Below are 112,405 nucleotides of genomic sequence, written 5' to 3' on the forward strand. Positions count from 1 at the left end.
CGCGGCTGCTGGCACGAAGTTAGCCGGGGCTTCTTCTCACGTTACCGTCATTATCGTCACGTGCGAAAGAGCTTTACAACCCTAAGGCCTTCATCACTCACGCGGCATTGCTGGATCAGGCTTGCGCCCATTGTCCAATATTCCCCACTGCTGCCTCCCGTAGGAGTCTGGGCCGTGTCTCAGTCCCAGTGTGGCTGATCATCCTCTCAGACCAGCTACCGATCGTCGGCTTGGTGAGCCGTTACCTCACCAACTACCTAATCGGACGCGGGCTCCTCTCTCGGCGTAAACTTTCCCCCAAAGGGCGTATCCGGTGTTAGCGTTCGTTTCCAAACGTTATTCCGAACCGAAAGGCAGATTCCCACGTGTTACTCACCCGTGCGCCACTAAGGCCGAAGCCTTCGTTCGACTTGCATGTGTTAGGCATGCCGCCAGCGTTCGTTCTGAGCCAGGATCAAACTCTCAGGTTCAAATCGACCTCCAGCGAACCGGAAACCGACTGAGACGGATCGTCCGAAAACGTCCAAACCCAAGCGTTAGAAAACCTGTTACAGTTAACTTGCTTCAACTTTGGATGCCTACAGACGTCCGTTGATGTGCCGATCCCAAACAAGATCAAAACCCAACGTCAAACGGTGCAATCCGCACCGCCGCCTGCGCATCCCTTCTCACAACACGGTATGCACTTGTCAAAAATCCCGCCACGATCAAAACAGACGCCGCGCTCGAACCCTCCGAAGAGGACCGAGCCGCATTGGCCGGTTTGTCTGGCACCCCGCCGCGTCCACCTCGCTCGCCGCGCTCCGTTCGGACCGCGTCGGCGCTGTTCGCGTCGGGAGGCGCTTTATAGGCGGACCAACCCGACCACGCAACTGCTTTTTTCGGTCATAACGCATTTTTTTCGGGAGGCCGGTTCAGAGGCTCGCCCGATAGGCCCGCCAGCCGCCGAAATGGGAGATGTCCGGCGCGCCGGTGATGGCTTCGGCCTCGCACAGGAAACCGCTGACCCGCCGCCCATCGGTCAGTTCCACCGCGCCGACGCCCAACGGCGCCGGAATGGCGGCGACGAAGCGGCCATAGGCTTCCGGCGTCAGCTCCCAAATCTCCCCTTCAATGGCTAGGCCGCCATCGGCGACCCGCAGCATGCCAGGGCGGGCGGGTTGGCCGGGCAACGCATAAAGGCGGTAGCGGGGCGCGGTCTGCGCCGTGGCGACCAACCGCCCGCCCACGCTGGTCAGTTGGTGGTTCAGCGGTTGCCCGGACAGATGCGCGCCCAGCACCAGCAGGGGAATCAGCCGATCCGCCCCATACGTGATGGCGCGCGGCGGCGGCACGGTGACGCCTGTGGCCCCCAACGCCACACCGGCGGCGCGGTGGGCCGCCGCCGCGACTGCCGCGACGGCGGTTTCCCGGAAAGCCGGGGCGATCAGGGTGATGCCCGCCGACCGACCATCGGCCTGAAAACCCGAAGGCACGGCGATGCCGCACAGATCAAGAAGATTGGTGAAGTTGGTGTAGCCGCCGAGGTTGGTGTTGAGCGCCACCGGATCGGCCAGCAACTCTTCCACTGTATAAATGGTGCCGGTGGTCGGCACAGCCAGGACGTCGATGCTATCCCACACCGGCGCGATGTCGCGGCGCAGCTCTTCCAGACGGTGGAAGGCGCGGAAGGTCTCCACCGCGTCGCGCGCGTGCCCGCCCTCGATGATTCTGCGGGTGACGGGGACGCCGGAGTTTGGGTGCGCCGCCAGAAAATCGCCGACCGCCGCCGTCCGTTCCGCCACCCATGGGCCGCTGTAGAGCAAAGCGGCGGTTTCGGCGAAGGGGGCGAAGTCAATCGTCACCGCCACGCCGCCCAAAGCGGTCAAACGGGCGAGCGCGGCGCGGTAGAGCCGTTCGGCCTCGGCGTTGCCAAAAAACTGGAGTTGGCTGTCCTGCGGGACGCCGAAGCGAAAGGGCGCGCGCAAGGCGGATGGCGCGGGCGGCGCGGCGCGGCTGTAGGCGTCGAGCGGATCGGGCGCCGCCATCACCGCCAAAGCCTCCATCGCGTCTTCGACCGTCAGCGCGAAAATGGACACGCAATCGAGCGAGCGGCAGGCCGGAACCACCCCCGCCGCGCTGACCAGCCCCTTGGTCGGCTTCAGCCCGACGATGTTGTTGAAGGCGGCGGGCACCCGGCCCGACCCCGCCGTGTCGGTGCCCAGCGCGAAGCTGACCAACCCCGCCGCCACCGCCACCGCCGAGCCGGAGCTTGACCCGCCCGGCACGCACAGCGGGTCGATGGCGTTGCGCGGGATCCCATAGGGGGAGCGCACGCCGACCAGCCCGGTGGCGAATTGGTCCAGATTGGTCTTGCCGATCAGCATCGCCCCGGCGTCGAGCAGCCGTTGCACGGCGGTCGCCGTCCGGTCGGGGCTGTAGGCGAATTCCGGGCAAGCGGCGGTCGTCGGCAAGCCAGCGACGTCGATGTTGTCCTTCACCGCGAAAGGCAGGCCATACAGCGGCAGGGCGGCCCGCTCCTCCGCCGTCAGCGCCGCCAATTCCGCCGCGCGGGCGAGCAGCGCGTCCGCCGGAACGCGACTGATCCAGACATGATCCTCGCCCGCCGCCGCGATCCGCGCCAGCACCGCGTGCGCCACCGCCGTCGGGGTGAAGGCCCCGGCGCGATAGCCGTCCGCCAGCGCTGCGAAATCGAGGCTGCCAACCGCGCCGTCGCCGAAGATGGGTTGCATCGGGGAAAACTCCTGAGCTTTGGAAAGTGGGGGTGGGTTAAGACAGCGTCGGATCGGCCAGCGGCGCGCGGGCGACTCCGCGCCGCTCCAACTCCGCCGCCACGCGCAGGCAATGATCCTCCCGCCAGGGCGCGGCGATCACCTGGACGCCGATGGGCATGGCCCCCGGCAACGCCATCGGCACGGCGCAGACCGGCAGGCCAATGCAAGAAATCGGCTGGGTGAACAGACCCATGTGCGGGCGCACCGGCAGTTCCACGCCGTCCAGCACCATGGTTTTTTGCCCGACCAGCGGGGCCGAACAGGGGGTGGCCGGGGCGAGCAGCACGTCAACCTCCTGGAACAGAGCCAGGACTTGCTCGTGATGCCAGCGCCGCACCCGCTGGGCCTGGACGTACCAGGAGGCGGGCAGCAGCGCCCCCGCCAGGAAGCGGTCGCGGGTGTCGGGATCGAAATCATCGGCGCGCGTCCGCAGCCGCTCCAGATGAAAGGCCGAGCTTTCGGCGTTGGTGATGATGTAGGCGGCGGCCCGGCCCAGCGCGGCGCTGGGCAGATCGACCACACGGTCCACGCCCAAAGCCGCCGCCGCGCGCGTCACCGCGTCGTGCGCCTCCGGCAGGCCGCCGCGCGCGAAATAGCCGCCCGCCACGGCGACGCGCAGCCCATCGGCCCCGGCGCTCAAGCCCGCGAGGGTTGGTTCCACCGCCCGCCCGGCGCAGGCGTGGTCGCCCTCCGCCGGTCCCTGCAAGAGGTCATAGACCAGGGCCAGATCGCGGACCGACCGGGCGAAGGGGCCGAGATGGTCCAGGCTGTCGCAGAAGGGGAAGGAACCGTGGCGGGTCAGCCTCCCATAGGTCGGCTTCAACCCAAAAATCCCGCAAAGCGACGACGGCACGCGGATCGACCCGTTGGTGTCGGACCCCAAGGACAGCGGCGCCAACCCCGCCGCCGTCGCCGCCCCGCAGCCCGACGACGAACCGCCGGTCATCCGCGCCGGGTCATGCGGGTTGCGGCAGGCGCCGTCATGGGCGTTCTCGCCGGTGAAGTCATAGGCGTATTCGCCCATGTTCAGCCCGCCAACCAGAATCGCCCCGGCCCGGCTCAGCCGCTGCAACAGCACGGCGTCGGAGGTGGCGGGCGGACGTTCGCGGTTGATTTTTGATCCGGCGCGGGTCGGCAGGCCGCGCACGTCCAGCAAATTCTTGACCGCCACCGGGATCCCGGCCAACGGCCCGACCGTCTCCCCAGCGGCAAGGCGGGTGTCGAGCGCCGCCGCGTCCGCCCGCGCCCGGTCGGCGGTGACGTCGGTGAAGGCGTTCAGCAGCGGGTTGAGCCGGGCGATGCGATCCAAAACCGTCTCGGTCACGGCGCTGGCCGACAGGGTTCCGGCGCGCACCGCTTCGGCGATGCCCGTCGCGTCGCCCGCCAGGGCGGCTTGGGCGGCGCTCACGCTTCACCCAAAGGGATGACGCCGGGACGAAAGACAGGGGCCGGGTCCAGCGCGTCGTCGGGCAGCGGGGCGGTCTGCAACGCCGTGGCCATGCTGTGGGCCAAGGTCAGGAAGGCCGCCACCCCCGGCTTATGCGCGGGATCAATGACCAGACCGCAGGTCGGGGCCATTGCCTCCATATGGGCCAGCGGGTCGAAGGCGGGGGACGGTTCGCTCATGGGGAGACTCCCGGCGGGACGGAACGGAATGGGCCTTGCACGGCAAAAATGGATTGCAAATCCGGGACCAGCGGAAAAAGCGGCGAAACCCGCGTCGCGTGACAGCCCATCGCTTAATCTGTATGCAGTGTTGCATGCAATTTGATCTCTTGCACCCTCTTTGCTCATTCGACGGAGACCGGCCCCATGACCGACAAAACCACCTTCCCAGCCGAGAGCCGCCCGCCCGACGTCAACCGCCCCGACGTGGTCGCCGAGGTGACGGAAGCCTTTGAGGCGTATGAAGCCGCGTTGATGAGCAACGACGTGGCGACGCTCGACGCCCTGTTCTGGCGCGATCCCCGCACGGTGCGGTTCGGGGCCGACGGCCCGGCCTATGGCTTTGACGCCATCGCCGCCTTCCGCCGCGACCGCGACGTCGCCGGGCTGGCGCGGGTGTTGGAGCGGGTGGTCATCACCAGCTTTGGCGAAAATTTCGCCACCGCGCTCTGCGCCTACCGCCGCACCGCCACCGGGCGGGTTGGTTGGCAAAGCCAAAGCTGGGTGCGGATGGCGGAGGGCTGGCGCATCGTCGCCGCCCATGTCAGCCTGGGGCCGGTCGGCGGGGAAATCCCACCCGCCTGAGCCGCCAACCCCGCGCGCGTCTCCTGCGCTTTTTCGCCCTCTGGATTGGCGGGCGGCGGCTCCTGTATACACGGGGGTCGAACCTGCGCGTTTTATGGACAAGGAACCACCCGCGATGATGCTGCGAGCCGCACAGGGGCCGCATCTGGCCCCCGACGACGACGCGGCCCCGCCAGCGACCGACCGCCAATCACGCGGAACGCTGGCGGAAACGCTGCGCCGCCAGTTGGCCGACGACATCCTCGACGGGCGTCTGCTGCCCGGCGTGCGGCTGGACGAAACGGAGTTGGCCGCCCGCTTTGGCGTCTCCCGCACCCCGGTGCGCGAGGCGTTCAAGCTGCTGGCCGCCACCGGGCTGGTCCAGGTCCGCCCCAACAAGGGCGTCATCGTCACCGCCATCACCCCGGAACGTCTGACCGAAATGTTCGAGGTGATGGGCGAAATCGAGGCGGCTTGCGCCCGTTTCGCCGCCCGCCGCATGACCGAGGCCGAGCGCGCCACCCTGGTCGCCCTGCACGCGGAGGCGGGAACCCTCGCCGAATCCGGCGACCGCGAGGCTTACGACAGCCTGAACACCCGCTTTCATTCGGCCATCTACGCCGGGGCGCACAATGACTTCATGGCGGAAACCGCCCAGGCGATCCGCCAGCGGCTGCGCCCCTTCCGCCGCGCCCAGTTCCGCCTGGACGGCCGACTGTCGCGCTCTTGGTTGGAGCATGACGCGGTGGTGCGCGCCATCCTGTTGGCCGATGGCGAAGCCGCCTATCACGCCATGCGCGTCCATGTGACGGCGGTGGGCGGCGCGTCCGCCGACTATGTTGGACGGACGGCAAACTGACTGAGTTTACGGCGGCGCAAGGCAGCGGCCTGCATTGTATGCACGACTGCATGCAGGTGGACGCCTCTGGGAAATTCTTTATTTTTCTTTTGAATCAATGAATTAAATGGAAAATCTCCGTCCCTCTGCGCTTACGCTGCGAACAGCGGGCCATGGTTTTTGCTGAAAATCAGGGCGGTTTCCAGGCGAGCGACCAGGGTTTGGGCAATCGCGGCGCGTCCTTACGCCGCAACCGCCCCCTCTCGAATGCAATCCGCCCGGAAACTGGCGATCTCGGAACAATCCATTCTCCTGGCACAGCGCTTGCGATGTCCCCGGCAAGCCAGCTTCACTTGAAAAAAGGGACACTCACCATGGGCAACGCGCTGCGTTTTTCCCGCCGCTCCGTCTTGAAAACGATGACCGCCGTCGGCGGTTTGGGCGCGCTGGGGGCTGGAATGCCGTGGACGTCGGCGCTGGCCAAGGATCTGGTGATCGGCTTCATCTATGTCGGGCCGCGCGACGATTACGGCTACAACCAGGCCCACGCTGAAGGGGCCGCCGCCGTCAAGGCGATGCCCGGCGTCAAGGTGCTGGAAGAGGAAAAGGTGCCGGAAACGGTCGATGTCGAAAAGACCATGGAAAGCATGATCAACCTCGACGGCGCGTCGCTGCTGTTCCCGACCTCCTTCGGCTATTTCGACCCGCACATGCTGAAAGAGGCCAAGAAGCACAGCGACCTGACCTTTCTGCATTGCGGCGGGCTGTGGACGCCGGGCAAGCATCCGGCCAACACCGGCAGCTATTTCGGCTACATCGACGAGGCGCAATATCTGTCCGGAATCGTCGCCGCCTATTCCAGCAAGACCAAAAAGCTCGGTTTCATCGCCGCCAAGCCGATCCCGCAGGTGCTGCGCAACATCAACTCCTTCACGCTGGGCGCCCGCTCGGTCGATCCGACGATCACCACGGCGGTCATCTTCACCGGCGACTGGTCCATGCCGGTGAAGGAGGCAGAGGCCGCCAACAGCCTGATCGACCAGGGGGCCGACGTCGTCACCTGCCACGTTGACAGCCCCAAGGTGATCGTCGAGACGGCGGAAAAGCGCGGCGTCTTCTGCACCGGCTACCACGCCAGCCAAGCCACGCTGGCGCCGAAAGGCTATCTGACCGGCGCCGAGTGGAACTGGGCCAAGGTCTACACCGATTACGTGAAGATGGCGCAAGGCGGGGTCAAGATCCCCAACCTCGTGCGCGGCGGCTTGAAGGAGGGGATCATCAAAACCTCGCCCTACGGCGCCGCCGTGTCGGACGCGGCCCGCAAGCACGCGGATTCCGTGAAGGCCACATTCATGGATGGCAGCTTCGTCATCTACAAGGGGCCGATCAAGGACAACAAGGGCAACAGCGTGATCGCGGCGGGCAAGGAGCATGGCCAGACCGACATCGCCCTGGAATCGATGAACTGGCTGGTCGAGGGCGTGGTCGGCAGCCTCGCCTGACGCCCCCCCCGCTTCGGCAAAGGGCGATGTCCGTGAAAGCGTGGGGAGGGAGGGCCGTTTGCCAGAATCGACGACGCAACGCGACCGCTCACCCCTCACCCTTCCCACCGCTGCGCGGCGGTCCCCTTCCCTCTCCCGCAACGGGAGAGGGACATTCCGACAGGAGTCCCGCCGATGGACCGCATCATGAACGCGCTCGCCGCGCTGTTGACCGCGCTGGTCGTGCCGGGGGCGGCGCTGCTGGCGTCTCTGGCGCTGTTCGGCGCCTTCGTCGCGCTGGTCGGCGTCAACCCGCTTGAGGTTTATGAACTGATGTACCGGGGGGCCTTCGGCTCCTGGTTCTCCTGGCAGAACACGCTGACGCGGGCGGCGCCATTGATCCTGACCGCGCTGTGCACCGCCCTGCCCGCCCAACTCGGGCTGGTCATCATCGGCGGCGAAGGGGCGCTGGTGTTGGGCGGCTTGGCGGCGGCGGCCACCGGGGTGGCGCTGGACGGCGCGCCGGTCGCCCTGGTGATGGGGGCGATGGGGCTGGCGGGGATGGCCGCCGGGGCGGCGCTGATCGGCGGGGTCGGGGCGCTGCGCCACCGGCGCGGCGTCAACGAAACCATCTCCAGCCTGCTGCTGACCTACATCGCCATCGCGGTGATGAACCACATGGTCGAGGGGCCGCTGAAGGATCCCGCCAGCCTCAACAAGCCGTCCACCGCCCCGCTGGCCGAGGCCTATCAAATCGGCCCGTTGCCGGGGATGGACGTGCATTGGGGGCTGGTTCTGGGCGTGCTTTGCGCCGTCGCCGCCTGGGTGTTGATGAGCCGGACGGTGTTCGGCTTCGCCGCCCGCATGGTTGGCGGCAACCCGCGCGCCGCCCGCATGGCCGGGCTGCCGGTCGGGCGGCTGTTGATCGTCACCACGGCGCTGGCCGGGGCGGCGGCGGGGCTGGCCGGGATGGTCGAGGTCGCCGCCGTGCATGGCCGGGCCAACGCCGCGCTGGTCGCCGGGTATGGCTCCACCGGCGTGCTCGTCGCCTTTCTCGCCCGGCAAAACCCGCTGGCGGTGATTCCGGTCGCCATTCTGTTCGGCGGCATCGGGGCCAGCGGCGGGCTGCTGCAACGGCGGCTTGGCCTGCCCGACGCCTCCGTCCTGGTGTTCCAGGGCATCATCTTCGTCGTGCTGCTGGCCAGCGAGGCGATGCAGGGCCGCGTCCGCCTGTTCGCCCCCGCCCCAATCCTCCCCGCCGCCGCAAAGGAAGCCTGACATGGATGATGGATCTCTGGGGTGGTGGGGCGTGCCGCTGGCGGTGCTGGCCGGGGCGATCCGCATTTCCACCCCCTTCCTGTTCGTCAGTTTGGGCGAATGCCTGACCGAAAAAAGCGGCCGGATCAATCTGGGGCTGGAAGGCACGCTGGTGATGGGCGCGATGACCGCCTACGCCGTCTCCTACGGCAGCGGCGACCCGTGGCTGGGCGTGCTCGCCGCCGGGCTGGCGGGAACCGCCTTCGGCGCGCTGCACGCGTCGATTTGCGGGCTGGAGCGGGTGAACGACATCGCCGTCGGCATCGCCCTGATGCTGCTGGGCACCGGCTTGGCCTTTTTCCTGGGCAAGCCCTTCATCCAGCCGCAAGCGCCGCAGCTTCCCGCCATTTCCTTTGGCTGGTGGAGCGGATCGGCGCAGGTGCGTTCCGCCCTTCAGGTCAACGCGCTGTTTCTCGTCGGGCTGGCCTTGGCCCCGCTGCTGCTGTGGGGGTTGCGCAACACCCGCTGGGGCATGGTTCTGCGCATCGTCGGCGAAAGCGCCGAGGCCGCCCGCGCCATGGGCTACAAGATCAATCAGGTCCGTCTGCTCGCCACCGCTTGCGGCGGTTTTCTGGCCGGGGTCGGCGGTTCCTTCCTGTCCCTGCATTATCCGGGAAGCTGGAACGAACGGCTGTCGAGCGGCCAGGGCATCACGGCGGTGGCGCTGGTGATCTTCGCCCGCTGGGATCCGATGCTGTGCGTCTGGGCCTCCCTGCTGTTCGGCGGGGCCAGCGCGCTGGGTCCGGCCCTGCAATCGGTCGGGGTGACACAGGGCTATTACCTGTTCAACGCCGCGCCCTACGTCCTGACGCTCGCCATCATGATCGCCACCTCCTCGTCCCGTCACCGTCTGGCCGGAGCGCCGGCGGAGCTGTCGGTCACGCGGTGACGCCCGCGCCCGTGGCTCCCACGACACCAGACCTCAGGAGACCGCCCGCCATGGTCGAACGCTTCATCCCCGCCGATCCCTACCCGTGGCCTTATAACGGCGCGCTGACGCCCGAAAACACGGCCTTGATCGTCATCGACATGCAGACGGATTTCTGCGGCGTCGGCGGCTATGTCGACGCCATGGGCTATGATCTGTCGCTGACCCGCGCGCCGATCGAACCGATCAAGGCGGTGCTGGCCGCCATGCGGGCCAAGGGCTACACCATCATCCACACGCGCGAGGGGCACCGCCCCGACCTGTCGGATCTGCCCGCCAACAAGCGCTGGCGTTCGCGACGGATCGGCGCGGGGATCGGCGATCCGGGGCCTTGCGGGCGCATCCTGGTGCGCGGCGAACCGGGGTGGGAGATCATCCCGGAACTGGCCCCCCTGCCCGGCGAACCGATCATCGACAAGCCCGGCAAGGGCAGCTTTTGCGCCACCGATCTGGAATTGATCCTGACGACGCGCGGCGTCCGCAACCTGGTTCTGACCGGCATCACCACCGACGTGTGCGTCCACACGACGATGCGCGAGGCCAACGACCGGGGGTTCGAGTGCCTGTTGCTGGAGGATTGCTGCGGCGCGACCGATCCCGGCAACCACGCCGCCGCCGTCAAGATGGTCACGATGCAGGGCGGCGTGTTCGGCTCGGTCAGCGCGTCCCCGGCTTTCATTGAGGCCCTGCCATGAACGAGATGACCCGCCCCCTGCCCGCCGAGATCACCGCGCCCGCGCTGGAGGCCGTCGCCCTGACCAAGCGCTTCGGCGCCTTCACCGCGCTGGATTCCGTGTCGATCAAGCTGCGCCCCGGCAGCGTCCACGCCCTGCTCGGCGAAAACGGGGCGGGGAAAAGCACGTTGGTCAAATGCGTCATGGGCTTTTACCGGCCCGACGACGGCGCGGTTCTGGTCAACAATCACGAGGTGGTGATCGGCGATCCCCGCGCGGCGCAAACCCACGGGCTGGGCATGGTGTACCAGCATTTCACCCTGGTGCCGCGCATGACGGTGCTGGAAAATCTGGTGATGGCGCGCGCCTCGGTCCCCGCCGTGATTGATTGGGCGGCGGAGCGGGCGGCGCTGGCCGCCTTTCTCGCCACCATGCCCTTCCGCATCGACATTGACGCGCCGGTCGCCGCGCTGGCGGCGGGCGACAAGCAAAAGGCGGAGATCGTCAAACAGCTCTACCTCAAGGCCCGCATCCTGATTTTGGACGAGCCGACCTCCGTCCTCACCCCCGACGAGGCGGACGAGACGTTGGGGCTGATCCGCGCCATGGCGTTGGCCGGGCGTTTGACCGTGCTCATCATCACCCACAAATTCCGCGAGGTGATGGCCTTCGCCGACGACGTCACCGTGCTGCGCCGGGGCAAGCTGGCCGGAACCGGGTCAGTCGCCGCCCACACGCCCGACAGCCTCGCCCGGCTGATGATCGGCGAATCCGCCATCGCCGCCCCCGCCGCCCGCGACGGCGCGCCGACGAACGAGGTTCGGCTCGCCGTCGCCGGGTTGCGCGCCGACGACGAGTCCGGGATGCCCGCCCTGCGCGGGGTCGATTTGCAGGTTCACGCGCGCGAAATCGTCGGCGTTGCCGGGGTGTCGGGGAACGGACAGGTCGAGTTGGTGCAGGTGTTGGCTGGGCAACGGACGGCGACCGGCGGCAGCCTGCGGGTGCATGGGGAGCTTTACGCCGCCGACCGCGCCGACATCCGCCGCCACAAGGTCCATTGCCTGCCCGAAGAGCCGCTGCGCAACGCCTGCGTGCCGGGCATGAGCGTGGCCGAGAACATGGCCTTCCGTTGCTTTGACGAGGCGCCGCTGGCGCGCGGCGGCTGGTGGCTGGATCTGGCGGCGATGCGCCGGGCGGCGCGCGACCTGATCGCCCGCTACCGCGTCAAAACCACCGGACCGGAGGCCCCCATCGCCACCCTGTCGGGCGGCAACGTCCAACGCGCCGTTCTGGCGCGGGAGCTGTCGCGCGACGTCGATGTGTTGATCGCCGCCAACCCGGTGTTTGGGCTGGATTTCGCGGCGGTCGCCGACATCCACGCCCAGATCGTCGAGGCGCGCAACCGGGGAACCGCCGTGCTGCTGGTCAGCGAGGATCTCGACGAGCTGTTGGAGCTGTCCGACCGGCTGGTGGTGATGTCGCGCGGCGTCATCGTCCACGAAACCACCCCCGCCGCCGCCGACCTGACAGTGATCGGGCGCTGCATGGCCGGTCACTGACCCGCCCCTTTCCCTTGGAGACCGCCAGCCATGCTGACCATCGACGCCCTGCCCTACGCCTATGAATTCCCGCTTGGCCGGACGGCGCTGATCGTCATCGACATGCAGCGCGATTTTCTGGAGCCGGGCGGCTTTGGCGCGGCGCTGGGCAACGACGTCCGCCGCCTCGCCCCGTCCATCGCGCCGACCCGCGCCCTGCTCGACGCCTTCCGCGCCCGTGGGCTGCCGATTATCCACACGCAGGAGGCCCACCGCCCCGACCTGTCCGACTGCCCGCCGTCCAAGCTGGAGCGGGGGCGCGGCACCTTGACCATCGGCGACGTCGGGCCGATGGGCCGCATCCTGGTGTCGGGTGAACCCGGCGCCGCCATCATTCCCGAACTGGCCCCGCTGCCCGGCGAAATCGTGATCGAAAAGCCGGGGAAGGGCGCCTTCCACGCCACCCCGCTGCGCGAACGCCTGACGGAGTTGGGCGTCACCCATCTGCTGTTCGCGGGCGTCACCACGGAGGTGTGCGTGCAAACCACGATGCGCGAGGCCAACGACCGGGGTTATGAATGCTTGTTGGTGGAGGACGCGACCGACAGCTATTTCCCGGAATTCAAGGCCGCCACCCTGGCGATGATTCGCGCCCAGGGCGGCATCGTCGGCTGGACCGCTTCCAGCAGCGCCGTGCTGGCGGCGTTGCCGCCGATTCCCTGACCGTCACGCCCCTTCGCGGTCCAGCAGCGCCCGTTTCCGCTCGACGCCCCAGGCGTAGCCGGACAGCGCGCCGTCGGTGCGCACCACCCGGTGGCAGGGGATGACGACGGCGGTCGGGTTGGCGGCGCAGGCCCGCGCGACGGCGCGGACGGCCTTGGGCTGGCCGATCTGTTGGGCGACGTCGGCGTAGCTGGCGGTGGAGCCTGCCGGGATGGCGCGCAGCGCCTGCCACACCCGGTGCTGAAACGCGGTGCCCTGGACGTCCAGCGGCAGATCGCAGACCTGCGCCGAGCGTTCGATGACGCCGATCACCGCCGCCACCGTCGCCTCAAACCGCGCGTCGCCGCCGACCAGCCGCGCTTTGGGGAAACGATCCTGGAGCGCTTCCGCCAACCGCTGTGGATTGTCGCCGAACTGGACGGCGCACACCCCCTTGTCGGTGGCCGCGACCAGCACGTCGCCCAGCGAACAGGCGGCGATGGCGAAGCGGATTTCCGCCCCGCGTCCGCCCGCCCGGTAATCCGACGGGCGCATCCCCAGCCGCTCGGTCGCCCCGTCGTAAAAGCGGCTGGACGACGAATAACCGGCGTCATAGATGGTTTCCGTCACCGCCCGGCCCTGCGCCAACCCCTGGCGGGCCAGCGCCGCCTTGCAGGCGTTGGCGAAGCCCTTCGGCGTCACCCCGGCGATGGCCTTGAACACCCGGTGGTAATGGAAGGGCGACAGGCCGCTGAGCGCCGCCAGTTCCGCCAAGGTCGGGGCGGAATCGCCGTCGCGCACCGCCTGTTCGATCCGGCGGCAGGCCTGGGCCACCCCGTCGGCGTGGCGGTCGTCGGCCCCGCTTTCCGTCGGTCGGCAGCGCTTGCAGGGGCGGAAGCCCGCCGCCGCCGCCGCCGCGTTGGTCGGGTGGAAGGTGACGTTTTCCCGCTTGGCCGGGCGCGAGGGGCAGGAGGGTTTGCAATACACCCCGGTGGTCGCCACCGCGTAGACGAACCGGCCATCCGCGGCGCGGTCCCGCCGTTGCACCGCCTCCCAGCGCTCTGCATCCCGGCCTTCGCCGGTTTCAGCGGATTCATCGGGGGAAAAAGGCGACGGTTGGTTCATGACACGGCTCCCTGACCAAGGTCAGCCCCGAACCGCCGGGGCTGATCGACGGTTGGAAGTCTGCCCGCGCGCGTCCCGCCGAACATCCCGCCCCTTGCGGTCGAATTACGCCAGCGTCTCACCCTCCGCCGCGACGGGCAACAGGCGGCGCAGCACCAGACAGAGCAGATCGCCGCTCACCCCGTCCGGCCCGGCGTGCGCCTCGACCGCGCGCAGCACCATCTCGGCGCGGTCGCGGGCCGACAACACCCGGCCTTGCTGAAGCACGACCCCCAACCGTTCGGCGGCGAAGGGCGCGCGTTGGGCGTCGGTGGTGTGCAGAACGCCATCGGTGCACAGGAACAGCGTGTCGTCCTGATTCAACACCGTCACCGCCTCGGCATAAGGCGCGGTTTTGCGCACGCCCAAGGCCGGGCCGCCAGCCTCGATCAACGCCGTGACCGCGCCGTCAGCCATAATAAGGCAGGCCCCGGGCAGACCGGCGGCGGCGTGGCGCAGGCTGCCCGTCACCCGGTCATAGACGGCGACGAACGCCGTGGCGAAACCGTCGAACGGGCTTTCGCTGCCCAACCGCTCGTTCGCCCCCGCCAGCAGGGCGGCGGGCGACACGCCCGGACGGGCCAATTCGCGGATCGCCCCGCGCACCATCAGCATCAAGAAGGCCGCCGGAACCCCACCGCCCGACACCCCGACCATGACCAGCAACACCGTGCGCTCGTCCAGTTCGATGACGTCGTAGAAATCGCCGCTGACCATGTGGGCGGGCGCCAGCGCCGCGAAATATTGGCTGTCACGCCCGGCGGGAAGCTGACGCGGCAGCAGACTGGTCTGCACGTCGCGGGCGGCCCGCTGCTCCTCCTCAATCAGATGTTCGGCGGCGCTCAGCTTTTCGCTTTTGGTCTCCAACTCGGCGCTGCGCATCAAAAGCTGGGAGTCCAACGTCTCTTCGCGCGCCGTGGCTTCCAGCGCCATGCTGCGGAAAACGCGCGACAGCCGCCCGAACTCGTCGTTGCGCTCGGTCGCCTCGTTCAAGGTGAAGGGGTTGAATCGCCCGGCTTCGACCGCCGCCACCGCCTCGCTCAGCCGCTCCACCGGGGCCATCTGCCGGCGGGCGAAACGGACGGAGCTGTAAACCCCCAGCCCCAGCACCACGACGCCCAGCAAGCCGCCGATCTTCAACTGACGGCGCAGCATCATGGCCGGTTCCCCGGCGGGCAGACGGACCACCGCCACGGCGGGGGCGCCCTGCCCGTTGGTTCCGGTCTTGATCGGGGCCAGCGCCAGCAGGCTGTCGCCGTCACTGACGACGCGGACGTCGCCGCCCGCCACCGCCGCCGCCTTGGCCGCGTCGGTTCCCGCCGTCGACAGCGGACCGCCGCCCGCCTCGCCAATCACCGCGCCGCGCGCCACCACCCGGCCCTCGCGGTCGAGCAGCCACGCGGCGTCCACCGCGCGGCTGGCCAGAAGGGCGTCGATCAACCCATCCGGTCCGGCTTTCTTGGCGATCTCGCTCAGCCGCTTCACGTCGGCGCCGACCTGGACGATGCGTTGCTTGTCCACCCCGGCCACCCCGGCGAACTTCATCAGCTTGCCGCCCTCCACCGCCGCGTCGGACACCAGGGAGACGGGCGTGCGGTTCAACAGCCCGGTGTAGGCGGCGTGGCGTGGCTGCGCCTTGGAATCCTGACCGAACAGCGGGTCGGCCCCCGGAAGATTGTGCAAATAGGCGCGGCCCCGGTTGTCGGTGATCCACATCTCATCCGGGCCGCCCGACTCGGCGATCTGCTTCAAGCGGTCGGAAATCGTCTTGGGCGGCAGCTTGGCGGTTTCGGCCAGCGCCACCAGATGGGCGGTTAGCGTCGCTTCCGACAGCAGACGCTCGCCCAGCAGAATTTCCACATCGCGCGGGATGTCGCGCGTCTGGGTCGCGGCGCGGGCCAGCAGACCAGCGGTCATCCGACCATCGCTTTCAATCCGCGCGGACAGGGCGCCCTGCGTCGTCCAGGCCAGCGCGGCGGTGATCGCGGCCACCGCCAGCAGCACCAGCCCCGTCACCAGCAGGATCAAACGTTGTTGAAACGTCATGGGAAATCGCCCGCCCTTCGTGCCTGTTCTCCCACCGCTTCTACCGGGGCGCGACGCGCAAGTCCAGGCGCGGGGGGCCGCACCCCGCCCAGCTTGGTGAATTCTTTGAAAACGCGCGCCGTGAGACCCGCTTTGCCGTTGTTTTGTTTGGAGGCCGAAGCGGCTATGCTCATTGGCATGGTTGGTTGCCCGCGCTGAAGAGGCCTTCCGCAATGTTCGCGTCACGCTCCATCCTGGTGGTCGAGGATGAAATTGTCGCCCGTTCCGTCACCGTAAGGCTCTTGCGGCAACTGGGCGTCGGATCCGTGACGGAGGCGGCGGACGGGGCGGAGGCGCTGGCCCGTTGCGACCGCGTGGCCTTCGACCTGATCCTGTGCGACGTGGAGATGGAACCGCTGGACGGTTTGGCCTTTCTGGAAAACCTGCGGGCGCGTGACGGCGCGCGGAGCGCTGACGCGCCGGTCATCATGCTGACCAAACACAATGAGTCGGACATCGTGATGGCCGCCCTTCGCGCCGGTGCCGTCGGCTATCTGGTCAAGCCTGTCACCACCGCCTCGCTGACCGACAAGCTGACGAAGCTTTTGACCGGATGATCCTGCGCAAGAAAACACCCTGCTCCATGTTATTATTGTTTTCGTAACCGAAGCTCATCCACCATCATGCTTGTTGTCTCATTGCCGGGCGGGTCGCCATGTCCTTGAACATCCTGGAAATCGCCATTTACGCCATGGTGCTGACCGCCGGTCAGCCCAACGCCTACGAATGCGTCGCGGTCAAGCCGGAAGGCGCCAACTGCACCAACGGTTTGGCCGCCAAAAACGACGGGCCGAACCTGCTGTTCAGCAGCGGCGTTCAGGTGCGCAAGGACAATCAGGGGCGCGTCAGCCTCAGCAACGGCCTGAAGACCCGCTTCGACGCCACCGCCTGGGTGGCGTTCGAGGACAGCGGCGGCAAGACCGTGGTCAGCGTCCGCAAAACCGGCCCGATGCGTTTCAAATTCTCCAACGGCTACCAGTGCGAGGCGATGGGCAACCCCGAAGACATGGCCCGCTGTTACAAGCCCTGAGCCTCAAAACCGGGACCAAGCCGCTCGCGTCCATGCGGAGCGTCCAGATCCAGAAGCGGCCCCTTCGGCACGATCCCCGTCGGGTTGATGGTGGGGTGGCTGCCGTAATAATGCCGCTTGATGTGGCTGAAGTCGACCGTCGCGGCGATTCCGGGGATTTGGTGGAGATCGCGCAGATAGCCCGACAGGTTCGGGTAATCGGCGATCCGCCGCTGGTTGCATTTGAAATGGCCGACATACACGGCATCGAAACGAACCAGCGTGGTGAACAGCCGCCAATCGGCCTCCGTCAACCGATTGCCGACCAGCCAGCGTTGACCGGACAGCCGCGCGTCCAGTTCGTCCAGCGCGGCGAACAGAGCGTCGAAGGCGGCTTCATACTTGTCCTGGACGGTCGCGAACCCGGCCTTGTAAACGCCGTTGTTGACGCGGTCATAGACGAAGGCGTTGGTCCGGTCGATCTCCTCCACCAGATCCGCCGGGCAATAATCGGCGTGGTTTCCGGTGATCCCGTCAAAGGCGCTGTTCAACATGCGGATGATCTCCGCCGATTCGTTGTTGACGATGCGCCCGGTCGCCATGTCCCACAAAACCGGCACCGTCACCCGCCCTGTGTAGTCCGGCTTGGCCTTGCCATAGACCTCGAAGAGACGGGTCGCCCCGGTGATCGGGTCGGGCGAGGGAAACACCCAGCCCTCGCTCAGCATCAGCGGATCGACGACGCTGACGCCGATCACCGCGTCCAAGCCCTTGAGCGCCCGGAAAATCAGGGTCCGGTGCGCCCATGGGCAGGCCAGCGAGACAAACAGGTGATAGCGCCCGGCCTGCGCCGGAAAGGGGCTGGAGCCGTCCGCCGTGATGCGGTCGCGGAACTGCGCCTCGGTGCGGACGAACGCGCCGCCGGTGCTTTTGGTGTCGTACCACTGGTCGTGCCAGCGACCCTCGATCATCAGCCCCATGGTCCTCACCCCTTTCGCGTTGCCGACCCAACGGAGCATTGGGACGGAGCGCGCGCAAGCTTTTTGGCAACCCAGACGTGACGATGGCGGTCTTGTGCGCCGTCAAAGGCCCGGCTATCCAACCGCGATGACCGCCACCGCCCTTCCCGCCCCCTCCGCCCTGCCCGCCGCTCGTTCCTCAAGCGATGTTCAGCGCGCCACCGCCGTTGGATCGCTGGCGATCCTGCTGTGGGCGTCGGCGGGGTTGCTGACCACGCTGGCCAGCGGCCTGCCGCCTTTCCAGATGATCGCCACCACCTTTGGGCTGGCCTTTCTGACGGGGACCATCGGCGGGCTGTCGCGTGGGCGCGACGTGATCGGTGTGTTGCGCCAGCCTTGGCCGGTCTGGCTGGTCGGGGTGGCCGGTCTGTTCGGCTATCACGCCTTTTATTTCCTGGCCTTCCACCTCGCCCCCAACGCGGCGGTGGAGGTCAATTTGCTGAATTACCTGTGGCCGCTGTGCGTCGTTCTGTTCTCCGCCCTGCTGCCGGGGGAGCGTTTGAAACCCGCCCACATTCTGGGCGCGCTGTGCGGCTTGGCGGGAACCGCGCTGATCGTCGCCGGGCGGGGCGGCGGGCTGGCGCTGGACGGCGGCCATCTGTGGGCCTACGCCTCGGCCCTGGCGGCGGCGGTGATCTGGGGTGCCTATTCGGTGCTCTCCCGTCGTTTCGGCAACGTTCCGACCGAGGTGGTCGGCGGCTTTTGTCTGGTCACAGCGCTGCTGGGGCTGGGTTGTCATCTCGCTTTCGAAACGACTGTCATGCCGCAGGGTTGGACGTGGTTGGCCCTGCTGGCGTTGGGAATCGGGCCGGATGGGCTGGCCTTTTTCCTGTGGGATTACGGCATGAAGCGCGGCGACATCCGGGCGCTCGGCGTGCTGTCCTACGCCGTTCCCCCGGCGTCCACGCTGCTGCTGATCGTCACCGGGCAAGCGGCGGGCGGTTGGAGCGTGTGGGCCGCTTGCGCCCTGATTGGCGGAGGCGCGCTGCTGGCCAGTTGGGACGTTATCCGCAAAAAGTAACGACTATTTTTCGAGCGCGCATCGTACCAAGGTCGTAATAAGGATGGCGTCCTGTCGGCATCCCGACCCGCCGATCCGACCCGACCCGTTGCGCCGCTGAGTTGAGAGTTCGCCCGATGCTTGATCGCCTGTCCGTTGTCCGCGCGTTTCTCAGCGATGTTTGGCGGTTGACCCGCCCCTATTGGTCGTCGGAGGAGCGATGGGCGGCGCGCGGTCTGCTCGCCGCCATCGTCGCCCTCAACCTTGGCGCCGTCGCCATCGAGGTGTGGCTGACCCAGGTCAACTCCACCATCTTCAACGCCCTGGAAGAAAAGAACCAAAGCGGCTTCGTCGACGCGCTGCTGATGTTCGGCGGTCTGGCCCTGGTCTTCATCGCCGTGGCGGTCTATCGCCTCTATCTGAACCAGATGCTGCAAATCCGTTGGCGTCGTTGGCTGACCGAGCGTTATCTTGGCGATTGGCTGGAGAATCAGACCTTTTACCGGCTGAACTTCACCAGCAACGGCGCCGACAACCCCGACCAGCGCATCGCCGAGGATCTGCGGGGCTTCGTGCAACTGACGCTCAGCCTGTCGTTGGGCTTTCTGACCAACATCGTCTCGCTGGTCTCCTTCCTGGCGATTTTGTGGGGCCTGTCGGGCGGCGTCAGCCTGTTCGGCGTGGAAATCCCCGGTTATATGGTCTGGGTGGCCTTGGTCTACGCCATTGGCGGCACCTGGATCACCCACAAGATCGGCAAACCGCTGGCCAAGCTGAGCTTCGACCAGCAGAAATACGAGGCCGACTTTCGTTTCGCCCTGGTCCGCCTGCGGGAAAACGCCGAAAGCATCGCCTTGCAACAGGGCGAGCGACAGGAAGCCCACCGCTTCGCCGACCGCTTCGGGCAGGTGGTGTCGAACTGGTGGGCGATCATGCGCACGCAAAAGCGGCTGGTCTGGTTCACCGCTGGCTATGGGCAAGTCGCCGTCATCTTCCCGCTGCTGGTCGCCGCCCCGCGCTATTTCAGCGGCGCCATCCCGTTGGGCGCGTTGATGCAGACCTCGCAAGCCTTCGGGCAGGTGCAGGGCGCGCTGTCCTGGTTCATCGACGCCTACACCAGCCTTGCCGACTGGCACGCCACGACCAGCCGTCTGGTCGGCTTCCACCACGCGGTCGAGGCGGTGCGCGCCGCCAACAGCCGCCACGCTGGAATCGAACGGGTTGAGGGAAGCGACGCGTCGCTTCACCTCGACGGGGTTGCGCTGGCGCTGCCAACCAGCGGCGCCCCCTTGCTGCGCGCGGATCTGACCGTGGCCCCCGGCGAGCGTCTGCTGATTTCCGGCGCGTCCGGGTCGGGGAAAAGCACGCTGCTGCGCGCCATCGCCGGAATCTGGCCCTTCGGCAAGGGGCGGGTGCGGTTGCCGGTCGGGGCCGCGTCGATGACTCTGCCGCAAAAACCCTACATGCCGATTGGCAGCTTGCGCGCCGCCGTCGCCTACCCGGCCAACGCCGACGCGTTCGACGAGGCCACGCTGCGCGCCGTGCTGGTCGATGTCGGCATGGCCGGTTTCGCCGACCGGCTTGATGAGGAGGATCACTGGAGCCAACGCCTGTCCGGCGGCGAGCAGCAGCGCGTCGCCGTCGCCCGCGCCCTGTTGCAAAAGCCCGCTTGGCTCTATCTTGACGAGGCGACCTCGGCTTGCGATCCCGAGACGGAGGAGCGGTTGTACGGCTTGTTGCGCGACCGGCTGCCCGCAACCGCCATCGTCAGCGTCGGCCACCGCACCAGCCTGATCGCCCACCACGACCGTCATGTCGCGGTGCGCCGCGATGACGCGCCCGACAGCGGCGGCGCCCTGGTCAGCGTTTCGTAACCCCGTTCATGGAGGCGGCGCGGTCAGCGTCACCGCGCCCTCATCGCGCCGCGCTCGTGTGGTCAACCAGGAGGTCCAGCCCAGACGCGGCGCGTCCGCCGTCGCCGCGTTCGTCAACAAACGCCCCGCCCCACCCAACCGCACGCCCAGCGCGCGCGGTCGATCCGCCAACATCCGGGGGGATTGCAGATGCAGCCGGTTGGAGCCAACCAGCCGGGTTCCCGGCACCGCCGCCGGACGCAGCCGCAAACGGACACGGAACTCGGTTCCCGCCCCGGCGTAAAACCCGGCGAGATCACGCAAGGCTCGCGCCGCGTGACCGCCCGGCAGAAAGGCGCGGAAGCCATCCAGGTCGAGCGGTCCAATCTCCAGCGTCACCGCCGCTTGCTGGTCCCACACCCGCCGCCCCAGCACCGCGCCATCCCCCAGAACCGCGTTGCGCTGCCCCAACCGGGTGATCTGCGTATCGTCCAGCGTCAGCCAGCCGCCCTGCAACGGAATCGCCCGGATCGGCACGCCCAAATGGTCGTTCAACAGGCATTCCAGCCCGTGCAGGCTGCGCGGTTGTTGGGCCAGCGCCCCGGCATGGTTCAGCAACGCCCGATCCGGCACCGACATCCGCCCGCGCAACCCTTGGGTGCCAAGGCCGATCAGGCTGTAGAGATGCTCGGCGAAGGGGCCCTCATCGGGGCGCTCCCGGCTCAGCGCCGGACGGTGCATGCGCCGCGAGCGATAGAGGATCGACACCAGCCGGTGATTGAAGATATCGAGGAAATCGCGGGTCGCGGTGTCGCCCGCCCGCGCCTGTTGGATGATGGCTTCGGTGAACGGCGCGGGCAGCGGCCCGAATCCTCCGGCCAAACCGAGGAAATTGACCAGCACCTCCCAATGCGGCATGCCGGGGCCGGGCGGGGTCGCGGCGCTGAGGTCGCTGGCCGGAAAGGCGGTGGTCAGGCTGGAGCGGAAACGCACGGCCTCATGCGCCGGGTTGCCGCCATCGCCGACGCTGCGCGCCTCTGGGCACAGCCGCTCAATCAGGCTGATCGCCTGAAGCGCGTCGAAACGGTGGGCCTCGGTGGCCAACTGTTCGATTACAGAACGGGTTGATCGCCAGCCAGAGGGGGCCATGTTTTCCAGATCCCGTTGCGTTGTCGGCTGGTCAGCACCAATTGCGTGAAGGAGTTGACGCCTGCGTACAGCCCGAAAAAGCGGTTGAGCACCGACGCCAGCAAAAAGGGATGGCTGCCGACGAAGCGCTCTTCGTCCAACTCCAGGCGGATTTCGGTTCCCCGGCAAAAGCCGCGCCAGGCTTCCCCGCCGATCCGTCGCACCACTTGGCCGCTGGACAGCCCCGACAAGCCGGACACTTGACCGGACACCGTGGCGTCGTCAAAGGCGGCGTAGAGGCGCAGGATTTCGCGCAGCGCCGCCAACCCGGCTTCGCCGTCCAACGACAAATGATTGAGGGAGAGATGCGACACCAGCCGCCACAGGGTCTGACCGCCCAGCGGCGGCGTGGCTTGGCGCGTTGGTTTGGTCAGGCAGACGATCCCCTGCAACGGGGCGTCCACCTCGATCTCCATCCGTGCGCCCGCTGGCATCTGCTCGGCCACGCCCCGGTTGGTGCACAGCGTGTGGGCGAACACCACCTGAGCCGGGGGGCGGGTCGGTTTGAAATCCAGATCCAGAAAGGACAGCATCAAATCCGTCCCCGGCAGATCCGCCCGTCCGGTCGGCTGGCGCCGCGCCGTCCAAAAGGCGCGCGAGTCGGCGCGCTGCGCCCCATGATCGAAGGAATAGAAGGGTTGGAACACCCGGCTGTCATCCTCGTAAGCCGAACTGGCCGACAGCTTGAGAATGGAGTGAATTTCGGTCGAGCGTTCGCGGTAGCTGTCGGGCGGCAGACGGTATTCGATCTGCGTCTGATCCAACCGCACCGGCTCCGACGTTTTGCGGAACAGATTGACGATGGGCGCGCAGTTCAGCCGGAGTGACGCGCGATCCACCGTGATCGGGCGGCGCGGCGGGTTGGCGAGCAGCACCAGAAGGTCAACTTCCTTGCCCTCGCCCAGGCTGGCCGTAAGCCCATCCCCCAACCCATCCACGTCAATGAACAGGTATTTTTCCGGGAAAACAAAATACTCCTGGATCAACCGATAGGCCTGATGGGCGTGGCGTGGCCAGGGCAAAACATCCTCGTTGGGCGCAAAGCCAACCGGACGCAGACAGGATGCCGGCAACTCACGCAGCGGAGCCGACGCGCCGACCGGGCGAACAGCCACCCCACAGGCCTCGTTCAGCAGCGTTTCATACAGCACGCCCGCCGCCGCGCCGCTGAGATGCAACCGCAGCCGCTTGGGCGCCATGTCGGCGAAGCTGAGCTTTCCCATGCCGCGCAACGTGATGCGCAGCACCGCGCCCACCGCACTGCGCCGATCCAGAAACGGGAAGGCCGCCGCCGCCTGGATGGCGGCGTCCGTCACCTCGATCGGCCAAAGCTCCACCGGGTAGGATGTTCGAAAACGGCAGGTCAGCCCATCGGTCGCCTCGGCGAACAGCGGGGTTTCGTCGGGCAGGGTGAAGCCGGTGGCGGCGCGGGCCTGATCGGGATCCACCAGGAACTGGGCCACCGCCATGCTCGGCACCGGAGCCACCAGATGCGGATACAGCACCCCCAACAGCGCCGCCGGAATTTGTGGAAAGTCCGAATCCAACGTGCGCTGGATGCGCGCGGTCAGAAAAGCGAAGCTTTCCAGCAGCCGTTCAACATGCGGATCGGGCGATTCCGCCCCGGACAGATCCAATCGCGAGGCCACGCGCGGATAACGCGCGGCGAAGCTTGCGCCCTCGTGCCGCAGATAATCCAGCTCACGCTGGTAATAATCCAACAGATCGTTGCGATCATCACGGCTCATCGCCATCCCCCGCGCTGTCGGTCAGCAGGATGGGGAAACTGACGGATTCGACGACGCCGTCAAGCGCGAAGGAACCCGACACCCGCGCGCGCAGCCGCGACCGCTCGTTGCCCACCCGTTCCAGCGTCACGGAGGGACTCAGCAGGCGCGGCTCGAACGCGACCACCGTGCTGGTCATCAGCCCGGCCAAGCGGGTTTCGCTGTCGGCGTCAAAGGGCCAGAACAGCGACAGATCCGGCAGGCCATAATCCAGGGTGCCGCGTGGCCGCAGACCCAATTGGTCGGCGGCCAGCGGCGTGCGCGTGTTCAACAAACGCTCCAACTCGCGCCGGATCGAGGCCAGCAGCCCGTCCCGGTCGAGCAGGCGCGGATCCTGCCGCCCGTCCGCCCCGGTGGAAGCGGCCAAGCGGTCGAACAGCGGCGCCCGGACACCCTGCGTGGCCCGAGGCCCCGGCATGACCGACCGTTACGAAACGACTTGCGCGCCGAGATCGTGCTTGACCGGCTGGTTGCCGCCCGCCGTGCCATCCGCCGTCTTCTGTTGGATGTAGGTGTATTGCACCGAATTGTAGCTGAGCGTGATGGTTTCCGCCGGAATGTCGCCGGTGCCGCCGCCAATCGAGAGGTTGGAGACGACGACGCCGGTCATCACCACCTCAAGATACTTGATGGCCTTGTTGTCGCCATCGGAGCGATAGGCGGTGAAGGTGGCGGTGCCGATCTGCTTGCCGCTCCAGCACATCTTCAGCAAATCGTCGGTCGCCGCGTCGATGTATTTGGTGAAGGAGAAATCAGAGTGGTTGGCCTGCTCGACCGTGCCCGAACCGGCGGAGCTGCGGGTCGGCGAGGTCGGCTGGTTGAAAGAGTGGCTCCAGGACAGAACCTGAATGGATCCGATGTTGCTGCTGTCGAGGCTTTCACCCGTGATGTCCGGGGTCTTGAAAGCGATGAACATATTGCTGGCCACGATGATCTCCCTCGTGTTGGCGAATCTGGGTGCTGGCGCGTGGACGCGCGATGCGGATGCCGCCCCCGCGCCCCAGCGTCAGACGCCAGAGCGCGGGAGTGTCGGAAACGCCTTACCGAGGTGACGGCGGCGGCAGTTCGGCAACCAGACGGATGGACGCGGTCAGCTCTTCCAATTGGAAATGCGGGCGCAAGAAGACCGTGGCGTTGTAACATCCGGGCTTGCCCGGAATGTCCGTCACGTCAACGCGCGCGTCGCGCAGCGGGTATTGCGCCTTCAACGCCTGCCCGGCGTCGTCCTTGCCCAGCACATAATCCATGAGCCACGTGTTCAGATAGCTCTGAACATTCTCCTTGGTCATGAAGCTGCCGATCTTGTCGCGCATGATGACTTTGATGTAGTGGGCAAAGCGCGACGCGTTCAGGATGTAGGGCAGCATCGACGACAGGCGGCTGTTGGCGTTGGCCGCCGCCGTGTTGTACAGCTTGGGCTTGTTGGTGGTCTGGCCGCCGAAGAAGGCGGCGTAGTCCGTGCCCTTGCAATGGACCAGCGCGACGAAGCCGAGATCGTTCAGCTCCTTCTCGCGGCGGTCGGTGATGGCGATTTCGGTCGGGCATTTCAGGGCGATGTCGCCCTCGTCGGTGTGGAAGGTGTGGGTCGGCAGACCTTCAACCTTGCCGCCGCCCTCAACGCCACGAATCGCCGCCGTCCAACCATGCTGGGAGAAGGCGTTGGTGATGCGCGCGCCAAGCATCCAGGCGGGGTTGCCCCACAGATACTTGCCATGCTCGCGCCCGTCGGTGTCCTCGACGAAGTTGATCCCCTCGACCGGCACGGTGTCCGGGCCATAGGGCAGACGCATCAGCACATGCGGCAGGCAGAGCGTGACGTAGCGCGAATCCTCGCTGGCGCGGAAAGAACGCCATTTGATGAGTTCGGCGCTCTCGAAAATCTTCGACAGATCGCGCGGAACGCCCAGTTCGGTGAAGCTGCCCATGTCGAACAACATCGGGTTGGCCGACGCGATGAAGGGCGCGTGCGCCGCCGCCGCGACGTTGGAGACCTTTTCCAACAGCGCCATGTCCTGCGGGTGGCGGCCGAACTCGTAATCGCCGATCAGCACGCTGTAGGGATAGCCGCCGAAGGTGCCGTATTCTTCCTCATAGACCTTCTTGAACAGCGCGCTCTGGTCGAACTCGACGGCCTTTTCCAGGTCCTTCAGCAATTCGCCCTTGGTGATGTTCATCAGGCGCAGCTTCAGCATGCTGCCCGTCTCGGTGTTGAACACCAGATAGGCCAGGCCGCGCCACGAGGCTTCCAGCTTCTGCAAATCGGGGTGGTGCAGAATGTCGTTCAACTGGAGCGAGATCAGATCGTCGATCTCGGCGATGCGGTCGGAAATGGCGGCGACGACGTCGCCCCGCACCGTGCCGCCGGTCTCTTCCAGCACCGAATTGACGAACTCGTCCACCAGGTCGCGGGCGTAGCCGCGCTGCGTCTCGTCGCGGGCCAGCTTGCCCTCGACCAGGATGCGGTCAAGGATTGACAGGGTTTGCGTTTGCACCGCCGCGCCGCCGCCTGCGGTTTCGGTCTCGTCAGCCATGGAATCCTCTCCTCACGCGGATGCCGTCGGGTTGTGTCCACGACGGCGTCTCATGATTGTCTCGATGGGCCTGTCAGGGGTCAGCGGATCACTCAGCCGCCGGATCCGCCGGAGGTTCCGCCGCAGCGGGGGCCGCTGGCGACGCCTTGGTCGGGCCGGCAAGCTGCGTCTTCAGCGCGGCCAGCTCTTCCGTGCTGGCCATCACCGACTTCAGCAGCGCGTCGAGATCGTCGTTGCCGTCCAGCTTGGTCAACAGATCGCGCAGACGCGAACGCGCCTCGAACAGCCGCTTCAGCGCGGGGACCTGCTTGATGACCTCGACCGGGCCGAAATCATCGAGATGCTTGAATCGCAGCTCGACGTTCAGGGAATCGGCGCTGCCCGGTTGCAGACGGTTCGGAACGCGGAAGGCGACGCGCGGGTTGATCGAGGACAACACGTCCTGGAAATTGTCGCGGTCAACCTCGACGAATTTGCGGTCCTTGACGGGCGGCAGAGCCTCCGCCGGTTTGCCCGACAGGTCGGACATGATTCCGACGATGTAGGGAAGCTCCTTCTTCTCGATGGCGTCGCCGATTTCCACATCATAGGTGATCTGGACGCGCGGCGGACGGACTCGGCTGAGTTTGTGCTGAGTGCTCTCGGCCATAGGGTTGACCTCTGCCAAATGTTGCGACGCACGCCCAACGAGACTATCAGGCGCGATAACGAGAGAATTTATCTAAGATTATAAGCAGTTACTCGCCGTTACAAGAATAATTCCGGTGACGGACCAATTCATTTTCCTGACTTTCCTCCGTTCTGTTGCGACATCTCGGTGAAATTGAAACCAAGAAAGTCGAAAACAGCCGACAAATCGTTTCGTCCACGGCTGACCTCCAACAAAACTTCATGCAGCGGCATGTTCGCCCAGCCCAACGCGCGGTGAATCAAATAGGGCGTCGGGCTGTGAGGTTCGCTGCGCAAGAGAAAATCAGCGGCCTCGGCCAGCCAGAAATAAGCCTCTTCGCGCGTCTGGATCGGCCCGGCGCCATAGACCGGCTCATCCTGGGGCGCCGAATCCGGGGCAAGGTCGGGGTCCATGCCATCCGCCGCCGCCGACTCGACCGGCGTCGCTTGGGTCATTTCCGGTTCCTCTCCCTTGGCGCGCAGCATGGTGTCGACCCACCCCTGCAAAGCGACGCAGCCCTCGCGCAGACCGACGAGTCCCGGCGCCTGCCGTCCACAATGATCGTCCAGCACGGTGGACAGTGCGTCGATGGCGACCAGCGCCTCCGCCAGACGATCATGCTGGGCGTGGTGAAAGGTCACGGCGGTGGCCTGCGCGCTGGCCTCAATCTCGGCCAGAGTCGGTCCGCCGCTTCTGGCCAGCGCCGCCACCACGCCACGCGGATCGCGCACGGCGGCGAGTTGATGGCGCTGGGCGTTCTCGTAATCGGCGAAGGAATAGCCGATTGGCGGCTGTCCGCCGGACCGGGTGAGCGGCAGGGTTTGCAGCCAGGTCGGCAGCTTGTCGTTCAGCCATTCGAGCGGGGCGACTCGCGCGCCGACGTCGCCCTCGCCTTCGGCCTCGTCGATTTCCGGGTGCAGCCCCTCGTCCCAAAAGGCGTCGCACAGATCGGCGAGCAGACGGATCGACGGCCCCAAGGCCGAAAAGCCATGACGATGGACCAGCGCCTCAGTCAACCAGCAGGCGATCTGAATGTCTTTGGACCGCTGGTCGAGAACCTCGCGGCACAGGCGGATCGCCAGATCCCAATCGGCCCGCTTGGCCGTCGTCTGCCAGACGCCAACGGGAAGCGACGGATCGTCCTGACGGCGCGCTTCGCGAATCGCGTCATAGACCGGGTCGTAACGCAGCGACGGGCCGACCGGGGAGTCGCCCGGCAACGGGGACAACGCCGCCGTGAAATCAAACGGGCCACCCGCAACCGGGGACAACGTGTCGGCGCTCATCGGTTGACCCTCCGCAACGCGGGTTTGCGCGGCACCAGACGCATGGCCTTGGTCCCGTCATAGATCTCTTCGTCGTAAGCGTCCGCCGGTTCCAGCGCGACCCGTGGCCCGACGGCATCCAGACGCGGCGCGGCGTAGGGGAAGACCGGCAACACCCGCGTCGTCTTGCTTTTGCCATCAGGATTGGGCGTGCTCAGCGTCAGGCGCAGAAAGACGCTGGTCCGTCCCCCCGCCAGCGGTTTGGTCGCCGCCGTGTTGGCCCCCGCCCCAGCGCCGGGCGTTTGCTCTGGCGCCGCTACGGTTGTGGTGTCGGCGGAAAACTTCAGCGTGTGCGGCTGTGGATCAGCCAGCTTGGGCAGATCGGCGGGCGGCGGGCGATGAGCCTGCAACAGACGCAGCAGGGACCAACGGTTGGCGAAGGCGAAACTGATCGCCCGGTCGGAGTCCACGGTCCCGTCCGGCCCAAGGATCGACAAGGGAACGACCGGCGCGTCCTTGGCCCAACGCAGCGTCACCGTCACCGGCAAGCCGGGGGTCCAACGGGCGGATTTCACCTCGCCGCCGCGCGTCAGCCGCTGATCGCCGACCGACACCGCCCAATCAATGATCTGATTGCCGCCGGTTTCGTGCGGGCGATTGACCCGGAACTCAGCGGCGACGTCGTATCCAGCGGGAGTTGCCGACGTCGCCCCGAGGAAGGGGGAGAGGAACTCGCGCACCGCCGCCATGCGGTTGAGGAACTCCAGAGCTTGCGCCCCGGCGCTTCCCGGCGTCGGGTTGCCCAGCCCCCGGCGGATTCCCGGCTCGGCGGCGGTCATCCGTTCCAGGAAGGCGGTCAGCGCGTCGAGATCGGCCTCCGGCGTGTCAGCCCCCTGGTAATCGGCGAACGGGTAGCGCCCGCCCAACAGGCTGTTGAAATCGGCGGACAACCGGGCGTAATCGGTGGAGGTGCTGCGCGCCGCCACCCGCTGGCATTGGGTCAAGGCCATCCGCCGCAGCGTGTCGCGCCGTTGCAGGAAGAAATCGGCGCCGCCGCCAAAGCTGCCGCCCGACGTTCCGCCAGCCAATTGCACAAAGCAATTGTCGGGTTTGACCGTCTCCCCCAGATCAAAGCGGATGTAGCGCTCCAGAATGGCAAGCGAACTGCCTGGATTGCCCACCTTGTAGCGCTGCTGTTCGATCAGGATGCGCTGCCATTTGGTCACGCGCGCATCGCTGCGCAGGGTGGTCGGCAACTGTTCGCGCAAGGCGAAATTGATGAGCGGAGTGGCTATTTCCGTCCCCAGCCAATCAAAACGCCCCCGCGTGTTGTCGAGATATTGCGCGACCTCGACATCGCTCAACGCCTGCCAGCCTTCGGCGTTCATCGGCAGCGTGCCGTCCCAGTCACGGAACTCGTTCAGCGGCAGATAGGGCGCGCCTTCTTCCGCGATGCGGTCGGCCTGCTCCAGCATCCCCAACACATGCTGGCTGAGGATGGTGGAGACGCTGGAATAGCCCTGCTCGAAACCGCGTCGGCTGAAGGCGGCCAGCAGGTCGCCCATTGGGCGGGCGGCGCGGGCGAACTGCCGCACCTCGCGCAACAGACCTGTCTCGTCGGAGGTCAAACGGAAATCCTGGCCGCGCCGCTCCACCACCTCGGACTCGGCGACGGCGGTCAGCATCGTCGCTTGCAGCCGCTGCGCCACCAACGCCTGCAACATCGGGCGCAGCGTTTCCGGGATGCGGCTCATCGGCCCGGCTTCCATCACCTCGAAGGCGCGGTACTGACGCACGGCCTTTTCCAACGGTTCCGGCATCCACAAAATGCTGCCGCCCCGCATCCCCAGAACTTCGGGCTGACGAATCGGCAGATCGGCCATGAAGTCGTAGCGCAGGATCTCCGGCAAGGCCGCCGCCAGTCCGGACAAGGCCGGAGACAACCGCAACAACCCGTCGGCGCTTTCATCCTCCACCATCAGCGGCCCCATCACTGGGGTGCGGATCGACAGCAGCGCCTTGCGCAGATCGTCCACGTCGTCGATGGCGATGCTCAGCACCTTGTCCGCCGCCGCGTCGCCCAGAAACAGGTTGCTGCGGATGCGCGGCAGCACCCGCTGCCACAAGGGATCTTTGTCGGGATGGCGCACAAAGAGCCAGCGCAAGGCCGGATCGGCCAGAGTGGCCTGCACATCCTGAAAGGCGACGCTGAGATCCTGAAGCGCCGCTCCCGCCCCGTCGGCGGCGGCGAAGCGGGCCAACTCGACCCGCTCCAGCGCGCTGGCCAACGTGCTCATTGGTCGAACCATCGGACCGTTGTGGTTGGTCAGCGTGTCGGCGTCGTTGGTCAGCCGGGTCAGCGTCGCCAACGAAGGGGCCAGATTCTGTTCGGTGTCGATCGGGCGCACGACCACGCCGTTCATCACGTCCGCGTAAAGCTGTTCATCGCTGCGCAACGTCGCGCCCAAATCAATCGCCAGCAACGATGAAACCAGCGCCGCAAAATCCTGAACCGGCAGTTTCTTGGTGTTGCGATAGAGGGTGACGTCGTTGGCGATCCGGTCCAACTCGTCCAGATAGTTGCGGACCCGCTGGAACGCCGCCAGATCGCCCGTGCCCGGCGGCAACGGCCCGGCGTAACGCTCCTGCACGCCCTTCCAGCGATTGATAAGCTCCAACCGCATGGGGTCGAGCACGACCAGCCGGAAGCCCTGGACAAGCTCCCCCTTCACCGCGTCGGCCAGCCCGCTGTACCAGGAGCTGGGCATGAAGGGAACCAGCAGCTCGCGCCCGCTCACCGTCTTGAAGGCTCCGAGAATCTGCGGCGCCACGTCGCGCAGCTTGCGGTAGGCGTTGAGCGTGTCGCCCGTTCCGCGCGCCTGATTCATCATGCGGTCGGCGTTTTCGATCACCGTCAGGGGCTGCGCCAGATCCTGCTGCGCCACATCGACCATGCGGGCTGAAAAACGCAGCCCCAGCGCCAGAAACACAGCCAAGGCGACCGTGGCGATCTGCATGTTGCGCACGGCCCGGCTGCGCACAACCAGACTGCGCCGCGCCGGTTGAACAATCCGCCCTTCGCGGAAAATCTTATCGCTGAACAGGCTGGTGACGAACATCGGCTGCACCGTCGGCGGGACCGACGAGGTGTCGTCAATCAGCGGCCCCGGTCCCGCCATCGCCAACGGAACGGGCAAGGCGCTGCGCGTCCGCGCCGTGGCTCCGCTCAACCCGCCCCCATCGCCGGTGAAATAGAGGCCCCGGAAGAAATGCGGATCCTGGAAGGCGTCGGCGCGGAACAGGGCGTCGGCCAACCGGGTCAACGGCAAGGCCAGCTTCTGAAATTCGGCGGGGAACAGGAACGCCATGTCGCTGATGCTGCCGCTCGACACCGCCGTGCCGATCAGGGTGCGGTGCAGTTCCCGCCCGATCACCTCGAACGCCTCGCCAACCAACTGCGGGCTGTGGCCGGTTTCCAGAGTCTGGTCGTTCGACCAGCCAAACATCTCGGCCCCACGCTCCGCCGCCAGCGGTTGCCAGAAGCTGCCAAACCCCAGCATCGCATCGCATTTGGTGACGACCAGATAGACCGGCAGGCGCAAACCCAACTGCTGTTGCAGCTCGCGCATCCGGCCACGCAGCTTTTTCGCCTTGGCGAACAGCGCGGTGGTGTCCAGCCGATCCGGGCCGATCAGATCGGTGCAGGGAATGGTCAGAACCACGGCGTCAAGGCCGCGTTCAGGCCGGTTGCGGAGCAACAGCGCCAGAAACTTGCGCCAAGCCGCCTCCGCCGCGCCGCCCTTCGCCCCCTCGTCGCCCCACAAGACGCAGCCCGCCGGGTCCAGCACGATCCCGCGCTCAAACACATGCCAGCCACAGCCCTGCGCGGCCAATTCGGGGTCGGTGTCCAGATCAAAGGGCCGACTGAGGCCGATGGCGGACGCGAGAGTCGTCTTGCCCGCGCCATGATCGCCCAGCAACAGCACCCAGGGCGCTTCATAGCGCCAGCCCGATCCCGGAACCGCCGCCTTCAGGCCGCGCATCGCCGCCGCAAAGCTGGCGCTCAACGCGCGGGTGTCCATCAGACGAAGCCGCCGCCAGCCCTTGGGCGCGTCAACGCTCTCGCTCTGTTGCGCGGCGTCCTCGGCCATCCGCTCCGACCGGCGGAAAAGCCAGACCACCAGGGACAGCACCGAGACCGCCAGAGTCACCAAAATGACGCTGAACAACAGCGGATAGGCCAGAAGAAAGGGCAGATCGACAGCGGGCCGCATCACTCAGCCCCCCGGCACGTCACGGCCCGTCTGCTCGATGCGCAGAAGGGCGTCGTTGAGATCGGCGGTCATCGAGATCCACAGAGCGTGGCTGCTGACCAGGAACAGAAGAAAGACAACGCCCATCACCATATACCAGGGACGCAGATGCGGCAGGCGCACCGCCCGCCCCCGTTCGATGACGTTGCTGTATGCCTGCTCGAACAGATGGCCGTCTTCGCGGGCGATGCTGGGATCCTCGCGCGCGATGATGCGGGACAGCGCGGTGCGGTAGCTGGCCAGTTGGACATCATCCTCCGCCCGCCAACAGCGCCCGCGAAAGCCCAGCGCCAGCGCCACCAGATAGATGGTGGCCAGATCGGAGGAGGCGCGCGGCCCGTCGGCCAGCAAGGCGTCCAACCGCTCAAACACCCGTTCCCCGGCGACCCGCGTGCCGAACAGAGCGGTTTCCAGCAGACGATCCTGCCAGATCATCCGCCCGTCCCAATTGACCCGCAGCAGCATGGTTTCGTCAGCCAACGCCGCCATGACATATTGCGCCTCGTGGTACAGCGCCTCGCCAAAGGCGCCGCCCCAATGACGGGCGCGCACGGCCTGCGCCTCCAGCATCATGCGCAGGCGCTGATGGACCATACCGGCCAGATCAACCGGACTCAGCCCCTCCCCAGCCCCCAGACGGCCAGCGGACAGCGCGTATTTCAACCGCAGAAGCTCAGCAAAAAAATCACCGAATTGCGCCAGCAACGAGTCGCCGCCGCGATTGCCCATCAGCAACGACGCGATGGCCGTTCCCGGCTCCTGGCCATCAATGTCGTCGCGGCCTTGCGTCGGCGTGCCCACGGCGGCTCTCCCCTTCCGTTCGGTCAGGTCGCGCCGCCCGCCGGGCGGCTGCCCGGCGGCGCGACAAACAAAGCGATTTCCGCTGGTCGCCGCACACCCTGGCGTTCGCCGGGGTTGGCGATTTCCAGAACCTGCCCCGGCTCGATGAAGGACGGATCGGCGGTGATGCGGAACAGCAGGACGCCGCGTTCGGGCGTCACCTCCAGCCGGTCGTCGCGCTCCACCCGTCCGCGCATGGCTCCGCGCAAGCGGCGCTCCCGCAGAACGCCCATGATTCCCGCCGACGCGATCAGACTGTCGCTCATCCAGGATTCAGCCTCCGCCTCGGTCTGGCCGGGGGCCAGCCGCAGGCCGACCAACAGCCCCGTCGCGCCCTCCAGCCACGCCGTTTCGATCTTCAGCCGGAAACCGGCCTCGTCGGCGGCGAAGCGGATGGTGGCGTAGCTTTCGCTGACCGTGTCGATCATCCGTTCAATGAAATCAATGATCGGGCGCAGCGACCCCAGCGGGTCGGCGTGATCGTAACGGTCGAACAGCGGCGGCAGCAGCCCCGGCCCCAGGGTCGAGACATGCCCGGCCACCGCGCAGAGCGCCCCATGCAACGCGAAGGGATGAAGCGGCCCCGCGCCCAACAGCGCTTCCAGCGGCGGCAATCCGGCGACCATGCATTGCACGGCGTGGCGGGCGTCGGCCAGCATCGACGGCTGCATCGCGCCGCCGGGCGCCCGCAAGCGCCCAGCCAGAAAAGAGGCCTTTTCGCGCAGCCGCTTGGCCAACGACCGCCCGGCGTCGGTCAGCGCCGAATCGCTGGCCGCCGCGAAACAGGGCGGTTGGTAGTCCGTCAGTTGAAAGGCTTCGTTCTGATAGGCGACTCGGGCGATGGGCAGAGCCGTGTATTTCTGCGGAACCTCGTCACCGATCAACAGCGACAGCCGGGGCCGCAGGCGGGGCATCGCCTGTTCGTTGTCGCCGGTGTTCTCATCGACCACCGGCGCGCCATCGACCGACCGGAAGCGCGCCAACTCGCCCCCCGCCGCCGCGCCGGGCTTGTAGACCGGGGCGACCAAGTGAATGGTGGCCGGGGCCTCCTTCAACTGATCGGCGTGGCCAACCAAACTGATTTGCAGATCGCCCGCTCCGTCGCTGGGGTGCGAGACCACCAACCCGTCGGGCAGCACCGCCTCCAGCGCCAGCACGCGGAACACCCCGACCACCAGCATCGCCGGGTCCACCTTCAGGCGGCCCACGCCGTAATGGAACGGCGACAGCCGCGCCATGTGGTAGTGCAGCACGGCGTCCTGACGCAGCCAGGATTGTTGGAAATGCTGCGGCGTCAGCAGCATGCCCTCGTACCACTGGATCGGATCGGGGGGTGGTTGGCTCATGCCGTCTCGGTTGTTTTGATGCGTATTTTAGGGAATATCACAGGGCGGGGACGGGCGGTTTGAAAAAGCCGCGCTCAAGAGGGCGGGGGCGCGGTCACGGCGAAATCCTTTTCCCCCAACCGCAGCAAAACGGCGGGCAACCCATCAATCCGGGCGCGGTGCGGCCCCGGCGTGTCATAGTTGGCGAACAGGAACGCGCCGACGGCGTCGCCGCCGCGCCCCGTTACGGAAAAGCGCGGCCCGCGTTGCCCCGGCATGACCTCGAAGGAATGAACCTCGATCCCCGTCGGGTTGGCGAGTTTCAACTGGTCGCGGTTGCGGAACCACGCGGTCGAGGCCAGATCGGTGAAGGAGGTCAACAGCGGCGTCTCATAAACCAGCACCAGATCGACGGCGACGGCGTTGTCGGCGTTGGCGTTGGGCGCGACCTCAAAGGTGATCGTCTCGGTCTTGATCCGAGGCTCCGACGTCGAGCATCCGGCGATCAGCAGCGAGGCGACAAGAGCGGCCCCCAGCCCCAAAGCCAGGACCGAACCGCCACAGCGCCGGGCCGTTTGTCGGATTGCGGCGTGGACCACCAAACACCCCTCCCCACCCAAATTTTGGGCCATCGTTGAACCGACGGCCACAGAGCAACGCCCATCCGGGAAACCAAAGCTAGGGAAGAAACAGCGCGGTGTCCACCGCCACCAACAATTTTTAGCCTGGAGAATTTCGCCCTGGGGTTTATCCCGATTCGCCGCTCCCGCGTCCAGCCGCCACCACAAGGCGCAATGACTCATCCGCGAGAAAACTTGCGCAACAAGGACTTGAGGGAATCCAGCAACCGCTCGCCCAATTTCTTGTGCTGCTCCTCGATGTTGGCGACCAGACGCAACTCAAGGTCGTTCATCGCCTGTTTGCGCGAAGCCTCGGCGCTGACAAGCTGGTCCACCCGATGCAGCAGCAAACGGTTCTGGGCGACGAGGTGCTCCAGCAACGGCGGCGACTCGACCGGGACAGGAACGCTGGGCAAGGGGGGCTGTGACGGGGTGGCGCGGCGCGGCGCGGCCTCCCCCGACTCCAGAACGACGCTCAAGCGGATGGGCAAAGGGGTCAAGGGCGTCGCCGCCGCTTCCGGCCCATCGAGCCAGCGCGACACTACGGAGTAGCTGATGTTCAATTCATCGGAAATACGGCGGTAACTCCAGCCCTGCTGGCGCAGCCGCTGCACCAGGGCGCGGCGCTCCTCCTCCTTCAGACGGCGTCCAGCGCTGGGCGGCAGCCGTTCGCTGGCGTCGGGCATCCCGGCAACGACCCGCATGTAACCGCCGTCGCCCCGTTGCATTCCCGCCCCCTCCGTCGCCGCTTGTCTTCGGTCCGCCGCGTTGGCGGGCGGAACGCGGCGTCATGCTTCAACCGGCTGACAGTCTAGCGTGATTTGCTCATCGGGCAAAAGGACCACTTGCGGGTCTTCTTGCCGATTGGCGGGGCGACGCCCCGAATGAACAGATCGACCGCCTTGGCGACGAAGAGGTTTCGCTCCTCCGCCGACGGCAAGGGAGCCAAACTCACGGCGAGCGCGCAATAGGGGCCGCCCTGCATCGCCACCAGAAACTGCCCCGCCACGAAGGCCGGATCGTCGATGTCGACCAAGCCGCGCTGGGCCAACCGCTCGAACAGGGCGACCAGCGCCGCCGTCGCCCGCTCCGGTCCGGCTTTGAAAAACAGGCGGGCGGCTTCGGGCACCCGCAGCGACTCGCCCATCACCGATTGGTGGACTCGAATGGCCGGCTCCGACCAGATCAGCTCGACAAAGCGCCCACCCACCTGGATCAGAACGTCGCGCAGCGGCAGGCCGTCGAACGATTCCGGCGCGAAGCGCATGCCATGCCGCTCGCACTCGTTGGAGATCGTCGCGGTGTAAAGATCTTCCTTGGAGGGAAAGCGGGTGTAGAGGGTGGTTTTGGACACCCGCGCCCGCTGCGCCACCAAATCCATCGTGGCGGCGGCGTACCCCAACTCCAGAAAAACGTCGCGCGCGGCGTCGAGAATCTGCGTGGTCTTCGGATCGGCGACGATGGGCGTCGGGGCTGCGCTGGACTGCACTGAACTGTACCGTTCACTCTTGACGAGGGGGTGTCTCAGGCGTAGGAGTCTATCAGTACGGTACAGTCCAGTCTAGTCCAGCGGGAGCAGGTGTGATGACCAGTCGGCGCATGCGGATCATCGGGCGCGGAATGACGGCGGCGGTTGGCGCGCTTTTGCTGGCCACAAGCTTGAGCGGTTGCAACGAAAGCCAATCGGCCCCCCAACCGGAAACCCAGGCCCGTCCGGTGCGGGTCGCCACAGTGGCCTTGGAACCGGCGACCGACAGCGTGCGCTACCCCGCCGTGATCCGCCCGCGCGTCGAGGCCGACGTCGGTTTCCGCGTCAGCGGCAAGGTCATCGCCCGGCTGGTCGAGGTGGGATCCCGCGTCGAACCCGGCATGGTTCTGGCCAAGCTCGACCCCACCGATCTTGACTTGCAGATGAAGGCGTCGCAAGCGCAAATGGCCTCGGCCCAGTCCGACGCCGCCAACGCGCGCGACGATTTCGCGCGTTACGCCACGCTGCGCCAGGGCGAATGGACGACCCGGCAGGAGTATGACCGCCGCAAAACCACGCTGGACAAGGCCGAATCCCGCATCCGCGAGGTCGAGGCGCAATTGCGCGTTCTGAACAACGCCTCGCACTACGCCACGCTGGTGGCCGACGCGGTCGGGGTCGTCACCGCGACGCTGGTGGAGCCGGGCCAAGTGGTGTCCCAGGGCCAGACCGCCTTGCGCATCGCCAAGCTGGGCGAAGTGGAGGCCGTCGCCAACATCCCCGAACAGCAGCTCGCCACCCTGCCCAAGCGGATCCTGTCGGTTGAACTCTGGTCGCAGCCGGGCAGCGCCATCGCCGGAAGCCTGCGCGAAATTTCGCCGACCGCCGACGTCAACACCCGCACCTTCCAGGCCAAAATTGCGCTGGCCGACCCGCCCCCCGGCGTTCAGTTGGGCATGACCGCCACCCTGACCGCCAAGCTGGATCGCGGCGACCTGATCGCCCGTCTGCCCATCAGCGCCCTGACCCAACGCGACCAAAAGCCCGCCGTCTGGGTGATCGCCGCGCCCGCCGACACGCTGGAGCTGCGCCCGGTCGCCGTCGCCGCCTACGCCGGGGATTTCGCCATCGTCGCCAGCGGCCTGAAGAACGGCGAGCGCGTCGTGACGGCCGGCGTTCACAAACTCGACGCCGGACAAAAGGTCCGCGCCTGGACGGAGCCGACGCGATGAACCACCACCGGGGCAATCTGTCGGCTTGGGCGCTGGCCCACCGCACGCTCGTGCTGTTCATGATGCTGGCCAGCGTGCTGGCGGGGGCGCTGGCCTACAAGAATCTGGGCCGGGCGGAGGATCCGTCCTTCACCTTCAAGGTGATGATCGTCCAAACCCAATGGCCGGGCGCCACCGCGCGCGAGGTGGAGCAGTTCGTCACCGACCGCATCGAAAAGAAGCTGGAAGAGGTCCCCTATTACGACCTGACGCGCAGCTACTCCAAGCCCGGCGAGTCGGTCATCTTCGTCCAGTTGAAGGACTACACCCCGCCGAAGATGGTGCCCGATCTGTGGTATCAGGTGCGCAAGAAGATCGGCGACATCCGTTACACCCTGCCCGACGGCGTCCAGGGACCGCTCTTCAACGACGAGTTCGGTGACGTCTATTCCGCCATTTACGCCTTCATGGGCGATGATTTCACGCCCGCGCAATTGAAGAAAATCGCCGATCAGGCCCGCGTGCGTCTGCTCAAGCTGCCTGGCGTCGAAAAGGTCGAGGCCATCGCTCCGCAGGAAGAGCGCATCTATGTCGAGATCTCCAGCCAGCGGCTCGCCAGCTTCGGCCTGCCGGTGGATTCGGTGATCCAGGCGCTTCAGCGGGAAAACGCGGTGGCGGCGGCGGGCGACGTGGACACCGGGTCGCAGCGCGTCTTCGTCCGCGTCGATCTGGGCCTCGACACCGCCGAAGCGGTGCGCGCCATCCCGGTGGAGATGAACGGGCGGATGCTGACCATCGGCGACGTCGCCGAGGTCAAGCGCGGCTATGTCGAACCGCGCCGCTACACCCTGCGTTACAAGGGCCACGACGCCATCGGGCTGGGCGTGGTGATGGCCAAGGGCGGCAACGTGCTGCGGCTGGGCGAACAGCTTGACCACGCCATGGAGTCGATCAAGGCCGAACTGCCCGCCGGGTTGGAGGTGACGCAGATCGCCGACCAGCCGCGCGTCGTCGAACATTCGGTCGGCGAGTTCACGGAATCCCTGGCCGAGGCGCTGGGCATCGTCATTCTGGTCAGTCTGGTCAGTTTGGGCTGGCGCACCGGCATCGTCGTCGCGCTGGCCGTGCCGCTGGTGCTGGCGATGACCCTGGTCGCCATGCAGATCCTGCACATCGACTTGCAGCGCATTTCCCTGGGCGCGCTCATCATCGCGCTGGGGCTGCTGGTGGACGACGCCATCATCGCGGTGGAGATGATGGTGGTGAAGATGGAGCAGGGGTGGGACCGGCTGAAGGCCGGGGCCTTCGCCTATGAATCCACCGCCTTTCCCATGCTCAGCGGCACCATCGTGACGGCGGCGGGCTTCGTGCCGGTCGGCTTCGCCGCCTCGGCGGCGGGCGAATACACCAACTCGATCTTTTGGGTGGTCGGGCTGTCGCTGATGCTGTCCTGGATCGTCGCGGTGATCTTCACCCCCTATCTGGGCTGGCTGCTGCTGCCAAAGCCCAAACACGTCATCGCCGAAGGGCATGAGCTGGAAATCTACGACACGCGCGGCTACCGTATTTTGCGGAAAATGATCGGCGCCTGCGTGCGGGCGCGCTGGCTGACCATCGGCGTGACGCTGGCGGCCTTCGCCACCGCGCTGGTCGGCTTCGGCCATGTCCAGCAGCAATTCTTCCCCAGCGCCAGCCGCCCGGAACTGCTGATCGACGTCCGTCTGGCCGAAGGTTCCTCCTTCGAGGCGACCTTGGCGGAGGTGCGCAAGCTGGAAGCCGTGCTGGCCAAGGATCCCGACGTCGATTATTGGGTCGCCTACACCGGCGGCGGCTCCCCCCGCTTCTACCTGCCGCTCGACCAGCAATTGCAGACCGCCAACTTCGCCCAGTTCATGGTGATGACCAAGGGGCTGAAGGAGCGCGAGGTCTTCATGAACCGGCTGGAGCCGACGCTGGAGGCCGATTACCCCGCCGCCCGCGTCCGCATCAGCCGCTTGGAAAACGGCCCCCCCGTCGGCTATCCGGTGCAGTTCCGCGTCACCGGCGACGATCCGGCTGTCATCCGCAAGATCGCCTATCAGGTGCGCGACACCATGCGCGCCCACCCGCACACCGCCAACGTCCATTTGGATTGGGACGAGCTGTCCAAGCGCGTCCGGCTGGAGGTGGACACCGCGAAGGCCCGCGCGCTGGGCGTGACCAAGCAGGATCTGTCCAACGCCCTGCAACTGCTGCTGAACGGCATGACCGTCACCCAGTACCGCGAGGGGACTGAGTTGATCGGCGTCATGCTGCGCACCACGCCGGAGGAGCGGGTCGATCTGTCCCGCCTGGGCGAGTTGAACGTCCGCACCAGCCGCAACACCGCCGTGCCGCTCAGCCAGATCGCCAGCGTGCGTTATGAGCTGGAAGAGCCGGTGCTGTGGCGGCGCTCCCGCGAAACGACGATGACGATCAAGGGCGACGTCACCGGCGGCCTGCAAGCCCCGGTGGTCAGCACCCAGTTGAACGCCGAGTTGAACGCTCTGCGCGCCACCCTGCCCGACGGCTACGCCATCGCCATGGGCGGCGCCATCGAGGAAAGCGCCAAGGGCCAGGATTCGATCAACGCGATGATGCCGCTGATGCTGCTCATCATGGTGACAACCCTGATGCTGCAATTGCAAAGCTTCTCGCGCGTCTTCCTGGTGCTGTTGACCGCGCCGTTGGGGTTGATCGGGGTGACGGCGTCGCTGCTGCTGTTCAACCTGCCCTTCGGCTTCGTCGCCATGCTGGGCGTCATCGCGCTGGCGGGCATCATCATGCGCAACTCGGTCATTCTGGTCGATCAGATCGAGCAGGACATCCGCAGCGGCAAATCCCGGTGGGACAGCATCATCGAGGCGACCGTCCGTCGCTCCCGCCCCATCGTGCTGACCGCCGCCGCCGCCATCCTGGCGATGATCCCACTGACCCAAAGCGTCTTCTGGGGGCCGATGGCCGTCGCCATCATGGGCGGTCTGGCGGGCGCCACCGTGCTGACCATCTTCTTCCTGCCCGCGCTCTACGCCGCGTGGTTCCGCGTGCCGCGCGCCGAACGGGAAACGGCGGAGGAGGAGCAAACCATGGGCGGCGCGGTGCCGAACGGGGCGATGGGGGATTGACCGGAAACCTTGCGTCGAGGCCCTGACGGGCGCTTCCCGTCGGGGCCAGACGCTTCAGGTCCCACTTGCTTCAGGTCCCACTTGCTTCAAATCATGGTGTGGTCGAACAGGATCTTGGCGCCGATGGCGATCAGCGTCAGACCGCCCGCCAGTTCCGCCCAACGGCCCATCCGATTGCCCGCCGCCCGACCGATCAGCACGCCGCCAAAAGCGACGGCGAAGGTGACGGCGCCGATCAGCAAGGAGGTTGTGACCATATCGACATCGACCAGCGCCAGCCCCGCGCCGACCGCCGCCGCGTCGATGCTGGTGGCGACCGCCGTGGTCATCAACGCCAGCCATTCGGCGCGCGCGCTGCGGACGGGCGGGCCGCAATCCTCGGCCTCGTCGTCGCCGCCAAAGGCGTTGCGAATCATCGCCCCGCCCACCGCCAGCAGCAGGGCGAAGGCGATCCAGTGATCGACCGCCTCGACCAGATTGGCGAAGGCGATGCCAACCGACCAGCCGAACAGCGGCATGGCGAATTGGCAGACTCCAAAGGCCACGCCGACCTTCACCGCTTCGGGCAGACCGGGACGGCGCAGGCAGGCCCCGCGCCCAAGGGCGGCGGCGAAGGAATCCATCGACAGGCTGAAGGCGAGCGCTAGGGAGGTGCCAATCACAAGAGAATCCTCGGCCAGTCGAATCGCAGTGGATTCAGACGGACTCCGGCTGGCCTTGCGGAGCGGTCTGAACCACTGGTCTCGCCTGGTCGGCCCCGCAGGGCCACTGTGCGCGCCATGGCGGTTGCGGCGGATGCCGAACCGGCCAAGTCTGTTGACGCGAACCCCTCACCGTTGCCGGAGGGTGGCTACTCCCCAATGACGGGGGAAGTCCTACAGAGAATGGGGGGATTGGTCAACCCTTTTGACCGATCACTCCGCCGTCGGCGCCGCGCGGTCGTAAGCCTTTTCGCCGCGCAGATAGGTGTGGGTGACGGCCCGGTCGTCGCCCAAAATCATCAGGACGAACAGTTCCTCCTCCAGATCGCCGTCGATGGCGTTCATGCGATGTCGCATAGCGGGCGTCGCCCGCGCGTCGAGCACGACCAGATCGGCCCAGCGCCCCGGCTCCAGCGTCCCGATCTCGTCCGCCATGCCCAGCGCCGCCGCGTTGCCGCGCGTCATCAGATCGAAGGCGGCGAGCGCCGACAGATTTTGCCCGCGCATCTGCAAGACCTTGTAGGCCTCCCCCGCCGTGCGCAGCATGGAATAGCTGGTGCCGCCGCCAACGTCGGTGGCCAGAGACTGCCGCACCGGGCGATCCGCCCGCGACAGCGCCGCCCGGTCGAACAGCCCGCTGCCGATGAACAGGTTCGAGGTTGGGCAGAAAACGGCGACCGACCCGCTGTCGGACAAGCGGCGCATCTCCTCCTCCGACAGATGGATGCAATGGCCGAACAGCGAGGTCGGGCCAAGCAAGCCGAAACGATCATACACGTCGGTGTAGTCGCGCGCGGTCGGGAACAGGCGGCGAACCGTGGCGATCTCGTCGAGGTTTTCCGACAGATGGGTTTGCATGTGGACGCCGGGATGCTCGCGCAACAGCGCGCCCGCCGCCTCCAACTGCGCCTCGGTCGAGGTGATGGCGAAGCGCGGCGTCACCGCGTAGCGTTGGCGGCCCCGCCGGTGCCAGCGTTCGATCAGCGCCTTGCTGTCGGCGTAGCCGCTTTCCGCGCTGTCGGTCAGGGCGGCGGGGGCGTGGCGGTCCATCATCACTTTGCCGGCGATCAGACCGGCGCCGCGTCGCTCGGCCTCGGCGAACAGGGCGTCCACCGATTGCGGATGGACTGAGCCGTAGGCCGCCGCCGTGGTCGTGCCGTTGCGCAGCAGCTCGTCCAGAAAGAAACGCGCTCCGGCGGCGGCGTGAGCCGGGTCGGCGTATTTCTGCTCCTCGATGAAGGTGTATTTTTCCAGCCAATCCAGCAGTTGCGCGCCGTAGGAGGCGATGACCTGGGTTTGCGGAAAATGGATGTGGGTGTCGATGAAGCCGGGCAGAATCAGGCCGTCGGGGTGATGATCGACCGCCACCCCCGCCGGGATCTGGTCTTTCAAATCGGCGTAGGTCCCGACGGCTTGGATGCGGCCATCGGCGATCAGCAACAGCCCGTCGGGGATGCAAACATGACTGTCGGCGTCTCCCGGCCCGGTCGGCGCGCGCCGGAAGCTGAGCAAACGCCCGCGCAAAGCGGTGAAACGGGGCGGGGCGGGCGAAAGGTCGGTGGCGTTCACGGCGAAAATCCCAAAGCGATCAGCGGGCGGCGTCGCCCGACCACGCGGCCAGAACGGCGCGCTCGTCGGGGGTGATGCCGGTGACGTTGGCGGGGGGCATGGCGCGGCTCAAACCTGCCTGGACGCGGATTTGCTCGGCGTGGCGGCGGATCGCGGCGGGGGTGTCGAGAACCACCCCGCGCGGCGGCGCGGCGATGCCATCCCACACCGGGGTTTCAGCGTGGCACATGCTGCACCGGGACAGCACAATCTCTTCAACCTGCGCGGTGGTCACGGGCAACGCGCCGACCTTGACCGATTTTTCCGGGCCGAAGCCGCTGAGCCAGACGGCGATCAACATCCCGGCGACGGCGACGCCCCAGGTCCACCAGGGCGATGGTTTCCCCGCGTGCTGGCTGTTGAAGAAATGGCGAATCGCCGCGCCGACCACCAGCACCAGGGCGACGATCACCCAATTGTACCGGGTGGACGTCACCAGCGGGTAATGGTTGGAAATCATCAGGAAGATGACCGGCAGCGTCAGGTAATTGTTGTGCAGCGAGCGCTGCTTGGCCTGTTTGCCCAGCGCCGGATCCGCCGCCTCGCCGCGCAGCAGGGCCGCGACCGTCTTGCGCTGGTTGGGGATGATGAGCATGAAGACGTTCGCCGCCATCATGGTCCCCATCAGCGCGCCCATTTGCAGCATCGCCCCGCGCCCGCTGAACACCCGCGTCATCGCCCAGGCCGTCGCCACCAGCAGAACGAAGCCCGTCGCGGCGAGCGCCACGTCGTTGCGGCCCAACGGCGATTTGCACAGGCCGTCATACCCCTTCCACCCCAGAAGGAGCAGCGCGACGCTGAGGCCCACCGCCTGCCAAGGGGCGAGCGTCACCACGTCCTGGTCGATCAGGAACAGGTCGGCCCCCCGGTAATAGAGCACGACCATCAAAAAGAAGCCGCTCATCCAGGTGGCGTAAGATTCCCATTTGAACCAGGTCAAATCGTCGGGCATGTGCGGCGGCACGACCATGTATTTGGTCATGTGGTAAAAGCCGCCGCCATGGATTTGCCAGGCGTCCCCCGCCGTGCCGGGCGGCGCGCCCTCCCGCCGCTTCAGCGAGGCGTCGAGGTGGATGAAGTAAAAAGACGATCCGATCCAGGCCACGGCGGTGATGACGTGCAGCCACCGCGCCACAGTGTTGATCCACTCCCACAGGATGGGTTCCATCGCGCGCGCTCCCCTTGTCGGATCGGATTGGCGAGTCTTCCTGTCCGCAGAGTACGGGCTTTTCCGCCCCATGGGAAACCGGGCCTGCGTTTCCAACAGCTTCAAAGAATGACGAAGAATGGCGCGCAGGATCCTCGCCGCCGCTCCGTCGAACCAACCGACCGCGAAAAGACCCTGGACAGCGCTTGGTTGCTGCGGTAAACGTCTTTTTGATAAGTGAGTGAGTGCTCACTTGAATGAAAATTCTTGAACTGTGACTCATCCATGGCCCCACGTCTCAGCAGCGCCAACCGCCGCAAGGCGATCCTCGACAGCGCCCTGCCGCTGTTCGCCCGCAAGGGTTTCGCCGCCACCACAACCAAAGAGATCGCCCAGACCGCTGGCGTCTCGGAGGCGTTGATCTTCAAACATTTCTCCTCCAAGGCCTCGCTGTATGAGGCGATCTTCCTCACCTGCATCGACGACGATCCGGAATACGCCCGGCTGCTCTCCCTGCCCGCGTCAACCGCCGCGCTGGTTCAGATGATTCAGGCGTTGGTCCGGTATTTCGTCGTCGATCTGCCCGACAACGCCGAAGAGCGGACGCGCCATCGTTTGACCATGCTCAGCCTGTTGGAGGATGGGGAGTTCATGCGGCAGGTCTATGACGGCTTGCATGAACGCTTCATGCCAACCTTCACCGCCGCCGTGAAGGCCGCCGCCGCCGCTGGCGATCTGACCGACCAGCCGGTCGGCGCGGAAAACGGCCTGTGGCTGGCTGACCATCTGAGTTTGGGGTTGGCGTCGGTTTGCCTGTCGGGTCGTCCGCTGGTTCCCTACACGGGCGACCGGATGGACTTGGCGCGGCAAACCGTATGGTTCATCCTGCGCGGGCTTGGGTTGCGTGACGACGTCATCGCCGCGCAGGAAAAAAATTCTCGCTTCCCTTTTGTGCCTTTTGATCCCATGTGCGTGCCCGGCGCAGCACCCGACCAAACCGATCTGATTCGGAGCAACTGACCGTGACCTTCGACAATTCCCCCAAGACCGAAACGTCGTTCGGCCATCCGGCGGCCTCTCCGGGCCATACGTCGGGCGGCCCTGGCGAGCGCCCGCCGGTCCGGCGCGGCGCCCTGGCCGTGCGGCTGGTCATCACCTTGATCGTGCTGGTCCTTCTGGGTGGCGCGCTCTACGGCTTCAACAGCTTCCGCGCCAAGGCCATCGCCGATTTCTTCGCCAACAACAAGCCGCCGCCCACCCCGGTGTCCCTGGCCGAGGCGACCGTCCAATCGGTGCCGAAATATCTGACCGCCATCGGCACGCTGGTCGCCGCGCGTCAGGTGACGGTGGCCCCCGAGGTCGCCGGACGCGTCATGCAAATCCCGTTCGAGTCGGGCGCCTCGGTCAAGACCGGCGACCCGCTGGTGCAGATGAACGATTCGACCGAGCAGGCCGACCAGTTGGCCCAACGCGCCCAAGCCCGTTTGGCCGAATTGAATCTGGAGCGTTACCGAGACCTGCGCCGCAGCCAAGCGACGCCGCAGAGCAACGTCGACCAGTATCAAGCCCAGCTTGATGAGATCAACGCCAACATGAAGCGCACTCAGGCGTTGATCGGGCAAAAGCTCATCAAGGCGCCGTTCGACGGCGAGCTTGGCATTCGCCAGATCAACGTCGGCGATTACGTGACGGCGGGCGCCACCATCGTGACGTTGACGGATCTGAAAAGTCTCTACGTCAATTTCTCCCTGCCGGAGCAGGCGTTTCCGAAGCTGTCCATCGGGCAGAAGGTGCTGCTGAACGCCGATCCGCTGCCGGGCCGCGATTTCGAGGCGACGATCAGCACCATCGAACCCCAGGTCAGCGCCGACACCCGCGCGGTCAAAGTCCAGGCGACGCTCGACAACCGCGAGCGGGCGCTGCGTCCGGGCATGTTCGCCAACGTCCGCGTCGTGCTGCCGCCGCAGCCCAACACGCTGACCGTGCCGGAAACCGCCATCGATTACACGGTGTATGGCGATTCCGTCTTCGTCGCGGTGACTGAAAAGACGCCCGACGGCAAAGAGCAGTTGGTGGTTCAGCGCCACCCGGTGAAGGTCGGCGACCGCACGCAAAACCGGGTGGAGATCCGCGACGGGTTGAAGCCGGGCGACCGCGTCATCGTGTCGGGACAGTTGAAGCTGTCGAACGGCGCGGCGATCACGGTGTCGGACAGCAAGGCGCTGACCGCGCCATCGTCCTTGCCGCAGAACTGAGGCCGGCGTCATGAAATTCACCGACCTTTTCATCCGCCGCCCGATCCTGTCGGTCGTGGTCAGCCTGCTGATCCTGCTGATTGGGTTGCGCGCCTTGCTGGAAATGCCGATCCGGCAATACCCCCAGCTTCAAAACACGGTCATCAGCGTCACCACCGCCTATCCCGGCGCGTCGCCCGACCTGATGCAGGGCTTCATCGCCACGCCCATCGAACAGGCGGTGTCGTCGGCGGAAGGCATTGATTACCTGACGTCGTCCTCCACCCAGGGGCAAAGCGTCGTCACCGCTCACATCCGGCTGAACTTCGACCCGAACGTCGCGATGACCGACGTGATGGCCAAGGTCAACCAGGTCAAATACCAACTGCCGAAAGAGGCCAACGACCCGGTCATCCTGAAATCGACCGGCGAATCGACCTCGATCCTCTATATGGGCTTCGCCAGCACCGAGCTGTCAGGCGCGGCGATCTCCGATTACCTGACCCGCGTCATCCAACCCAATCTGGCGACGGTGGACGGGGTGGCGCGCGCCCAGATTCTGGGCGGACAGACCTTCGCCATGCGCGTCTGGCTCGACCCGGTGCGGATGGCGGCGCGCGGCATCGCCGCTGGCGACGTGTCGGCGGCCATCACGGCCAACAATTACCAATCCGCCCCCGGCCAGACCAAGGGGGTGTTCGTCGTCACCAACGTCACCGCCAACACCGGCCTGACCGACGTCGAGCAGTTCCGCGACATGGTGGTGAAGGCCAAGGACGGCGCGCTGGTCCGCCTGCGCGACATCGGCACGGTGGAGTTGGGGGCGCAAAGCTTCAGCGCCAGCGTCGCCATGAACGGCCAGCAGGCCATTTTCATCGGCGTGGATTCGACGCCGACCGGCAACCCGCTCAACATCGTCGCCGCCATCAAGAAAATGGTGCCGGAGCTGCGGCGGAATCTGCCGCCCAACATGACGATGGAAATCGTCTATGACAGCACCCGCTTCATCCAATCCTCCATCGACGAGGTGGTGAAGACGCTGGTCGAGGCGGTGGCCATCGTCATCGTGGTGATCTTTCTGTTCTTGGGATCCTTCCGGTCGGTGCTGATCCCCATCGTGACGATCCCGCTGTCGATCATCGGCGCCTGCACCTTCATGCTGGCGCTGGGCTTCTCGATCAATCTGCTGACGCTGTTGGCGATGGTGCTGGCCATCGGTCTGGTGGTCGATGACGCCATCGTCGTCGTGGAAAACGTCCATCGCCATCTGGAGGAGGGAAAATCCCCCGTCGCGTCCGCCATCATCGGGGCGCGGGAAATCATCGGCCCGGTCATTTCCATGACCATCACGCTGGCCGCCGTCTACGCCCCCATTGGCTTTCTGGGCGGTTTGACCGGCGCGCTGTTCCGCGAATTCGCCTTCACGCTCGCCGCGTCGGTGATCGTGTCGGGCGTGGTGGCCTTGACCCTGTCGCCGATGATGTGTTCGGTCATTCTGACCGGCCATGGCGATCAGGGGCGCTTCGCCGCCTTCCTCGACCGCAGCTTTGACCGGCTGTCGGGCTGGTATGTCCGCCGTCTGGACGGCATGCTGAACTACCGCGCGGCGACGCTGCTGTTCGCCTTCGGCGTTCTGTTGAGCGTCGGCTATCTCTTCACCAACACGATGAGCGAACTGGCCCCGGAAGAGGATCAAGGCATCCTGTTCGGCATTTCCAAGGCCCCGCAATACGCGAACCTCGACTATGTCGACAGCTTCGGCAAAGAACTGGACGACGCGTTCAAGGCGTTCCCTGAGACCGACACCCGTTTCGTTCTGACCGGCATGCCGACCCTGACGCAGGGCTTCGCGGGCATGATCCTGAAGCCGTGGGACGAGCGCACCCGCACCGCCAAAGAATTGCAGCCGCTGGCCCAGGCGGAGTTGAGCAAGATCACCGGCATCAACGTCTTCCTGGTGTCGCCGCCCGCCCTGCCCGGCTCCACCGGCGGCTTGCCGGTGCAGATGGTGATTTCCAGCTCCGGCGATTACCGCACCATCTTCGACGCGATTGAGCGGATCAAGGAGGCCGCCAACAAAAGCGGCATGTTCATCGTCACCGACAGCGATCTGCAATATGACAGCCCGGTGATCCGGCTGAAGATCGACCGCGCCAAGGCGGCGGATCTCGGCCTGTCGATGAAGTCGGTCGCCGACGCGCTGGCGGTGATGGCGGGCGGCAACTACATCAACCGCTTCAACCTGAACGGTCGGTCTTACGAGGTGATTCCCCAGGTGCCGCGCGCCCAGCGCCTGACCCCGGAGGATCTCGCCAAATTCTACGTCACCACCGGATCGGGCGCGCAAATCCCGATTTCCACTGTGGTGTCGATTGAAACGGCGACCGAACCCAACGCGCTGAACAAGTACAACCAGTTGCCCTCGGCCACCTTCTCCGCCGTGCCGATGCCGGGCGTCACCATTGGCCAAGCGGTGGATTTCCTCGAAGAGCAGGCGCGCGCCCAGCTTCCCGCCGGTTTCAACCACGCCTATCTGTCGGAATCGCGCCAATATGTGACCGAAGGCAACCAGTTGATGGTGACGTTCGCCTTCGCGTTGATCGTCATTTATCTGGTGCTGGCCGCGCAGTTCGAATCGTTGCGCGATCCTCTGGTGATTTTGATTTCGGTGCCGATGTCGATCTGCGGCGCGTTGCTGCCGTTGTTCTTCGGCCTCGCCACCATGAACATCTACACCCAGGTTGGTTTGGTCACGCTGATCGGCCTCATCAGCAAGCACGGCATTCTGCTGGTGGAGTTCGCCCGCGAAATGCAGATCAACGAGGGGGTGGATCGCCGCACCGCCATCGAACACGCCGCCCGTGTCCGACTGCGTCCGATTTTGATGACGACGGCGGCGATGGTGGTGGGTTTGGTGCCGCTGCTGACCGCCGGCGGGGCGGGCGCCGCCAGCCGCTTCTCCATCGGTCTGGTCATCGTCGCCGGCATGATGATCGGCACCCTGTTCACCCTGTTCGTCCTGCCCGCCGTGTACACCGTGCTGGCCAAGGACCACCACGCGGCCACACGCACGCAACGGGCGGCGGAACTCACCGCCCTGTCGTAAGGCAAAAACCTGACGCTTCCCTCAAAGCCCTTCTCCCCAATCGGGAGAAGGGCTTTTTCTATCCCGCCAAGCCCTTGCAATCTGATTTGATCTCCAACGGAAAATCCGCTTCGTCAGCGCGCAGCCGTAGAAAACACACGGATCTCCAAAAGACATTTCCAATAATGAATGTTTACACCCGATACTTTCGGTAATTAATTTTTCGCTTTAGGCATTTTTCGAGGATAGCCAGAAAAATTTGTTTCAACGAAATTGCCATCCCCTTTCCACAAGCGACGAGGGGCGATGAAACTTCTGTTGTCTCTGTTTCCGTCACAAAGACCATGATATGAAATTTTCCCGTTGCGCCCACGGATTGCCATCCACAGCGGGCAACTCGGGTTCCCTTTTGCCAGAAAGCGCCCTGCCGATGCGCCCATTTTCCCTCGTCGCTTTGGTTGTGGTTGGCGCGCTGACCGCGCTGCTTCCCGCCACCGCCGCCAGGTCGCAAGACGCCACCCCCTTCCGCATCGGCATCGCTCCGCACACCAGCGCGCGCGTCATCATCGAGCAGTATCAACCCGTGCGCCGTGCCGTGGAGGCCGCCGTCGGGCAGCCGGTGGAAATCATCACCGCCCCAGACTTCACGGCTTTCGCCAAGCGGGCGTTGGAGCAGGATTACGACATCGCCGTCACCACCGGCCATCAGGCGCAATTGCTGAAAAATGACGCTGGCTATCGTCCCTTGCTGACCTACACCGCCGATTTCCGCGCCGTGGTCGTCACCGCTGCGGGCAGCGGGCGCGACACCGCCGAATCTCTGCGCGGCGCCACCGTTCTGGGGCTGAACCCGTCGTCTTTGGTGACGCTGTGGGGGCAACATTGGCTGAAGGACAAGGCCGTGCCCGACGTCCAGATCCGCTATGTCAGCGCCGCCGACAGCGTGGCGCAACTGGTGCTGTCCGGCGAGGCGGCCGCCGGTTTCATGTCGTTGGCCAACCGCCACAAGCTGCCGCCCGAGGTTCAGGCCAAGCTGACGACCATCGCCGAAAGCCCGGCGATGGCCGGGCGGGTCTATCTGCTGAACCCGCGCAAGGCGGCGCTGTTCGACAAAATCCACGACGCGCTGTTGGCTTTTGGCGTGACCACTGAGGGAAAAGCCTATTTCGACACCAACGCGCTGGGCGGCTATCGTGAGATCTCCGACGCCGAACTGGCCACGATGGAACCGCTGGCCGACGAGGTGCGCCGCGTTCTTAAGGCCAAACCATGATTCTGTCCCGTCTGGCCCCCTGGAAGACCCTGCGTGGGCGCATGCTGGCCGCCGCGATGGCGGTTGAAACGGTGATGCTGACGCTGCTGGTCGCCAACAGCGTTCGTCTCCTCTACAGCAGCCTGACCGAACAGGCGCAGCTTCACGCCGATCAGGTGACGCCGGTTCTCAACGCCGCCCTGGTCGCCCCCTTGGCCCAGCACGATTACGCGACGCTTCAGGCGGTGCTGGACGAAAGCCGGTCGGGCGGCGGGGTTGAGTATCTGGCGGTCAAAGACAGCGGCGGCAAGCTGGTCGCCATCAGCGGCTGGCCGCGCGACCGGGCGTTGCCGCCGCCGGAAAAGACCCTGACGCTGGAGCCAAAGGACGGCGCGGCCCGCTACGACGTGTCGGCGCCGGTGGCCTTGGCCGGGCAAAAGCTGGGCAGCGTCCAGTTCGGCCTGGATCTCCAGCACATCGTTGCGGCGCGCAAGGATCTGCTGCTCCAGGGCGTCGCCATCGCCCTGTCGGAAATCCTGCTGTCGGTGGGCCTGCTGACCTTGCTGGGTCTGTGGTTGACCCGGCATCTGTCGTCCTTGACCCGCGCCAGCGAACGGGTGGCGGCGGGCGACTACGCCCCGGCGGCCCTGCCGGAAGGAAACGACGACATCGGACGGTTGGGCGCCGCCTTCAACACCATGTCGCGCGCCATCGGCGAACGGGTCGATCAACTGACCATCGCGTTGGATGAACAGGAATCGCTGGCCCGCGACGTTGAACAGGAACGGGCGCGCTTGTCGGCCCTGCTGTCGGCGATGGATTTCGGCGTGCTGTTCGCCGGGCGCGACGGGCGAATCGTGTACGCCAACCCGGCCTTCGCCGTGCTGTTCGCCATCGGTGGCACGCCGATCGGGACCAAGCTGGGCGACGCGCTGAGCAACAGCGGCAACGCGCCACGCGACACCGACGCGTCGGATCTCACCGCCATCGACGATGACGAACGGCGCGAGATGACCTTGACGGACGGGCGCATTGTCAGTTGGCACAATGTCCCGGTGCGCAACGGCGGGGGGGTGACCATTGGCAAGCTGTGGCTGTGCATCGACGTCACCGAACCCCGTCTGGCCGCCCAACAGCTGATCCAAGCCAAGGACAGGGCCGAGGCCGCCAGCCGTTCCAAAACCGAATTCCTCGCCACCGTCAGCCACGAGCTGCGGACGCCGATGAACGGCGTGTTGGGCAATTTGACCCTGTTGGGCGACAGCAATCTGGGGCCGGACGACAAGCGGCTGGCCGACGTCGCCCGCCGGTCGGCGGAAAGCCTGCTGCGGCTGCTTGACGACATTCTCGACCTGTCCAAGCTGGAGGCCCGCCGGATTGAGTTGGAAGAGGCCGATTGCGCGCCCGCCCAACTGGTGGAAAGCGTGCTGGACGTGTTGCGCCCGCGCGCCAACGAAAAGGGCGTGACCCTCAACGCCCGCATGATGCCGTCGGTCCCCGACGTGATCGTCACCGATCCGGCCCGGCTGCGCCAGATCCTGTTCAATCTGGTCGGCAACGCGGTGAAGTTCACCGAGGAGGGGGCCGTGTCCGTGCGCGCCCGGCGGGGCGAGGACCGCGACAATGGGCGTTTCCTGCTGGAGTTCGAGGTGGAGGACAGCGGCATCGGCATCGCGCCGGAAGCCGTGCCCTCCCTGTTCGACCGCTTCACCCAGGCCGACAGCTCAATCACCCGACGTTACGGCGGCACCGGCCTTGGGCTGGCGATCTGCCGCGACCTGTGCATCATGATGGGCGGCGCCATCGGGGTTGAAACCGCGCCGGGACGCGGCAGCGTCTTCCGTTTTTCCATCGTCGCCCGGATCGGCGATCCCTCAGCCTTGCGGTTGGTGGAACCCAGCGTGACCGAGGCTGCCCGCAACGCCGCCCTGCCGCCGCTGCGTGTGTTGGCCGTCGATGACATTGACGTCAACCGCGACATCGTGCGCGGGATTCTGGAGCGCTCCGGCCACAAGGTGGCGTTGGCCGCCAATGGAAGCGACGCCGTCCGCATGGCGCGCGAGCAGGATTTCGACATGATCCTGATGGACATTCAGATGCCGGGCATGGACGGTCTGACGGCCACCCGTCGCATCCGCGACCTGCCCGACACGCGCGGTGCGGTTCCCATCATCGCCCTGACCGCCCACGCGTCGGGCAGTTCACGCCCGGAATGTCTGTCGGCGGGAATGAACGGTTTTGTGACCAAACCCTTGCGCCCGGTCGCCCTGTTTGCTGAAATGACCATGGTGTTGGCGGGGACGTCCAAGGCTCCTCCCGCCGCGTCTCTTGCGAAAGACGATGCGATCATGCCCCCGACCATTGCCCCCGCGCCGTCCGCTGACGATGCTCTTCTCGATCAGGAGCAGATCGACATCCTGATGGAGGTTCTGGAGCCGGAGGATTGGGAAAGCTCCCTGTCCGGCTTTGCCGAGAATGGCCGAATCACCATCGACGCGATGATCGCCCAAGCCCGCGCGGGCGAGCCGCACAACCGCAGCGCCCACACTCTCAAGGGCATGGCGTTGAATCTCGGCGCGGCGGCGGTTGGCAATCTGGCCAAAGAGCTTGAAAACGCCCCCTCCTCCGCCGTGCTCGACAATCTTGACCGGCTGTCCGACCTGTTCGACCGCTCGCTGGTCGCCATGAAAGCGGCGGTGCGGTCAACCGCCTGAACCTTGATCGCGACCGCCGCTCACCCCGGCTGACCATCCACGCGCGGGGCCAGCAGGATCGGCGCGTACACCAGCAGATACAGGGCGAAAGCGGCCAACCACGCCAGCCCGGCCCCTTGCAGACTGGGCCACACCCAATCCACCGGCAGCAGGGGCGACGCCGTGCGAGCCACCGCCGCCAGCGTCAGCAGGGCGTAGGCCATCACCGTCAGCGGCGCCGCCACGACCCGCCGCCCGGTGTGGCCCAACGCGGCCCGGCTCATCACCGCCAAAATCAGCGTGGCGAAGGCGCCGATGGTCAGGGCGTGGACGCCCGCCGCCGCCGGGATCCCGGCCAGCGCGTGCAGCGCCTTCAGCAGAAGCGCCGCCGGAATCCACAAATAGCCCAGATGCAGCGCCCACAGGATCGGTTGCCGCCACGCCCGCCAGCCGCGCCACCCGACCAGCCGCAAGGCGTGCGCCAGCGCCGCCGCCAGAGCCAGCCCACCGAACAGACGACCGTCCGCGTCGAACATCCCCACCGGAATCAGCGCCACGGTCAGCCCCAGCGTCGCCCGCTCCACCCATGGCCACGAGGTGACGTCCCCGCCATTCTTGCCTAAGCCGTTGCGGGTGAAGGCGGGCAGGATCCGCCCGCCAATCACCGTCACCATCATCAAGACCACGCCCAACCCCAACGTCAGCCCCAGATCGACGCCATCCTCGACCCATTCCAGCCATTCCAGATGGATCAGCAGGTTGGCGGTGAACAGCAGGGCGAGCAGCAGCAGAAAGGCGCTGTTGCGCGCCTTCCCCGCCCGCATCAAGGGACCGGCCAACACCACCGCCAGAGCTGGGAAAAAGGCCAAATCCAGCAGCGCGGCCAACAGGGGCGGCGCGCCGGTCCAGGGGAACAGCGCGACCCGCCCGGCCAGCCACAAGCCGCTCAAGCCGATCAGCGGCCAACCGGACGCCGCGCGGGTTCCGGTCCAGCTTGGCACGGCGGTCAGCAGGAAACCGGCGATGGCGGCGGCGGTCATGCCGAACAGCATCTCATGCGCGTGCCAGCCGCTCGCCCCCATCGGCCCGTCGGGCCATTCCCCGGTCAACAAAACGCCCAGCCACGCCGCCAGCAACCCACAGGCGGCCAAACCGGACAGCAGGAAAAAGGGGCGGAAACCATAATGGAACAGGATGGGCGTACGGGGCATCGCGGTCACTTTCCGATCAGGGTCGCGCCACTGTGCGGTCCTCGGCGTCGACCGCGCCTTGACGAACGTCAAGCGACGAACATCAAGCCGGGCGCGACAGGGCGCGCGACGGCGTCCAACCGACCCGCCCGAGTCTGATGGACGCACGTCATAGACGCCCTAAGACCTTCCATCTATGAATATTCAACTATTTGATTTTGATTGATTTTTTGTCGCTCAATTTTTTGAGTTGCGCACATCAAAATCTTGCGGGATGATCCGCGCCATGAACAGTCAAGATCTTCAATCAAACGCCACCTTGAAGGACGTGGCGGCGGCAGCGGGGGTCAGCCTCGCCACGGTGGACCGCGTCATCAACGGGCGACCGGGGGTCAGCGACAAAACCACGCGCAAGGTGAACGACGCGATCGAACGGCTGAATTTCCATCCGCTGGCGGCGGCGGCGGAGTTGGCGCGCAGCCGTCCCTGCCGCTTCGCCGTGCTGCTGCCGCGCGGCGACAACCGCTTCATGGCGGACATCGCCGACAACATCCGCGCCCAAGCCGCGTGGTTCCGCGCCCGGCGAATCGCGGTGGAGATCATCGAAACCAACGTGTTCGACGCCGACACGCTGGCCGCCGAACTCGCCGCCCTGACCGGACGGTTTGAAGGGGCGGCGGTCGTCGCGCTCGACCATCCCCGCATCCGCGCCGCCATCGACGATCTGGTGGAATCGGGCATGGCGGTGGTGACGTTGGTGTCGGACGTTCCCTCCTCGCGCCGGGCGCATTATGTCGGCATCGACAACATCGCGGCGGGGCGCACGGCGGGGTCGCTGATCGGGCGTTTCCTGGGCGGGCGGAGCGGGCGCGTCGGCGTCGTCACCGGATCCGCCGCGCTGCGCGACCACGCCGAACGGCTGTTCGGTTTCGGGCAGGTGATCGCCGAGGAGCATCCCGGCCTGTCGCTGCTGCCGCCGGTCGAGGGCCGCGACGATCCCCAACAAAACCGGGCGTTGGTCGCCCGTCTGCTGGCCGACGCTCCCGATTTGGTCGCGCTCTACAACACCGGCGAAGGGGCGGCGGGCATCGGCGCGGCGCTGGCCGACGCCGGGGCCGCGCGCCGCATCCTGTGCGTCGGGCATGAGCTGACCCCCGACAGCCGCCGCCTGCTGCTGGACGGAACCTTCGCCGCCCTGGTCGTTCAGGATCCGGGGCACGAGGCGCGGTCCATGGCGCGGGTGCTGCGCGCGCTGGTGTCCGGCCGCCCCATCCTTCCGGCGCAGGAGCAAATCCGCGTCGAGGTCATTCTGCGCGACAATCTGCCTTAACCCCCTCATCTCTCCGGCACGAAAGGCCGCAAGCCTCATGTTTCTTGGCATCGACATCGGCACATCCAGCGTCAAGGCGGTTCTGGTGAACGCCGACGGGGCCGTCGTCGCCAGCGCGTCCCGCCCCTGCACGGTGTCGCGCCCGCACCCGCTGTGGTCCGAACAGGAGCCCGAACAATGGGTGACGGGCGCCGTCGCGGCGGTGGACGAGTTGGCCGCCGGTTGGCCCGACGCGGTGGCCGAGGTCGTTGGCGTCGGCTTTTCCGGCCAGATGCACGGCGCCACCCTGCTCGACCGGGCGGGCAAAATCTTGCGCCCGGCGATCCTGTGGAACGACGGGCGGTCCTTCGCCCAATGCGCCGCGCTGGAACAGGCGTTGCCCGATTTCCGCGCGGTCAGCGGCAACATCGCCATGCCGGGCTTCACGTCGCCCAAACTGCTGTGGGTGGCGGAGCATGAGCCGGAGATTTTCGCGGCGGTGGACAAGGTTCTGCTGCCCAAGGCCTATGTCCGCTGGCGTCTGTGCAGCGCGATGGTGGAGGACATGTCGGACGCGTCCGGCACCCTGTGGCTCGACGTCGCCGGGCGCGGCTGGTCCGACGATTTGCTGGCGGCGGGCAAGCTGACCCGCGCCCACATGCCCGATCTGGCCGAGGGATCCGACGCGGTCGGGCGGCTGCCCGCCGATCTGGCCCGGCGCTGGGGGATGAAGACCCAGCCGGTGATCGCCGGTGGCGCCGGGGATTGCGCGGCGAGCGCGGTCGGGCTGGCCGCCACCGCGCCGGGCGACGCCTTTCTCAGCCTTGGCACCTCCGGCGTGGTGTGGGCGACGACCGACCGCTATCTGCCCAACCCGGCCTCGGCGGTCCACGCCTTTTGCCACGCGCTGCCGGGGGTGTGGCACCAGATGGGGGTGATGCTGTCGGCGGCGGCCTCGCTGGCCTGGGCGTCCTCCGTTCTTGGCGCGTCGGAGGCGGAGTTGCTGGCCCCGTTGGGCGAAACCGTGTCCGGCCCCTCCCCCGTCGCCTTCCTGCCCTATCTGTCGGGCGAGCGCACCCCCCACAACGATCCGACCGTGCGCGGCCTGTTCGCCGGTCTGGGAGCCGACACCGAACGGAACGCCCTCGTTCAGGCGGTGTTGGAGGGCGTCGCCTTCGCCGCGCGCGACAATCTGATGGCGTTGAACGCCACGGGAACCACCCCCGCCTCCATTGATCTGGCGGGCGGCGGCTCACGCTCCCGCCTGTGGGGGCGGATCTGCGCCGACATCCTCGGCGTCACCGTTCACCGCATCGAGGATGGCGAGGTTGGGGCCGCGCTGGGCGCGGCGCATCTCGGGCGGATGGCGGCGACCGGCGAAGCGCCGGGCGTCGTCTGCCGCAAACCCCGCCGTCTGGAATCCTTCACCCCCGATCCGGCCCGCGCCGACGCCTACGCCACGGCCTGGGAACGCTGGCGTCGGCTTTACCCGCTTGCCAAGGAGTACGCTTCGTGACGTCCGCCCCCTTCTTCGGCGATCTGGCGCCGATCACCTATCAAGGCCCCGACAGCCGCGACCCGCTGGCCTACCGCTGGTACGACAAGAACCGCGTCGTGCTGGGCAAGCGGATGGAAGACCATCTGCGCTTCGCCGCCTGCTATTGGCACAGCTTCTGTTGGCCCGGCGGCGACCCGTTCGGCGGGGAAACCTTCCTGCGGCCCTGGATGCACATGGCCGATCCGATGGAAGCCGCCCGCGCCAAGGCCGACGCCGCGTTCGAGATGTTCCGGCTGCTCGACATCCCCTTTTTCACCTTCCACGATCTGGACGCCGCGCCGGAAGGCGCGACCCTGGCCGAAACCACCGACAATCTGAAGGCGATCACCGACCTGTTCCATCGCAAAATGGAGGAGACCAACGTCCGCCTGCTGTGGGGCACCGCCAACCTGTTCTCGCACCGGCGTTACATGGCGGGCGCCGCGACCAACCCCGATCCGGCGGTGTTCGTCCACGCCTGCGGCCAGGTCCGCGCGGCGCTGGAGGCCACCCACGCGCTGGGCGGGGAAAATTACGTGCTGTGGGGCGGGCGCGAGGGCTATGAAACCCTGCTGAACACCGATTTGAAGCGCGAATTGGACCAGATGGGCCGCTTCCTGTCGCTGGTGGCCGAGCACAAGCACAAGATCGGCTTCAAAGGCCCGCTGCTGATCGAACCCAAGCCGCGCGAACCGACCAAGCACCAGTATGATTTCGACGTCGCCACCGTCTACGGCTTCCTCGAACGCTACGACCTGCTGGCCGACGTGAAGGTGAACATCGAACAGAACCACGCCATCCTCGCCGGGCACAGCTTCCAGCACGAAGTCGGGCTGGCCTACGCGCTGGGGATCTTCGGCTCGCTCGACATGAATCGCGGCGATGGGCTGCTGGGTTGGGACACCGACCAGTTCCCCAACGACATCGGCGAGATGACAATCGTCTTCCACGAGATTTTGAAGAATGGCGGGCTTGGGACCGGCGGCCTGAATTTCGACGCGAAGATCCGCCGCCAATCCATCGACCCGGCGGATCTGCTGCACGGCCACGCCGGGGGCATGGATTCCTCCGCCCGCGCCCTGCTCAACGCCGCCGCCATGCTTGAGGATCGCGCGCTGGAAGCCCCGCTGGCCGACCGTTACGCCGGATGGGACAGCCCAGAGGCCCGCGCCATCCTGGCGGGCGACGTCAGCCTCGCCACGCTGGCCGACCGCGCGCTCGCCAACGGCGCCGGCCCACAACCCAACTCGGGCGGTCAAGAGCGGTTGGAGAATATCGTCAACCGTTACGTCTGACGTCAGCGCTTTCACACGAGCGGTCGGCGCGACGCCGACCGCCGCAACACTACGGCCCCCGCAAACGACGGCGGGTCGATCTTGGGAGGAAAAACAACGATGAAACAGCGCATCGCGTCCACCGTCGCCGGTCTGCTTTTGACAATGACCGCCACCATGACCGCCAGCGTCGCTTTGGCGGCGGGGCCGACGGTCGGCGTGTCCTGGTCGAATTTCCAGGAAGAGCGGTGGAAGACCGACGAGGCCGCCATCAAGGCGGTGATCGAAAAGGCGGGCGGCACCTATGTGTCGGCGGACGCCCAATCCTCCCCCGCCAAGCAGCTTTCCGACATCGAGGCGCTGATCGCGCGCGGCGCCAAGGCCCTCATCATCCTGGCCCAGGATTCCGACGCCATCCGCCCGGCGGTGGAAAAGGCGGCGGCGGAGGGCATTCCGGTCGTCGGCTATGACCGGCTGATCGAAATCCCCTCGGCCTTCTACATCACCTTCGACAACAAGGAAGTGGGCCGGATGCAAGCGCGCGCCGTTCTGGCCGCCAAGCCGAAGGGCAATTACGCCTTCATCAAGGGGTCGCCGAGCGACCCGAACGCCGATTTCCTGTTCGCTGGCCAGATGGAGGTGCTGAAGGACGCGATGGCGCGCGGCGACATCAAGAATGTTGGCGAGGCTTATTCCGACAAATGGCTGCCCGCCAACGCGCAAAAGAACATGGAACAGATTCTGACCAAGGTGAACAACAAGGTCGACGCCGTCGTCGCCTCGAACGACGGCACGGCGGGCGGCGCCGTGGCGGCGTTGGGCGCGCAGGGGTTGGCCGGGTCGGTGCCGGTGTCGGGCCAGGACGGCGACAAGGCCGCGCTGAACCGCATCGCGCAAGGCACGCAAACCGTGTCGGTGTGGAAGGACGCCCGCGAGTTGGGCCGCCGCGCGGCGGAAATCGCCCTTGATCTGGCGAGCGGCAAGGCGATGAAGGCGGTGACGGGCGCCGCGACCTTCGAAGGCGGGCCGAAGAAGCAGAAAATGACCTCGCTGTTCCTGACGCCGATTCCGATCACCAAGGACAATCTGAACCTCGTCATCGACGCCGGTTGGGTGACGAAGGATGTGGTGTGTCAGGGCGTCAAGAAGGGGACGGCGAAGGTCTGCGACTGATCCTTTCCGTGTCTCTGGCCCCGCCGCGCGCCGCTGACGCGCGCGGCGGGGCTTTCCCGTCCTTAACGCCCCATCACCACACAATGGATCGAGCATGCGCGACGCCCTGCGAGCCTTGGAGCTGGATCTCCGCCTGATCGGGATGATCGGCGCGCTGGCCGTGATCTGGATCGGCTTCGACATCCTGACCGGCGGCGCTTTTCTGACCCCGCGCAATCTGTGGAACCTGTCGGTGCAGGCGTCCTCCATCGCCGTGATGGCGACCGGCATGGTGCTGGTCATCGTCACGCGGAACATCGACCTGTCGGTCGGCTCGATCCTCGGCTTCACCGGCATGATCATCGGTGTGGTCCAGACGCAGTTTCTGCCCGATCTCTGGGGCTTCGATCATCCGTTGACCTGGGTGGTCGCCGTGCTGGTCGGCGTGCTGGTCGGCGGGGCCATCGGCGCCGTTCAGGGCGTCATCATCGCCGTTCTGGGCGTGTCGTCCTTCATCGTCTCGCTCGGCGGGCTGCTGGTCTGGCGCGGCGGGGCGTGGTGGGTGACGACCGGCCAGACCGTCGCGCCGATGGACAGCCTGTTCAAACGGCTGGGCGGCGGGTTCGAGGGGGCCATCGGCGCCGGGCCAAGCTGGATGATCGGCATCGCCGCCACCCTGCTCGCCATCGCCGTCTCGCTCATCAGCCGTCGGCGGCGCGCGCAATATGGTTTTCCCGTCCGCCCGCCCTGGGCGGAGGGCGTGGTCATCGCCCTGCTGAGCGTCGCCATTCTGGGCGCGGTTCTGGTGGTCAACGCCTACCCCCTGCCCGCCCCCATCGTGCGGCGGATGCTGGAGGCGCAGGGGCTGGCGAGTGACGGCGACCTGCCGACCATCGCGCACGGCTTCGCCATTCCGGTGCTGATCGCGCTGGCGGTCGGCGCGCTGGTGACGTTCCTGTCCAGCCGCACCCGCTTCGGGCGCTACGTCTTCGCCATCGGCGGCAACCCGGAAGCCGCCGAACTGTCGGGCATCAACACCCGCTGGGTATTGGTGTCGGTGTTCGGCCTGATGGGCGCGCTGTGCGGCCTGTCGGCCTGCATCGCCACCGCCCGCCTGAACGCCGCGACCAACGCCAACGGCACCTTGGACGAACTTTACGTCATCGCCGCCGCGATCATCGGCGGCACCTCCCTGGCGGGCGGCGTCGGCACCATCCACGGCGCGATGCTGGGGGCGCTGGTGATGCAGTCCCTGCAATCGGGCATGGTTCTGCTGGGGGTGGACACGCCGATGCAGAACATCGTCGTCGGCATCGTTCTGGTCGCCGCCGTCTACATCGACACCATTTACCGTCGCGGTGTGAAATGAAAGGGCATGACATGAGAGACGCCACCATGCCCGCAACCCACGCCGCCGCCGCCGGGCGCGGCGTCCCGCTGGTCGAGATGCGCGACGTCTCCATCGCCTTTGGCGGCATCAAGGCGGTGGACGGCGTGTCGGTCGATCTGCACCCCGGCGAGGTGGTCGGGCTGCTCGGCCACAATGGCGCGGGAAAATCGACGCTCATCAAGATCCTGTCGGGGGCCTACCCCGCCGACCAGGGCGAGATCCGCATCAACGGCGAAACCGCCCACATCGCAAGCCCGCGCGACGCCAAACGCTATGGCATCGAGACGATCTATCAGACGCTGGCGCTGGCCGACAATGTGGACGCCGCCGCCAACATCTTCCTGGGCCGTGAACGGCTGACCCGCTGGGGTACGCTGAACGATCACGCGATGGAGGCGGAAGCCCGCGCCGTCATGGGCCGTCTGAACCCGCATTTCCGCCGCTTCAAGGAGCCGGTCAAGGCCCTGTCGGGCGGTCAACGCCAGTCGGTCGCCATCGCCCGCGCCATCCATTTCAACGCGCGGGTTCTCATTATGGACGAACCCACCGCCGCGCTGGGTCCGGCGGAGACCAAACAGGTTGGCGATCTGGTGCTGCAACTGAAAAAGGAAGGCATCGGCATCTTCCTGATTTCCCACGACATCCACGACGTGTTCGATCTGGCCGACCGCCTGCATGTGATGAAAAACGGCAAGCTGGTCGGCAGCGCCCGCGTGGCCGACGTCACCAAGGACGAGGTGCTGGGCATGATTATCATGGGCAAATGCCCGCCCGCCGCGACGCCGGGGCCGGGCGCGTCGAGTTGAAACCGCTCCCAGCGTGTCCGCGTTAAACGGGCGCGTGCTCCCTTCCCCGGCAAACAGGGCAAAGGGGACACGCGCCCAACCCATCTTTAGCGTTCGATTTCCTTGTTCCAGCGCTGGTTCCAATCCGGGCGCTTTTCGTTGATGACGTCCCAATCAACCGTGTTGGCGGTTTTCATGTAGCCCTGGAACTTGCCCATCGCGTCGGCCACTTCCGCCGGCGCCGACACCTTGGTGTTGGACGGAATCTGCGCGCCGAACTTCAGCGCGGCGAGTTGCGCCTCCTGGCCCAGCAGATAGGCGGCGAGCTTTTGCGCGGCGGCGTTGTCGGGGTTCTTGTTCACCACGCACTGGCCGACCATCAGCACGACCGAGCCTTCCTTGGGCTGGGCGTATTCCACCGGGATGCCCTTTTCCTTCAGGCTGCCGACGCCGGTCGGGGTCAGCGGGAAGATGGCGGCTTCGCCGGTCTGCACCATTTCGGCGATCTTGGCGGAGCTGGGGATGTATTCCAGCACGTTCGGGCCGATGGTCTTGCGCCAGGTGGTGAAGCCGGGATCGACGTTGGTTTCCGTCCCGCCCTGAATGCGGTTGTACATCAGGAAGGCGTGCAGGCCGAAGGTGCTGCTGGACGCCGACTGGACGACGATCTTGCCCTTGTATTTGGGATCGGCCAAATCCATCCAGGAGGTCGGGGCGGCCCAGCCCTTTTCGTCGAACATCTTCTTGTTGTAGGCCAGTCCGGTCATGCCCATGTTGACGCCGACCGCCATGTCGCCCTTCATGCGGGAGGACGGGTAGACCTCGTCCAGCACCGGCGAGGCTTCGGTCTTCTGGCACAGCCCCATGCCGATGGCGCGGTACATCAGGCCATCGTCCAGGAAGACGACGTGCATTTGCGGGTTGTCCTTCTGCGCCTGAAGCTTGGCGAGAATGTCGGACGAAGTGCCGGGTACCACCACCACCTTGATGCCGGTCGCCTTCTCAAAAGCCGGGAAGACGTTTTCGGTGTAGGTTTTCTCCATCGTGCCGCCGTTCATGCCGATGTAGACCGTCTTGGTCTGCGCGGCGGCGGGCGACGAGAGGGCCAGACCAACGGCCAGACCAAGGGCGGCGGTGGCAAGGCCGGTGCGGGGCAGCGAACGCGGGATGGGCATGGCGGTCCTCCTGGTTGGATGAAGTCTTACGGGGTGGGCGGGAAACGGTCGATGCGGAAGGCGTCCAGCGGGGCTGAGCTGTGGCCGTCGCGCACCAGTTCGGCCAACGCCTCCCCCACCGCCAGGCCGATCTGGAAGCCGGCGCCGGAAAAGCCGAAGGCGTGGAACAGGTTGGGGGTGGTGCGGCTGGGGCCGACAATGGGGTTTCGGTCGGGCGTGTAGCCCTCCACCCCGGTCCAGCAGCGGATGACATGGGCCTTGGCGATTTGCGGAAACAGCTCCGCCGCGTCGCGCATCAGAGTCAAAACGGCGTCGCGCTGCGGGCGGGCGCGGTCGGCGTCCAGCGCGAAGCCGCGCCCGCCGCCAACCACCATGTTGCCACGCGGCGCCTGCCGGCCATAAACCCCGCCGCCCTCGACCCCGATGTTGACGGCGAGAAAGCGCGGCAGCGGTTCGGTGACGGCCATGTTGGGGTGCAGGGATTCCAGCGGAACCGGCTCGCCAAAGGCCGTGGCGATCCGCTGTGACCACGCGCCCGCCGTGTTCAGCAGGAAACGCGCGTTCACCTCCAACCCGCCGCCGCACAGCAGGGTGAAGCGGTCGTCGTCGCGCTCCACCCGGTCCACCGGGGTCTGTTCGCGCACCACCGCGCCCAACGCGGCGGCGGCGCGGGCGAAGGCGGGGGAGACGAGGCGCGGGTTGGCGTGGCCGTCCTCCGGGCAGAGGGAGCCGCCGACCGCCCGGTCGCCCAGCGCCGGAAAGCGGCGGCGGAACGCGTCTCCGGCGATGATCTCCAGATCCAGGCCAAACCCGGCGCTGCGCTCCTGATAGTCGATCAACGCTTGCAGATCGGTTTCGCTGCGCGCCAGCTTGAGATGACCGGAGCGGATGTATTCGGCGTCGGTCCCCAGCAGCGCGGGCAGGCGGCCCCAAATAGCGTGGGCGCGCTGGGACAGCGGCAGTTGCTCCAGCGGGCGGCCCTGGCGGCGCACCCCGCCGAAATTGACGCCGCTGGCCTTGGCCCCGCACCAATCGCGCTCCAGCAGCGTGACGGTAAAGCCCATCTGGCGCAGGAACAGGGCGGCGGATCCGCCGACGATGCCGCCGCCGACGATGGCGACGTCGCACCCGATGATCTCTCTCATGACGCCGCCGCCTCAAACCGGGGGGTGGCGGAGACGGGCAAGGGCTTGATCGGCGGTTGGGCGCGCAACCGCCCCACCCCGTCCGGCCCGGTTCCCAGCGCGCGGGCCAGCAACTCGGTCGCCGCCGCCGCGCACATCCGCCCCTGGCAACGGCCCATCCCAAGCCGGGTCAACGCCTTGGCCCGGTTGATCTCGCGGGCCTGACTGTTGACGGCGACGGCGCGCAGCGTCCCGGCGGCCACCCCTTCACAACGGCAAATCATGGTGTCGTCGGCGATGGAGTCGGCCCAATCCGCCGGAAAGGGAAAGGCGGCGGACAGCGCCCGGCGAAAGGCGGCGACGCGCGACAGGCGGCGGTCCAGCGCCGTCGCCCGCCCGGCGTCGAACGGCAGCCCGGCGTCCTCCAGCAGCGCCAAGGCGGCGCGTTCCCCAGCCAATTCCGCCGCGTCAGCCCCGGCGACGCCGCCGCCGTCACCGGCGACATAGACGCCCGCGACCGAACTGCGCCCCGCCGCGTCGCGTTCGGGCAACCACGCCCGATCCATCGCGTCGAAGCGAAAACGGCAACCCGCGAGATCGGCCAGTTGGGTTTCCGACCGCAGGCCAAGCCCATAGGCGACGGCGTCGCAGTCCACCCGCATCTCCCGCCCACCCGCTTGCCCGGCGTCCCGCCAGACCAGAGCGCTCACCCGCCCGTCCCCCTCGACGCGGACGGGGCGGGCACCGTTGTGGATGGGCACGCCATGGGCGCGCAGCCAACCGACATACCACAGCCCCTTGGCCAGGGTGACGGGATCGCGCAGCATGCCCGACAGCGCGCGGGCCTGAACCGGCAGCGGCGTCGTGTCGAACACCCCGGCCACCTCGACCCCGGCCTTCAGATACTGATAGGCGACCAGATAGAGCAGCGGCCCGGTTCCCAAAAAGGCCACCCGCTTGCCCACCGTGCAGCCCTGGAACTTCAAGGCGACCTGCGAACCACCCAGCGTGAAGACGCCGGGCAAGGTCCAGCCGGGAAAGGGCAAAACCCGGTCGGTCGCCCCGGTCGCCAAAATCAGATGGGTGAAGGGAACCGTCTCCGTCCGCCCGTCGCACAACAGGTCAAGCGCGCTCTCTTCGCAGTTCCACACCAGCGTGCGCGGGCGGTGATCGACGCGGTCGCGCAAACCGTCCAGCGTCCGGTGCAGCGCGTCGGCCTTGGCGGCCTCGAACCCGTACAGCGCCGCTTTGGAACGGGTGAAGCCGCCGTCGGGCGGTTGGCGGTAAATCTGGCCGCCGCCACGCGCCGCCTCGTCGATCATCAGCGGGCGCAGACCGGCGGCGACCAGCCGTTCCGCCGCGCGAACGCCCGCCGGGCCTGCGCCGACGATGACGGGTTGGATGGCGCCCGGTTGGATCACGCTCGATTGAAACGGGGCCGTCATGACGCCGACTCCCCGGACGCGGCCTCGGCGGCCCATTCGCTGGCGCTGACCAGCCGCAGCCCCTCGGCGATGAAGGTTCCGCAGGCGCGCAGCCGCTCGCCCTCCTCCGTCCGCACCCAGCAATCCTGACAGGCCCCCATCAGGCAAAAACCGGCGCGCGGGCTGTCGGCGAACTCCGACCGGCGCAACTGGTCGCCGTTGGTCAACATGGCGGTCAGGATCGTGTCGCCCTCCAGCGCTTCGGCCGGGCGGCCGTCGAGCGTGAAGCGGACCACGCGGCGGCCCTGTTCGGCCACCCGCTGCAACAAAGCCATGACGATGCTCTTCCGATTGGGATTCGCCGGTCAGTGCTGACCGACGAGGATCCGGTCCAGGCCATAGACGCGGTCAAGCAGCAGAACCGCCACCGCCGTGATTCCCACGATGATCGCCGACACCGCCGCCATCATCGGGTCGATGGATTCGGTGGCGTACATGTACATCCGCACCGGCAGCGTCACCGTGGACGGCGAGGTGATGAAGATGGACATGGTCAGCTCGTCGAAGCTGTTGATGAAGGCGATCAGCCAGCCGCCGGTGACGCCGGGCAGGATCATCGGCAGGGTGATTCGGCGGAACACCGTCGCCTCGCTCGCCCCCAGCGAATAGGCCGCCTGCTCCACGCTGCGGTCAAAGCCGGTGATGGCGGCGATCAGCAGGCGCATGACATAGGGGGTGACGATGACGATGTGCGCCGCCACCAGCCAGCCGAAGCTACCCGTCGCCCCGACCAGCGCGAACAGCCGCAGCATCGCCACGCCCAGCACCAGATGCGGGATGATGAGCGGCGACAGGAACAGCGTGTTGAGAAAGCCGCGCCCGCGAAACTCCCAGCGGGTGATCGCCAAGGCCGCCGGAACCGCCAGCGCCACCGCCAGCGTCGCCGACAGCAAGGCCAGCCACAGGCTGTTCCAAAAGGATTGCACGAAGTCCGGGTGATGGAACACCGCCTGGAACCAGCGCAGCGAGAATCCGCGCGTCGGCAGCGACAGCGTGTTTTCCGGGGTGAAGGCGACCAGACAGACGATCACCAGCGGCGCCAGCATGAACAGGACGACCAGCGTGTGAAAGATCAGGGCCAAGGGTCCGTTGCGGGTCATGATGGCCTCACCCCAGTCGGCGGCGGTAGTGACCTTCCACGACGCGGTGGTAGGTCAGCATGACGATGAGATTGGCGGCCAGCAGCAACACGGCGACCGCCGCCCCCATCGGCCAGTTGAGATCGCTGAGATACTGGTCATAGACGATGGTCGCGACCATCTTCAGCCGCCGCCCGCCCAACAGCCCGGGAATGGCGAAGGCGCTGGCGCTGAGGCCAAACACGATCAGGCTGCCCGACAGGATGCCCGGCAGAATCTGCGGGGCGACCACCCGAAGGATCGCCGTCCCGCGCGACGCGCCAAAGGACAGCGCCGCCTGCTCCACCGCCGGATCCAGCTTTTGCAGCGAGGTCCAGACCGGGATGACCATGAAGGGCAGCATCACATGCACCAGCGCGACGATCACCGTCCCTTCGCTGTACAACAGCCGCATCCGGCCAAAGCCCAGCGCCATCAGCGCCGCGTTGATCGGCCCCTCCGGCCCCAGCAGCATGCTCCAGCCAAAGGCGCGGACGACGACGGAGACCAGCAGCGGGGCCAACACCACCAGCAGAAACACCGAACGCCACGGGTTGCCCATCCGGCTGAGGATGTAGGCCTCCGGCACGCCGATCACCACGCAGATCGCGGTCGCCAGGGCGGCCACGCGGAAGGTGCGCAGGAAGATTTCCAGATAATAGCTGTCGGTCAGCACCGCCAGATAATGGTCCAGCGTGAAGCCGTGGGTCCGCCCGGTCGCGTGCTCGAACTCGTTGAAGGACAACAGCGCGGTCAGGACCAGCGGCGTCAGGATCAGCGCGGCGAACAGCAGGGCGGCGGGGGCCGACAGGATCAGCGGCGTTGGAAAACGCGGGGCGGCGGCGCTCATCACTGCGCCTCCAGCGTCGGGTCCGGCGCTTCGGCCAGACGGCCCCGGTGGACGCGGACGACCGACGGGTTCCAATCGACACCGACCGGAACCCCGGTTTCCAGCGGCGCGGAACCGTCGTTCGGCGTCACCGCCATCAGCGTGCCAAGCGGCCCGTCGATGTGGTAGAGCCACTGGCTGCCCAGGAAATAGCGTTCGGCCACCCGGCCCGGCAAGCGCCCCTGCCCAGCCGCGATCAACCGCAGCTTTTCGGGCCGGACGCACAGAGTCACCGTCTCGCCGCTGACCAAACCCCCGGCGTCGATCTCCACCGGAATTCCGGCCAGCGACACCGAGGCGGCGAGACCGTTGATCGCCTGGACCGTTCCCGGCAGCAGGTTGGTCTTGCCGACGAAGCGCGAAATGAACTCCGTTTCCGGGTGTTCGTAGATGCGATAAGGCTGGTCGATCTGGGTGATGCGCCCGGCCTCCATCACCACCACGCGGTCGCTGATGGAAAAGGCTTCGGCTTGATCGTGCGTGACCATCACCGTGGTGGTGCCGACCTTGCGCTGGATGTCGCGCAGCTCGAACTGCATGGCTTCGCGCAGCTTGGCGTCCAGGTTGGACAGCGGCTCGTCCAGCAGCAGCACCGGCGGGCGGATGACGATGGCGCGGGCCAGGGCGACGCGCTGGCGCTGGCCGCCCGACAATTCGCGCGGGTAGCGCCCGGCGTAGGGCGACAGATGCACCAGCCCCAGCGCCTCGTCCACGCGGTCTTTGCGTTCGGCCTTGGGCACGCGCTGCATTTCCAGGCCAAAGCTGACGTTGTCGAACACCGTCATGTGCGGGAACAGCGCGTAGCTTTGGAACACGATGCCCAGCCCGCGCGAATTCGCCTTGGCGTGGGTGATGTCGCGGCCATCGAGCCGGATGGAGCCGGACGTCGCTTCGACAAAGCCCGCGATCATCTGGAGCGTCGTCGTCTTGCCGCAGCCCGACGGCCCCAGCAGGGAGACGAATTCACCCTTTTCCACCGACAGCGTCACGTCGCTGACCGCGTTCAGGGTGCCGTAGCGTTTCGTAATGTCTCTCAATTCGAGGAACGACACCGGGGTTACTCCCTCTTGGTCGGTTGAGCCTCACCTGTTGGTACGGATGGTTCCGTGTGTGACCGTTTGGCGTCAACGGGCTTTTCCACAGAGAGAAAACTATTTGAGAAAGTTTCCGATATGCGGAATAAGTGACCCGGAATCGCCATCATGCCTTTGGACAGGATCAACCGATGACCAGTGACGACGCGGGCGCGAAATCCAGCTTGCAACGTGGCGTCGCCATTTTGCGCCTGCTCGCCGACAGCAACGAATCCGGGGCGCGGCTGACCGACATCGCCCGCGATCTGGGCCTGACCCCGCCCACCGTCCACCGCATCCTGAAGACGCTGGTCGAGGAGGGCATGGTGGAATCGGACAAGACGACCAAGCGCTACCGGCTGGGCATCGACCTGTTCACCATGGCGGCGCGGGCGGGCAACCCGAACAATCTGCGCGACATCTGCCGCCCGATCATGCTGCGCCTGTCGGCCACCTTGCGCGACACCATTTTCCTGCTGGTGCGCAGCGGCTTCGACGCCGTGTGCCTGGACCGCAGCGAGGGGCCGTTTCCCATCCGCTCCTTCACCGGCGACATCGGCGGGCGGGTGACGCTGGGGGTGGGCCAGGGCAGCCTCGCCATCCTCGCCTTCCTGCCGGACGAGGAGCGGGAGGAGGTCATCCGTTTCAACCTGCCGCGCATGCAGGGCGTCGGCGTGTTGGACGAGGTGTATTTGCGCACCGAAATCGCGCGGGTGCGGGATCTGGGCTACGCCAGCCGCTCCACCGGCCTGTTGCCCGGCATGTCGGGCGTCGCCGTGCCGGTGTTGGACCGCGAAGGCCACGCCGTCGCCGCGCTCAGCGTCGGCACCATCACCGAACGGCTGAACGAGGAACGTTTGCCGGTGGTGGTGGACATCCTCAAACGCGAGGCCGCCGGGGTGCGGCGCCAATTGAACCCCTTCGATCCGGTGCTGCGCCGCCCGGCGGCGGTGCTGGGCAGCGGCGCGGCGTGACCGGAAGCCGCCGCCAACGGGACGATTTTATCGAGTGCTTTTTGCCATAAAAAGCACTCAAAGCAGGATATCGAGCGTTATCCCCGCCTTAGTCGCCTATACACACAATTGAAATGTTGTTTTTAACTCAGAGATAACCCTTATCGCCGCCCTCATGATTCCGGGTCATTTTTTAATAAATCACTGTGCATTATTAAATACGACAGACACGCAATCTTCCCCCTCAGAGTCACTCTATGACGATTGAAGATATTTTAGCCCGCGACCACCGGGGGCTTTCGGTTCTCATTATCGACGACAACAAATTCACCCGCGACTTGTTGCGCAAGATCCTGGTGTCCTTTGGAGTTTCCGACATCACCGCCGCCGCCAGCGGCGAGGACGCCTTGCGCCAACTGCACGCCAGCCTGTTCGATCTGGTGATCTGCGACATCGTCATGGACGGGATGAACGGCATTCAGTTCGTCAAATCCCTGCGCTGCAAAACCGTTCCCGCCGCCAACGCCGAAACGCTGCCCATCATCATGCTGACGGCACACGCCGATGAAAAACTCGTGATGGCCTCGCTGAAGGCCGGAGCCAACGGTTATTTGGTCAAACCGCTGATTCCCAAACGGCTGATGGCGCTGGTCGCCAAGCTCTGCCGCAGCACCTTGCCAACCCTGCGGTGTCACAAGCATGGATGATTCGCGTCATGCTTAAACATGGATTGATTGAATCAAAACATCGTAAAATTCTATAAATATTGATTCAATTCGCCGCTGAAATTAACCTGCGGATTGTTTGCTCATGCCATTATGCCGTCAGTGGAAACCCCTAGAAATTTTGTGACCTTCTTCAAGATTGCCTTCACATTTTGCCTTCACCATTGCGGCCAACGGCTTGTCTGGCAATGAGGCGCAATCATGGCGATCGACAACGCCTCTCCCCGCGATCACCATGGCTTGTCGATCCTGATCGTTGACGACAACAAATTCACCCGTGATCTGCTGCGGAAAATCCTGGTGTCCTACGGCATCGCCGACGTCGCCCCCGCCGCCAGCGGCGAAGACGCGCTGCGGCAGCTCCACGCCAGCTTTTACGATCTGGTGATCTGCGACATCGTGATGGACGGGATGAGCGGCATTCAGTTCGTCAAGGCCATCCGCAGCAAGATGACGCCCATCGTCAACGCCACGACCATGCCGATCATCATGCTGACCGCCCACGCCGACGAAACGCTGGTGATGGCGGCGATGAAGGCCGGAGCCAACGGCTATCTGGTCAAACCGCTGGTCCCGTCGCGCCTGACCCACCTGATCGAAAAACTCTGTCACAGCACCCTGCCGACCCTGCGTTGCGACGAACACGTCACCCGCTCGCGCGTTCCGCTGCCGCATCACTGATAAGCGCGCGCCTGTCGGGACCGCCGCGTGTATCATCGCGCCTCCCGTCCCCTTGCTCGCGCTTCGCCTCATGTCCTCTTCCGCCACGCTGTCCCTCCGCGACGCCCGCCGCATCGCCATCGCCGCCCAGGGATTCGGCGCGGCGCCCTCCGTCCACGCCGACGCGGTGGAGGCGCGCCACGCTCGCCGAATGATCGACCGGCTGGGGCTGGTGCAGATCGATTCGGTCAATGTGCTGGTGCGCTCCCACTATCTGCCGCTGTTCTCCCGGTTGGGGGCCTATGACGCCGGTTTGCTCGACCGACTGGCCTATGACGGCAAACGGCGGGCCTTGTTTGAATATTGGGGGCATGAGGCGTCGCTGATCCCGGTGGCGCAACAGCCGCTGTTCCGCTGGCGCATGGCGCGGGCGGAGCGGGGCGAGGGGACCTACAGCGGCTTGGTCCGCTTCGCCCAGGAAAAGCGAGCCTACATCGCCCAAGTGCTGGCGGAGATTACGGCGCGCGGCCCGCTTGGCGCCTCGGAGTTGACCGAGGCCGGGCGCGGGGCCGGAGGCTGGTGGGGGTGGAGCGACGGCAAACGGGCGCTGGAATTCCTGTTCTGGTCGGGCCGCGTCACCACCGCCGCCCGGCGCGGCTTTGAGCGGCTCTACGACCTGCCCGAACGGGTGTTGCCCGCCGCCGTGCTGGCCACCCCGACGCCGGAACCGGAGGAGGCGCAGCGCGCCTTGCTGCGCATCGCCGCCCGCGCCCATGGCGTGGCGACCGAACGCGACTTGCGCGACTATCACCGCCTGCCCACCGCCGACGCCAAGGCGCGCATCGCCGAACTGGTCGAAGCGGGGGAATTGCTGCCGGTGGCGGTGGAGGGTTGGGACCAGTCCGCCTATCTCTCCCCGGACGCCCGCCGCCCGCGCAAGGTTGCGGCCAACGCCCTGCTGTCTCCCTTCGATTCGCTGATCTGGGAGCGGCAGCGCACCGAACGGCTGTTCGGCCTGCGCTTCCGTCTGGAGATTTACACCCCCGCCGCCAAGCGCGAGCATGGCTATTACGTGCTGCCCTTCCTGATGGGGGACCGCATCGCCGCGCGGGTCGATCTGAAGGCCGACCGCAAAGCTGGCGCGTTGCTGGCGCAAGCCGTCCACGCCGAACCCGACGCCGCCCCCGGCCCAACCGCCGAGGCGCTGGCGGTGGAGTTGCGGCGGTTGGCCAGTTGGCTGGGGTTGGAGCGGGTGACGGTGGTTGGCGCCGGGGATCTGGCGCCCGCGCTGGCGGCGGCGCTGTGAGGCTTGGCTCCGAACACGACCCGGATCACTCCAGATGCGTCAGCGGCAGGCGCGTCTCGAATTTGACCTCTTTCAAGGTCACGCTGGACTTCACATGCGCGACCGCCGGAATCGCGAAAATCCGTTCGCTGAGAAAGCGCCCGTAATCCTGGGTGGACGGCACGACGATGCGCAGCAAATAATCGGCCTCCCCGGTCACGGCGAAGCATTCCAGCACTTCGGGCATCGCCGCGATGGCGGTTTCAAACTGATCGACGGCGTTTTCCTTGTGCCGCTCCAAGGTGACGTGGGCGAAGACGCATTCAGCCAGCCCCAGCTTGCGCGGGTCGAGATGGACGGTGTAGCGGCGGATGACGCCGATCTCCTCCATCGACCGCACCCGGCGCCAGCAGGGCGACGCCGACAGCCCGACCGCCTCGCCAAGCTCCTGCATGGTCAGGCGGGCGTTGTCCTGCAACGCGGCCAGAATGCCCTTTTCATGCCGATCCAGCTTGACCGTCACCGCCATCCGTTCCTTTCAGCGCTCTAGAAGGCCAACTTCTGGTCGATGGCCGCGTTCTTGATCGCCTTTTGCAGCTTCTCGAACGCCCGCACCTCGATCTGGCGGACCCGCTCACGGCTGATCCCGTATTTTTGCGAGAGATCCTCCAGCGTCGTCGGCGCTTCCCGCAGGCGGCGTTCCATCAGGATGTCGCGCTCACGCTCGTTCAAATGCTCCATGGCGCCGAGCAAAAGCTTGCGGCGCTTGCTCAACTCCTCGCTGTCGGCCAGGGTGATTTCCTGGTTGTCGGACTCATCGACCAACCAATCCTGCCATTCCCCCTCGCCATCAATCCGCAAAGGCGCGTTCAGCGAATGGTCGGGGCTGGCCAGACGGCGGTTCATGTTGATGACGTCCTGCTCCGGCACCTCCAGCTTGGTGGCGATGGCGTTCACCTGCTCCGCCGACAGATCGCCCTCTTCAATCGCCTGCATCTGGCCCTTCAGACGGCGCAGGTTGAAGAACAGCTTCTTCTGCGCCGCCGTGGTGCCCATTTTCACCAGCGACCAACTGTGCAGGATGTATTCCTGGATGGCGGCGCGGATCCACCACATGGCGTAAGTCGCCAGACGGAAGCCCCGCTCCGGATCGAAACGCTTGACCGCCTGCATCATGCCGACGTTGCCCTCCGAAATCAGTTCGGAGAGCGGCAGGCCATAGCCGCGATAGCCCATGGCGATTTTGGCCACCAACCGCAGATGGCTGGTGACGAGTTGGTGAGCCGCCCCGGAATCCTCATGCTGCTGCCAGCTTTTGGCCAGCATGTATTCCTTTTCCGGCTCCAGCATCGGAAATTTGCGAATTTCCTGGAGATAGCGGGTGAGGCTGCTCTCCGCGCCGATGGCTGGAACACTGGACGCTGACGCCATGACAAAAAACCTTTCTTCCACAACCGTTCCGCCCGAAGGCGGCGTGGGGCAAAGCCCCGAAACCATTGCGCGACTCTAAACCAAGAAACCGAGGGGGCCGAATTAATTTAAAGTGCTTGTAAGATGACAAGCAGTTCATCGAAATCCTTGGGCGTTGGCGCGCTGAAGCTCATAATCTCGGCGTTGCCCGGGTGTTTGAAGGTCAAGCCGACCGCGTGCAACGCCTGACGGGGAAAGCCGACCAGCGCCCCGCGCGCCGCGTCCGGCAGGTTTGAGGCGTGCTTGCCGCCCGGACGACCGGAGCGGCCCCGGCCATACAGTTGATCGCCGACCAGCGGGTGGCCGATGTGGGCCATGTGCACGCGAATTTGATGGGTGCGCCCGGTTTCCAACACGCATTCGACCAGCGCCGCCCCCATCCCGAAGGATTTCAGCACGCGGTAGCGGGTGGCGGCGTGTTTGCCGCCATGCTCGACCACCGCCATCTTCTTGCGGTCGGCGGTGCTGCGCCCGATGGCCCCCTCGATCCGGCCCTGGCGCGGGCTGGGAACCCCCCAGACCAGCGCGTGATAGGTGCGGCTCAACGAGCGGTCGGTGAATTGTTCGGTCAGCCCGTGATGCGCCCGGTCGTTCTTGGCCACCACCATCAGACCGCTGGTGTCCTTGTCCAGCCGGTGGACGATGCCGGGCCGCTTCACCCCGCCGATGCCCGACAGGCTGTCGCCGCAATGGCCCAGCAGCGCGTTCACCAGCGTGTTGTCGGGGTTGCCGGCGGCGGGATGAACCACCAGACCGGCGGGCTTGTCGATCACCAGCACATCCTCGTCCTCGAACACCACGGCCAGGGGGATGTCCTGGGCCTCTGGTTCGGCAGGCTCAGCCTCGGGGATAAAAACGTCGAAAGTTTGGCCGGGTTTGACCCGCAGGGACGCGTCCGTTATCGTTCGCCCCGCTTCGCGGACATGGCCCTGCTCCAACAGGGCCTGCACGCGCGAGCGCGAGAGGTCCGACAATCCGGCGGCCAACGCCTTGTCCAGCCGCTCTCCGCCGCCATCGACGGGTATCGTGCAGACGCGCGGCGCGCGGGCGTCGTCGGCGGCTGGGCTGGGGATCGGTTGGCTGTGGGGGGACTCGGGCATCGGTCGGCCATGTTCCAGTGTCAATTCATCATCACGCAGTCGCATCGTCGGGAGTGGACCCCAAACCGTGCAGATCCTCAAGGCACTCGTCGTCATTATGGGCGTTCTCATCATCGCGGGCTTCGCCGTTCTTGGCGTGGAGCTGTACAAGCGGATGTCGGACCCCAACCGCGCCGCCGCCCAAGCCATCGATTCCGAACGCGCGACGCCGTCGAGCCGCGATCCAATCGACGTCACGCTGGACGTTCCCGTCGGGTCGCGCATCGCCGAGACGCTGGTCCTCGGCAACCGCGTCCTGCTCAAGGTGACGCTGCCGCAGGGGTTGGACCGGCTCTATGTGGTGGACCCGCGCAACGGCGCCGTCACCGCCACCATCTCCGCCGGCAAGGCCGCGCCCTGACCCCATCCGGCGCGCCGGTACGCCCGCCCCCTGATACACCGATTGGATCCGCACCCATGCATGATTTCCGCAGCGACAATGTGGCGGGCGCCGCGCCGGAGGTGGTCAGCGCGCTCGCCACCGCGTCCATCGGCTCCGCTTCCCCCTATGGCGCCGATCCGCTGACCGCGCGCGTCACCGAACGCCTGTCGGCGATCTTCGAGACCAACGTCGCCGTCTTCCCGGTCGCCACCGGCACGGCGGCCAACGCCCTGGCCCTGTCGGCGCTGGTCCCGGCCTATGGCGCGGTCTATTGCCACGACGACGCCCACATCATGGTGGACGAGTGCGGCGCGCCGGAATTCTACACCGGCGGGGCCAAGCTGGTTCCGCTGCCCGGCGCCAACGGCAAGCTGACCCCCGCCGCCGTCACCCGCGCCATCACCCGCGCGGGCGTCGGCGTCGTCCACAAGGTGCAACCGGCGGCGCTCAGCCTGACCCAAGCGACGGAGGCCGGAACACTCTACACCCCGGCGGAGGTCGAGGCGCTGGTCGAAGCCGCTCATTCCAACGGCGTCGCCGTGCACATGGACGGCGCGCGCTTCGCCAACGCCGTGGCCCGTCTGGGCTGCGCCCCGGCGGACATCACTTGGCGGGCGGGCGTGGACGTGCTGACGCTGGGCGGCACCAAGGGCGGCTGTCTGGCGGCGGAGGCGGTGGTCTTCTTCAACCCGGCGATGGCCGAGGATTTCGGCTTCGCCCGCAAGCGCGGCGGCCATCTGGTGTCGAAGACCCGCTTCCTGTCGGCGCAGTTGGACGCGTGGTTGACCGATGATCTGTGGCTGCGTCTGGCCCGCCACGCCAACGCCATGGCCGACCGCCTGGCCGCTGGCCTGCGCGACCGCCCCGGCGTCGAGATCGCCTATCCGGTGGAAGCCAACGAGCTGTTCGTCCGCCTGCCCGAGACGACCATCACGGCGCTGGAAACGGCGGGTTTCCAGTTCTACCGCTGGGACGACGCCCTGGTCCGTCTGGTGACGGCCTTCGACACCCCGGCGGCGGCGGTGGACGCCTTTTTGGAAATCGTCGCGGCGAGCCAAGAAAAAGCTTGATCGAACCGGCGTGGGCCGCTAAAAACCCGCCCACGCCGCCACGATGTCCCCATCGTCTAGAGGCCTAGGACACCGCCCTCTCACGGCGGTAACAGGGGTTCGAATCCCCTTGGGGACGCCAATCTTTTCAATAGGTTGGGCGATATAGTGGATAGTGGACACGGAGCAATGTCCACTATGTGTCCACTATGGTGCGAAAAACCACAGAGAACTGACAGCAAACCAGCGCAAACCGCGCTATGGACTTCGCGTCGCGGCTGCTTATCATGCGGTCGCCAAAACCGGAGTCGCCATGCCGCGTCCTGTTTCCGAAACACGCCTGGACACGCGCGCTGTGCGGGCAAAGCTCAAGCCGCAACCAAAGCCCTATTGGCGATCAATCGAAACCGGCCTCCACATCGGCTATCGGAAATCGGCGGGCGCTGGAGCTTGGGTGGTGCGCTGGGGCACCAACGCCAGCGACTACAAGACGCAAACCATCGGTCGGTCTGACGATGAGCACGACGCAGATGGTCGCGGCACGCTCTCCTATCAGCAAGCCGTGGATCTGGCGCGCAAGACGGTTGCCATCGCGCGCCGCCCCGCCGAGGCCGAACCGGAGCCGAAAGCGCCATTCACGGTCCGCGACGCCGTGACGGAATATCTGCGCTGGGCCGACACGCACACAAAATCAGCAGCGGACACACGCCTCCGTGCGGATGCCCTCATCCTGCCGATGCTCGGCGACAAACTGTGCGCCGACCTGACGCCGCGTCTGTTGGCGGAATGGCGCGACGGGATTGCGGCGACTGGGCGGCGGCTGCGCACGAAGATCGGGGTGGAACAGCGCACGGCTGCGGCCCCGGACACGCCTGACGCCATCCGCCGCCGCCGGTCCACCGCCAATCGAACGCTGACGATTCTGAAAGCCGCACTCAACCACGCATGGCGTCATGGCGACATCGCGTCAGACGAAACGTGGAGGCGCGTGCAGCCGTTCGAGGGCGTCGATCACGCCCGCATCCGTTACCTGTCCATCGCCGAGGCGACCCGGCTGGTCAACGCCTGCGACTTCGATCTGCGCTTGCTCGTGCAAGCCGCGCTGGTCACAGGCGCCCGGCGTGGAGAACTGGCCGCGATGCTGGCGCAAGATTTCAACCCCGACAACTCGACAGTGCATATCCGCGAAAGCAAGTCGGGGAAGCCGCGCCACGTCGTGCTGACCGACGAGGGGGCGCGGCTGTTCGTGGCAATGACCGCTGGGAAGGCGCCAGAGGATCCGATCTTCACGCGCGCAGACGGGCATCGGTGGGACAAGGCATACCACATCCGACCGATGCAGGAGGCGGCAGCGCGCGCCAAACTGGGGTCTGAGGTGACATTCCACATCTTGAGGCACACATGGGCATCGCTGGCCGTCATGAATGGGGTGCCGCTGATGGTGGTGGCCGACAATCTTGGGCACGCCGATACGCGAATGGTCGAGAAGCATTACGGCCATCTGGCGGAAAGCTATAAGGCAAAGCTGATCCGCGAGAAGGCGCCAACATTCGGGATCGTGGCGGCCCCCACCGTGACGCCGCTGCGAAAACCGGGGGCTTAACCCCGGTTCGCCGCCTTGGCCCTGGCCACAGACGACTTCCCTTCCGAAATCGTCCATTCCGCCGCCATCCCCTCACGCCATTCCTTGGCGGCTTCCCGGCTGATGCGGACATCGCTGAGGCCGAAGCGCATGATCTTTGGCGCTTTTCCAGCGGACACCAAAGCGTAAAGCGCGGGCTTGCCGATTCGGTGCGCGGCACAGAACTCATCGATTGTGTAGGCTTCCGGCTCGTGGTTGTTGATGATCGTCTGAGGAACCTGAACTGTGTGGAGCGGCACGACCTGTGCCGGAGACCTCTTAGCCATTCCCTTCCCCCTCTCCCTCTTCCTGCGTTCCGCACTCCTCCAGGGGCTGCACCAGCCCATCACATTTCGGCTCCCACCGGATCAGGACGCCGGAGAAGTCGAGCACAGCCTCGTGCGTCTCAGCCCAGAAGTCGCGTAGGTCCGCCCAATCCTGAAATCCGTCGAAACGGGCGAACAGGTCCAGGCCCTTGGCGTCGGTGATGTTCGGCTCGCCCTTGATCTCGACCAGTTCGGCCTGACCGAGCATCAGCCGGACGGGCCGCACTGCGGTGCAGGTCGGTTTCCCCAGCAACTGGCACGAACTGGTGCGCATCCCTGTATAGAGCTGGAGTTCCTCCGTTGGCCGAGCGTGACGCTTGCGATTCGCGCGAATGGTCTGGCGCTTCGCCCCCGGCAGCAACGGGCCGGGTTTCAGCCCCAGGAGGATCGGAGGAGCGAATCTCTTTTTGAAGCTGTAGGCGACCATGAGTCACTCCGCCGCTTGGGTTGGAAGGAACGCCGTGTCGGCGCGGGCCATCTCCGGGACGTTCGCGGCGATGTGGGCGGCGGCCCACGGCGGCGAGACGCTGTTCCCGCACATCCCGATCTGCGCGGCCTTGCTGAAGGATCGACCGTCATGTCCGCAGTCGATGATGTAGCTGTTGGGAAAGCCCTGCGCTCGGAACAGTTCGCGCGGCGTCAGCATTCGCATGCCGATGTCCACGATCTGATAGGGATCTCCGTGCACAGTAACCAAGCCGAACCGGGCCTTGGTCGGGATGGTGTGCAGAGGCCCCCGGCAGTCCTGATCCTGGCCGCCCTCGCCGTAGTATTTCGTCAGGAAGGCGCGGATCTCGGCGACATGCCCGCCGCCCGCCGTCACGGTCGGCATGGGCTGGTCAGGGTGCAGGCCATCCCGGCAGGTGCCGTACAGCTTCATCAGGCTGGCCGCCGCCAACATCTGGTGCGACCCGGTGTTGAGGATGGTGGAGGTTGGGCCATCGACATGATGACCGACGACGCCGGTGTTCTGCTGCACCATCCAAGGGACCACCAGGGTGAGGCCTGCCCCGGCGGCGGTGACGGTGTGGGTGGGCTGGTCAGCGCCGTTGAACGGTTTCTCGGCGTTCCGCATCGTCGCGAGATAGGGCGCGACCACCGCGAATTCCCCGCCGTTGGCCGTGGTCACAGTGCGCAACGGTTCGTTGATCGCGTGCGCCCGGCTGTCTCCGCCGTGATGAGTGACGGGAATGATGAAAGGCTTGGCGTGGTCGATGACGTAACGCTTCAGTCCGGCAAAGATGCGTCGCATGGTGTTCGCCTCCAACGGGCGCTTGACCCGGAGCACGCGAGCCTCCTCCTTCGTCAGAAAGATGGAAGGGCACGGAATCGACCAATCGATGACGTCGTTGGCCGCCGTGCGATAGGGCTGCAACCGACCGGCCAACACCTCCGGATCGTCGGGCGCGCCATGCGACGGCTCGGGCCAGATGATGGGACGCCCGTCGCACCGAGCAATGACCGCCAGGCGCTTGCGAATCGTCGGCGCGCCGTACTGGCTTGCCCGACTCACCCGCCATTCGACCCGATAGCCGAGACGCCGCAGTTCAGCGACCCAGGCGCGGAACGTCTCGCCCTTCTGGTCCGCGTCCGGATGGCCGTCGTCACGCAGCGGCCCCCAGGTCAGGAACTCCTCGACGTTCTCCACCATGATGACGCGCGGGCGGATGCGCTTGGGCAGTTTGGCGTAAGCCACCACGATCCAAGCGAGATCCCGGATGTGCTTCTTGCGCGGGACGCCACCCTTGGCCTTGCTGAAGTGGGTGCAGTCCGGCGAGAACCAAGCAAAGCCGATGGGCCTTCCATCAGCGACCAACGCCGGTTCCGCTTGCCAGATGTTCTGGCACCAGTGCCGCGTGTCCGGATGGTTGACGGCGTGCATCGACACGGCGTCTTCGTTATGGTTCAGCGCCTCGTCCGGGCTGCGACCCAGGGCCATCTTGATGCCCTCGCAAGTCCCGCCGCCCCCGGCGAAGCCCACGACGATGATCTCGTCGTTGCTCGCTTCCCGGAAGGGCGTGCGCCGTGATCGGGTTGGCGGCAGTTCGAACAGCAATCCGTCCATCGTTCACTCCACGGCGTCGGGAGAATGGGCGGCTGGCGGCTGATCGCGCGGGATGACGATGAAGTTTGATGTGGCTCCCGTGGAGAGGGAGCGAACCGCATCACACAAGACCTCGTAGGCTTCGGCCACACGACCGCGCTCAGCGGAGGGACTGAAGATGTCGCCGAACCCGAATAGTGTAGTGGCGCAGATTGCGACGCGCCGAAGCTGGTTGCCCTCCGTGACCAGCACTGACATCCGGTCGCGTAGGGAGCGCGTCATGGCGGCGTCATAGCCAAGGGCTTCGTTTTCATTGGTTAGCGCCGCCGCCTGGGCAAGCGCCGCGTCGCGCTCGCCCCGGATCGCCTGGATAGCCTCGCGCATCGCCTCGTTGTCCTGCTCAACGCCGAGTTCTTCGGCAAGAGCGCCGATCACCCGGTCGAGAAGATCGAGGCTGTCTTTCCTTGTCTCACTGCTGTGGACCAACGACTTGACGCGACCGGCGAGGCTGCATTGATACGGTCCTTCCCAAGCAAGGGCTTTCGCGACTGCTGACAATTCGGATCGTGACGCAAGAATTGTCAGGCGCGCGATCTCTGCCGCCTGCGCACTCCATCCGTTCCAACGTCGGCAAATCTCCGCGCGAATTTTCTCGCGCTCGGCTTCATTGCCATAATGCGGGCTGACGTCGAGGACGCGGACAAGGCCGCTTCGTTCTCCATTCCTGAAGTAAGGCGCGAAGATCGCCCCCATCTCCTCAAGGGTTTCAGGGGTTTCCAAGCTCTCCGGGACGCCGCCCTCGCCCTGGATCGAGGCGGGCGGGACGGCGGGAGTCACGAAATCCGCGACCATCTCTGCGCTGATGCCGGGGCCATCCAGACGATCCCGCGCTCCGGAAACCGCCGCCACCAGCGATTCCAGATTGTGCCGATGCATGCCGCAGGCCGTAACCTTGACCTGACACCAACGCGGTTCGAAGGGGCGGTAGTCGAGCTTGGCGCCTTGTTGGAACAGCGCGACGATGGCCTCGCCGGTTTCGCGGGAGGGAACGAAGAAAGCGCAGTCGTGGCGCAGATCGTCAGCGACACCGCCGCAGACCATGCAGGCGCCCCGGGACAGACCTATGCCGCGAGGGTCGGCCCGATAAAGGCGGCGCTCGTGCGTCATCGCGTTGTCAGCCATGGTCATCCCCTCCCCATCGCCAATTGGCCGAAGAAGTCGTCATGGTCCAGGCCAGACACCTCCATCGCATAGGCGAAGGCCGCGCCGTCCGGCAGATCGAGGGCGTCGGCCATGTCGAGGGCGTCACGGGCGCCGAGTCCCGCCGTCTTCGTTTCGATCACGGTGCGCCGCTCCCGGCGGCGCAGGCTGCTGCGGCTTCCCCTGGCCATCACGCGGCCTCCTTCCGGCTCTTTGCAGCCAGCGCCTCGCCGAGCGGGCGGGCGATGCCGCCGTCGATCCAGTAGGCTCGGCCCATGCCGCGCACCTCCAGGTCCGGCACGACGTCGGGCGCGGAAAAGGTCATGCCGATCAGCGCGTCAATGCCGACGACGCGCAGCATCTTCAGCAAGCCGCCCCGGCCCTTTTGGTCGAGCACGTCGGCGCCGTCGAGGATGACCATCCCGCAGCCCTGCACCTGGGCGAGCGCCACCTGGAGCGTGGCGTAAACCCGGTATTGGTCGGAGGAGAGCTGCGGCCCCAGCCCGGCCAACTGCTCGTAGGGGCGTCCGTCGTGGGTGACGCCCATGTCCGCCTCGATCCGCACATCACGCCAGCCAGCGGCCTCGCACAGGGAGCGCAGCGGCCCGCCGTTGAAGGTGTCCAGCACCTTGACCAGTTTCGTCTTCTTCAGGCCGGTCGGGGCCATGATCGCCTGCATGGCGAGATTGACGGTCAGCAGCTTCGCGACGCGGTCGGCCTCGTCCTTGGCGGTCAGCGCCTTGAGCCGCGTCTCGGCGGTGGCGACGCGGGCGCGGATCGTGGCGACGTCATCGCCAGCGTCGCCGCTGGTCGCCTTTTCCCGCGCCTCCGCCAACTGGCGTTCGGCCTTTTGGGCATCCTGATAGGCGCTCTGGGCCATGGTCGCGGCCCGCTCGGCGGCGTCGTGCTCGCCCTTCAACCGCGAGAGTTTGCCGTCGGCGGACGCGATGGCGTCGCGGCGGCGCTTCAACTCGTCGGCGCCGATCACGTCGGCCTTCACCAGATGCTGGTTGGCCCCCGTGCGGTGGGACAGTTGGAGGGCGGCGTCGCAGCAGGGGCAGGTCAGTCCTGCGGCCTGGGCGGCGGGCGGCAGGGCGTCGCGCTCACGCTGAGCCTCGTTGTGGGCGGCGGTCAGCTTGGTCGCGGTCGTCCGCGCTTCGATGGACCGCTCCTTCAATTCGTCGATGTCGGCGCAGGCGGCGGCGAGCCGGTCGAGTTCCGCCTGTCCGACCGCCTGGGCGGCGACGGCGCGTTCCAACGTCTGCTTGGCCTCGCTGAGTTCGGCGGACAGGTCATCCGCCGACGCGTCGGCGAGATCCTCGGTCCAGCCCTCGGGCCGCCATGTCTTGACCTTCTCGGCCCCGAACTTGGTCCCCGCAGCGGCTTCCCACTGCGCCTTGAGGCGCGCGCCCTTGTCGGCGATGTCGGCGGCCTTGGCGTCCCACCCCTTCGCCTCGATGTCGTCCCAGACCTTGACGGCAATCTCCTCGGCGATGCTGACGTCGGTGCAGGCGGACACGAAGTCGTCGCGGTCGGGGGCCGTCTTCAGCAGGTCGCCCAACAGCTTGGCGCGGTCCTTCGCCGACAGGTCGAGCAGGCTCTCCAGCCCGGCGGCGATGGGCGACAGGGACAGCGGTTGCCCGGTGGTCGAGCGCTCGCATTTCGGCCACAGCGTCATGACGCTGGAATCGGCGCCCTGGTGGAAAGAGGCGGTGGCGGTCGAAGCGCCGTTGCGCACGAGAGCCTTGGCGTCCTTCTTGGCGAGACCGAACTGAAGCTGGCCGGTCAGCGCGGCGGCGGTCGCCTTCAGCACGCTCGACTTGCCCTGCGCGTTCTTGCCGGTGACGAGCACCAGCCCGCCGAGCAGGATGTCGGCGCGTTCGATCGCCTGGAAATCACGGATCTTGATCTGCATGGGGGAATCCTCCGGTGGGCGGGTGGTCAGGTGGCGGCGAAAAGGTCTTCGTCATCGTCGTCGCTGGCGGGCGACGCCGGGGCGGCGCGCTGGGCCTGCGCCGTTTCGCCCTCGATCACCACGCCGGTGTCGGGATCGTAGGGGGTGGCGGTCTGCGCCTGTTTGGGTTCGGGCTTGGGCTTGGCGGCGGGCTTGGGGTCCGCCTTCGGCTTGGTGGTCGCGGGATTCTGCGGCGCGGATTCGTCGTCAACCTCAGAACCCTCGGGGCTATCACCCTCGTCGGACTCGCCATCTTCTCCGCTGGGCAAGACGGTGAAATCGCCATCGAGCACCCGGTCGAGGCCCTGGGTTTCACCCCCCTCGGCCCGACCGTCGAGCGCGACGGCGCTCGCCAGTTCGATGGAACTCGGCAGATATTTCGTCAAACGGCGGATGACCGTCTTCTTGCCCATCTCCTCGTAGTTGCTGATCCAGGGCGTGTTGGTCTTGTTGTAGCGGTTGGCGGTTTGGTAGCCCTGCGACCCGTCGCGGACGGCGTTGATTTCGGCGACCGACATGAATTCGAACTGCACCCCGCCGCCCTTCAGTTTGGCGACGGCATAGAAGCCGGTGATTTTCCCCCGGTCGCCGCGCAGAAACGGCTTGTGCACGATCTGGTCGGCGGTGCCGTAATCAATGTCGAACTCGTCGCGCTCATGCACCACGCGAGCGGACAGGCTTTCGATCTGGCCGGATCGGCGCGCCAGATCGATCAGGCCCTTGTAGCCGACGATGATCTGCACCTCGGTCGTCTGCTTGCGACGGTTCTCGAAGGGGATCAGGTAGATGTGACCCTGCGGCGTGTTCGGCTCCAAGCCCATCTGGGCGCAGACGACGACCGAACCGAACAGGCTCTCGATGGTGCAGTCCATCAGTTTGGGCGTGGTGCGCAGCGCGCCGAGCGCGATCTTCATCATGCGCTCGGGCGTCATGTGGGCCGGAAGCAGGGCCTTCAGCGTCTCCTTGTTGGCGTTGAAGAAGCTGGCGACGGTGCCGCCGCCCGCCTGCTTGGCGACCAGTTTACCGGCGCGGCGGATGTCTTCGGGCGCGCGGGCGGAGGCGAGCGGCGGGCGTTCCTGTTGTTCGGTGGCGGCCATGGTGTGATTCACTCCTCGACGGCGGCGTGCTCGCGGCAGAAGTCGGTCCCGTGGGCGGGGCACCACTTTGCGGAGCAGAGTTTGGAAGACGGGTTGGCGACGAACGCCCAGGGATCGCCGGGCAGGAGGTGACGCTCCATGTCGCCGCTGCGGAAGGTGGCCAGATCGCTCTCGATGTGGCGCAGCACGTTCACAGCAGCGGTCTCGGCGATGGAGACGTCGTAGCGGTAGGTCACAGCGTCCGGCTGCGGCTTCTTCAGCGGCACGCGCGGAATCCAATCGACCACGGCGTCGGTGACGTCGATGGCGTTGGAGCGGGCGAGCAGGCTGTAGCTGCCGATCTGGGGGGCGTGCATGCCCATGACCTTGCCGCCCTTCAGGTCGCGCACCCGGCCCGGCTCGCGGGCGATCACGTCGGATTGGCCCGTGAGGACGATGGCGGGCGAGACCTGCGCCTCCAGCCGCTCTTCGACGATCAACGGATCGACCATGGGAGCGACCTGATGGCGGTAGACCTGCACCATGCGGGCGACCTGCAATTCCGCCTCGTTCAGGACAGGCGTCTCCTTGTCCCAGGTGATGCCTTGATTGACGGCGTTGCGCAGCTCCTCGACGGCGGCGTCGGTCGCCACGTTGAGCGGCGGCAGATTGCCGTTCGCGGCCTTCTCCTTGAGGATCATCGCGGCGGCGGCGTGCACGCCCGTGCCGACGGCGGCGCCGACGTTGGACGGCAAGCTGCGCAGCGTGTAGCCAGCGGCTTCGATTTCGCGCGGAAAGAGCTTGGTGGCGGCGCGGCGCGGGCAGTCCGGGTAGCCCGACAGGGATGAAGAGCGGACGAGGACGGAGGCGTAGGTGGGGGCGTTCATCTCACACCGCCTCCGCCAGCGAGGTCGCGTAGGGCGACGGTTCCTTCACCGCGTCGCCCTGGATCGCGAACCACACCGCCTTGACGCCCATGACGTCGATCATGGCGTTGTGCGCGCCGGACAGCGGCTTGCCGGTGAAGAACTGGTAGGCCTCGGCCAGCTTGGGCGGCTTGTGCGACCGACCGCGCCCGGCGGCGACCATCTTCTCCGTGGGCGGCAGCTTCACGATGGGCGTGGACAGGATTTGGGTGCAGGCGGCGGGGCCAGCCTTCCAATCGTCGGGGTCGCAAATGCCGCCGAACCGCTTGAGGCCGATCCGCAGGATCCGCGCGTCGAAGCTCTCGTTGTGGGCGATGCGGACGGACGCCCGGCGCCACAGAGCGGCGAAGGCGGAGAGCGCGACCGGCTCGGCCACCCCCCCCTGTTCGGCCCGCTCCATGGTGATGCCGGTCAGGGCCTGGAGGTCATCCGGGATGGTCCAGCCGTCGGGGCGCACCAGCAGGTCAAGGCTGGCCAGCTTGTTGCCCGCTTCGTCGGTCAGCAGCGCGGCGATCTGGGTGATGTGCGGCTGCGCCGGATCCTCCGAGGGCAGGCCCCAGTTCGGGAAACCCGTGGTCTCGGTGTCGTAGAACAGAAGGGTTTTCATGCGCGGTTCTCCTCGTTCCAGCCCTCTTCCAGGGCGGCGATGGCGTTGTCGATGTCGGGGCGCTCTCCAGCACGCCCACGATGAAGCGGGCGAGCCGGTTGTGATGCTCGGGGTGGTCGGACGAGAGGCCGGTGATCAGCAGGGCCTTGCCGTCGCGATGGATGATCGTGCCGAGGGCGCTGTCGTCGGATTCGGTCAGGGTGTAGGTCGCCATGGTCAGGCGTGACCCTGGACGCGGCTTGAGGCCCATGTCGGTCGTCCGTCGTTCGGGATGGTCAGGCCGCTGCCCAACAGCGCGGCGTGGACGGGGCGATGATCCTGCCGGGCAAGGCCGGAGATGTCGGAAAAGCCCCAGTCGATCAGCCCCTCGATCAGGCTGACCACGCGGACGGCGGCGGACTGCGTCTCGCTGCGCCCGAGCATCGCGCCGGTGGGCAGGTGCGTCAGAACCCAGCAAGTCGGATCAGCGCGGTGAATCCCAAAATGCTGGCGGACAACGCCATCGACGCGTTGTGAGCCGGTGATGGTCGCGATGCTGTAGGAGACGACCTCCCAATCGTCACGCCCGGTGACGTCGGTGTTCAGGGGGGTGGGCATGGTTCCTCACTCCGCAGCCGTCGGCGCGCGCCGGGTCGGCGATTCAAATTCAGCGTCCGGGTCGATGTCGGCGAGCAGCCCGTCGATGTCGCTTTCCAGATCGGCCACGGCGTCGCGCAGCGCGGCGATGGAGGGCTTCAGCGCCGGGAAGAGGCGTCCGTCTTGACCGGCCACATCCACGGCTTCGCCGATCACCGCGCCGATGCTGCTCCGCAGCCGACGCAGGTCCAGCGCGTCCTCTTCTCGGCGGGCGTCCATCAGGCGGCGCGGGCGGCGGCCTGAACGGGCGTCACGCGGTCCAGCGCGTAGCAGCCCCGGACGCCGACCAGGAAAAGCACCGGGCTATGGCCGCCGAGCACATAGGCGTCGCTGGCCGCTTTCGTGGTGACGAGACGACCGTCATCCAGGCGGACGGTGACGTCGGCGCCGATGCCGTGCTTGGAATTCCAGGCCTCGACCTGCGCCTGGATCTGAGAAAGCGTTTTGGGCTTGCGCATGAGGGGTTCCTCGTTCGCTGGAATGGGGCGAGGGAACCGGCCATCCATCTCAGGCGCCGACGCCGACCACGGGCCGCGCCTTGGTCCTGCCTGTGCAGTTTTCCCGGCCCGGCTGACTTGTCGCGGTTCCCTCTAACGCCTCAAGCCCCACCCGTGAGGGTAAGGGGCTGGAAATGATGCCGCCGGGCCGGGGGTGAACCCGGCGGCAAGTTTCGGGAGGAAACGCCCCACGGGGCGGGTGGACGCGGCGCGGGGCCGCGAAGCTCAGGCGGCCAAGCGGTTGACGGTGGCGGACAGTTCATCCATCCACCGGCCCCACAGCCATGCGTCGGCGCGATCCGGCGTGTCAAAATGCGCGGCCTTTGCGGCGTCGATCAGGTTCAAGGCCTCTTCGGGCAGGCTGGCGAGGCGGCGCTTGGAGAAGAGCGTGCCGTCGCCGCGCTTGATGAACAGCGCGACCTCGCCCGTGGGCTGCGGCTCCGCGACCAGGATGGCGGCGCCGACGTTCACGGACATGCGGTCTTCCAGGGTCGCGAGCTGGGCGTGACGCCGCCGCTCCGCCCAATAAGCCTCGCGTTCGGGGGTGGCTTGGCACTCGACGCGGAGGGTTTCGAGGATGGTGGTGTCGGGGGCGTTCGGCATGGTGGCCTCGGGGGTGCGTTTGGCGGGATCATATTCGCGCTATTGCACGAGTTTCGTCAAGGGGATAATTCGCGCTATTGCACGAATGCGTTTTTATCGCCGCCCGCTCATACTTCGGTTGCACAAAGCCGATTTGGATCGCGCTTCAGTTATCGGAGGGGATGATGCGGGTATGGATCGCCATCACAGCTGCCACTTTGTTCAGCCAAGCGGCGATTGCGGACACTTATGTCAACGGCTATGGGCGCCGTGATGGAACCTATGTCGCGCCACATTACCAGACCGCGCCAAACAACAACCCGTTTGACAATTATTCGACGCGCGGGAACATCAATCCCTACACGGGGCAAGCCGGGACGGTGAATCCCTACGTCACGCCCTCAGCGCCGACCACCCCCTATGGCGGCCAGCAGCGGACGCCCTGCTATGGGTTGAATTGCCGGTAAGGCGCGGAGGCGATGATGAAGCTTGGTTTTCTCTTGGGATGCACGGCTTTGTTGGTCTCGGGCGCGTCTGCGGCGGACAGTTTTTCCGTGGCGGGGTGGGATGGCGGTTCCTACTACCGCGATGGAGCGTTCAGCCACTGCGCCATTTCTGCCCGCTACAAAAGCGGGACATCGTTGCTTTTCGTGATCTATGACGATTCCGTCTGGGACATTGGACTTGCCGACCCTGCATGGTCATTGAAAGAGGCCGCTGAATTCAATACCACCTACTGGATTGATGGATTCGCGCCGGTCGAATCGGTGGCGACCGCTATAAGCAAAACACAAGTAAGGTTTAGAATACCAAACTCTGAAAATTTTATTGGGCGTTTGCGACTTGGACGTGAACTGGTGATTTCTGTTGGTGGAAAAGAGCGGCGGTTTTTATTAACAAGAACATCGCAGAGCTTGGACGCGCTGCAAGATTGCGCCAGACTGAAGGGGAGATACCGAGGGCCAGATACTTTTATCACTGCCCAGGCCCCCAAACCTCTAACGACATCCGAGCGACGCGCCGAAGCGATGAGCGCCGTCGCTGGGACAATCGCCCCGGCGGGCATTCCCGGATTTCGCTTGGTCTCTGCGGATGACGCGAAAAAAACAGCCGGGCGACCGGGCGACGCCGCATGGGCGGGCGACGGGGTGTTTGGTCTGGTTGAGGTAAGCAACGCCTCTGAAAAGCGCTCCATTGATGAACTGGCGGCGTCCATCACCAGCGAAGACGCAACGGTTTGCGGCGGGGAATTCCTCACCGGGCTGACCGGAACCGAAAAAGGGATGAAGCGGGTCTATTCCGTCTGCCGCCGCAAAGGAGCCTCACCGATCAACCTGTTCTACGTGATCGTTCCCCGATTGGGGGGCGGTTATCTCCAACTGTCTATCAGGTCAGAAGGGGCCGACGTTCCCGCCCGTCGGGCTGAAGCGAAGCTCCTTCCCGTGTTGTTTCCCTCTGAAGATCAACCGGCACCTCGCGCGAGTGCGCCGGGGGCCGATTCCGTGCTCGACACCACTGGGTTGAAGCCGCTTGATTTCTCGAAGTTTGGCAGGCCGGTCGATGATGGTGAGTTGTTCGATGACTTAATTCCAGAAACGAAAAAACCAGATCCCGCAGCGGTTGGCCCTCCCCGAACTCCGCCCACCACGCCATCCATCGAATCCCGTCTCGCCGCCATCAAGGATTTGCTCGACCGCAAGGTCATCACCCAGCAGGAACACGACGAGCGGCGGCGGGCGATCTTGGGGAGTTTGTGATGGGTGATGGGTCGGGATGCCAGACGGAGCTACAAATGAAGAGCCCGAAAATCAGAATTTCATAATCATATAGTTAAAATATGACAAAACATTCTGTTCGCTGGAGGGGTGCGTCATGTCATTGGAAGATTTCACAATACCAAAGGCATCAAATAAAGAAATTATAAACTTTTTTGTTGAGGTCATAGATGTATTCGAGTTGCCTGATTTCCAATATTCTATATTGGGATCGCACTCTAGCTATACGTTTAACAAATCATCTAAAATTTCAGAGTCCGTTGCGAGGCCAGATCATTTTTCTATCATATCTGCGTCTATAATAATTAACGAATATACAATTAAATTTGGGAGAGGATCTAGAGAACAACAGCCAAATATAGCATTTGATCATATCAGCATTGGGAGAAATTCTTACTCCAGTAACAGCTGGAGGCCCAACCAAGATCAAATTGTTAATCTTAATTCTCTTATTTATAAACATTTCGAAGCAAAGAAAAAGCATGCTTCATTTTTGTTTAATGATCCTAAAGCCTTTGAAAGCGTTATATCTTCGCATCAGTTGATACTTGCCAAACTTGAAGACAGCTTATCAAGTGTCGGAGAGCGCTTGGTTGAGGCGCGCGCGAAAATCGAGGACGAATTTCGGATAGCAAGAGAAAACCTCGAAGAACAGCATAGGTCAAGAACGGAGCGACTTGAAGCCTCCGAACTCGAACTCGAAGCGCGCCGCAAAGCGTTGGATGACCGAGACAACACGCATGCTCGACGCCAAATTCGCTCTGACCTGAAGAAGCGTATTGAAGACCACGCAACAACCTTTAGGCTAACAGCCGGAACTCGCACACTCCGACTACCAATTCATGTATTAACTTGGATCGGCTTAGCTGTATTGGGAGCCGCTACATACTATTTCAGCGCAGATATCAACCACATGGTGTCGGAAGCGGCAGCACGGGACAAAGCCATAGGAGCAACCGAGGTGGTCGTCCTGGCCTTGAAGCCACTTGGCCTGACCGTTGCTTTCCTTGGCCTACTGACTTGGTACCTGCGCTGGATGAATCGGTGGTTCGAGCGGCACTCGGAAGCGGAGTTTCAGTTAAAGCAGTTCGAACTCGACGTTGATCGTGCGAGCTGGGTGGTCGAGACGGCGCTTGAGTGGCGGCAGGAACAACAGGCCCCTATGCCAGATCACCTGATCGAAAGCATCTCCCGCAACCTCTTCTCGCGCTCCGAAAAGGACGAGGCGGCGGACATGCACCCGGCCGACTACCTGGCTTCTGCGCTCCTTGGGCGGGCATCGGGGTTGAAGTTGAAGCTTCCAGGAGCGGATCTCGAATACGACGGAAAGGCGTTGAAGGAAGCGCGGCAGACTGCCGACAAGGCGAGGCCTTGATGGGCGATTACTGGCGTTGCGCGGCGGCGGGGCTATCGACGAGGTCGGCACCGCGCAGCCCGGCTACACGGTCGAGGCTGGCTCCCACGCGCAGAATCCTCCGCCATTTATCCGTTGTTTTTCATAAAATCCTTCACGTCACCATGCGTCAGCGCCCCGCCTTTGGGTCGCGCAACGCATGGAGACATGAATGCACCCCTTTACGCTCAACGCCCCTGCCCGCCTGGCCGATCTGCCCGTCCCGGTCGGCCCCCTGCGCGGCCTGCTGCTGACCGCGCGCGATCACCTGTGCGCCCTGGCTGAATCGGCGGGCGTCACGCTGTGGGTCAACCCGCGCATGGAAGGGTTGCTCGCGGTCAATGATCGCGCGCGCGCCGCCGGGACGTGGGATGAGATCCTTCCGGCGGCGTCCATCCGGCACCGCAGCCTGAACCCCAGCAACGCCTACTGGATCGACGGACGCAACGCCGAGGGTGAGACGGTGACGGTCCAGGCGGGCTTGCTCTACGATTGCCGGGAGCGGTCGATAGGCCAGCGGTTCGCCGACCTGTCGGTGTTCTACGACGATCCTCAGCAACAAGCCCCGGCGGGCGAGTTTTGCGACGTGACGTCGGAGACAGCCCTTGGCCTGCGCGGGCGGATCGTGTGGACCAACGCGGGCTGGACCAAACCAGGGGCGGGAAAGCGCGGCCTGTTTCGGACGGCGCAACGGGCGAACAAGCTGGCGTCGTGGCTGCTGTGGCAGCCTGACGCGATGATTTCGGTTGTGGATCCCGACATCGTGCCGGTGTGGTCGCCCGAGCGCATGGGGATTCGGCACATGGATCCGGCTCCGACGATCACCTTCAATCAGGCGGGGGTTGGCTTGCTGCCGATGCACTTCGTCCTGTTCAGCCGGTCGCATTTCTTCGGCGATCTGGCGGCGCTGGCGGTCGATGAAGCGGCGGTCGCCGCCTAACCGGGCCAGTCGATGACGGTCAGCAACGCCCGCTGGCCGCCCGGCGAAACCCAGCCCATCAGGAGGTGGCTGTAGACGATTGGGCTGGCGAGTCCGTGGATAACCAGATGGTTGTAAACTGGCTCGCCGCCCTCTATCGCCTCCTGGTAATGGTCGGCCAAACTGACCGAATACTCGCTGTGCGGGTCGGCATGGTCCGGTTTGCCCAGCATGGACCGCGCCCATCCGACACCTAAGGCGCGGACGGTGGCGTCAGCAAAGCGCCGACAGGTCAGCGGCCCGCCGGGGGTGGCGTCAAAATACCCGCAATGCCGCAACAGCCCGGCGTCGGCAAGATCGCGCGCGAGCGTGACCGGAGGGGCTGCCTTGATGGCCTGCCACCGCTCCAGCAGCGCCGTTTGGTGGTCGGCGGCCACGCCAACCGGCTGCCGGTGGATCGTGACCGTGACGGCCTGCGGCGGTTTGGGCGGCGGGTCGCCCAACCGCCGAACAAAGGCCGGGATTTCCAGCCTCCGGGGTGCAAGCGACGCTGCCGACGGCAGGATCAGCGTCGCCGTCATCGCGCCCGCGCCACCGACAGGACCGCCGCACAGATCGAGCGCGCAATTTCGGGCGTCGCGGCTCCAGCCCGCAACGCGGCGTCGATCAGGCTGGGCCGGGCGTCGGCAGGCAGATCGTCGGCGGATTGCGCAAAGGCGACGGACGCCGCCCCGAATTGGCGCTCTGCGTGCATCAATTCCACAGTCTGGATGACCTCCGTGAAGCGATCCTGAAAGTACGACGGGATCGCTTCGTCAGCAATGGCGGCATCAATCGCGTTGCGCACTTGTTCTTCGCAAAAATCGAAAATGTCCGCATCGGCGCCCGATAGTCCGGCCTGCACATATCCGAGCAAAGCCGACAGCACTTTCAGATTCCTGTCGTCCGGTCCGAGATTCCAGCCAAGCCGCGATAAGTCACCGTTTTCCACGCGCGCAACTCCCGTTGGTGTCGAAAAAATCATCGCTGGAGCAACCGCCGCGACGCAAGCGCATTTTCGCGTCAAAGTAGCCCCTCGCGAGTCAGACCTTCCCGATCCAAGATCGCCACTCGACCTGCTTTGGCGATCAGGCCCGCGACGCGAAACGCGTCAAGGTGGCGCTGGATCGTCGAGCGCTGGACGGCTAGAATCTCAGCCAGTTCGATTTGGGTTAGCGGCACCGCGCCGGTGGTTGGGTCGGCGCGCGCGAGCAGCAGCCGGGCGAGCTGCGCGCGCAGGTCGTGCGTCCGAACCTTTTCATCAACAGCCTTGGCGTAGGCGAATTCGGCGAACCAGAGCGCGATGCCCCGCCAAGCCTCTGGCGTGAGCTCGAACGCGCCCAGAAGGTCGGGCGTCGCGATGCGCAACAAGGTGCAATCGGTTTCAGCGATGGCGGTCGCTGTCCGTGGTCGGTCAGCGAAAACCCCCAGATCACCAATCGGCGCGGGCCATTCCAGCAGGGCGAGGCGGACGTCCCGCGACGTCACCAGCACGCTTCCTGTTGCGATAATGTAAAGGGCGTCGCTTGGCTCGCCTTCGCGCACGATCAATTGTCGCGCGGCAAAATGCTGCACATGCGCGCTTTCGACCAATTTCCACAAACACGCGCCCGCAATGTGAGACAGGAGCGGACACGATGTTACGGTGTTAAATTGCTGATCTGTTAGCATCCGTTCATTAGATGGCGATATTGTAATAATTACGTTACGATTCGACGCAATTATTCTTGCTGGAATGACCGATTTCGGTCTGCGGTTTCGCTTTTCCGCGTGACCCTTCCTTCATACAATTGAATGGCGAGCCGATTGGAGCAATCGAATTATTCCCGCGTGCACTCAGAAGGGAGGGGGATTGGGAGCCAGCCGCAACAAGGCATGGGAGCCGGGCGGATCGGATAGCGTCAACCCGCGAGAAAATTGCGTCGGGCGGAGCGGCGCGAGGTGTGTGGGTGTGCTGGAATGGTCGGAAACAAATGCGCTGAGGACAATGATGAGCGATTCGCGGGCGGTTCTGGAAGAACGATTCTGGAGTCTTTGGGGTCAACTACCGTTAGAAAAGCGCCAGGGGGTGCTTAATGATTTGACTCACCATCTTGACTTGATGGAGGGACAAGGCTTTCAAGGAACGCAACCGCCTTCTCCATCTGGTCAAGCGTCAGGCGGCTGAGAAGTTTTGATGCCTTTTCGTCTAGTTCGGCGTTTGTCCCAATCAACTCAGACAAACGGACCTCCCGGCTAAGGAGTTCTCCGGCTCCTCGCGCCAATTTCTCATACGTATCTGCGCGCATGTTCTTGGGACGAGTGCCATCCAATATTTGCCGTAACGTGGCCTCGCCAATCCCTGATCGGGTCGCCCAACGATTGACGCTCTTCAAGCCGAACGGCTTGTTCGCATCAAAAAAAGCGCGCAACGCCTCGCGCCGCCGCTCACGATCCTGCTCTTCCAGATTCATTGAGCAAATTTCGCTCATTTCGCGCTTCTGCGCGACCGTGCTGTTGCACGTATTTGGAGCTTGACCGTATTCGTGCTTTAGCGCGAATATCAGCCCATGACGATCTCCCAAGGCATCCATCGCGCTCGCTCCTATCTCCAGGCGCCGGGCGTCAACCGGGCCAAGGTCGCGGAAGCGGCGGGCCTGAACTGGCACGCCGTCAACAACCTGCTGAGCGGCGATCCGCGCCTCTCCACGCTGCTGGCGATTGAGCGGGTCATCCCCCCCGATTTCGTGGCGCCGGAGGTTGCCCCCCTCCCCCACACCGGGGAGGCCGCCTGAATGCCTCCCCACCACCAGAAGGCGGCCAAAGGGCCGGAAGACGCATGCTCGCCCGCGACCTTTCCGCCGCGCGCGCCGCGCTGGTGATCGCCATCAATCGCATAGAGGGGACGTGACATCATGTTGCGGATGCTACGCGACGCGCGTGCGCAATCCACGGAAAGGCTTGTCCAAAAGCTGTCCAAGCAGCGCGGCGCCGGGGCGCGACAGGGGCTTTGGCTCCTGCGCGAGTTTGATGTGGACGGCCAAGGCCGCCCCCGTCGGTTGTCGGCCATCCACTCCATCGTCGCCGAGCTTTTCGGCGTCTCGGATCGGACGGCGCGCCGGTGGGTCGAGGGCGAACTGGCGGCGCCTCGCTATCTTGAGGAGATGCGGCAGCGCTGGGGCTTGGCGTTCGTCATCCACCTGTTTGACGACAGCGGCGATCCCGCCCGGCAGGACGCCATCTGGAAGCTGCGCGAACTCGACGACGGCATGGCCGTCATGGTGCGCGAGCGCGAGGCCCTGCTGGCCGAACTCGGGACCGGCGACCAATCGCTTTACCGCTCGGCCTCGGCCATCCCGCCCAGCGCGCGCGCGCTCCAGGCCGCCCGCATCTTCGCCGATCTCGTCGAAGCCGAACGCCGCGACCATCCGACCAGCTTCGTCGGGCGCCTGCGCGCCCGATTCGGGAGGGCTTAACCCATGCTCAACCCCACGCTCAGCCGCATGGCCCGTCTCGCGATGGCCGCCGCCCTGCTGACCGCCGAAGAGGAGCCGGGCCTGATCGCCGCCGCGCAGTCCGGCGACCGCCGCGCCATCGACTGCGTGATCCGGTCGCACATGCGCATGGCGGTCAAGGCCGCGACCAATTACCGGCATTACGGCCAGCCCCTTGATGACCTGTTCCAGGCCGGTTGCTCCGGGCTGGTGATGGCGCTCAACCGTTTCGATCCGAAGCACGGCGTCCGTTTCGCCACCTACGCCCAGTGGTATGTGCGCGCCGAGGTGCAGGAGTTCGTCTTTCGCAACACGAGCTTGGTTCGTCTCGCGACCACGGCGGCCGCGCGGACCCTGTTCTTCCGCATGCGGGCGGAACGTTCACGCATCGAGGCGGCCATGCCGGGAGCGTCGGTTGGCGCGGTCAACCAGGCTCTCGCCGCGCATTTCGGGGTGTCGGTCGGTGAGGTTGAGCGCTTGGCGGCGGCGCTCGACGTCGGGGATTGGTCGCTCGACACGCCGGTCTCGGAAGACGGCGACCTCCGCCACGTCGATGTCTTGGCGGATGATCGCCCTGATCCCGAGACGGCCTTCCTGGAGGCCAACGACGGGGCGGTCCTGCTGCGACGGCTGCGCAGCGCGGTCGAGGCTTTGCCGGAGCGCGACCAAGTGATCGTAGGTCGGCGCGTGCTTGCCGACGATCCCACGACGCTGGAGGCGATGGGCGCCGAGTTGGGTCTCAGCAAGGAGCGGATCCGGCAGTTGGAAAAGCGCGCCATCACGCGGGTGGCGGCCAGCATGGCGCAGGAGATGGCGTGATGACGCCGATTCCCGCGCCGCCCTTGGCCACCCGGTCGGCGAGCGTCACCCATCTGCATCGAGCGATCCCGGCGCCGCGCGTCTGCCAATGGATCGAGGGCGAGCCGACGCCAGACGATTCCTGCAAATGCGGCGCGCCGTCGGCGCCGGGCCACGCCTATTGCGGCCCGCACCTGCGGCGGGCGTACCGGATTCCGCCGGACGCCCAGCCGACGCCCTGATTTCCCACCAACCTGTTTCCCATCAAGGAGGCCCACGTGGCACGAGGCAGACGTTCATCGGGCGGAAAGTCCAGCAAAGCGGAGCAGCTCCGCGAGCGGTCGAAAGGGCTTCAGGCCCATCAGTTCCACCGCTTCCTCGACGAGGTCAGCACGAAGCGGCAGGATCTCAACGACGCCAACACCGAGCACGCCTCGGCCTGGAAACAGGCGGACGCGCTGGGCATCCATCCGCGCGCGGCCAAGCAGATCGCCCGTCTCGACAAGATGGACGCGCTCAAGCGGCAGGACGAGCTGCGCAGCTTCGACCAGATGCGCGGGTTCATGGCGGAGCGCTGGGGGGCGGAGCCTGACATCTACGAGCAACCGCCAGCCACACCGCTGGAGGTCGCCATCGAGGAGCGCTCTGGCGGCGGCGATGACGCCCCGCAATCGTTGGGCGATCTCGTCAATCACCTCGTCGAGGGCGCGGCGAACGAGGACGGTCCCAAGCCCGCCTATGACGTCGCCTCTCCGCCGGACCTGCCCGGCCCGTCGGACGCCGCCGCCCTTGAGGCGGATTGGGGCGAGGATGGCGCCGACGCCGCCAGCCCGGAGCTGGACAACGCCGGTTACACCTTCGCCAATGGCCGCGCGGCTGGCCGTGACGGAAAGGGGCCGGAGGCCAACCCGCACGCCGCGACGTCGCCGTCCCACGCGATCTGGGAGCGCGGTCGCGCCCAAGGGGCGGCGGCGGGCGACGCCGACGACCTTTACGAGGCGGTGGGCGACGATTCCCCGCCGGTGGAGGATGCGCCGAAGAAGCGTGGCCGTCGTCGCGCCAACGGATCCGACGCGGCTGGCGCCGCTGCGGTTCACTGACGGGGGCGATGATGGCTGGCGGCGTCCTTGCCCTCGATTTGGCGACGAACACCGGATGGGCGTTGGGGCGGTTGCCGTTGCAACCGCTCTTGCCCATCGAGGCCCGCGTCCAGAAGCCGCCGCAACCGATGTCCGGCTGGGTGCGCTTCGGCGCGCCCGGCTGTTCGGTCGGGGCGTTCGCCGACGCCGCCGAACGCTGGGGCCGCGCCTTTCTGACGGAACACCAGCCGACCGGAATGATCATCGAAAAGCCGATCCTGCCCCAGGAGACCAACCCCGACACGGTGTTGAAGCTCAACGGGTTGGCGGCGGTCTTCCTGATGCTGGCCCATCGGTTCAGCATCCGCTGGGTGCGCAACGCCCAGCCCTCCACCGTCAAGAAATCATTCTGCGGACGAGGCGGTCCCGGCAAAGAAGGGGTGCAGGCGGAATGTCTGGCGCGCGGGTGGCGGTTCGCCACCGACGACGAAGCCGACGCGCTCGCCCTCCTCGATTACGCCGGACACCTTGCCGCCAAGGAAAGGGCCGCCGCATGAGCGCCATTGTTTCCGGTCAAGCCTCGCTGTTCGCGTCTGACGTCCCCAAGCGCCCGACTCTGCGCCCCTATCAGGATCGCGGCGTTGCGGAGATCCTCGCGTGCCTGCAACGGGGCGTCGATCCCCTCTACGGGCTGCCGACCGCTGGCGGCAAGACGACGGTGTTCGTCGCGGTCACAGAATTCGTGGTCGGGCTGGGGTGGGAGGTTTGGATCCTCGTCCATCGCCGCGAGCTGCTGAAGCAGGCGAGCGCCCGGCTGCTGTCCATGGGCATTTCGCATGGGCTGATCGCGCCCGGCGAGCCGCTGACCGACGACCTGGTGCAGGTCGCCAGCGTGGACACCCTCGGCGCCCGGCTGGATCAACTGCGCCACCGCCTCGCCCGCGTCCGTCTGGCCATCATCGACGAGGCGCACCATGTGGTCGCCGCGAAGTGGCAGCGGGTTCTCGACGCCATGGTGAAGGCCCGCCGCCTGGGCGTCACCGCCACGCCGTTCCGCTACGACGGCCGAGGCTTGGGCGCGCATTTCCGGCAGGCCATCGAAGGACCGACCGTCGCCGAGCTGATCCGTGACGGCTATCTGGCCCGGCCCGCCATCTTCGCCCCGCCCGCCAAGCTGGACCTTTCCAAGGTCAAGAAACGCGGAGGCGATTACGTCGCCGCCGATCTCGCCAAGGCCGTCGACACCGATGAACTCACGCTTCCGGCGGTGCGCCATTACGCCCGCATCTGCGGCGGCGTTCCCGCCATCGTCTTTTGCGCTGGGGTGGAGCACGCGCGCCATGTCGCCCAGCAGTTCCAGGCGGGAGGTTGGGAGGCGGCGTCCATCGATGGCGAGATGAGCGTCCAGGAGCGCGACCGGGCCATCCGGCATCTGGCGTCCGGGCGACTGTCGGTTCTGACCAGTTGCGACATCATCAGCGAAGGCACCGATCTTCCCATCGTCGGGGCCGCCATCCTGCTGCGCCCGACGGAATCCACCGGCCTGTATCTTCAGCAGGTCGGGCGTGTCCTTCGAACCTACGAGGGCAAGGACAAGGCCATCATCATCGACCAGGTGGGCAACGTCGCCAAGCACGGCATGCCCGACGAGCGCCGCCTGTGGTCGCTGGATGGCGGCCTGAAGGGGTTGGAGCGGGCGGTCAACGCGACGCGGCGCTGCCGCCATTGCCACTTCGTCTGCGCCAAGGGGCCGAGCGCCTGCCCGCATTGCAGCCGCGCCTATCCGAAGCCGCCGATGGCCGCCGTGCCCGAGGTCGCCCTGGCGAGCATGCCCAGCATCGGCGGCGTTTCCGCCGAGATGATCGCCCGGATGAAGCTGGTCGACATCCTGCCGCTGGCCCAGACGGAGGAGGATTTGCGCCGGGTGGCGGCCATCAAGGGCTACAAGCGCGGGTGGGTGCAGCATGTGCTGAACGACCGGGCCGCCACCAAGGCGCATGGCTACATGCAGCGGAGGTATGGATGAGCCAGAACCGCTCACACGCCGTGATGGCGCAACGCGCCGAGCCGCACGACAGCCTGGATTTTTTCCCGACGCCGCCCTGGGCGACGCGGGCGTTGTGCTGGCACGTCCTCCGGGAAATCTTCGGCCCCACCGAGGACATGAGCGTCTGGGAGCCAGCCTGCGGCATCGGCGCCATGGCGATCCCGCTCAAGGAACGGTTCCGTCGGGTCTATTCCTCCGACGTCCACGACTATTCCCACATTTGGCCCGGTCAGGAGCGCGTCACCGACTTCCTCCTGCACGGATCGGAAAGCCCGTGCATCGAGACGCAGGGCGTTGACCTGATCGTGACCAACCCGCCGTTCCGGTTGGGCGTCCAGTTCGCCCGCCGCGCCCTGGAGGCCCCATTCGTCCGGCGCGGCGTCGCGCTGCTTGTCCGCACCGCCTTCTTGGAATCGGTCGAGCGGCACCGCCTATTCACCGATCACCCGCCCGCCGTCGTCGCGCAGTTCGTCGAGCGCGTGCCGATGGTCAAAGGTCGGCTCGACCGCAAGGCCAGCACGGCGACCAGCTACGCCTGGATCGTCTGGGCGCGCGGCCAGACCGACACGCGGATGCGGTGGATCCCGCCATGCCGCAAGGCGTTCGACCGGGACAGCGATTGGCCCGTCCAAGGATCACCATCATGAGCGCCGTCGCCGACATCAGGCCGGGCGTGGCCTTCGCCGTGTCGCATCTCCGCCGGTTGGCGGCGGATGCGCTGCGCGAGCAACCCACCGACCAGACCCGCCACCTCTGCCTGACCGACGCCGCCCTGCGGCTGGAACGGGCAGCCCTTCAGCAGGGCGCGGCGCGCCGGGCCGACCTGTTTACCTCTCATCAGCCAGCCAAGGCGGCGGAGTAGATCATGGCCACCGAACCCCTCCCCGATCCGCTGGTCCCCGCAGAGATCGACATCGCGAAGCTTGATGGCTTCATGCTCGACACCCGGCGCGTCCTGTCCTCCGAACTGTTGGCGCTTTCCAGCGGCGACGAATTCAAGGCGGCGGTGACGCTGTGGTGCCGGGCGTGGCAGCAGCGCCCGGCGGCCAGCCTGCCGAACAACCCGGCCATCCTGGCGAGCTTCGCCGGGGTGACGCCGCAACGCTGGGCCAAGATCAAGGACATGGCCCTCCGGGGCTTCATCCTGTGCAGCGACGGGCGGCTCTACCACAAGGTTCTCGCCGAAGACGCGTTGCGGGCTTGGGAGGCCCTGACCAAACGTCACGACCGCACGAAGAAGGCCACGGAGGCGCGCAAAAAAGGACGTGACGGTGATCGTGACGATGAACGTCACGATGCGGCGAACGAACCACGTTACGATAAACGTCACGTTGACCGTGACGACGTTCGTAACGACCCTCGTAACGTGGTCCCAACAGTTGTGCGCGACAGGACGGGACGGGACGGGACGGGAGAAAAGAAAAAAGAATCCTTGGCAGGCGGCGGCAACCGTGAGGCGGCCCGCCCGCCGCCCGATGATCCGGGGGATGGGGATTTGGGGGCCGATGGTCCGGGCGCCGATCCGAACGATGGGGTTCTCGCCATCCGGCGGGGCGTCGCCGCCGCGTTCGAGCGCTGGTTCGACGAACCCGACCGCCCGTTCAGCCCCGCCGACGACGAGCTGTTCGCCGCCTGGGTCGAGACCGGAACCCAACGCGGCCTGTCGCCCGCCGACAGCGCCGCCGCTGCGGTCGAGGAGGTCCAGCGCCAGTTCCAGCGGCTGGAGGGCAAGGGGGCCAGCCAGCCCCGCTCTCTGCGCGCCGTGCTCGACGCCGACGTCCGCGCCGCCATCCGCGGCGCCAAGCCGGTCAAGCCCTCCGCGCCCGGCAAGCCCCCCGCCACCGTGCCGCCGCCCTACGCCGGGCATTTCGAGCCGGTCGAATTCGCCGCCTGGATCGCGCCGTGCGTCGTCAGCGTCGCCGACGGCGTCGCCACAATCGTCGCCCCGACCCGGCGGGACCGCGATTGGGTCGCCCAGCGGTTGGAGGCCAAGCTGCGCGCCGCGCTGGGCGTCGATGCGGTCGAGGTCGTGGTGGCCGCCGCCGCGCCACGGAGCGCCGCCGCATGAACGCCGCCCAGCCCTCCACCCGGCAGCCCCGCCGCCGCGTCCCCGAAGGCCTGCGCCGCGCGTTGCCGATGCTGGTGCTGGTTCGCAAGCAGACCGACGCCCAGATCGCGGCGGATTGGGGGCTGGAGGCGTGGCAGGTGGCCTGTTCGCGCGCCAGGATCGGCTTGCCGAACCACGCCGGGTGGCCTTGCGGCGACGAGCATTTGCAGCGGCTGGTGCTGGTCGAGCGGCTGACCGACGCGGAAATCGCCGCGCACTACGCCGTTGGCCCGAGGGCGGTCGAGGCGCGCCGTCTGCGGCTGGGCTTGCGCCGACCGAACGATCCCCGGCCCGAGGCGCGGCGGACCATTGTCGTGATCCGTCGGGCAGAACCGTCGCCGCTCGACCGGGCACTCGACGGGCTGGGGAGTCGGGTAAAGCCGGGGCGGCATGGTAGCTGGATGCTCGATGGGCGTCCGGTCGGTGTCGTCACGGTACTTCGAGCGGGATTGGGCGACGTTCAGCCGGGTCGGTTTCAGGTGGGATGACGTCAGGGAGGCAGGCCTGTCCCAGTCCATTTGCGGCCATCCGGGAGAATGGTGTCTTTAAAAGTTGTATTGGTGAGGGAGGCCTCGCTCAGGTTTGCCTTACTCAGGTCGGCTTCGCTCAGGTCGGCTCCGCTCAGGTAGGCTCCGCTCAGATTGGCCTTCCTCAATTTGGCTCCACTTAGATTGGTCCCGTTCAGGGCGGCTCCACTCAAGTTGGCTTCGCCCAGGAAGGCCCTGCTCAGGTTGGCTCTGATCAGGAAGGCCTCGCTCAAGTTGGCCTCGCTCAGGCTTGCCTCACTCAGATTGGCTCCACTCAGATTGGCTCCACTTAGATTGGCCCAAGACAGGTTAGCCTTTCCAAGATCCGTTCGTGAAAGGTCAACCATGATCTTTTTCGCGGAGCGCTGCTCTTTCAAACGGCAAATGACGTCAAGAATCAACTTAATGTCCGTGGGAAACGGTGTTGTGGGAGGGGGCGCAGTTGTCCCGTCCGTTTCGACGGAGGGTAAAGCCGGGTGTATCTCGCGGACGTAAGCGCAAAGGATTTCAATGGATTGAGACAGAAGACGCGGGGCAGATTTTCCCAACGCCTCCAAGGCCAGCGCCGCACCCATGCGGATGGATGACGTGTCGTGCCCCAGTTGCTCGACCGCCTTGGCGAAGGCTTCGGCGTCCAGCTTACGCGCCGCTGTCATCCCGTCTCGGTGCTGGTTCCAACTGCGCCAGAAAGCCAGAGCCACGCCAATCAAACCAACCGGCCCCGCCGCGAGCAGTCCGATGGCCGCGACCAGCTTGCCATAGGCTTCAACCTGTTTGTCCGGCTCCTGGATGGTTTTGAAGGCCTTCAAGGCAAGGCTGGTGTTGGCGCCGATCAGGTCCCAGCCGCCAATGAACCACAGCCCCGGCCCCAACAGGGCCGCGACCACAACCAGGATCACCAAGGCGACCGTGGCGGCGGGATGATTGCGCCCCCATGCGACCATGGCGGCCATGGGAAGAAGGGCAATTTCAACCGCAAACCGTAACCAAATCTTCAGCGAATATGGCATTCTTATCATCTTCCCACAGCTTTTTAATTGCTCTCAATACCGAACCGCACGCAAAAAACAACGACTGAAAAAATACACAACTTTTACCATAACAGCCACACCTGCGAACCTCTTCTCACCCCGCCGCCTGCGATCCATGGTCGTGGCATGGCGACCCGTGCTGAACGTACCGAAGAAAAAAGAGCGGCCTTCCTCAAGGCGCTCGAAGAGAACGGCGGCAACATCACCGCCGCCTGCAAGACCGCGCGCTATGCCCGGCAGACCGCCTACGAGGCGCGCGAACGGGATGAGGTCTTCGCCAAGGCTTGGGACGAGGCGGTCGAGCGCGGCATCGACGCCTTGGAGGACGAGGCCCTGCGCCGGGGCAGCAGCGGCACCCTGAAGCCCGTCTTCTATCAGGGGGCCAAGTGCGGCACCGTCCGCGAGTATTCCGACACGCTGCTGATCTTCATGCTGAAGGCCAAGCGCCCGCTGAAGTTCCGGGACAACGTGGCGATTGAGCATTCCGGCAAGATCGACCACGGCGCGCTGTCGGACGACGAGCTGAACGCCAAGATCGCCAACCACATCGCGAAGCTGGCCGCCGGTGGCGGTGGTGACGGAGGGCATGGCGAATGATGGCCGCCCTCACGCCCCAACAGATCGCCGCCATGCCGCGCGCGGAGCGCGAGGCCCTGCTCGCCATGCTGGAAGAGCGGGAGCATCGGCTGTCGCGCATCGGCTTCGCCGCCCTGTTCCCCGAGGACGGGCCGCGCGCGCGCCACCTCTACCCGCGCCACATGGAGTTCTTCGCCAGCGGCGCGCGGTATCGGGAGCGCTGCTTCATGGCCGCGAACCGGGTGGGAAAAACGGTCGGCGGCGGCTTCGAGATGACCTGCCACCTGACCGGCGATTATCCCGACTGGTGGGAGGGCAAGCGCTTCCACCACCCGGTGCGGGCCTGGGCCGCAGGCAAGACCAACGAAACCACCCGCGACATCGTGCAGGGCAAGCTGCTGGGCGACATCCTGCGCGGCGCGGAAAAGAACGTCACCGGCACCGGCATCATTCCCGGCGTCAAGCTCGGTCGCCCGACCTGGAAGCAGGGCGTGCAGGATCTCGTCGACACCATCCCCATCAAGCACAAATCCGCCGGATGGTCGGTGCTGGGCTTCAAAAGCTACCAGCAGGGGCGCGGGTCCTTCGAGGGCACCGAACAGCACGTCATCTGGCTGGACGAGGAGCCGCCGATGGACGTCTACGGCGAATGCCTGATCCGCACCGCCACCACGCGCGGCGTCGTGATGATCACCTTCACCCCGCTCGAAGGCATGAGCGAGGTGGTGATGCAGTTCCTGCCGCAGGATATGCGGCTTTCCGAGATGTGAGGAGCGTCATGGAGTCCTTGCCCGCGCTTCGCGTCACCGAGCCGCGCCCGACCTTCCTGGGCGCGCCCATTCCGTTCCGCGCCTTCCTGCTGGTCAGCGCCGCGCCCCTGTGGGCCGTGGTCGTGCGTGGGGAGGGTTGACCGCATGTCCGTGAACATGGCGCTCCAGCCCTGCCGCGACTGCGGCGCCCGGCCCGGCATGGCGCACTTCGACGGCTGCCCGCAGGACGGCGCGCTGATGTCGGCGGTTCCCCTTCCGTCGCCCAGCGCGCCCCCTCTGTCCAGCGCCTCGCCCGTCGCGCCGCTGACGTCTCCGCCGAAATATCCGGTGGGCACGCCGCAGGCCGACACGCTGCACCAAGCCCTCAAGCGGATGGGCGGTTGATCCATGCCCGAAATAACTCCCAGCCGGTATTTGGTTCAGGCGGGCTGGTCGGATGTTCCGCATTTGGACGCTGATACCCAGCGCGAGCTGCTGGCCTCGACGCAGCCCTACCTGCGCGACGCCCGGTCCAAGGGCGTTCCGTCGCTCGGCGCCGGCGCCATCTATCCGGTCGCCGAGAGCGAGATCATGGTGGAGCCGTTCGCGATCCCGGCCTATTGGCCGCGCGCCTACGGCCTCGACGTGGGCTGGAACCGCACCGCCGCCGCCTGGGGCGCTCACGACACCAACACCGACACCCTCTATCTCTACGCCGAGCATTACCGGGGCCAGGCCGAACCCTCCACCCACGCGACCGCGATCCGGGCGCGCGGCGACTGGATGCCGGGCGCCATCGACCCCGCCGCGCGTGGCCGTTCTCAGCGCGACGGCGAGCAGCTCCTCCAGAACTACCTTGACCTTGGCCTCAAACTGACCAAGGCCGACAACGCGGTGGACGCTGGAATCGACGACGTTTGGATGCGGCTCGCCACCGGGCGGCTGAAGGTGTTCCGCACCTGCCTCAACTGGTGGGCGGAATACCGGCTCTACCGGCGGGACGAGAAAGGCAAGATCGTCAAGGCCAACGACCATCTGATGGACGCCACCCGCTATCTGATCCGCACCGGCCTGGGGCTGGCCATCACCGCGCCCGCCCACGCGCGCGGCGCCATCACGCATCACATTGTCGGAGATTCCCATGCCGGGTATTGACGTGCCGCTCGCCGACGCGATGGGGGAAGAGCAGGCTCGGCAGGAGGCCGCCACCGCCGAACTGCGGCTTCAGGACCGCGCCCGCCAGATCGCCAGCGACCTCGAACGGCTGGTGAAGGACGCTGTGACCAAGCGCGTGACCGTCGAAGATCGCTGGTACGACGATCTCCGCCAGTATCATGGCCGGTACGACGCGACCACCGAAGCGGCGCTGCGCAAGGCCGAGCGGTCGCGTCTGTTCGTCAATCAGACGAAGCCGAAGACGAACGCCTGGAAGGCCCGCCTGTCCGACCTGCTGTTTCCGACCGACGACCGCAACTGGGGCATCCAACCGACGCCGGTCCCCGAGTTGAGCGACGTGGCCAAGACGCCGAACGACCACCCCGACGAGCGGCGGCGGCAGGAGGGCGAGCAGGCCCGCGCCATGATGGAGGACGCCCAGCGCCGAGCCTCGGCCATGCAGACGGAGATCGACGACCAGTTGACCGAGAGCCGCTACGGCATCCACGCCCGCGAGGCCATCGACGACGCCTGCCAGCTCGGCACCGGGATCCTGAAGGGGCCGGTGGTGGACAGCCGGACGCGGCGGAGCTGGGGGAAGGTGCCAGCCCAGGGGCCGGACGGCACGCTGATCGAAATCGACGCTCTGGTCGAGGTTCAGGATCCACGACCGAAATACACCCGCGTTGACCCATGGCGCTTCTACCCCGACCCCAACGGGAACCGGGTCGAGGAATGCGAGTATTTCTTCGAGCTGCATCTGCTGTCGAAAACCGAGTTGCGGCGGCTGGCCAAGAAGCCGGGGTTCTCGCAAGACGCCATCCGCCGGTTGCTGAAGGAGGATTCCCGCGAGGCGCCGCCGCCCTGGATGGCGCAGGTCCGCTCGATCACGGACGGCGACACCGTGTCGGTCGAGGGCAAGTTCACGGTGTGGGAATACAACGGGCCGCTGACCGCCGAACAGCTCTGCTGTCTCTACACGGCCAACGGGAGGGCCGACGTGGCGTCCGAATACGCCGACATCGACCCGCTCGACGAGGTGCAGATCGTCGTGTGGTTCTGCCAGAACGAGGTGTTGAAGTTCGGCATCCATGTTCTCGACAGCCAGGACCCGATCTATTCGGCCTTCTGCTTCTCCCGCGACAAGGGCAGCTTCTGGGGGCGGGGTGTGCCGTCGCTGATGCGCGACACCCAGTCGGCGCTGAACGCGGCGTGGCGGATGATGATGGACAATGGCGGCCTGTCGACCGGGCCGCAGATCGTCATCAACAAGGAGCGCATCGAGCCAGCCGACGGCAAATGGGAGCTGAAGCCGCGCAAGCTGTGGTGGGCCAGGAACGACGCCTCGTCCGGCGCCGCTGGTCTGAAGGCCGTCTTCGAGACCTACGCCATCGACAGCCGACAGGCCGAGCTGCTGAACATCATCAAGGTGGCGAAGGAGTTCATCGACGACGAGGTGTCCTTGCCTCTGATCTCCCAGGGCGAGGCGGGCGCGCACCAGACGCAGACCGCCAACGGCATGTCGATGCTCCAGAACGCCGCCAACGTCATCTTCCGCGACGCGGTCAAGGATTGGGACGACGAGGTGACGACGCCGAACATCCGGCGCCTCTATGACTGGAACATGCAGTTCAACCGGAAGGACGGCGTCAAGGGCGACTTCGAGGTGGACGCGCGCGGCACGTCGGTCCTGCTGGTCCGCGAGGCGCAGGCGCAGAACCTGATGACCATGTGCCTTCAGTTCACCGGGCATCCGGTGCTGGGGCCGCTGGTCAAGGCCGCGCCCATGCTCCGCAAGACCGTGCAGGCGCACATGCTGTCCGCCGACGAGCTGATCAAGACCGACGACGAAATCGCCAAGGATCAGCAAAGCCAGCAGCAGGCGCAACAGGACGGCCAGCAGGATCCTCGCGCCGAGATCGAGATGAAGAAGATCGAGGCGGCGATGCAAAAGGCCCAGATCGACGCCCAGACGAAGCTTCAGGTCGCCCAGATCAACCGCGACACCGAACTCGCCAAGCTGGCCGCCGCGCAGAATCTCACGGTCGAGCAGATGCGGTCGAAGCTCCAGATGCAGGCCGCCGACCAGGAGCACAAGGAGCGCATCTTCGCCGCCGAGGTCGGCTTCAAGGACCGGCAGTCCGCCCGCGACCGCGCGCCGGTTCCCGGCCAGGCGTCGCCCGGTCTGGGCGGAGCGCCCGTCCATCCCGTTCAGCCCGCCTCCGGGACGCGGTTTGCCCCATGACCGGCATCGACAAGCATTCCGCCACTTGGGCGGCGGTCTCGGCATGGGCGGACGCGCGCCGAGCCGCCATCCGCGCCGAAATCGACAACCCCGCCACTGGGCACGACCGCACGCAGCTTCTGCGGGGCCAACTGCTGGAACTGTCAGGCCTGCTCGCCCTCACCGAGGAGCGCCCCACCATTGAGATCAACACGGAGACCTATGGGCTATGACGACCGCCACGCACCCGCCTGCCGACGAGCCGTTGACCGCCTCCACGACGGACGGAGCGGGCGATTCCTTCGAGACCGCCTTCGCGGAGTTCGCCGGGAGCCCGTCCGGCGCGGTTTCGGATGGCGCGGCGCCGTCCGAGCGATCCGACGCGACCGGCGGAGAGCGGACCGACGGCGCGCCGCCGCCCGGAGAAGCGGAAGGGGGAGCCGCTCCGGCGCAGGTCCAAACGCAAGGGGGTGGACACATCGCGAACGGCGACGATATATGGAACAGCGCAAGCGAGCAGCAACGGGCCGCCTTCGAGGCCGCCCAAGCCAAGCTTCACGCGCTGGACCATGACAGCCGCTCCAACCGGGGCCGCGTCGCGGCGCTCCAGCGCGAAACCGAGACCCTGCGAAAGCAGTTGGCCGCCCTCCATGGGGCCGCCGGTTCGACAGGCCAGGACCAGACGGACGCCTCCGACGCCGACATTCGTCGGCTCCAAGAGGAATATCCCGAGGTCGCACGCCCCGTCCTCAAGCAGATTTCGTCGTTGCAACGGCAACTCAACGAAGCGCAACAACGCCTCGACCGGCGGGAGTCCCTGGAGACCCAGCGGGAGCGCGAGCAGGCCCTGGACCGCGAGGAGCAGGCCCTGGCTCAGATGCACCCGGATTGGGACAAGGTGACGGCCCGGCCCGAATTCACGGCGTGGCTGTCCACTCAGCCGCGTTATGTGGTCGAAGCGATTCAGCGCAACGGCGAGGCCATCCAGGACGCGGCGGAGGCCGGTGACATCATCACCCGCTTCAAGCAGGCGACCGGGATCGCTCAAGCAACGGCGGCAGCCTCCGCGCCCGCAGCCGTCACGGCGACGGGCGCATCCGCGAACCTCGCGGCCCGTCGGCAACGCCAGCTCGAGTCAGGGGCGACGATCACCAGCCGAGGCGCAGGCCCGGCGGGCGGTCCACCCGACGACTTTGAAGCTGCCTTCGCGTATTACGCCAACAAGGGCCGCTAACCGCAGGGCAACGCCCCATGGCCATCGGTCAGACCACCTACGGCGACATCAACCAGCGCACCGCCGCCTGGGCCGCCAGCGAGATGCTGAAGCACGCCGAGCCGGTGCTCGTGCTGCAAAAGTTCGGCATGACGAAGCCGATGCCGAAGAACAAGGCGGACACGGTCAAGTTCCGGCGTCCGATTCCCTTCGGCGCGGCCACCACGCCGTTGGTCGAAGGCGTCACGCCGTCGGCCCAGAAGATGAGCTACGAGGACGTGACCGCCACCCTCAAGCAGTATGGCAAGCCGATTGAGATCACCGACGTCATCGATGATCTCGCCGAGGATCCGGTGCTGAAGGACGCCTCGCAGTTGGCCGGAGAGCAGGCGGCGCTGACGACCGAGATGATCACCTATGGCGTCATCAAGGCTGGCACCAGCGTCTTCTACGCCAACGGCTCCAGCCGCTCGTCCGTCAACACGCCGGTCAGCCTGTCCAAGCAGCGGGCTGTGACCCGTTTCCTGAAGGCGCAGAAGGCGATGAAGATCACCTCCGTGCTGGACGGCTCGCCGAACTACGGCACCAAGCCCATCGAGGCGAGCTTCATCGCGGTCGCCCACACCGATCTGGAATCGGACATTCGTGGCATGGCCGGTTTCACCCCCGTCGCCGAATACGGCAGCCGCAAGCCGGTGTGCCCGGAGGAGATCGGCAGCGTCGAGGATGTGCGCTACGTCCTGTCGCCCGAACTGAATCCTCTCACCGACGCCGGTGGGGCCTATGCCGGGTCGGGCACGCCGATGGTGTCCACCACCGGGACCAGCGCCGACGTCTACCCGGTCCTGTTCTTCGGCAAGGAGGCCTTCGGCACCGTGCCGCTGAAGGGCGCGGGCGCCATCACGCCCATGGTCCTTAACCCCGGCAAGCCGGACAAGTCCGACCCGTTGGGGCAGCGCGGCTACGTCTCGTGGAAGACGTACTTCACCGCCGTGATCCTGAACCAGAACTGGATGTCGCGGCTGGAGGTGGCTGTCACCGCCCTCTAATCGGCCCCTTCCGTGCGGGCCGACAGCACCGGCCCGCCGCATTCCCTCCGTCAAGGACACCCCGATATGGCCAGCAACATGCGAACCGGCGCTGTGACCGGCACCGGCGCCGCCATCAACGTCAGCCTCGGCTGGCAGCCCGATTACGTGAAGGTGATGAACATCGCCGACGCTGGGAATCTCGATCCCATCATCGAATGGACCAGCGACATGCCCGCCGCCGCCGGCATGAAGTTCCTGCGCGTCGTCGACAACGCGACCACGGCGAACAAGAGCCACGCCTACGTCACGGCGAACGGCGTCAGCGTCTACGCGGGCAGCGCTTCGGCGGGCGAGGGCTTCACCATCGGGGCCGACGCGGACGTCAACGCGGCGGGCGAGAAGATCGTCTGGATCGCCATGCGCAACCAGCGCGGCTGAGACCCTGGGTCGGGCCGTTGCGGCGGCCCCCTCGCCCGCTTGAACAGGAGCATGGCCCATGGCCGCGCGGACCGCCTCTCTCCAGCTCATCTCGAAAATCCACGCCGGTGATCGCCGCGCGCTGGACACCCTGCTGCGCACCCTGCACAGCGCGCCGACCGTCACGGCCCTGACCGACAGCACCGGGGGTTCCGCGAACGACACGCTGGTGGCCGTCGGCGCCACGAACGGCAGCGACGTGAGCGCGGCCATCAACAACAACTTCGCGGACCTCGCGGCCAAGGTCAACGCCCTCCGTTCGGCGTTGATCACCGCTGGCATCCTGCCCTGATCCCGATCATTCGAGAGGTTTCACCCCCAATGTCGAACGATGTGACCGTCAAACTCGCCGACGCCACCGCCGCGCAACTGCGCTATTTCGCCGAAATCGTGCTCGGGCTGTCGCTCGGCCCCAACCCCGCCATCAAGACCGAGACGCTGATCGCCAAGATCATGTCGACCGGCTACCAGCGTGACGACATCACCGTCCCGGCCAGCGTCGGCGGCGACGCGGCGTCGCAGGCTTCAGCGGCGGACACCCCGGCGCACGCGGTCGATCCCGGCAGCTATCAGCGCGGGCCGCGCGCCTCGATCCTGATCGAGCGCCAGGAAGGCCCCGGCGGCGACCGCGACGTCTTCGTGGCGGTCAACGGCAAGTCGATGCTGATTCCGCGCGGCAAGCCCTGCGCCGTCGGCCTCCCTTACGTCGAGGCGCTCCAGCACGCCGTGCAGACCCTCTATAACATGGAGGAGGACGGCTCCATCACGTCCCGCGAGGTGCCGCTGTATTTGATGCGCATCCTCTCCATGCCCGCCGCCGCCTGATCGGACGCTCCAGCGATGGCAACCTTCCTGCAACTCTGCCAGTCCGTGGCGCGCGACAGCGGCACCGTCTCGGGCGTCCAGCCGACCAGCGTGACCGGCCAGACAGGTCGGCTGGCGAAGATCGTGCTGTTCACCGCAACGGCCTGGACCGACATCCAGAACAGCCGCAGCGCTTGGGCGTGGATGCGGGCGGAGTTCGAGGGGGGTGCGGCGGGCGGGGTCGGCGAATACACCGCCGCCGCCTGGTCGCTCGACGACTGGGCCGAATGGGTCGTAAGCCCCGGCTCCATCACCCTCTACGATCCGGCGGTCGGCGTCGCGGACGAGGGCGAGATCGACATTATAGGCTGGGACGCCTACCGGCGTCGCTACGGTCGCGGGGCGCAGACCATCGGTCGGCCCATCGCCTGCGCGGTGAAACCAAACGGCGCGCTGCTGCTGGGACCGATCCCGAGGGCGGCCTACACAGTGCGTGGCGAATACCGCACGGCGCCGCAATTGCTGACGACCAACACCGACACGCCGAACCTGCCAAAGCGCTTTCACGACATCATCAAATGGCGCGCGCTGTTGCTGCTGGCCGAGTTCGACGAGGCGCCGACCGCCATGGCCACGGCCGCCACGAACTACCGCCGCATGCTCG

111 protein-coding genes, 1 tRNA gene, 1 rRNA gene and 1 riboswitch (1 of these 114 cut by a window edge) are annotated in these 112,405 nt (G+C 66.2%); of the genes, 61 read left to right on the forward strand and 52 right to left on the reverse strand.

What is annotated here, in order from left to right:
- From D3877_RS11435 to D3877_RS29825, 4 genes are all read right to left on the reverse strand, one after another.
- A 16S ribosomal RNA gene (locus D3877_RS11435) occupies positions 1-470 on the reverse strand; the annotation flags it as partial.
- A 444-nt stretch (positions 471-914) separates the two neighbouring features.
- Positions 915-2,732 carry an allophanate hydrolase gene (gene atzF / locus D3877_RS11440; RefSeq protein ID WP_119830941.1) on the reverse strand — a complete coding sequence of 606 codons (1,818 nt, stop codon included), beginning with the start codon at positions 2,730-2,732 and terminating at the stop codon, positions 915-917.
- 37 nt (positions 2,733-2,769) lie between these two features.
- Complete coding sequence (locus D3877_RS11445; RefSeq protein ID WP_238474860.1) at positions 2,770-4,182, reverse strand: AtzE family amidohydrolase; 1,413 nt, start codon at positions 4,180-4,182, stop codon at positions 2,770-2,772.
- Positions 4,179-4,400: a DUF4089 domain-containing protein gene (locus D3877_RS29825; RefSeq protein WP_158599883.1), complete on the reverse strand. Its 222-nt coding sequence runs from the start codon at positions 4,398-4,400 to the stop codon at positions 4,179-4,181. Before D3877_RS29825 ends, D3877_RS11445 begins: the two co-directional genes overlap by 4 nt.
- A 186-nt stretch (positions 4,401-4,586) precedes the next feature.
- On the opposite strand from D3877_RS29825, the gene hpxZ reads away from it, so the two are divergent.
- The 8 genes from hpxZ (at position 4,587) to D3877_RS11490 (ending at position 12,502) form a co-directional block, all read left to right on the forward strand.
- The gene (gene hpxZ, locus D3877_RS11455; protein WP_119830943.1) at positions 4,587-5,024 is read left to right on the forward strand and encodes an oxalurate catabolism protein HpxZ; all 438 of its coding nucleotides are present in this window, start codon (positions 4,587-4,589) and stop codon (positions 5,022-5,024) included.
- 115 nt (positions 5,025-5,139) lie between these two features.
- Positions 5,140-5,862 carry a GntR family transcriptional regulator gene (locus D3877_RS11460; RefSeq protein WP_119830944.1) on the forward strand — a complete coding sequence of 241 codons (723 nt, stop codon included), beginning with the start codon at positions 5,140-5,142 and terminating at the stop codon, positions 5,860-5,862.
- A gap of 353 nt (positions 5,863-6,215) precedes the next feature.
- A complete protein-coding gene (locus tag D3877_RS11465) occupies positions 6,216-7,343 on the forward strand; it encodes a BMP family ABC transporter substrate-binding protein (RefSeq protein WP_119830945.1) in 1,128 nt (375 codons plus the stop codon).
- 174 nt (positions 7,344-7,517) lie between these two features.
- Positions 7,518-8,600 (forward strand): ABC transporter permease, encoded by a 1,083-nt coding sequence (locus D3877_RS11470; RefSeq protein WP_119830946.1) that lies wholly within the window; start codon positions 7,518-7,520, stop codon positions 8,598-8,600.
- A gap of 1 nt (position 8,601) precedes the next feature.
- Positions 8,602-9,528: an ABC transporter permease gene (locus D3877_RS11475; RefSeq protein ID WP_119830947.1), complete on the forward strand. Its 927-nt coding sequence runs from the start codon at positions 8,602-8,604 to the stop codon at positions 9,526-9,528.
- A gap of 50 nt (positions 9,529-9,578) precedes the next feature.
- Positions 9,579-10,262: a biuret amidohydrolase gene (biuH, locus tag D3877_RS11480; RefSeq protein WP_119830948.1), complete on the forward strand. Its 684-nt coding sequence runs from the start codon at positions 9,579-9,581 to the stop codon at positions 10,260-10,262.
- Positions 10,259-11,800, forward strand: coding sequence for an ABC transporter ATP-binding protein (locus tag D3877_RS11485; RefSeq protein WP_199720779.1), 1,542 nt, complete (start codon positions 10,259-10,261; stop codon positions 11,798-11,800). Before biuH ends, D3877_RS11485 begins: the two co-directional genes overlap by 4 nt.
- Before the next feature lie 30 nt (positions 11,801-11,830).
- On the forward strand, positions 11,831-12,502 hold the full coding sequence (locus D3877_RS11490; protein ID WP_119830949.1) for a cysteine hydrolase family protein: 672 nt from the start codon (positions 11,831-11,833) through the stop codon (positions 12,500-12,502).
- 3 nt (positions 12,503-12,505) lie between these two features.
- Here D3877_RS11490 and ada read toward each other — a convergent pair whose 3' ends face one another.
- Both ada and D3877_RS11500 read right to left on the reverse strand, forming a co-directional pair.
- Positions 12,506-13,606: a bifunctional DNA-binding transcriptional regulator/O6-methylguanine-DNA methyltransferase Ada gene (gene ada, locus D3877_RS11495; RefSeq protein ID WP_119830950.1), complete on the reverse strand. Its 1,101-nt coding sequence runs from the start codon at positions 13,604-13,606 to the stop codon at positions 12,506-12,508.
- Positions 13,607-13,711: 105 nt separating this feature from the next.
- Complete coding sequence (locus D3877_RS11500) at positions 13,712-15,691, reverse strand: PP2C family protein-serine/threonine phosphatase (RefSeq protein ID WP_119830951.1); 1,980 nt, start codon at positions 15,689-15,691, stop codon at positions 13,712-13,714.
- A gap of 212 nt (positions 15,692-15,903) precedes the next feature.
- On the opposite strand from D3877_RS11500, the gene D3877_RS11505 reads away from it, so the two are divergent.
- Together D3877_RS11505 and D3877_RS11510 are read left to right on the forward strand one after the other, a co-directional pair.
- A complete protein-coding gene (locus D3877_RS11505) occupies positions 15,904-16,287 on the forward strand; it encodes a response regulator (protein WP_119830952.1) in 384 nt (127 codons plus the stop codon).
- A gap of 98 nt (positions 16,288-16,385) precedes the next feature.
- Positions 16,386-16,760 carry a hypothetical protein gene (locus D3877_RS11510; protein WP_119830953.1) on the forward strand — a complete coding sequence of 125 codons (375 nt, stop codon included), beginning with the start codon at positions 16,386-16,388 and terminating at the stop codon, positions 16,758-16,760.
- On the opposite strand, the gene D3877_RS11515 is transcribed toward D3877_RS11510, so the two are convergent.
- Positions 16,748-17,719 carry a glutathione S-transferase family protein gene (locus D3877_RS11515; RefSeq protein ID WP_119830954.1) on the reverse strand — a complete coding sequence of 324 codons (972 nt, stop codon included), beginning with the start codon at positions 17,717-17,719 and terminating at the stop codon, positions 16,748-16,750. The two genes, D3877_RS11510 and D3877_RS11515, sit on opposite strands and share 13 nt — an antisense overlap.
- A gap of 127 nt (positions 17,720-17,846) precedes the next feature.
- Here D3877_RS11515 and yddG point away from each other — a divergent pair, with 127 nt between their 5' ends.
- Together yddG and D3877_RS11525 are read left to right on the forward strand one after the other, a co-directional pair.
- On the forward strand, positions 17,847-18,779 hold the full coding sequence (gene yddG, locus D3877_RS11520) for an aromatic amino acid exporter YddG (protein WP_119830955.1): 933 nt from the start codon (positions 17,847-17,849) through the stop codon (positions 18,777-18,779).
- Positions 18,780-18,895: 116 nt separating this feature from the next.
- Positions 18,896-20,632, forward strand: coding sequence for an ABC transporter ATP-binding protein/permease (locus D3877_RS11525; protein WP_119830956.1), 1,737 nt, complete (start codon positions 18,896-18,898; stop codon positions 20,630-20,632).
- 6 nt (positions 20,633-20,638) lie between these two features.
- Here the strand turns inward: D3877_RS11525 and tssG are convergent, their stop codons facing one another.
- From tssG to D3877_RS11590, 13 genes are all read right to left on the reverse strand, one after another.
- Positions 20,639-21,760, reverse strand: a complete 1,122-nt coding sequence (tssG, locus tag D3877_RS11530) for a type VI secretion system baseplate subunit TssG (protein ID WP_119830957.1) — start codon at positions 21,758-21,760, stop codon at positions 20,639-20,641.
- Complete coding sequence (gene tssF, locus D3877_RS11535; protein ID WP_158599885.1) at positions 21,724-23,547, reverse strand: type VI secretion system baseplate subunit TssF; 1,824 nt, start codon at positions 23,545-23,547, stop codon at positions 21,724-21,726. Before tssF ends, tssG begins: the two co-directional genes overlap by 37 nt.
- Positions 23,537-24,004: a type VI secretion system baseplate subunit TssE gene (gene tssE, locus D3877_RS11540; protein WP_119830959.1), complete on the reverse strand. Its 468-nt coding sequence runs from the start codon at positions 24,002-24,004 to the stop codon at positions 23,537-23,539. The genes tssF and tssE overlap by 11 nt, the downstream gene beginning before the upstream one ends.
- A gap of 9 nt (positions 24,005-24,013) precedes the next feature.
- Positions 24,014-24,514, reverse strand: a complete 501-nt coding sequence (locus D3877_RS11545; protein WP_147395167.1) for an Hcp family type VI secretion system effector — start codon at positions 24,512-24,514, stop codon at positions 24,014-24,016.
- A gap of 112 nt (positions 24,515-24,626) precedes the next feature.
- Positions 24,627-26,117 (reverse strand): type VI secretion system contractile sheath large subunit, encoded by a 1,491-nt coding sequence (gene tssC, locus D3877_RS11550; protein ID WP_119830961.1) that lies wholly within the window; start codon positions 26,115-26,117, stop codon positions 24,627-24,629.
- A gap of 88 nt (positions 26,118-26,205) precedes the next feature.
- Positions 26,206-26,766 (reverse strand): type VI secretion system contractile sheath small subunit, encoded by a 561-nt coding sequence (gene tssB / locus D3877_RS11555; RefSeq protein WP_119830962.1) that lies wholly within the window; start codon positions 26,764-26,766, stop codon positions 26,206-26,208.
- A gap of 128 nt (positions 26,767-26,894) precedes the next feature.
- On the reverse strand, positions 26,895-28,073 hold the full coding sequence (gene tssA, locus D3877_RS11560) for a type VI secretion system protein TssA (RefSeq protein WP_119830963.1): 1,179 nt from the start codon (positions 28,071-28,073) through the stop codon (positions 26,895-26,897).
- The gene (locus D3877_RS11565; protein WP_119830964.1) at positions 28,070-32,326 is read right to left on the reverse strand and encodes a type VI secretion protein IcmF/TssM N-terminal domain-containing protein; all 4,257 of its coding nucleotides are present in this window, start codon (positions 32,324-32,326) and stop codon (positions 28,070-28,072) included. Before D3877_RS11565 ends, tssA begins: the two co-directional genes overlap by 4 nt.
- Before the next feature lie 3 nt (positions 32,327-32,329).
- Positions 32,330-33,166: a DotU family type IV/VI secretion system protein gene (locus D3877_RS11570; RefSeq protein WP_119830965.1), complete on the reverse strand. Its 837-nt coding sequence runs from the start codon at positions 33,164-33,166 to the stop codon at positions 32,330-32,332.
- A 23-nt stretch (positions 33,167-33,189) separates the two neighbouring features.
- Complete coding sequence (tssK, locus tag D3877_RS11575; RefSeq protein ID WP_119830966.1) at positions 33,190-34,551, reverse strand: type VI secretion system baseplate subunit TssK; 1,362 nt, start codon at positions 34,549-34,551, stop codon at positions 33,190-33,192.
- A gap of 74 nt (positions 34,552-34,625) precedes the next feature.
- Complete coding sequence (locus tag D3877_RS11580) at positions 34,626-35,129, reverse strand: hypothetical protein (RefSeq protein ID WP_147395168.1); 504 nt, start codon at positions 35,127-35,129, stop codon at positions 34,626-34,628.
- 200 nt (positions 35,130-35,329) lie between these two features.
- Positions 35,330-35,878, reverse strand: a complete 549-nt coding sequence (locus D3877_RS11585; protein ID WP_119830968.1) for a helix-turn-helix domain-containing protein — start codon at positions 35,876-35,878, stop codon at positions 35,330-35,332.
- Between the two features lie 83 nt (positions 35,879-35,961).
- Positions 35,962-36,639 carry a TetR/AcrR family transcriptional regulator gene (locus D3877_RS11590; RefSeq protein ID WP_238474861.1) on the reverse strand — a complete coding sequence of 226 codons (678 nt, stop codon included), beginning with the start codon at positions 36,637-36,639 and terminating at the stop codon, positions 35,962-35,964.
- A 95-nt stretch (positions 36,640-36,734) separates the two neighbouring features.
- Here D3877_RS11590 and D3877_RS11595 point away from each other — a divergent pair, with 95 nt between their 5' ends.
- Positions 36,735-37,850 carry an efflux RND transporter periplasmic adaptor subunit gene (locus tag D3877_RS11595; RefSeq protein ID WP_238474862.1) on the forward strand — a complete coding sequence of 372 codons (1,116 nt, stop codon included), beginning with the start codon at positions 36,735-36,737 and terminating at the stop codon, positions 37,848-37,850.
- Positions 37,847-40,972: an efflux RND transporter permease subunit gene (locus D3877_RS11600; protein WP_119830971.1), complete on the forward strand. Its 3,126-nt coding sequence runs from the start codon at positions 37,847-37,849 to the stop codon at positions 40,970-40,972. The genes D3877_RS11595 and D3877_RS11600 overlap by 4 nt, the downstream gene beginning before the upstream one ends.
- A gap of 86 nt (positions 40,973-41,058) precedes the next feature.
- Here the strand turns inward: D3877_RS11600 and D3877_RS11605 are convergent, their stop codons facing one another.
- The 3 genes from D3877_RS11605 to D3877_RS11615 all read right to left on the reverse strand — a co-directional run bounded on the left by D3877_RS11605 (position 41,059) and on the right by D3877_RS11615 (position 44,449).
- Entirely contained in the window at positions 41,059-41,595 is a 537-nt protein-coding gene (locus tag D3877_RS11605; RefSeq protein ID WP_119832402.1) for a manganese efflux pump MntP, read from the reverse strand.
- Positions 41,596-41,721: 126 nt separating this feature from the next.
- Positions 41,722-41,843, reverse strand: a riboswitch (yybP-ykoY riboswitch).
- 43 nt (positions 41,844-41,886) lie between these two features.
- The gene (gene guaD / locus D3877_RS11610; RefSeq protein WP_119830972.1) at positions 41,887-43,242 is read right to left on the reverse strand and encodes a guanine deaminase; all 1,356 of its coding nucleotides are present in this window, start codon (positions 43,240-43,242) and stop codon (positions 41,887-41,889) included.
- A gap of 19 nt (positions 43,243-43,261) precedes the next feature.
- A complete protein-coding gene (locus tag D3877_RS11615; RefSeq protein WP_119830973.1) occupies positions 43,262-44,449 on the reverse strand; it encodes a urate hydroxylase PuuD in 1,188 nt (395 codons plus the stop codon).
- Between the two features lie 264 nt (positions 44,450-44,713).
- Between D3877_RS11615 and D3877_RS11620 the strand changes: the two genes are divergently transcribed.
- From D3877_RS11620 to D3877_RS11640, 5 genes are all read left to right on the forward strand, one after another.
- On the forward strand, positions 44,714-45,448 hold the full coding sequence (locus D3877_RS11620) for a TetR/AcrR family transcriptional regulator (RefSeq protein ID WP_119830974.1): 735 nt from the start codon (positions 44,714-44,716) through the stop codon (positions 45,446-45,448).
- 2 nt (positions 45,449-45,450) lie between these two features.
- Entirely contained in the window at positions 45,451-46,683 is a 1,233-nt protein-coding gene (locus D3877_RS11625; RefSeq protein ID WP_238474863.1) for an efflux RND transporter periplasmic adaptor subunit, read from the forward strand.
- A 10-nt stretch (positions 46,684-46,693) separates the two neighbouring features.
- Positions 46,694-49,768 (forward strand): multidrug efflux RND transporter permease subunit, encoded by a 3,075-nt coding sequence (locus tag D3877_RS11630; RefSeq protein ID WP_119830975.1) that lies wholly within the window; start codon positions 46,694-46,696, stop codon positions 49,766-49,768.
- A gap of 409 nt (positions 49,769-50,177) precedes the next feature.
- Positions 50,178-51,020 (forward strand): phosphate/phosphite/phosphonate ABC transporter substrate-binding protein, encoded by an 843-nt coding sequence (locus tag D3877_RS11635; RefSeq protein ID WP_119830976.1) that lies wholly within the window; start codon positions 50,178-50,180, stop codon positions 51,018-51,020.
- Positions 51,017-53,713, forward strand: coding sequence for a response regulator (locus D3877_RS11640; protein WP_119830977.1), 2,697 nt, complete (start codon positions 51,017-51,019; stop codon positions 53,711-53,713). The genes D3877_RS11635 and D3877_RS11640 overlap by 4 nt, the downstream gene beginning before the upstream one ends.
- A gap of 20 nt (positions 53,714-53,733) precedes the next feature.
- Here the strand turns inward: D3877_RS11640 and D3877_RS11645 are convergent, their stop codons facing one another.
- On the reverse strand, positions 53,734-54,903 hold the full coding sequence (locus D3877_RS11645) for an NnrS family protein (protein WP_119830978.1): 1,170 nt from the start codon (positions 54,901-54,903) through the stop codon (positions 53,734-53,736).
- Between the two features lie 265 nt (positions 54,904-55,168).
- Here D3877_RS11645 and D3877_RS11650 point away from each other — a divergent pair, with 265 nt between their 5' ends.
- The 6 genes from D3877_RS11650 (at position 55,169) to D3877_RS11675 (ending at position 62,350) form a co-directional block, all read left to right on the forward strand.
- Positions 55,169-56,212: a LacI family DNA-binding transcriptional regulator gene (locus D3877_RS11650; protein WP_119832404.1), complete on the forward strand. Its 1,044-nt coding sequence runs from the start codon at positions 55,169-55,171 to the stop codon at positions 56,210-56,212.
- A gap of 37 nt (positions 56,213-56,249) precedes the next feature.
- On the forward strand, positions 56,250-57,707 hold the full coding sequence (xylB, locus tag D3877_RS11655; RefSeq protein WP_119830979.1) for a xylulokinase: 1,458 nt from the start codon (positions 56,250-56,252) through the stop codon (positions 57,705-57,707).
- Positions 57,704-59,023 carry a xylose isomerase gene (gene xylA / locus D3877_RS11660; RefSeq protein ID WP_119830980.1) on the forward strand — a complete coding sequence of 440 codons (1,320 nt, stop codon included), beginning with the start codon at positions 57,704-57,706 and terminating at the stop codon, positions 59,021-59,023. The genes xylB and xylA overlap by 4 nt, the downstream gene beginning before the upstream one ends.
- Positions 59,024-59,122: 99 nt before the next feature.
- The gene (gene xylF, locus D3877_RS11665) at positions 59,123-60,175 is read left to right on the forward strand and encodes a D-xylose ABC transporter substrate-binding protein (protein ID WP_119830981.1); all 1,053 of its coding nucleotides are present in this window, start codon (positions 59,123-59,125) and stop codon (positions 60,173-60,175) included.
- A gap of 94 nt (positions 60,176-60,269) precedes the next feature.
- Positions 60,270-61,523, forward strand: coding sequence for a sugar ABC transporter permease (locus D3877_RS11670; RefSeq protein ID WP_119830982.1), 1,254 nt, complete (start codon positions 60,270-60,272; stop codon positions 61,521-61,523).
- An 11-nt stretch (positions 61,524-61,534) separates the two neighbouring features.
- A complete protein-coding gene (locus tag D3877_RS11675) occupies positions 61,535-62,350 on the forward strand; it encodes an ATP-binding cassette domain-containing protein (RefSeq protein ID WP_119830983.1) in 816 nt (271 codons plus the stop codon).
- Between the two features lie 86 nt (positions 62,351-62,436).
- Here D3877_RS11675 and D3877_RS11680 read toward each other — a convergent pair whose 3' ends face one another.
- The 7 genes from D3877_RS11680 to D3877_RS11710 are packed head-to-tail and all read right to left on the reverse strand — an operon-like array spanning position 62,437 to position 69,171.
- A complete protein-coding gene (locus D3877_RS11680; RefSeq protein ID WP_119830984.1) occupies positions 62,437-63,504 on the reverse strand; it encodes an ABC transporter substrate-binding protein in 1,068 nt (355 codons plus the stop codon).
- Between the two features lie 26 nt (positions 63,505-63,530).
- Positions 63,531-64,649, reverse strand: a complete 1,119-nt coding sequence (locus D3877_RS11685) for an NAD(P)/FAD-dependent oxidoreductase (protein WP_119830985.1) — start codon at positions 64,647-64,649, stop codon at positions 63,531-63,533.
- A complete protein-coding gene (locus D3877_RS11690; RefSeq protein WP_119830986.1) occupies positions 64,646-66,073 on the reverse strand; it encodes an FAD/NAD(P)-dependent oxidoreductase in 1,428 nt (475 codons plus the stop codon). Before D3877_RS11690 ends, D3877_RS11685 begins: the two co-directional genes overlap by 4 nt.
- Entirely contained in the window at positions 66,070-66,387 is a 318-nt protein-coding gene (locus D3877_RS11695) for a (2Fe-2S)-binding protein (protein ID WP_119830987.1), read from the reverse strand. Before D3877_RS11695 ends, D3877_RS11690 begins: the two co-directional genes overlap by 4 nt.
- Before the next feature lie 30 nt (positions 66,388-66,417).
- A complete protein-coding gene (locus D3877_RS11700; RefSeq protein ID WP_119830988.1) occupies positions 66,418-67,212 on the reverse strand; it encodes an ABC transporter permease in 795 nt (264 codons plus the stop codon).
- A gap of 7 nt (positions 67,213-67,219) precedes the next feature.
- Positions 67,220-68,080: an ABC transporter permease gene (locus D3877_RS11705; RefSeq protein WP_119830989.1), complete on the reverse strand. Its 861-nt coding sequence runs from the start codon at positions 68,078-68,080 to the stop codon at positions 67,220-67,222.
- Positions 68,080-69,171, reverse strand: coding sequence for an ABC transporter ATP-binding protein (locus D3877_RS11710; RefSeq protein WP_119830990.1), 1,092 nt, complete (start codon positions 69,169-69,171; stop codon positions 68,080-68,082). Before D3877_RS11710 ends, D3877_RS11705 begins: the two co-directional genes overlap by 1 nt.
- A 173-nt stretch (positions 69,172-69,344) precedes the next feature.
- On the opposite strand from D3877_RS11710, the gene D3877_RS11715 reads away from it, so the two are divergent.
- From D3877_RS11715 to D3877_RS11730, 4 genes are all read left to right on the forward strand, one after another.
- Positions 69,345-70,166 (forward strand): IclR family transcriptional regulator, encoded by an 822-nt coding sequence (locus tag D3877_RS11715; RefSeq protein ID WP_119830991.1) that lies wholly within the window; start codon positions 69,345-69,347, stop codon positions 70,164-70,166.
- Between the two features lie 236 nt (positions 70,167-70,402).
- Positions 70,403-70,852, forward strand: coding sequence for a response regulator (locus D3877_RS11720; protein ID WP_119830992.1), 450 nt, complete (start codon positions 70,403-70,405; stop codon positions 70,850-70,852).
- A 219-nt stretch (positions 70,853-71,071) separates the two neighbouring features.
- Entirely contained in the window at positions 71,072-71,551 is a 480-nt protein-coding gene (locus D3877_RS11725; protein WP_119830993.1) for a response regulator, read from the forward strand.
- Positions 71,552-71,621: 70 nt separating this feature from the next.
- Entirely contained in the window at positions 71,622-72,836 is a 1,215-nt protein-coding gene (locus D3877_RS11730; RefSeq protein ID WP_119830994.1) for a winged helix-turn-helix domain-containing protein, read from the forward strand.
- Positions 72,837-72,861: 25 nt separating this feature from the next.
- Here the strand turns inward: D3877_RS11730 and D3877_RS11735 are convergent, their stop codons facing one another.
- The 3 genes from D3877_RS11735 to D3877_RS11745 form a co-directional block, all read right to left on the reverse strand.
- Positions 72,862-73,344: an Lrp/AsnC family transcriptional regulator gene (locus D3877_RS11735; protein ID WP_119830995.1), complete on the reverse strand. Its 483-nt coding sequence runs from the start codon at positions 73,342-73,344 to the stop codon at positions 72,862-72,864.
- 17 nt (positions 73,345-73,361) lie between these two features.
- Positions 73,362-74,246 (reverse strand): RNA polymerase sigma factor RpoH, encoded by an 885-nt coding sequence (rpoH, locus tag D3877_RS11740; protein ID WP_119830996.1) that lies wholly within the window; start codon positions 74,244-74,246, stop codon positions 73,362-73,364.
- Positions 74,247-74,353: 107 nt separating this feature from the next.
- Positions 74,354-75,385 carry an RluA family pseudouridine synthase gene (locus tag D3877_RS11745; RefSeq protein ID WP_119830997.1) on the reverse strand — a complete coding sequence of 344 codons (1,032 nt, stop codon included), beginning with the start codon at positions 75,383-75,385 and terminating at the stop codon, positions 74,354-74,356.
- Between the two features lie 67 nt (positions 75,386-75,452).
- On the opposite strand from D3877_RS11745, the gene D3877_RS11750 reads away from it, so the two are divergent.
- From D3877_RS11750 to D3877_RS11765, 4 genes are all read left to right on the forward strand, one after another.
- The gene (locus D3877_RS11750; RefSeq protein ID WP_119830998.1) at positions 75,453-75,785 is read left to right on the forward strand and encodes a hypothetical protein; all 333 of its coding nucleotides are present in this window, start codon (positions 75,453-75,455) and stop codon (positions 75,783-75,785) included.
- Positions 75,786-75,841: 56 nt separating this feature from the next.
- Positions 75,842-76,876, forward strand: a complete 1,035-nt coding sequence (locus tag D3877_RS11755; RefSeq protein ID WP_119830999.1) for a threonine aldolase family protein — start codon at positions 75,842-75,844, stop codon at positions 76,874-76,876.
- A 45-nt stretch (positions 76,877-76,921) separates the two neighbouring features.
- Positions 76,922-76,997, forward strand: a tRNA-Glu gene (locus tag D3877_RS11760).
- A 171-nt stretch (positions 76,998-77,168) separates the two neighbouring features.
- A complete protein-coding gene (locus D3877_RS11765) occupies positions 77,169-78,458 on the forward strand; it encodes a tyrosine-type recombinase/integrase (RefSeq protein ID WP_119831000.1) in 1,290 nt (429 codons plus the stop codon).
- On the opposite strand, the gene D3877_RS11770 is transcribed toward D3877_RS11765, so the two are convergent.
- The 13 genes from D3877_RS11770 to D3877_RS11830 form a co-directional block, all read right to left on the reverse strand.
- On the reverse strand, positions 78,455-78,763 hold the full coding sequence (locus D3877_RS11770; RefSeq protein ID WP_119831001.1) for a hypothetical protein: 309 nt from the start codon (positions 78,761-78,763) through the stop codon (positions 78,455-78,457). The two genes, D3877_RS11765 and D3877_RS11770, sit on opposite strands and share 4 nt — an antisense overlap.
- Positions 78,756-79,229 carry a hypothetical protein gene (locus D3877_RS11775; protein ID WP_199720781.1) on the reverse strand — a complete coding sequence of 158 codons (474 nt, stop codon included), beginning with the start codon at positions 79,227-79,229 and terminating at the stop codon, positions 78,756-78,758. The genes D3877_RS11770 and D3877_RS11775 overlap by 8 nt, the downstream gene beginning before the upstream one ends.
- A gap of 3 nt (positions 79,230-79,232) precedes the next feature.
- Positions 79,233-80,867 (reverse strand): DNA cytosine methyltransferase, encoded by a 1,635-nt coding sequence (locus tag D3877_RS11780; RefSeq protein ID WP_119831002.1) that lies wholly within the window; start codon positions 80,865-80,867, stop codon positions 79,233-79,235.
- Between the two features lie 3 nt (positions 80,868-80,870).
- Positions 80,871-82,028 (reverse strand): hypothetical protein, encoded by a 1,158-nt coding sequence (locus D3877_RS11785; RefSeq protein ID WP_147395170.1) that lies wholly within the window; start codon positions 82,026-82,028, stop codon positions 80,871-80,873.
- Positions 82,029-82,030: 2 nt separating this feature from the next.
- Entirely contained in the window at positions 82,031-82,237 is a 207-nt protein-coding gene (locus tag D3877_RS11790; protein ID WP_119831004.1) for a hypothetical protein, read from the reverse strand.
- Positions 82,237-83,961, reverse strand: a complete 1,725-nt coding sequence (locus D3877_RS11795; protein WP_119831005.1) for a hypothetical protein — start codon at positions 83,959-83,961, stop codon at positions 82,237-82,239. The genes D3877_RS11790 and D3877_RS11795 overlap by 1 nt, the downstream gene beginning before the upstream one ends.
- 26 nt (positions 83,962-83,987) lie before the next feature.
- A complete protein-coding gene (locus D3877_RS11800) occupies positions 83,988-85,097 on the reverse strand; it encodes a recombinase RecT (RefSeq protein ID WP_119831006.1) in 1,110 nt (369 codons plus the stop codon).
- Positions 85,098-85,105: 8 nt separating this feature from the next.
- A complete protein-coding gene (locus D3877_RS11805) occupies positions 85,106-85,963 on the reverse strand; it encodes a hypothetical protein (protein WP_119831007.1) in 858 nt (285 codons plus the stop codon).
- A gap of 1 nt (position 85,964) precedes the next feature.
- Positions 85,965-86,609 (reverse strand): 3'-5' exonuclease, encoded by a 645-nt coding sequence (locus D3877_RS11810; protein ID WP_119831008.1) that lies wholly within the window; start codon positions 86,607-86,609, stop codon positions 85,965-85,967.
- A 216-nt stretch (positions 86,610-86,825) separates the two neighbouring features.
- The gene (locus D3877_RS11815) at positions 86,826-87,206 is read right to left on the reverse strand and encodes a hypothetical protein (protein WP_119831009.1); all 381 of its coding nucleotides are present in this window, start codon (positions 87,204-87,206) and stop codon (positions 86,826-86,828) included.
- Between the two features lie 6 nt (positions 87,207-87,212).
- A complete protein-coding gene (locus D3877_RS11820) occupies positions 87,213-87,464 on the reverse strand; it encodes a hypothetical protein (protein ID WP_119831010.1) in 252 nt (83 codons plus the stop codon).
- On the reverse strand, positions 87,464-87,703 hold the full coding sequence (locus D3877_RS11825; RefSeq protein WP_119831011.1) for a hypothetical protein: 240 nt from the start codon (positions 87,701-87,703) through the stop codon (positions 87,464-87,466). Before D3877_RS11825 ends, D3877_RS11820 begins: the two co-directional genes overlap by 1 nt.
- Positions 87,704-87,967: 264 nt before the next feature.
- Positions 87,968-88,345 (reverse strand): hypothetical protein, encoded by a 378-nt coding sequence (locus D3877_RS11830; RefSeq protein WP_119831012.1) that lies wholly within the window; start codon positions 88,343-88,345, stop codon positions 87,968-87,970.
- A gap of 161 nt (positions 88,346-88,506) precedes the next feature.
- On the opposite strand from D3877_RS11830, the gene D3877_RS11835 reads away from it, so the two are divergent.
- From D3877_RS11835 to D3877_RS11850, 4 genes are all read left to right on the forward strand, one after another.
- Positions 88,507-88,791 (forward strand): hypothetical protein, encoded by a 285-nt coding sequence (locus D3877_RS11835; protein WP_199720782.1) that lies wholly within the window; start codon positions 88,507-88,509, stop codon positions 88,789-88,791.
- Between the two features lie 12 nt (positions 88,792-88,803).
- A complete protein-coding gene (locus D3877_RS29390) occupies positions 88,804-90,081 on the forward strand; it encodes a hypothetical protein (RefSeq protein WP_147395171.1) in 1,278 nt (425 codons plus the stop codon).
- A 115-nt stretch (positions 90,082-90,196) separates the two neighbouring features.
- Positions 90,197-91,474, forward strand: a complete 1,278-nt coding sequence (locus D3877_RS29395; RefSeq protein WP_147395172.1) for an AAA family ATPase — start codon at positions 90,197-90,199, stop codon at positions 91,472-91,474.
- A 190-nt stretch (positions 91,475-91,664) separates the two neighbouring features.
- Positions 91,665-92,432, forward strand: coding sequence for a hypothetical protein (locus D3877_RS11850; RefSeq protein WP_119831015.1), 768 nt, complete (start codon positions 91,665-91,667; stop codon positions 92,430-92,432).
- On the opposite strand, the gene D3877_RS11855 is transcribed toward D3877_RS11850, so the two are convergent.
- The 4 genes from D3877_RS11855 to D3877_RS11870 form a co-directional block, all read right to left on the reverse strand.
- Positions 92,429-92,992, reverse strand: coding sequence for a hypothetical protein (locus D3877_RS11855; RefSeq protein WP_147395173.1), 564 nt, complete (start codon positions 92,990-92,992; stop codon positions 92,429-92,431). The genes D3877_RS11850 and D3877_RS11855 overlap by 4 nt on opposite strands.
- On the reverse strand, positions 92,989-93,402 hold the full coding sequence (locus D3877_RS11860; RefSeq protein WP_119831017.1) for a hypothetical protein: 414 nt from the start codon (positions 93,400-93,402) through the stop codon (positions 92,989-92,991). The genes D3877_RS11855 and D3877_RS11860 overlap by 4 nt, the downstream gene beginning before the upstream one ends.
- A gap of 71 nt (positions 93,403-93,473) precedes the next feature.
- Positions 93,474-94,025 carry a Crp/Fnr family transcriptional regulator gene (locus tag D3877_RS11865; protein ID WP_158599887.1) on the reverse strand — a complete coding sequence of 184 codons (552 nt, stop codon included), beginning with the start codon at positions 94,023-94,025 and terminating at the stop codon, positions 93,474-93,476.
- A 497-nt stretch (positions 94,026-94,522) separates the two neighbouring features.
- Complete coding sequence (locus D3877_RS11870) at positions 94,523-95,023, reverse strand: hypothetical protein (protein WP_147395174.1); 501 nt, start codon at positions 95,021-95,023, stop codon at positions 94,523-94,525.
- Between D3877_RS11870 and D3877_RS11875 the strand changes: the two genes are divergently transcribed.
- The 11 genes from D3877_RS11875 to D3877_RS11920 all read left to right on the forward strand — a co-directional run bounded on the left by D3877_RS11875 (position 95,000) and on the right by D3877_RS11920 (position 102,442).
- Positions 95,000-95,224, forward strand: coding sequence for a helix-turn-helix domain-containing protein (locus D3877_RS11875; RefSeq protein WP_119831020.1), 225 nt, complete (start codon positions 95,000-95,002; stop codon positions 95,222-95,224). The two genes, D3877_RS11870 and D3877_RS11875, sit on opposite strands and share 24 nt — an antisense overlap.
- A 120-nt stretch (positions 95,225-95,344) precedes the next feature.
- On the forward strand, positions 95,345-95,905 hold the full coding sequence (locus D3877_RS11880) for a hypothetical protein (protein WP_119831021.1): 561 nt from the start codon (positions 95,345-95,347) through the stop codon (positions 95,903-95,905).
- 3 nt (positions 95,906-95,908) lie between these two features.
- Entirely contained in the window at positions 95,909-96,742 is an 834-nt protein-coding gene (locus D3877_RS11885; protein ID WP_119831022.1) for a sigma-70 family RNA polymerase sigma factor, read from the forward strand.
- Positions 96,742-96,963, forward strand: coding sequence for a GcrA family cell cycle regulator (locus D3877_RS11890; protein WP_119831023.1), 222 nt, complete (start codon positions 96,742-96,744; stop codon positions 96,961-96,963). The genes D3877_RS11885 and D3877_RS11890 overlap by 1 nt, the downstream gene beginning before the upstream one ends.
- A 36-nt stretch (positions 96,964-96,999) precedes the next feature.
- Positions 97,000-97,821: a hypothetical protein gene (locus tag D3877_RS29830; RefSeq protein WP_158599889.1), complete on the forward strand. Its 822-nt coding sequence runs from the start codon at positions 97,000-97,002 to the stop codon at positions 97,819-97,821.
- Between the two features lie 8 nt (positions 97,822-97,829).
- Positions 97,830-98,357, forward strand: a complete 528-nt coding sequence (locus D3877_RS29835; RefSeq protein ID WP_158599891.1) for a RuvC family protein — start codon at positions 97,830-97,832, stop codon at positions 98,355-98,357.
- Positions 98,354-99,826 (forward strand): DEAD/DEAH box helicase, encoded by a 1,473-nt coding sequence (locus D3877_RS29840; RefSeq protein ID WP_158599893.1) that lies wholly within the window; start codon positions 98,354-98,356, stop codon positions 99,824-99,826. Before D3877_RS29835 ends, D3877_RS29840 begins: the two co-directional genes overlap by 4 nt.
- Positions 99,823-100,494, forward strand: a complete 672-nt coding sequence (locus D3877_RS11905) for a DNA methyltransferase family protein (RefSeq protein WP_119831026.1) — start codon at positions 99,823-99,825, stop codon at positions 100,492-100,494. Before D3877_RS29840 ends, D3877_RS11905 begins: the two co-directional genes overlap by 4 nt.
- Complete coding sequence (locus D3877_RS11910; protein ID WP_119831027.1) at positions 100,491-100,709, forward strand: hypothetical protein; 219 nt, start codon at positions 100,491-100,493, stop codon at positions 100,707-100,709. Before D3877_RS11905 ends, D3877_RS11910 begins: the two co-directional genes overlap by 4 nt.
- A 3-nt stretch (positions 100,710-100,712) precedes the next feature.
- On the forward strand, positions 100,713-101,915 hold the full coding sequence (locus D3877_RS11915; RefSeq protein WP_119831028.1) for a DUF1376 domain-containing protein: 1,203 nt from the start codon (positions 100,713-100,715) through the stop codon (positions 101,913-101,915).
- Positions 101,912-102,442: a hypothetical protein gene (locus D3877_RS11920; RefSeq protein WP_119831029.1), complete on the forward strand. Its 531-nt coding sequence runs from the start codon at positions 101,912-101,914 to the stop codon at positions 102,440-102,442. The genes D3877_RS11915 and D3877_RS11920 overlap by 4 nt, the downstream gene beginning before the upstream one ends.
- 2 nt (positions 102,443-102,444) lie before the next feature.
- Here the strand turns inward: D3877_RS11920 and D3877_RS30565 are convergent, their stop codons facing one another.
- Positions 102,445-103,491 (reverse strand): pentapeptide repeat-containing protein, encoded by a 1,047-nt coding sequence (locus D3877_RS30565; RefSeq protein ID WP_238474864.1) that lies wholly within the window; start codon positions 103,489-103,491, stop codon positions 102,445-102,447.
- 147 nt (positions 103,492-103,638) lie between these two features.
- On the opposite strand from D3877_RS30565, the gene D3877_RS11930 reads away from it, so the two are divergent.
- The 13 genes from D3877_RS11930 to D3877_RS11985 all read left to right on the forward strand — a co-directional run.
- Complete coding sequence (locus tag D3877_RS11930; protein ID WP_119831031.1) at positions 103,639-104,109, forward strand: terminase; 471 nt, start codon at positions 103,639-103,641, stop codon at positions 104,107-104,109.
- Positions 104,106-104,858, forward strand: coding sequence for a terminase large subunit domain-containing protein (locus tag D3877_RS11935; protein ID WP_119831032.1), 753 nt, complete (start codon positions 104,106-104,108; stop codon positions 104,856-104,858). The genes D3877_RS11930 and D3877_RS11935 overlap by 4 nt, the downstream gene beginning before the upstream one ends.
- 8 nt (positions 104,859-104,866) lie before the next feature.
- Positions 104,867-104,998 (forward strand): hypothetical protein, encoded by a 132-nt coding sequence (locus D3877_RS30840; protein WP_274379629.1) that lies wholly within the window; start codon positions 104,867-104,869, stop codon positions 104,996-104,998.
- A gap of 4 nt (positions 104,999-105,002) precedes the next feature.
- Positions 105,003-105,242, forward strand: a complete 240-nt coding sequence (locus D3877_RS11940) for a hypothetical protein (protein ID WP_119831033.1) — start codon at positions 105,003-105,005, stop codon at positions 105,240-105,242.
- A gap of 3 nt (positions 105,243-105,245) precedes the next feature.
- Positions 105,246-105,992, forward strand: coding sequence for a phage terminase large subunit family protein (locus tag D3877_RS11945; protein ID WP_119831034.1), 747 nt, complete (start codon positions 105,246-105,248; stop codon positions 105,990-105,992).
- Entirely contained in the window at positions 105,979-108,237 is a 2,259-nt protein-coding gene (locus tag D3877_RS11950) for a portal protein (RefSeq protein WP_147395175.1), read from the forward strand. The genes D3877_RS11945 and D3877_RS11950 overlap by 14 nt, the downstream gene beginning before the upstream one ends.
- Entirely contained in the window at positions 108,234-108,449 is a 216-nt protein-coding gene (locus D3877_RS11955) for a hypothetical protein (protein WP_119831036.1), read from the forward strand. Before D3877_RS11950 ends, D3877_RS11955 begins: the two co-directional genes overlap by 4 nt.
- Positions 108,446-109,450 (forward strand): hypothetical protein, encoded by a 1,005-nt coding sequence (locus D3877_RS11960; RefSeq protein ID WP_119831037.1) that lies wholly within the window; start codon positions 108,446-108,448, stop codon positions 109,448-109,450. The genes D3877_RS11955 and D3877_RS11960 overlap by 4 nt, the downstream gene beginning before the upstream one ends.
- 17 nt (positions 109,451-109,467) lie before the next feature.
- Entirely contained in the window at positions 109,468-110,478 is a 1,011-nt protein-coding gene (locus D3877_RS11965; RefSeq protein ID WP_119831038.1) for a N4-gp56 family major capsid protein, read from the forward strand.
- 66 nt (positions 110,479-110,544) lie between these two features.
- Entirely contained in the window at positions 110,545-110,898 is a 354-nt protein-coding gene (locus D3877_RS11970) for a hypothetical protein (protein WP_119831039.1), read from the forward strand.
- Between the two features lie 58 nt (positions 110,899-110,956).
- A complete protein-coding gene (locus D3877_RS11975) occupies positions 110,957-111,229 on the forward strand; it encodes a hypothetical protein (protein ID WP_119831040.1) in 273 nt (90 codons plus the stop codon).
- 29 nt (positions 111,230-111,258) lie between these two features.
- Positions 111,259-111,762, forward strand: coding sequence for a hypothetical protein (locus D3877_RS11980; protein WP_119831041.1), 504 nt, complete (start codon positions 111,259-111,261; stop codon positions 111,760-111,762).
- Positions 111,763-111,777: 15 nt separating this feature from the next.
- Positions 111,778-112,405: the 5' portion of a phage adaptor protein gene (locus D3877_RS11985; protein ID WP_119831042.1), read on the forward strand. The gene runs 59 nt beyond the window's last position; only the first 628 of its 687 coding nucleotides appear in the window; it begins with the start codon at positions 111,778-111,780; its stop codon lies off the right edge, out of view.

Source organism: Azospirillum cavernae, assembly GCF_003590795.1.
GTDB classification, from domain to species: domain Bacteria; phylum Pseudomonadota; class Alphaproteobacteria; order Azospirillales; family Azospirillaceae; genus Azospirillum; species Azospirillum cavernae.

Excerpts from the sequence above, each read along its gene's own strand:
- atzF (WP_119830941.1), bottom strand. The coding sequence starts at position 2,732 with ATGCAACCCATCTTCGGCGACGGCGCGGTTGGCAGCCTCGATTTCGCA.
- D3877_RS29825 (WP_158599883.1), bottom strand. The coding sequence starts at position 4,400 with ATGAGCGAACCGTCCCCCGCCTTCGACCCGCTGGCCCATATGGAGGCA.
- hpxZ (WP_119830943.1), top strand. The coding sequence starts at position 4,587 with ATGACCGACAAAACCACCTTCCCAGCCGAGAGCCGCCCGCCCGACGTC.
- D3877_RS11460 (WP_119830944.1), top strand. The coding sequence starts at position 5,140 with ATGATGCTGCGAGCCGCACAGGGGCCGCATCTGGCCCCCGACGACGAC.
- D3877_RS11465 (WP_119830945.1), top strand. The coding sequence starts at position 6,216 with ATGGGCAACGCGCTGCGTTTTTCCCGCCGCTCCGTCTTGAAAACGATG.
- D3877_RS11470 (WP_119830946.1), top strand. The coding sequence starts at position 7,518 with ATGGACCGCATCATGAACGCGCTCGCCGCGCTGTTGACCGCGCTGGTC.
- D3877_RS11475 (WP_119830947.1), top strand. The coding sequence starts at position 8,602 with ATGGATGATGGATCTCTGGGGTGGTGGGGCGTGCCGCTGGCGGTGCTG.
- biuH (WP_119830948.1), top strand. The coding sequence starts at position 9,579 with ATGGTCGAACGCTTCATCCCCGCCGATCCCTACCCGTGGCCTTATAAC.
- D3877_RS11485 (WP_199720779.1), top strand. The coding sequence starts at position 10,259 with ATGAACGAGATGACCCGCCCCCTGCCCGCCGAGATCACCGCGCCCGCG.
- D3877_RS11490 (WP_119830949.1), top strand. The coding sequence starts at position 11,831 with ATGCTGACCATCGACGCCCTGCCCTACGCCTATGAATTCCCGCTTGGC.
- ada (WP_119830950.1), bottom strand. The coding sequence starts at position 13,606 with ATGAACCAACCGTCGCCTTTTTCCCCCGATGAATCCGCTGAAACCGGC.
- D3877_RS11500 (WP_119830951.1), bottom strand. The coding sequence starts at position 15,691 with ATGACGTTTCAACAACGTTTGATCCTGCTGGTGACGGGGCTGGTGCTG.
- D3877_RS11505 (WP_119830952.1), top strand. The coding sequence starts at position 15,904 with ATGTTCGCGTCACGCTCCATCCTGGTGGTCGAGGATGAAATTGTCGCC.
- D3877_RS11510 (WP_119830953.1), top strand. The coding sequence starts at position 16,386 with ATGTCCTTGAACATCCTGGAAATCGCCATTTACGCCATGGTGCTGACC.
- D3877_RS11515 (WP_119830954.1), bottom strand. The coding sequence starts at position 17,719 with ATGGGGCTGATGATCGAGGGTCGCTGGCACGACCAGTGGTACGACACC.
- yddG (WP_119830955.1), top strand. The coding sequence starts at position 17,847 with ATGACCGCCACCGCCCTTCCCGCCCCCTCCGCCCTGCCCGCCGCTCGT.
- D3877_RS11525 (WP_119830956.1), top strand. The coding sequence starts at position 18,896 with ATGCTTGATCGCCTGTCCGTTGTCCGCGCGTTTCTCAGCGATGTTTGG.
- tssG (WP_119830957.1), bottom strand. The coding sequence starts at position 21,760 with ATGGCCCCCTCTGGCTGGCGATCAACCCGTTCTGTAATCGAACAGTTG.
- tssF (WP_158599885.1), bottom strand. The coding sequence starts at position 23,547 with ATGAGCCGTGATGATCGCAACGATCTGTTGGATTATTACCAGCGTGAG.
- tssE (WP_119830959.1), bottom strand. The coding sequence starts at position 24,004 with ATGCCGGGGCCTCGGGCCACGCAGGGTGTCCGGGCGCCGCTGTTCGAC.
- tssC (WP_119830961.1), bottom strand. The coding sequence starts at position 26,117 with ATGGCTGACGAGACCGAAACCGCAGGCGGCGGCGCGGCGGTGCAAACG.
- tssB (WP_119830962.1), bottom strand. The coding sequence starts at position 26,766 with ATGGCCGAGAGCACTCAGCACAAACTCAGCCGAGTCCGTCCGCCGCGC.
- tssA (WP_119830963.1), bottom strand. The coding sequence starts at position 28,073 with ATGAGCGCCGACACGTTGTCCCCGGTTGCGGGTGGCCCGTTTGATTTC.
- D3877_RS11565 (WP_119830964.1), bottom strand. The coding sequence starts at position 32,326 with ATGCGGCCCGCTGTCGATCTGCCCTTTCTTCTGGCCTATCCGCTGTTG.
- tssK (WP_119830966.1), bottom strand. The coding sequence starts at position 34,551 with ATGAGCCAACCACCCCCCGATCCGATCCAGTGGTACGAGGGCATGCTG.
- D3877_RS11585 (WP_119830968.1), bottom strand. The coding sequence starts at position 35,878 with ATGCAACGGGGCGACGGCGGTTACATGCGGGTCGTTGCCGGGATGCCC.
- D3877_RS11595 (WP_238474862.1), top strand. The coding sequence starts at position 36,735 with ATGACCAGTCGGCGCATGCGGATCATCGGGCGCGGAATGACGGCGGCG.
- D3877_RS11600 (WP_119830971.1), top strand. The coding sequence starts at position 37,847 with ATGAACCACCACCGGGGCAATCTGTCGGCTTGGGCGCTGGCCCACCGC.
- D3877_RS11605 (WP_119832402.1), bottom strand. The coding sequence starts at position 41,595 with ATGGATTCCTTCGCCGCCGCCCTTGGGCGCGGGGCCTGCCTGCGCCGT.
- D3877_RS11615 (WP_119830973.1), bottom strand. The coding sequence starts at position 44,449 with ATGGAACCCATCCTGTGGGAGTGGATCAACACTGTGGCGCGGTGGCTG.
- D3877_RS11620 (WP_119830974.1), top strand. The coding sequence starts at position 44,714 with ATGGCCCCACGTCTCAGCAGCGCCAACCGCCGCAAGGCGATCCTCGAC.
- D3877_RS11630 (WP_119830975.1), top strand. The coding sequence starts at position 46,694 with ATGAAATTCACCGACCTTTTCATCCGCCGCCCGATCCTGTCGGTCGTG.
- D3877_RS11635 (WP_119830976.1), top strand. The coding sequence starts at position 50,178 with ATGCGCCCATTTTCCCTCGTCGCTTTGGTTGTGGTTGGCGCGCTGACC.
- D3877_RS11640 (WP_119830977.1), top strand. The coding sequence starts at position 51,017 with ATGATTCTGTCCCGTCTGGCCCCCTGGAAGACCCTGCGTGGGCGCATG.
- D3877_RS11645 (WP_119830978.1), bottom strand. The coding sequence starts at position 54,903 with ATGCCCCGTACGCCCATCCTGTTCCATTATGGTTTCCGCCCCTTTTTC.
- D3877_RS11650 (WP_119832404.1), top strand. The coding sequence starts at position 55,169 with ATGAACAGTCAAGATCTTCAATCAAACGCCACCTTGAAGGACGTGGCG.
- xylB (WP_119830979.1), top strand. The coding sequence starts at position 56,250 with ATGTTTCTTGGCATCGACATCGGCACATCCAGCGTCAAGGCGGTTCTG.
- xylF (WP_119830981.1), top strand. The coding sequence starts at position 59,123 with ATGAAACAGCGCATCGCGTCCACCGTCGCCGGTCTGCTTTTGACAATG.
- D3877_RS11670 (WP_119830982.1), top strand. The coding sequence starts at position 60,270 with ATGCGCGACGCCCTGCGAGCCTTGGAGCTGGATCTCCGCCTGATCGGG.
- D3877_RS11675 (WP_119830983.1), top strand. The coding sequence starts at position 61,535 with ATGAGAGACGCCACCATGCCCGCAACCCACGCCGCCGCCGCCGGGCGC.
- D3877_RS11680 (WP_119830984.1), bottom strand. The coding sequence starts at position 63,504 with ATGCCCATCCCGCGTTCGCTGCCCCGCACCGGCCTTGCCACCGCCGCC.
- D3877_RS11685 (WP_119830985.1), bottom strand. The coding sequence starts at position 64,649 with ATGAGAGAGATCATCGGGTGCGACGTCGCCATCGTCGGCGGCGGCATC.
- D3877_RS11690 (WP_119830986.1), bottom strand. The coding sequence starts at position 66,073 with ATGACGGCCCCGTTTCAATCGAGCGTGATCCAACCGGGCGCCATCCAA.
- D3877_RS11695 (WP_119830987.1), bottom strand. The coding sequence starts at position 66,387 with ATGGCTTTGTTGCAGCGGGTGGCCGAACAGGGCCGCCGCGTGGTCCGC.
- D3877_RS11700 (WP_119830988.1), bottom strand. The coding sequence starts at position 67,212 with ATGACCCGCAACGGACCCTTGGCCCTGATCTTTCACACGCTGGTCGTC.
- D3877_RS11705 (WP_119830989.1), bottom strand. The coding sequence starts at position 68,080 with ATGAGCGCCGCCGCCCCGCGTTTTCCAACGCCGCTGATCCTGTCGGCC.
- D3877_RS11715 (WP_119830991.1), top strand. The coding sequence starts at position 69,345 with ATGACCAGTGACGACGCGGGCGCGAAATCCAGCTTGCAACGTGGCGTC.
- D3877_RS11720 (WP_119830992.1), top strand. The coding sequence starts at position 70,403 with ATGACGATTGAAGATATTTTAGCCCGCGACCACCGGGGGCTTTCGGTT.
- D3877_RS11725 (WP_119830993.1), top strand. The coding sequence starts at position 71,072 with ATGGCGATCGACAACGCCTCTCCCCGCGATCACCATGGCTTGTCGATC.
- D3877_RS11730 (WP_119830994.1), top strand. The coding sequence starts at position 71,622 with ATGTCCTCTTCCGCCACGCTGTCCCTCCGCGACGCCCGCCGCATCGCC.
- D3877_RS11735 (WP_119830995.1), bottom strand. The coding sequence starts at position 73,344 with ATGGCGGTGACGGTCAAGCTGGATCGGCATGAAAAGGGCATTCTGGCC.
- rpoH (WP_119830996.1), bottom strand. The coding sequence starts at position 74,246 with ATGGCGTCAGCGTCCAGTGTTCCAGCCATCGGCGCGGAGAGCAGCCTC.
- D3877_RS11745 (WP_119830997.1), bottom strand. The coding sequence starts at position 75,385 with ATGCCCGAGTCCCCCCACAGCCAACCGATCCCCAGCCCAGCCGCCGAC.
- D3877_RS11755 (WP_119830999.1), top strand. The coding sequence starts at position 75,842 with ATGCATGATTTCCGCAGCGACAATGTGGCGGGCGCCGCGCCGGAGGTG.
- D3877_RS11765 (WP_119831000.1), top strand. The coding sequence starts at position 77,169 with ATGCCGCGTCCTGTTTCCGAAACACGCCTGGACACGCGCGCTGTGCGG.
- D3877_RS11770 (WP_119831001.1), bottom strand. The coding sequence starts at position 78,763 with ATGGCTAAGAGGTCTCCGGCACAGGTCGTGCCGCTCCACACAGTTCAG.
- D3877_RS11775 (WP_199720781.1), bottom strand. The coding sequence starts at position 79,229 with ATGGTCGCCTACAGCTTCAAAAAGAGATTCGCTCCTCCGATCCTCCTG.
- D3877_RS11780 (WP_119831002.1), bottom strand. The coding sequence starts at position 80,867 with ATGGACGGATTGCTGTTCGAACTGCCGCCAACCCGATCACGGCGCACG.
- D3877_RS11785 (WP_147395170.1), bottom strand. The coding sequence starts at position 82,028 with ATGGCTGACAACGCGATGACGCACGAGCGCCGCCTTTATCGGGCCGAC.
- D3877_RS11790 (WP_119831004.1), bottom strand. The coding sequence starts at position 82,237 with ATGGCCAGGGGAAGCCGCAGCAGCCTGCGCCGCCGGGAGCGGCGCACC.
- D3877_RS11795 (WP_119831005.1), bottom strand. The coding sequence starts at position 83,961 with ATGCAGATCAAGATCCGTGATTTCCAGGCGATCGAACGCGCCGACATC.
- D3877_RS11800 (WP_119831006.1), bottom strand. The coding sequence starts at position 85,097 with ATGGCCGCCACCGAACAACAGGAACGCCCGCCGCTCGCCTCCGCCCGC.
- D3877_RS11805 (WP_119831007.1), bottom strand. The coding sequence starts at position 85,963 with ATGAACGCCCCCACCTACGCCTCCGTCCTCGTCCGCTCTTCATCCCTG.
- D3877_RS11810 (WP_119831008.1), bottom strand. The coding sequence starts at position 86,609 with ATGAAAACCCTTCTGTTCTACGACACCGAGACCACGGGTTTCCCGAAC.
- D3877_RS11815 (WP_119831009.1), bottom strand. The coding sequence starts at position 87,206 with ATGCCCACCCCCCTGAACACCGACGTCACCGGGCGTGACGATTGGGAG.
- D3877_RS11820 (WP_119831010.1), bottom strand. The coding sequence starts at position 87,464 with ATGGACGCCCGCCGAGAAGAGGACGCGCTGGACCTGCGTCGGCTGCGG.
- D3877_RS11825 (WP_119831011.1), bottom strand. The coding sequence starts at position 87,703 with ATGCGCAAGCCCAAAACGCTTTCTCAGATCCAGGCGCAGGTCGAGGCC.
- D3877_RS11830 (WP_119831012.1), bottom strand. The coding sequence starts at position 88,345 with ATGCCGAACGCCCCCGACACCACCATCCTCGAAACCCTCCGCGTCGAG.
- D3877_RS11835 (WP_199720782.1), top strand. The coding sequence starts at position 88,507 with ATGATGCGGGTATGGATCGCCATCACAGCTGCCACTTTGTTCAGCCAA.
- D3877_RS29390 (WP_147395171.1), top strand. The coding sequence starts at position 88,804 with ATGATGAAGCTTGGTTTTCTCTTGGGATGCACGGCTTTGTTGGTCTCG.
- D3877_RS29395 (WP_147395172.1), top strand. The coding sequence starts at position 90,197 with ATGTCATTGGAAGATTTCACAATACCAAAGGCATCAAATAAAGAAATT.
- D3877_RS11850 (WP_119831015.1), top strand. The coding sequence starts at position 91,665 with ATGCACCCCTTTACGCTCAACGCCCCTGCCCGCCTGGCCGATCTGCCC.
- D3877_RS11855 (WP_147395173.1), bottom strand. The coding sequence starts at position 92,992 with ATGACGGCGACGCTGATCCTGCCGTCGGCAGCGTCGCTTGCACCCCGG.
- D3877_RS11875 (WP_119831020.1), top strand. The coding sequence starts at position 95,000 with ATGACGATCTCCCAAGGCATCCATCGCGCTCGCTCCTATCTCCAGGCG.
- D3877_RS11870 (WP_147395174.1), bottom strand. The coding sequence starts at position 95,023 with ATGGATGCCTTGGGAGATCGTCATGGGCTGATATTCGCGCTAAAGCAC.
- D3877_RS11880 (WP_119831021.1), top strand. The coding sequence starts at position 95,345 with ATGTTGCGGATGCTACGCGACGCGCGTGCGCAATCCACGGAAAGGCTT.
- D3877_RS11885 (WP_119831022.1), top strand. The coding sequence starts at position 95,909 with ATGCTCAACCCCACGCTCAGCCGCATGGCCCGTCTCGCGATGGCCGCC.
- D3877_RS11890 (WP_119831023.1), top strand. The coding sequence starts at position 96,742 with ATGACGCCGATTCCCGCGCCGCCCTTGGCCACCCGGTCGGCGAGCGTC.
- D3877_RS29835 (WP_158599891.1), top strand. The coding sequence starts at position 97,830 with ATGATGGCTGGCGGCGTCCTTGCCCTCGATTTGGCGACGAACACCGGA.
- D3877_RS29840 (WP_158599893.1), top strand. The coding sequence starts at position 98,354 with ATGAGCGCCATTGTTTCCGGTCAAGCCTCGCTGTTCGCGTCTGACGTC.
- D3877_RS11905 (WP_119831026.1), top strand. The coding sequence starts at position 99,823 with ATGAGCCAGAACCGCTCACACGCCGTGATGGCGCAACGCGCCGAGCCG.
- D3877_RS11910 (WP_119831027.1), top strand. The coding sequence starts at position 100,491 with ATGAGCGCCGTCGCCGACATCAGGCCGGGCGTGGCCTTCGCCGTGTCG.
- D3877_RS11915 (WP_119831028.1), top strand. The coding sequence starts at position 100,713 with ATGGCCACCGAACCCCTCCCCGATCCGCTGGTCCCCGCAGAGATCGAC.
- D3877_RS11920 (WP_119831029.1), top strand. The coding sequence starts at position 101,912 with ATGAACGCCGCCCAGCCCTCCACCCGGCAGCCCCGCCGCCGCGTCCCC.
- D3877_RS30565 (WP_238474864.1), bottom strand. The coding sequence starts at position 103,491 with ATGCCATATTCGCTGAAGATTTGGTTACGGTTTGCGGTTGAAATTGCC.
- D3877_RS11930 (WP_119831031.1), top strand. The coding sequence starts at position 103,639 with ATGGCGACCCGTGCTGAACGTACCGAAGAAAAAAGAGCGGCCTTCCTC.
- D3877_RS11935 (WP_119831032.1), top strand. The coding sequence starts at position 104,106 with ATGATGGCCGCCCTCACGCCCCAACAGATCGCCGCCATGCCGCGCGCG.
- D3877_RS30840 (WP_274379629.1), top strand. The coding sequence starts at position 104,867 with ATGGAGTCCTTGCCCGCGCTTCGCGTCACCGAGCCGCGCCCGACCTTC.
- D3877_RS11940 (WP_119831033.1), top strand. The coding sequence starts at position 105,003 with ATGTCCGTGAACATGGCGCTCCAGCCCTGCCGCGACTGCGGCGCCCGG.
- D3877_RS11945 (WP_119831034.1), top strand. The coding sequence starts at position 105,246 with ATGCCCGAAATAACTCCCAGCCGGTATTTGGTTCAGGCGGGCTGGTCG.
- D3877_RS11950 (WP_147395175.1), top strand. The coding sequence starts at position 105,979 with ATGCCGGGTATTGACGTGCCGCTCGCCGACGCGATGGGGGAAGAGCAG.
- D3877_RS11955 (WP_119831036.1), top strand. The coding sequence starts at position 108,234 with ATGACCGGCATCGACAAGCATTCCGCCACTTGGGCGGCGGTCTCGGCA.
- D3877_RS11960 (WP_119831037.1), top strand. The coding sequence starts at position 108,446 with ATGACGACCGCCACGCACCCGCCTGCCGACGAGCCGTTGACCGCCTCC.
- D3877_RS11965 (WP_119831038.1), top strand. The coding sequence starts at position 109,468 with ATGGCCATCGGTCAGACCACCTACGGCGACATCAACCAGCGCACCGCC.
- D3877_RS11970 (WP_119831039.1), top strand. The coding sequence starts at position 110,545 with ATGGCCAGCAACATGCGAACCGGCGCTGTGACCGGCACCGGCGCCGCC.
- D3877_RS11975 (WP_119831040.1), top strand. The coding sequence starts at position 110,957 with ATGGCCGCGCGGACCGCCTCTCTCCAGCTCATCTCGAAAATCCACGCC.
- D3877_RS11980 (WP_119831041.1), top strand. The coding sequence starts at position 111,259 with ATGTCGAACGATGTGACCGTCAAACTCGCCGACGCCACCGCCGCGCAA.